This window comes from Arenibaculum pallidiluteum (assembly GCF_017355985.1).
Lineage (GTDB): Bacteria > Pseudomonadota > Alphaproteobacteria > Azospirillales > Azospirillaceae > Arenibaculum > Arenibaculum pallidiluteum.
In genome coordinates this window covers 489,033-597,216 of record NZ_JAFIQU010000003.1, presented here as the reverse complement: position 1 = coordinate 597,216, position 108,184 = coordinate 489,033, and the positions used below count along the sequence as shown (strand labels likewise).

Here is a 108,184-nt window from a genome sequence, read left to right as displayed (position 1 = left end):
GGCGATGCCGCCGACAGCCCGCTGGTGGACCGCGAGGGCAGCGCGGATCAGCTCTCCGCGCTGGTCGGCCTGAGCTATCGCTGGTAGCGCGCCCCGGGGACCTTGGAGGGTCCCTTGCGGCGTGGCGACAGGTCAGGCTCGCGCGTCCCACTCGACCCCGGCTTCCGTCCTCGCCCGTGCCGGGCCGGACGATCGCGGGTGGGGCGGAACCATCACACTCTCCCGTCAGGACGATCCCGCGATGCTTCGGAGATTACTAGTTTTCGGTGTCCGCGCGGCCTTCGCGCTCGTCGCGGATTCCGGGGCCCTGGCAGCGCAGTCTGCGGATCAGGAAGCTCGACGGATGCTGCCCGCGGTCGTCGTCGCCGAGGCCGTCGAGGGCGTGATCAGCGATCTCGTTCTTGCGACCGGCTCGATCGAGGCGGTCGAGGAGATCTACGTTTCGCCGCTTGTGGAGGGGCTCTCCATACGCAGCCTGGAAGTCGATCGCGGAGATCCCGTCGAGAAGGGCAGCACGCTGGTCGTTCTCAACGACGACGCGCTGCTTCTGGAGAAAAGCCAGCTCCAAGCCAGTCTCGCGAAGGCCGAGGCGACGCTTGCCCAGTTGCAGGCGCAGCTTGTCGAAGCCAGGGCGAACTCGGAGGAGGCGACGCGGGTCGCTTCTCGCGCGGAACGGCTCTTGGCCAACAGGACGGTTTCGGAGGCCGAGGTCGACCGGCTGAATGCGCTTGCAACCGCATCGCGCGCTCGCGTCCGCTCGGCCGAGCAGTCCCTGAGCATCGCAGGAGCTGATATCAGGCTGGCGCGAGCGCAGCTCGACGATGTCGAGCTGCGCCTCGCCCGCACCTCCGTCAAGGCGCCCGTCAGCGGCGTGATCTCGGCCAAGAACGCCAGGGTGGGCGCGATCGCCAGCGGAAGTGGTCAGCCGCTCTTCGCAATCATCCGCGACGGCGCCGTCGAGATGAAGGGCGATGTCGCCGAGGCCGATCTCGTCAGGCTCGAGGTCGGCCAGCCCGCTGAGGTCCAACTCGCCGGAAGCAGCACGACCCTCCAGGGGAGGATCCGCCTGATCGCACCGACGGTGGACCCGCAAACGCGTCTCGGCACCGTCTATATCTCGCTGGCCCGCGCGGCCGAGGCCCGGCCCGGCATGTATGCGAGCGCAACCATCGTCGCCGAAAGGAAGCAGGCGGTCCTCCTGCCTTGGACGTCCGTCACGTCGGCAGGCGGGAGATCGACCGTCCGCAAGGTCGAGAACGGCGTCGTGCGCCTCGTGCCCGTGACGTTGGGCATCCAGGACGGGGAATTCGTCGAGATCCTCTCTGGCATCGAGGCAGGCGGGCAGGTGGTGGCAAAGGCCGGCGCCTTCGTCCGCGACGGGGATCGGATCGCCCCGGTCAAGCCTGCGCAGCCGACGCCCAACTGACCGGAATCGAGACCATGAACTTCTCCGCCTGGTCCATCCGCAATCCGGTCGCTCCAATCCTCGCGTTCGTCGTGCTCGTGGTGCTCGGCTGGCAGTCCTTCAACTCCTTGCCGATCACGGAGTTTCCGAACATCGACGTGCCGATCGTCTCGATCGACGTCACGCAGGGCGGCGCCACGCCTGCCGAGCTCGAGACCCAGGTCACCAAGCTGATCGAGGACGAGGTCGCCGGCATCTCGGGTGTGCATCACATCGCATCCACGATTACCGACGGCAGCTCGTCGATGGTCGTCACCTTCCGCCTGGAGGTGCCCATCGCGCAGGCGCTGCAGGACGTCAAGGATGCGGTCGACCGGATCCGCGACGATCTTCCAGGCGCGATCGACGCCCCGATCGTGTCGAGGGTCGAGGTCGAAGGTCAGCCGATCCAGACCTTCGCAGTCACCTCGCCCGGCATGACGCTCGAGGAGCTCTCGTGGTTCGTCCACGACACGATCAGCCGGGCCATCCAGGGACAGCGCGACATCGGCCGCGTCGAGCGCTACGGCGGTTCCGACCGCGAGGTGCGGATAGAGCTCGACGACGATCGCCTGAACGCATTCGGGATCACGGCCGCGGACGTCAACGCACAGCTCCGGCGCATGAACGTCGATCTCGGTTCCGGCCGAGGCGAGGTCGGCGGCAGCGAACAGGCGATCCGCGTACTGGGCGACACCCGTGACGTGGCAGAGCTCGCCAATGCGATGATCTCGCTGCCAAACGGCCGTTTCGCGCGGCTGTCGGAACTTGGTCGCGTGACCGATATCTATGAGGAGCCGCAGTCGTTCTCCCGCTTCAACGGGCAGCCTGTCGTCACCTTCGCGGTGTATCGGGCCAAGGGCGCCAGCGAAGTGACCGCCGCGCGGACGGTCGCCAGGACACTTGATGAGATCCGCTCCAAGCACCCGGAAGTCGCCATCGAGATCGTCGACGACGCGGTCTTCGCGACCTATGGCAGCTATCAGGCCGCGCTCGACACGCTGATCGAGGGCGCGGTTCTCGCCGTCGTCATCGTGATGGTGTTCCTGCGCAACTGGCGATCGACGCTGATCGGGGCGGTCGCCCTGCCGCTCTCGGTCATTCCGACTTTCTGGGTCATGGACCTGCTCGGCTTCTCGCTCAACATCGTCAGCTTTCTGGCCTTGACCCTTGCGACGGGCATCCTTGTCGACGACGCGATCGTGGAGATCGAGAACGTCGAACGGCACATCCGGATGGGCAAGTCGCCCTACCGTGCCGCAATCGACGCCGCGGACGAGATCGGCCTCGCGGTGATCGCCACGTCCTTCGCGATCATCGCGGTCTTCCTGCCCGTCTCCTTCATGCCGGGCATCGCGGGGCAGTATTTCATCCAGTTCGGCCTGACCGTCACGATCTCGGTCCTCGTCTCCCTGCTGGTTGCCCGGCTGATCACGCCGGTCATGGCGGCCTATCTGATGCGTCCGGCGGATGCCGACGACGACCGGGACGACCGCAGCGACGGCCGCATCATGAGGCGCTACGTGGCCTTCATCGGCGTGACGACCCGTTGGCGGTACACGACGCTTCTCGTCGCCATCGGCTGCCTGGGCATCTCGACCTACTTCCTCGCCGGCATTCCAGGCAGCTTCATGCCGCCGGAGGACGAGTCGCGCTTCAGCCTGTCGGTCGAATTGCCACCGGGCGCGATGCTCGCGGATACCGAACGGTCAGCGACGGCGATCTATGACCGGATCAGGGATGTCGACGGGATCGAGAACATCCTCGTGCTCGGCGGCACGTCGCCGGACGGCGAACTCGCACTGCGCCGCGCGGGCATCACCGTGCTTCTCGAAAAGCGCGACCATTCGCTCAGCGGCAAGGTCCTGAACGACGTATTCGGCCAATTCCCGCTGATCGGACAGTATTTGCCGAAACTGCGGCCGCCCGCCCGCACCAGGCCGCAGTCCGAGATCGAGGCGGAAGTCCTCGAGCGGCTGCGTTCGATCCCCGACGCCCGCATCTTCAAGGTGAACGAGGAGGGCGAGCGCGACCTGTCCTTCAACCTGCTGTCCGACAACGAGGCGGATCTAGACAGGGCCGTCGCGGCGCTCGCGGCCGGGATGCGCGGCGATCCGCTGATCGCGAACTTCGGCGCGGATGGTGCCCTGCCGCGCCCGGAACTGCAGGTCCGGCCCCGCTACGACCAGATGTCCCGCCTTGGCGTCATGGCGGAGCAGATCGCCGAGGTCGTCCGCGTCGCCACCATCGGCGAGAACGACACGCAGCTCACGAAGATCGCGCTCGACGGGCGGCTAATACCGATCCGCGTCCAGCTCCAGCGCGACTTCCGCACCAATATCGCCGCGATCCGCAACTTGAAGGTCCAGACAGCGTCGGGGGCGATGGTCCCACTGTCGAGCGTCGCCGACATCGACTATTCGGAAGGGCCGAGCTCGATAAGGCGCTACGACCGTCACCGCGTCGTCGCGCTCGGAGCGGACCTGCCGGCCGGCGTCGCGCTCGACACCGCGTCCGACCGCTTCACGGAGATTGCGGCGGGAGTGGACCTGCCTGCGACCGTTGCATTCATGGAAAGCGGCGACGTCGAGATGCAGGTGGAATTGCAGCAGAGCTTCGGCAACGCCATGATCCTGGGCCTGATGATGGTGCTGGTCATCCTGATCCTGCTCTTCAAGGACGTGATACAGCCCTTCACCATCCTGCTCTCGCTGCCGCTCGCCATCGGCGGCGTCGCGGCAGGCCTCATCCTGACCCAGAACGCGCTCTCGATGCCGGTGCTGATCGGGATCCTCATGTTGATGGGCGTCGTCAGCAAGAACGCCATCCTACTCGTCGACTTCGGCATCGAGATGATGCGCCAGGGCATGGACCGCACGGCTGCGATAATCGAGGCCGGGCGCAAGAGGACCCGTCCGATCGTCATGACCTCGATCGCCATGTCCGCGGGCATGCTGCCTTCCGCCCTCGGTGCCGGTGAGGGCGGTTCCTTCCGCGCGCCGATGGCAATCGCGGTCATCGGCGGCATCATCACGTCGACGGCACTGAGTCTCGTCGTCGTTCCCTCCGTCTTCCTGATCCTCGACGATCTCTCGCGGCTGCTCGCCCGCATTCTCGGCCCGCTTGTCGGCAGGAAGGACGAGGAGGACCCGCAGCTCGACCGCGGGGCAGATGACAAGCGCACTGCCGAACAGGGCAGCACCGCGGCAAGCCCTGCGGAGCGCATCAGGAGCCTGGAGGCCGAGCGGTTCGCCAAGTCCGGACGCGCGGCAGCCCAGCCCTGATCCAAACCGGAAATGCGGGAGGCCGCGCCACCCGATGCGGCGCTGCTACCGGCTGCGGCTCCTCTCCATCGCGGCGTCATCGTCGGCCTCGTCCCGCAGGTGCAAGCCGAGGGCCGCGAGATGCCGCTGCGCGGCAGCGGCGACGGCCTGAGGAGGACCGTATGCCGCGATGCGTTCCCAGCGCACCGGGCCCGGCTCCAGGCCGAGCTGGCGGTCGAGCACCGCGGCGTCCGCATCCGAGGCGTCGGAGCTGCGCGCGGCGATGCGGGCCTTGAGCACGGCCCCGTCGCCGTCCAGCCACAGGCCCGCGAAGGCAAGGCTGGCTGCGTGGGCCGCCTCTTCGATCGCGTCCCTCTGCGCCGCCGTCGCGAACACGCCGTCGACGATCACAGGATGCCCCTGCGCCGCGGCCGCGCAGGCCAGGCGGACGGCTTCGGCATAGACGGCCTCGGACCGATCGGCATGGTAGAGCGCCTCGGGCAGGCGGGTCTCCGGCGCGACACCGGCCATACGCTTGCGCAGGACGTCGGTCCGCAGGACCCGCGCGCCCGGCCCAGGCGCAAAACGTGGCGCCAGCCGTGCGGCAAGGGTGCTCTTGCCGGTACCGCTGAACCCTCCGATGGCGAGCACCACCGGTTGCTGCGGACGCAGCAGATCGAGGGCCAGGGACAAATAGGCCGACGCCTCCGCTACACGCTGCGTGCGGTCGGCAGGCGCGGCAACGCCGGCCGCGCCCGCGGTCACATGCGCCCGGATCGCGGCGCGGACCGACATGTAGAACGGCAGCAGATGCGCGTCCTCGTCGCCGGTCATGTCGAGATACCGGTTCATGATGGCGCAGGCAGTCCCCCCGAGCCCGCGATGCACGAGATCCATCAGCAGAAAGGCAAGATCGTAGAGCACGTCGCAACAGGCGATCTCGGGGTTGAACTCGATCGCATCGAACAGGGTCGGCTCGCCGTCGATCAGGACGATGTTCCGCAGGTGCAGGTCGCCGTGCAGGCGGCGCACCCTGCCCTCCTGCCGGCGGCGCTCCACGGTCTCGGAAAGCGCGGTGAGGCGTGCACGGCTCTCGGCGTTCACGGCGCGAACCGTCTCCGGGTCGAGGATGCCGTCCCCCGTCGCCGCAAGCCGCGCCTCGTTCAGGTCCAGCAGGGCGCACATGCCTCGGATGCCCCCGTACCCTGCGACCGGCGGCTGCGCCTCGTGGAAGCCGGCGATGCCGTCGGCAAGGCGCCGGGCAAGCCGGGGATCGAGCTCGCCGCGGCCCGCAACGGCATCGAGGAGCGCATCCTGGTCGAAGCGCCGCATCTGAACCAGCCAGTCCAAGGCCTCGCCCTCGCCGCCGAGCGCCAGGCCACCGCCCGGCCGCCGGACCACCGGTACAACGCCGAGATACACCGTGGGCGCCGTGCGCGCATTCAGCCGGACCTCCTCGAGGCAGGCGGCCCAGCGAAGCTCCACCGTGGAGAAATCGAGATAGGGCAGCCGCACCGCGCGCTTGAGCTTGTAGGCGCGTTCCCCCGCCAGGAAGACGACCGAGATCAGCGTGTCGATCCGGCCGACCGGCCCCGCGATGCCATGGGTCTGCGGCCGCGCCAGGAAGTCCAGCACCTCGTCCTGCCTGGTTGAGGCCGAATCGTCGCTGTCCTGCATCGCCGTGCCCGCCTCAGGGAACCAGGACCGCGGCGCCGGTGATGCGCCCGGAGCGCAGCCGGTCCAGGGCGGTGTTCGCCTCGTCCAGGTGGAAGATCTCCACATGCGTCCGTACGGGCACCCGCGGTGCGAGTGCCAGGAATTCCTCGGCATCGCGCCGCGTCAGGTTCGCAACCGAGCGCACGCTTCGCTCCTCCCACAGCAGCCGGTACGGGAAGGATGGGATGTCGCTCATGTGGATGCCTGCGCAGACCACCGTCCCCCCGCGCTCCGTCGCCGCCAGGGCCGCCGGCAGGAGCCGGCCATCCGGCGCGAAGATCAGCGCGGCATCGAGCGGCTCCGGCGGTGGGGCATCGGACGGTCCGGCCCAGCGGGCGCCGAGGCCGCGCGCGAAATCCTGGCCCTCGACGTCGTCAGGGCGTGTGAACGCGTAGACCTCGCGCCCGAGATGGCCGGCCACCTGGGCCAGGATGTGGGCCGCCGCCCCGAATCCGTAGAGGCCGAGGCGTCGCGCCGCCCCGGCGAAACGGAAGGCGCGGTACCCGATCAGGCCCGCGCAGAGAAGCGGCGCCGCCTCGGCGTCGGAATAAGCGGCATCGACGGGAAAGCAATAGCGTGCGTCGGCCGTTGCCATCTCGGCATAGCCGCCGTCGATCTGGTAGCCCGTGAACCGCGCCTCGGCGCAGAGATTCTCCCGCCCTGCGCGGCAAAAGGCGCAATCGCCGCAGGTCCAGCCCAGCCATGGGACGCCCACCCGATCTCCCGGTGCGAAGCGCGCGACGTCCGGTGCCACGTCGACGACCCGGCCCACGATCTCGTGGCCAGGGATCAGCGGCAGCTTCGGATCCGGAAGTTCTCCGTCGACGACGTGCAGGTCCGTGCGGCAGACGGCGCAGGCGAGAACGCGCAGCAGGACCTGGCCCGGCCCCGGGCGCGGGTCGGGAAGGTCGGCGGCCTCCAGCGGCGCGCCGGTCCGGCGAAGCACCATGGCTCTCATGGCGGAATCCCGATCGGTGCAGCCCGGACCTGTCCATCATGCCGCAGTGCCGGGCGCCCTGCCGCATTGATCCACGTTCCGGCGCCGCGGACAAGCGGGGCATCGGGGCATGCGGCGGTCGCTCAGGCCTGTGCCGACGCCGCGTGATGCCCGTGCCGTCCTGCCGGCGCCCGCGCAGGCGGAACGCAAGGACCAGCAGGTAGATTCCGAAGGCGATGGCGTAGGCGCCCAGCCACAAGGTCATCACCGGGACACCTGGCGGGGGCGCGAGGAACAGGAGAACGCCTCAGGCCAGAGACAGGACGCCGCCCAGGCCGAGCAGCCATTTGGCGTGGGCCCGGCGCAGCCGGAACGCCGCCGCGAGCATCAGCGCGCCACTGACGATGGCCCAGGCCGAGACCAGATCGGCGAAGGCGAGAACAACGCCCACCGGCAGCAGCAGCGCCAGAACGCCCGCGACCAAATCGGCGGCGCGCCCTCCAGGATCAGCCCGCCCCAGCGCTCATACCGCGCCGCTGCGCGGACGCTGGCCACGCATGTCCGCCTGCCTGCGCCAGAGATCTAAAGCGGGATGTCGAGCACCAGCCCGTCATGGGCCGGTTCCACGCCGGGCGGGAGCTGCGCGAGGACGGCCCGGTAATCCATGGCCTGGTTCATATGCGTCAGATAGGCCCGGCGGGGCCGTACCCTCTCGATCCAGGACAGTGTCACCGGGAGATGGGCATGGACGGGGTGTGGCGGCGCGATACGCACGCAGTCGACGATCCAGGTGTCGATGCCTTCGAGCGCGGCGAAGGCGGCCTCGTCGAGGCGCACCACGTCGGTGGAATAGGCGAAGCGCCCAATGCGGAATCCCAGCGAGCGCGCCCAGCCGTGGTCCTGCACGAATGGCACGACGTTCAGGGGGCCCAGCTCGAAGGGCCGTTCGATCACATGCGGAACCAGAGCGGGGCGATAAATTCCCTGCCCCGCATCGAGCGGCCGGAACGCATAGGAAAACCGCTGCCCGAGCGATTCCATGGTCTCGGCGTCGCCATAGACGTCGATGGCGCGGCCCATGCGGACGCAGATATTGCGGAGATCATCGATGCCGTGGGTGTGGTCCGCGTGCCAATGCGTGTAGAGCACCGCGTCGAGCCGGCCCACACCGGCCCGCAGAAGCTGCTCGCGCAGGTCCGGGCCCGTGTCCACCAGGACGGCGAAACCGTTCTCCTCGATCAGGATGGAGGGACGCATCCGCCGGTTCCGCGGCTCCGACGGGTCGCAGGCGCCCCAGTCGCCGCCGACTAGCGGCACGCCGCCGGAGCTGCCGCAGCCGAGAACCGTGACCTGCATGATCAGGCCTCCGGCCGCGGCATCCGGTCGAAGAGGCGCAGGAAGTTCTCCGTGGTCACGCGGGCCAGCTCGGCAGGCGCGACGCCCTTGACCTCGGCGAGCACCGCCGCGGTGTGCGCGACGAAGGAAGGCTCGTTCCGCTTTCCGCGCTTGGGCACCGGTGCGAGATAGGGCGCGTCGGTCTCGACCAAAAGACGGTCCAGCGGCACGTCCCGGGCGATGGTCCTGAGCTCGTCGGAGTTCTTGAAGGTCAGGATCCCGGAAAAGGAGATGTAGAAGCCAAGTTCCAGCGCCTTTTCAGCGAGATAGCGGGCGGAGCTGAAGCAGTGCATGACCCCGCGCAGCCCCTTTCCCGCCCCTTCCTCGGCCAGGATCGCCGCCGTATCCTCTTCGGCGTCGCGGCTGTGCACGATCAGCGGCAGGCCGGCCACGGCCGCTGCGCGGCAATGCAGCCGGAACGATGCCGCCTGTGCGTCCCGCGGGCTCTTGTCGTAGTAGTAGTCGAGCCCGCTCTCGCCGATTCCGACCACCTTGGGGTGGCGGGCGAGATCGACCAGCCGATCGACGGAGACCTCGGCCAGTTCCTCGCCCGCGTTGTGCGGATGCACGCCGACGGAGCAGTAGACCGAGGGGTAGGCCTCGGCGATGGCCCGAATCCGATCGAACCGGGAGAGATGGGTGGAGATCGTGACCATCCGCCCGACCCCTGCCCGCTCGGCACGGGCGACGACCTCGTCACGCTCCTCGGCGAAGTCCGGGAAGTCCAGGTGGCAGTGGCTATCCACCAGCATCAGGCCGCATCCTCGGGCTCGACATGGCGCGGGAAGACGCCCTGGGGCGGCGGCAGCGGCGTCCCCGGCTTCAGGGCATCCTTGTCCCCGAGCCGGTCGAAGCCCCGCTCATCGGCGGCCACGCCAAGCAGGTCGAGGATCCGCGAACTGGCACCGGGCATTACCGGCTGCGTCAGCACCGCGACCTGCCGGATCGTCTCGGCCAGGACATAGAGCACCGTGTTCATGCGCGCGGGATCGGTCTTGCGCAGCGCCCAGGGGGCCTGCTCGTCGACGTAGCGGTTCGCATCGCCGATCACGGACCAGATCGTCTCCAGCATCCGGTGGAAGCCCTGGACCTGGAGCTCGCGGCGGCAGGAATCCAGCAGCGCGCGTGCCGCGCCGAGCAGCCGCTCGTCCGCCTCGGTGAAGGGGCCCGGGGTCGGCACCGCCGCGGCGCAGTTCTTCTGCACCATGCTGAGCACGCGCTGCACCAGGTTCCCGTAGTCGTTCGCGAGGTCGCCGTTGATCCTCTGCAGCATGGCCCGCCGCGAGAAGTCGCCGTCGTTGCCGAAGGGAACCTCGCGCATCAGGAAGTAGCGGGTCTGATCGAGGCCGTAGGTCTCCACCAGCTCGCGCGGCGCGATCGCATTGCCGAGGGATTTCGACATCTTCTGCCCCTCGACCGTCCACCAGCCATGCGCGAAGACCCGCCGCGGCGGCTCGAGCCCGGCTGCCATCAGGAAGGCCGGCCAGTAGACCGCGTGGAAGCGCAGGATGTCCTTGCCGACCATGTGCAGGTTGGCGGGCCAGAACGCGGCGTAGTCGCTGCCGGCACCCGTCTCGGGATAACCGACGGCGGTGACGTAGTTGGTCAGCGCGTCGAGCCAGACATACATCACATGCCGCTCGTCGCCAGGGACCGGAATGCCCCAGGAGAAAGTCGTCCGGCTGATGGAGAGGTCCTTCAGGCCCGACTTCACGAAGGCAACGACCTCGTTGCGCTTGCCGGCCGGCAGGATGAAGTCGGGGTGCTCGTCGTAGAAGCGCAGCAGCCGCTCCTGCCACTCCGACAGGCGGAAGAAGTAGGAGGGCTCCTCGACCCATTCCACCTCGGCGCCGCTGGGGGCGATGCGGCGACCGTCGCCGGTCACCGTCAGCTCGTCCTCGCCGTAGAAGGCTTCGTCGCGCACCGCGTACCAGCCGGAATAGGATCCGAGATAGATCTGGCCGTTGGCCTCCAGCGCCTTCCACAAGGCTTGGCAAGCCGCCACGTGCCGCGGTTCCGTGGTGCGGATGAAGTCGTCGATGGAATAGTCCATCAGCCGCGTCAGGTCTCGGAAGTTCTGCGAGACACGGTCGGCGAAGGCTTGCGGCGTCTCGCCCGAGGCCATGGCCGACTTCTCGACCTTCTGCCCGTGCTCGTCCGTCCCCGTCAGGAATTTCACCGGATGCCCGTCGAGACGTATGAAACGTGCGAGCACGTCGCAGGCGAGCGTCGTGTAGGCGTGCCCGATATGCGGCACGTCATTCACGTAATAGATCGGGGTCGTGACGTAGTAGGGCTTGTGCGCGGCCATGTTGGGCTCCCTTCCCGGGATCAAGCCGCCGCCGCCGCCTCCAAGGTGAGCAAGGCGTTCAGGACCACCTGCTTGCGGTCAAGGTTGGCTGCTTCCGCCCGGGTGAAAAGGCGGGTGACCTTTTCCCATACCTCCACCCACCGTTCAAGCCCGCGCTCCCCGACCAGCCGGCTTGCCACTTCCGTCTCGCCCGGCACGACCGGCGCGGGCACCTCCCCGCGCGCGAGGGCGCGCACCAGCCGGGCGAGCCACCACACCATCAGCTCGGCGGCGACCTCGTAGGCCGCCTCGTTGCCCCGGCGCGCGAGACGGTCCGCGAAGCCATGGGCCGCGACCATGTCGATGCGCGGCGCCTGCCCGAACAGACCTACCATGTCCCGGTAGAGGTCGAGCCCGCCGGCCTCGGCCAGCTCGATCGCACGTCCGATGCTGCCTTCGGCAAGGCCCGCGAGCGCGTGGCGGTCCGCGTCGCCGATATCCGGGCGCGCACGCGCCAGGAGGTCCAGGACGACGGCTTCCGACAGCGGCGAGAGCGCGAGCTTGCGGCAGCGCGAACGGATGGTCGGCAGGAGGCCGCCGGGATTCTCTGTCACCACCAGCAGCAGCGCGCGCGCCGGCGGCTCCTCCAGGATCTTCAGGATCGCATTCTGGCCGGCCGGGTTCAGCCGCTCGGCCCCGTCCAGGACGACCACGCGCCAGCCGCCCTCGGCGGCCGTCAGGCGCAGGAAGGGTGCGATGCGGCGCACCTCGTCCACGGGGATGTCCCGCTTGAGCCGGCCCTTCTTCTCGTCCATCGGGCGCTCGACCGTCAGCAGGTCCCCGTGCCCGCCCGATGCGACGCGGGCGAAGGTCGGGTCGGATGCCGCGATTGCGAGGCTGGCCGGCGGCCGCGGCGCGCCGAACAGGCCCGCCTCCCCGGTGCCGGCGCCCTGCGCAAGCACGAAGCGCGCGAAACGGTAGGCGAGCGTCGCCTTGCCGATGCCGGGGACGCCACCGATCAGCCAGGCATGGGGCAGCCGGCCTGAGTTCCAGGCGTCGAGCAGCGTCCGTTCGGCAGAATCGTGGCCGAGCAGGTCGGGATTGCCGCGCGGCAGTGCCAACGCTGCCCCCTCGCCCGCCATCAGAGCCCCAAGCGCTCGGTCACCGCCGCAATCACGGCCCGGTGCACCGCTTCCGGACCGCGTGCGGCGTCGATCACGGCGCACCGCCCGGGCTCGCGCGCTGCGATGTCCAGGAAGCCCTGGCGCAGGCGCTCGTGGAACGCGACACCCATGCGCTCGTACCGGTCCTCGGCGCCGCCGCGGCTGGCGGCACGGGCAAGCCCGGCCTCGACCGGGAGGTCGAGCACCAGCGTCAGGTCGGGCCGGAAGTCGCCGATGGCGATCTCGTGAAGCGCCTCGACCGCGGCGCGGCCGACGCCGTGGCCATAGCCCTGATAGGCCATGGAGCTGTCAGCGAACCTGTCCGAGACGACCCATTTCCCGGCTTCCAGCGCCGGCAGCACCGTGCGCAGCAGGTGGTCCCGCCGCGCGGCGCAGTGCAGCAGCAGCTCGGTCAGCCCGTCCCAGCGTCCGGTGCCGCCCTCGACGAGCAGGCGCCGGATATCCTCTGCGCCTGCCGATCCGCCGGGCTCCCGCGTCGCCACCGCGGTCACGCCGCGCGCCCCCAGCGCCTCGACCAACAGCCGGAGCTGCGTGGTCTTGCCGGCACCCTCACCGCCCTCGAAGGTGATGAACCGTCCCCGCACGTCAGTCGACCGAGCCGCTGACCATGTAGCGCGTGGCTGCCGCGATCCGGCCGAAGATGCCGAGCTGGGGCACGTCCCGTGCGGCGATCAGGGGGATCTCGCGCGTCGAGAAGTTCGGCGCCTCGATGACCAGGCGGCCGATCTGTGTGCCTTTGGCGACGGGCGCGGGGACCGGCTTGTCGAACTTGGCCGTGACCTTAAGCCCCTTACGCTCCTCGCGGCTCATGGTGACCGTCAGGTCCTTGGCGACAGTCGCCGGGACGGTGGCGTCGCGGCCCATCCAGACCGGTGCCTCCTCCACCGGCTGGCCGGCCTTGTAGAGCGCATAGGCGTCGAACTCGCGGAAGCCCCATTCCAGCAGGCGAGCGGATTCGTCTGCTCGGGCCTGCATGCTGTTGAGCCCGTTGACCACCAGGACCAGGCGCCGGTCGCCGCGCTTGGCCGAGGCCGTCAGGCCGTAGCCGGCGATCTCCGTGTGGCCGGTCTTCATGCCGTCGACGCCGATGTCGCGGTAGAGCAGCGGGTTGCGGTTACCCTGCTTGATCCCGTGATAGGTGAACTCCTTCTCCGAGTAGAAATGGTAGTACTCGGGGAATTCCTCGATCAGCCGCTGCGCCAGGACCGAAAGGTCGCGCGCGGTCGAATAGTGGTTCTCGTGCGGCCACCCGGTCGCGTTCATGAAGTTGCTGTTGGCGAGGCCCAGCGCCTTGGCGCGTGCCGTCATGTCCTCGGCGAACTTCTCCTCGGATCCGGAGAGGCCTTCCGCCAGGACCACGGAGGCGTCGTTGCCGGACTGGATGATCACGCCGCGGATGAGATCCTCGACCTTGATCCGATTGCCGAGCTCCGTGAACATCTTGGAGCCCTGCATCTTCCACGCGCGCTGGCTGACCGGCAGCGTGTCGTCCATGGACAGCCGGCCCTGCTTGATCGCCTCGAAGACCATGTACATCGTCATGATCTTGCTCATCGACGAGGTCGGCATCTTCTGGTCCGCGTTCTTTTCGAACAGGACCGTGCCGGTCGTCATGTCGAGCAGCAGCGCCTGACGCGCGGCCGTATCGATCGTGGCGGCACGGGCCGTCGCGCCCAGCGCCAGCGTCAGCCCCACGACGACCAGCGTCGAGAACCGGAGAAGCTTCATCCCTCTACCCCTGTTCCAGAAGCGCGGATCGGGATCCGCGATCATAGCCGTCCCGTAGGACGGAGCTGCGTCAAATTTGCGGCGGCCCTCAGTCGACCACCACCTCGGCGCCCGCAATGCCTGCGGCGAGGACCTGTTCGATGGCGCGGTCGGCGTCGCGGGCTCCTGCATAGGGACCGAGGCGCACCAGGAACTCCTGCGTCCGCCCGGCCATGCGCGAATCGACCCGCACTGGCCCGACGGAGGACATCAGCGCGCGCAGCCGGTCGGCGGCCTGGCGCACCGTCACGGGGCCGGCCTGAACCCAGATCTGCCGGGGCCGTCCCGGTGGTCCCTGCACGACCGTCTCGGCCGGGAGGAAGCGACCGTCCGCTGCCAATCCGCCCGGCACGGTCGCAGAGATATCCAGGGCCGTGCGCTGCACGGAGCGCGGCGCCGACGGCGCGGCGCCCTCGATCTGGACCATCGCACGCGGTGCCGCCCGCGGCGCGGGCGAGCCGTCGTTGCCGGTACCCGCCACCTGGGCCGTCGAGGGCGTCGCCCGCAGCGGCTCGGCGAGCGCGCGGCTCTCCTCGGCAAGCACCTGGACGCGGACCTTGGCCGTTTCGGCCTCCGACGTCCCGAGCAGTTCTGCGGCGCGCCGGCTCAGCGCGATGATGCGGCCGGGGTCCTGCGGCCCGCGATCGTTGACGCGAACCACGACCTGCCGGCCGTTCTCGAGGTTCGTGACCCGCACGAGGCTCGGCAGCGGCAGCGTGCGGTGCGCCGCCGTCATCTGCGTCGCGTCGAAGAGTTCGCTATTGGCCGTCAGGCGCGGCGCGATCCCTGCCCCGACCCATCCAGCCAGGCCGGTCCGGTCGTAAGTATAGTCCTCGGACGGGTAGTACCAGACGCCACCGAGTTCGTAGGGGGCGCCCACCACGAATTGCGGCGCCGCCACCGGAAGCGGCGCCTTCGGCGGTGCGGGCCGCTGCGGCGTGCAGGACGCAGCCAGGACCAGGACGAGCGCGGCGCCGATCAGGCGCCGTGCCCACGGGGACGGCCTGCCGGCCCGACGGACCGGGAAGCCGGACGCTACGAACATGGGTGACGATTCCCCCGAAAGATCGGCATCTGCTTGTGCCATATCGGAATGGGGCCTTCAACACGCCGGATTAACCAATTCAGCTTTGTCACGGGGCGGGAAAGAGGGCATTGGTCCAACCGAGCATGCGATAGCCGGCGAGGCCGCACCACTCCCGCGCCGCCATATCCAGGCGGCGGAGGCCGCCGGACAGCGATGCCGGTCCGAACCCGTCCATTCCGCCGGTACGATAGTCGACCGGCCAGGGTATCACCGGCCAGCCCAGCACCCGGGCAATGCCGACCGCCCGCGGCATGTGGAAGGCCGAAGTCACCAATGCCCAGCGCTCTCCGGGCTGCGGCCGGGCAATGGCGAAGGCGTTGCGGATATTTTCGTGGGTGTTCCGCGACTCCGTCTCGAAGGCGATCCGCTCGACGGCGAAGCCCATGCGTCGCAGCGCCTCCGCGATCACGGGCCCTTCCTTCAGCTCCTGGCCGCGCAGGTAGCCCGATCCGCCCGCGATCACGAGCCGTGCCTCGGGATGCCGTCGGGCGAGGTCGCTGAACTCCACCAGCCGCTCGGCCGCGTCGGTCAGGGCCGGCTGCCCGTGCGCCGCGGTCAGGAACTGGTCGACCATGCCGCCGAGCAGCAGGATTCCGTCCAGCCGCTCCGGCGCCTGCGGCTGCGGGAAGCGTCTTTCGAGCGGTTGCAGCGCCCAGCTTCCGAGCGGCAGGAAGGTCGCGCCTATGAGGCCGAGCGCGGCCGCCGTCGAGAGGACGCGGCCCCAGCGGCGCGCCCCTCCTCCCAGCGCGGACAGCAGAATTCCGGATACCAGTGCGGCGAGCAGGAGGTTTCCCGGCTGGGCCAGTGTCCAGAGGATCTTCGAGGCGAGGAAGGCCATGGCGCCCGCGGGCCGTCCCGGTCAGATGTCGGCGTAGACGTGCGTCTCGGCGGCGGCCCCGGGATGGGTGACGGCGCCCTTCTCGGCATCGCCCACGAGCTGGGCGTATTTCCAGAGGGTGCCGGACTGGAAGTCGTGGCGCCGCGGCTGCCAGGCCGCGCGGCGGCGAGCCAGTTCCTCGTCCGCGAGCTCGACCGAGATCGTTCCGGCCACGGCATCGATCGCGATCGTGTCGCCGTCCTGGAGCAGCCCGATCGGGCCGCCGACCGCCGCCTCCGGCCCGACATGCCCGATGCAGAAGCCTCTCGTCGCGCCGGAGAACCGGCCGTCGGTGATCAGCGCGACCTTGTCCCCCATTCCCTGACCGTAGAGTGCCGAGGTGGTCGCCAGCATCTCGCGCATGCCGGGTCCGCCGCGGGGCCCCTCGTAGCGGATCACCAGCACCTCGCCCTCGCGGTAGTCGCGGCGCTCCACGGCCGCGAACGCGGCCTCCTCGCTGTCGAAGCAGCGCGCCGGCCCCCGGAACCGTAGATTCTTCATGCCGGCGACCTTCACGACGGCGCCCTGCGAGGCCAAGTTCCCGCGCAGCACCACGACCCCTCCGGTCGGGGACAGGGGCTCCGAGGTTGGACGCACGACGTCCTGGTCCGCCGGGACGACGATCCCCTCCAGGTTCTCGGCAATGGTGCGCCCCGTCACGGTCAGGCAGTCGCCGTGCAGGAAACCGCCGTCCAGCAGCGCCCGCATCAGCACGGGAACGCCGCCGATCTCGTAAAGGTCCTTCGCGACGTAGCGCCCGCCGGGCTTCAGGTCCGCGATGTAAGGCGTACGCTCGAAGATCCGACCGACATCGTGGATGTCGAACGGGATCCCGCATTCATGCGCCATGGCTGGAAGATGCAGCGCCGCGTTCGTCGACCCGCCCGACGCCGCGACCACGGTGGCCGCGTTCTCCAACGCCTTCAGCGTGACGATGTCGCGCGGACGCAGGTTTCGGCGGACCAGCTCCATGACCGCCCGGCCGGAGGCCTGCCCGTAGGCATCCCGGCTCTCGTAGGGAGCCGGCGCGCCCGCCGAGTTCGGAAGGGCCAAGCCGATCGCCTCGGAGACGCAGGCCATGGTGTTCGCCGTGAACTGCCCTCCGCAGGATCCTGCCGAGGGACAAGCCACCCGCTCCAGCTCCTCCAGGTCGGCGTCGCCCATCCGCCCGGCGCTGTGCGCGCCGACGGCTTCGAAGACGTCCTGGACCGTCACGTCCCTGCCGCGGAAGCAGCCGGGCAGGATCGATCCTCCGTACATGAAGACCGAAGGCACGTTCAGGCGAAGCATAGCCATCATCATGCCGGGTAGCGACTTGTCGCAGCCGGCCAGGCAGACCATGGCGTCGTAGCAGTGGCCGCGCATGGTCAGCTCGACCGAGTCGGTGATCACCTCGCGGCTCACGAGGGACGACTTCATGCCTTGGTGGCCCATGGCAATGCCGTCCGTGACGGTGATCGTGGTGAACTCGCGCGGAGTGCCGCCAGCCTCCTTGACTCCGACCTTCACGGCCTGGGCTTGGCGGTTCAGGGCGATGTTGCAGGGCGCGGCCTCGTTCCAGCACGTCGCGACGCCCACGAAGGGTTGCGCGATCTCCTCAGCCGTCATGCCCATGGCGTAGTAGTAGGAGCGGTGCGGGGCCCTTTCCGGCCCGACGGAGACGTGGCGGCTGGGCAGCCGCGACTTGTCCCAGGATTTCCGCGAATCGCGATCACCGTCGGCCATGAGCGGTTCCTTCCGTGTGCCTGCCCCGCGGGACCGCGGCGCTGCTGCCCGCAGGATAGCCTCCGCTTCGGGAGGCTGCCACCCGCAGCGATCCCGGCGCAACCGGCGTAGGGGCCTCCCCGGCGGTGGTCCCTCTTTCGAGGCGCCACGGTTCGGGGGATGCACGCGACGGGGGATCGGGTGTTCTATCCGAAGGTTCTCGGTCCCTGCCGCCCCCGACCGTGACGGAGTCCTTCCCATGCGGCCGTCCATCCTTGCCCCACCCGTTTCCGCAACCGCCCTGGTGATGATCGTCATGAGCGCCGCCGCGCAGGGTGCCGGAGCCGGTTCGCACGACGGCGGACCACTGGACCTGCCGGTGCAGGTCGCCGACCGGGGCGCGGCCGGGACCGGTGATGTCCCCGGGCAATCGGGCGTCGGCGTAAGCATGGTGCGTCCCGGCTGGAAGCCGGCTGTCCCAGCAGCGGAGAAGGCGGATTTCGACCGCGGCGATCCCGGCGCGGTCGGCCGTGCCGCGAAGGGACGCCTGACCGTTCTTGGGACGCCGGATGACCTTCCGCCTCGGTCGGCCCCGCCGATCGTGACCATGTGGTCCGCCCTGGCAACGGCGCCCGGCATCGAGCAGCGCGGCTGGTGCTGGGTCGACGATCCCATCGGGGACCAGCCCAGCGCGCCGGCGCTGGTTCGTGAACTCGACTCTGGCGAAGAGGCCGTCCTGATCGGGAGGAGATGGCGATGATCCTGCGACCCTGGTGTTCGTCGATGCTGCTGTGCCTTCTTGTGGCGGGCTGCGCGTCCCAGGCGCCATCGGACCCGGTCGCGGAGACCGGTCCATACGCGACGCTCGGAACGCGCGAGCAGGTTCTCGCCGCCGCGGCAAGGCAGCAGGCGCTGGATTCGCTGGCAAGCGGCAGGACGCTGGAATGGCGGAGCCCAGACGGCGGTGCCGAGGGGAAGATCACGCCAACGCGCAGTTTCCGCGCCGACGGAGGCAGTTACTGCCGCGAGTTCACGGAAGAGGTGAATGCCGCCGGACGCACCGACCGGTTCACCGATCTTCGCTGCCGCACCGACGCCGGCCGCTGGCTTCGCCCGAAGGCCTGAGCCGCGAAAACCCGACCCGCTCTCTCAGGATTTCAGCGCAAGCCCTTGGTAAAAAAGAGTGCGGTGCAGGTCTGGAATACCCTGCACCGCACGGCTTTCGGACGCGTCAGGCGTCCTGCAGGCGGGCCAGCGCCTCGGCATAGCGGCTCCGCGCCGCCTCGGCATCGGCGCGGCGCTCACGCTGCTCCTCGACCACTTCCTCGGGAGCGCGCTGCACGAAGCTGGGATTGTTCAGCTTCTGGTCGATCTTTGCCACCTCGCCCGAGAGCTTCTCGATCTCCTTGGCAAGGCGCTGCCGCTCGGCCTGGATGTCGACGAACTCGGCCAGCGGCAGGACCAGGGCCGCCTCATCCAGCACCACCTGCACCGAGCCCTTGGGAGCAGGGCCCGACAGGACCTCGATGGAAGCGAGGCGCGCCATCCGCGTGATCACGCCGCGATGGGCTTCGAGCCGCCGAAGCGTCGCGGGCGACGCATCTCGCAGCATCACCGGGATCTGAGCCCCTGCCGGGACGTTCATCTCGGATCGCACGGTCCGGACCGTCGAGATCAGCCGGACCACCCAGTCCATCTCGGCCTCGGCCTCAGGATCCACCAGCGATACCTCCAGCGCCGGCCACGGCTCCGCGATGAGCGGCTGCGGGCGCGCGACGCCGGCATCGGCGCCCAGCCGTTCCCAGAGCTCCTCGGTGATGAACGGCATCACGGGGTGCAGCAGGTGCAGGATCTGGTCGAGGACCCAGGCTGTCGTGGCGCGCGTCTCGGCTTTCGCGGCCTCGTCGGAGCCGTTCAGGATCGGCTTGGTGAACTCCAGGTACCAGTCGCAGTAGGTGCCCCAGGTGAACTGATAGAGGGCTCCGGCAGCCTCATTGAACCGGTAGCCGTCCAGCGCTTCTGCGGCGCGGGCCGCCGTCTGCGCCAGCGCACCCACGATCCAGCGGTTCGTGCGATGGCTCACCGCCGCGGGATCGAAGCCCGGCACTGGCGCGCAGCCGTTCATCTGGCCATAGCGCGCGGCGTTCCAGAGCTTCGTCGCGAAATTCCGGTAGCCCTCGACGCGCCCGACCGCGAGCTTGATGTCGCGCCCCTGCGCCGCCATGGCGCAGAGGGTGAAGCGCAGGGCATCCGTGCCGTAGTCCTTGATCAGGTCCAGCGGGTCGATCACGTTGCCCTTGGACTTCGACATCTTCTGTCCGCGCTCGTCGCGGACCAGGGCGTGGATGTAGACGTCGCGGAAGGGCACCTCGCCCATGAAGTGGATGCCCATCATCATCATCCGGGCGACCCAGAAGAAGATGATGTCAAATCCAGTGACGAGGACGTCCGTGGGATAGTAGCGGGCGAGCTCTGGCGTCCTGTCCGGCCAGCCCAGGGTCGAGAACGGCCAGAGCGCCGACGAGAACCACGTGTCGAGCACGTCGGGATCGCGCGTCAGCTTCGCGTCATGGCCGTAGTGGGCCCGCGCCGCCGCCTCCGCCTCGGCCTCGCTGCGCTCCACGAAGACATGGCCGTCGGGGCCGTACCAGGCGGGAATCTGGTGGCCCCACCAGATCTGGCGGCTGACGCACCAGGGCTGGATGTTGCGCATCCACTCGAAATAGGTGTTCTCCCACTGGCGCGGGACGAAGCGGGTCCGCCCCTGCTCCACCGCCTCGATGGCCGGCTTGGCCAGCGTTGCGGCGTCCACATACCACTGGTCGGTCAGCCAGGGCTCGATCACGACGCCGGACCGGTCCCCGTGGGGCAGCATGTGCGTGTGCGGCTCGACCTTCTCGAGGAGGCCGAACGCCTCGATCTCGGCCACGATGCGCTTGCGGGCCTCGTACCGGTCGAGCCCGTGATAGGCGACCGGCGCCTCGCCGCCGATGCGCGCATCGCGGTCGAAGACGTTGATCATGGCCAGGCCGTGCCGCCGGCCGACCTCGAAATCGTTGAAGTCGTGGGCCGGCGTGATCTTCACGGCGCCGGTTCCGGTCTCGGGGTCGGCATACTCGTCCGCGACGATCGGGATCTCCCGTCCGACCAGCGGCAGGCGCACCTTGCGGCCGATCAGGTCGCGGTAGCGCTCGTCCTCGGGATGAACGGCGACGGCGGTGTCGCCCAGCATGGTCTCCGGGCGCGTGGTCGCCACCACCACGTAGCGCTCGGCGTCGTCGGACAGCGGATACCGGAAATGCCAGAGGTTGCCCTTGACCTCCCTGGATTCCACCTCCAGGTCCGAAATGGCGGTGTGGAGCTTGGGATCCCAGTTCACCAGGCGCTTGTCCCGGTAGAGAAGCCCCTGCTTGTGGAGCGTCACGAACACCTCGACCACGGCGCGGGAGAGCCCCTCGTCCATGGTGAACCGCTCGCGGCTCCAATCCGGCGACGCGCCGAGCCGGCGCAGCTGACGCGTGATGGTTCCGCCGGATTCGGCTTTCCACTCCCAGACCTTGTCAATGAAGGCGGGCCGGCCGAGGTCGTGCCGCGTCCGACCGTCCTGCGCCAGGTTGCGCTCGACGACCATTTGGGTCGCGATGCCGGCGTGGTCGGTGCCGGGCTGCCACAGGGCGTCGTAGCCGCGCATACGGTGGTATCGGATCAGTGCGTCCTGCAAGGTGAAGGTCAGGGCGTGGCCCATATGCAGGCTGCCCGTGACATTGGGCGGCGGCATCATGATCGTGTAGGGCTTGGCATTGCTGTCGACCTGCGAGGCGAAGACGCCCTTGGCCTCCCAGGCCTCGTAGTGCTTCGCTTCGATCTCGGCGGGGTCGTAGGTCTTGTCCAGCATGCGGAGCCTTCGTCTTCAGGTCGCGATGGGTTGAATGCGGACGGCAAAAGGCCGCCGCCCCACGGGAGGCGGCGGCCGAGCCGAAAAAGCCGGGTCAGCCGCCTTGGGCGCGGCGTACCATCCGTTCGATTTCCCGCTGCACCAGGCGCTCCACCATGGGCGGCAGGTTGTCGTCGAGCCAGTCGCGCAGCATCGGGCGCAGCAGCTCCTTGACGATGCTCTCGAGCGTGGGGCCGCCGGCATAGAGCGCCACGCCCGAGGCGCCGATCGTGCCGGCCAGCTGCGCAAAGGCTGCCGAAGCAAGCGCCTCGGAGGGCTCGGAGACAATGCGGTCGTCGGTTTCCGGCTCCATGCGCGGCAAGTCCCGTGGCCGGCGAACCGCGAAGGGACGTGGCTCAGGTTCGGGCTCTGGCTCCGGCTCGGGCTCCGGATCCTCAGGGGCGCTCCAGTCGTCCTGCTCGTCCTCCACGGGGACGACGGAACCGTCGTCCTGGACCATTTGGGTCAGCTCCAGGACGTCGTCGTCCATCGCGGGCGGCGGCGCCGGCGGTGGCGGAGGAGGAGGAGCGGCGGCCCTGGGAGGTTCGGGCGCCGCGGGTTCCGGAGCCGACGGCGCAGGAGCTGATTCGTTATCTTCCGAAATGATCCGGCGGATGGAGGCGAGAATCTCCTCCATCGAAGGTTCTTGCTGGGATTTCAAATCGCTCATCGAACCGCGTTCCCGGGAGCCGACCGCTCGGAGCCTAGGGCACGGCGGCTCGAAATGCCACAAAAAGGAGCGGCCCGCCGAAGCGGGCCTTCAGAGATCACTTCCGGATGTCGGTGCCCCACCACTTCCCGCGGACTTCGCGGTAGTGATTATCGAAATTGTAATACTCGACCGGCAGGGTCAGCTGCCGCGCGTTCAACTGGCCCGTCGCCGCGAGCACCTGGAACGCGGCTACCGTTTCGTCGCGCTCGGCCGAGACCAGGGTCACGCGCGCGTCCAGCAGCTCCTGCTCGGCGTTCAGCGTGTCGAGCGTCGTGCGCGAACCGACCTGCGCCTCCTGGCGGACGCCTTCCAGCGCGATCTCCGCCGCACGGACCTGCGAGCGGCGAGACTCGATGGCGGCACGCGCCGTGGTCAGGGCCTCCCAGGCGCGGATTGCGTTCTCGACGACCTGGCGCCGCGCCCCTTCGATCTGGATGCGGGCCTGGTTGGCGGAATGCTTGGCCTCGCGCACGCGGGCGGACAGCAGCCCAGCCGAATAGAGCGGGATGCGCAGGTTGGCCGTGATGCTGGTCGTGTCGGCGCGATCGAAGCTCGACGTGTCGTAGTTCCGGCTGAAGCCGGCGCTCAGTCCGACCTGCGGGTTCCCCTCGCTCTCGATCTGGTCGACGCTCGCATTGGCCGCCAGCTCGCCATACTCCGCGGCGGCCACCGCGGGGTTGTTGCTCTGCGACAGGGCGATCACCTCGTCCAGCGTCGCCGGCAGCTGGAAGCGCGGCCGCGGCGCCGTCAGCACGCCCGGCAGCTCGCCGATGGCCCGCTGGTAGGCCGCCCGGCTCGCGCGAAGCTGTCCCTCAGCCTGGATTCGGTCCGAGCTGGCGCGGGCCAGGCGCGCCTCGGCCTGACTCACGTCGGTCCGCGTGATCTCGCCGACGTTGAAGCGGTCGCGCGAGGCATCGAGCTGGCGACGAAGGACCGTCTCGTTGTTCCTGTTCAGCTCAAGAACCGACTGGTCGCGCACCACGTCGAGATAGGCGGATGCTGCCGTCAGGAGCACGTCCTGCTCGGTCGACAGCAGGTTCGCGCGCTGGGCCTGCACGCGCGCCTCGGCGCTGCGCAGGCTCGCCTCGGTTTGCCCGCCGCGGTAGAGCGGCTGGTTCAGCTCGATGCCCGCGCTGCGCGGCGTGCTGTTGGCGGTCCGGCTCGTGTCGTCGAGTTCGGCGTCCGTGCGCTGGCGTCCGATCGATCCCGTCGCATCGATGGTCGGCCGGTAGCCGGACAAGGCCTGGGGCACCAGCTCGTCCGTGGCGCGGAGCTGCGCGCGCTGCGCATCGAGCGTCGGGTTCGTCTGGTAGGCGCGCGCCAGGGCGGCCTCGAGCGTCTGCGCGTCGGCGGGACCCGACAACACCAGCGCGGCGAAGGCGCTTCCAAGGAGCAGCGCGCCGCGGATGGAGCGGAGGCGCGGGCGGTACGTCATCAGTATGTCCTCATGTTCGGGTCAACGCGACGAGCCCAGGCATCGATGCCGCCGCCGAGATTGACGGCGTTTTCAAATCCGTTCCTGCGCAGCCAAGCGGTCGCATGGGCGCTGCGCGCACCATGATGGCACACGACCACCAGGGTCCTGTCGCGCGGCAGCGCATCGGTCCGTTCGGTCAAAACCGACAGCGGGATGTCCAAGCTGTCGGGCAGTCGGCAGATATCCAGCTCCCAGGGTTCCCGGACGTCCAGCACCGCGACGTCACGGCCGCCCTGCAAAAGATCACGCAGATCCTCGACCTCGATCTCCATGGGCATGGCTGGGTCGTGCATCGCGCCGGGCTCCGGCTATCTCAGAACTCGAAGGCCGGCTTCGGCTCGAAGCCGGGAAGCATTGGGGTGCCCCCATCGGCGATCACGATGCTGGAGACCACGCCGCCGAGCTTGCGGAAGAGCCGCACGCGGCCGATCCGTCCATCCGGCGCCACCACGGCCACCAGGCGACCACCCTCGGCGACCTGGTCGAGAATCGCCTGCGGCACCTCCGCGACGGCGCCCTCGATCACGATCAGGTCGTAGGGAGCCTGCCGAGGATAGCCCTCGACGAGCGGTCCCTGGACAACCGCCGCATTGTCGATCCCGAGCTCGCCGAGAACGGCGCTCGCCTGGGCCGCCAGGGCGGGATCGCTCTCCAGCGCCACCACGGTGGCCGCGAGCCGCGCCAGCAGTGCGGTCGAGTAGCCGGTGCCGCAGCCGATGTCGAGGACGACATCCGTGCTCCGGACCTGCGCCGCCTCCAGAAGCCAGGCCTGCAGCATCGGTTCCATCAGGAACCGGCCCGGGGCGATCTGGATACCCTCGTCCACATAGGCGATCCCTCGGAACGCCTTCGGCACGAAGGCCTCCCGCGGCGTGGACCTCAGAGCCTCGACGAGCGCCTCGTCGGTGACCTTGTTCGTACGAATCTGCCCCTCGACCATGTGGAAGCGGGCGGCTGCGTAGTCTGGCATCGGGGTTTGCTTCGGTTGTCCGGAGGGCCAGTGCGTATATATCCGGCTGTTTCAACGAAAACAACCGGAGCGCGCCGGCTTGACCGCCTGGATCACGGCAGTCTATACGTCACGCCTCGTCCCGCGGCGCGGTGGCAGAGTGGTGATGCAACGGACTGCAAATCCGTGAACCCGGGTTCGATTCCCGGCCGTGCCTCCAGGGACCGACGATTTCGAAAAGGCCCGCCAAACCCTTGGCGGGCCTTTTCTTTTCCGGCTCAGGCGGCAGCGGTCCGCCGCGGCGTGCCGCGCAGGCACAGGGTGGCGGTCACCAGCCAAGCCAGCAGCAGGACCGGCAGCGCGGCCAGTGCGAACTCCTTGCGCGCCATGGGAATGGCTGGGTCGACCAGTGCGTAGTAGACGCGTTCGTCCAGAACCCAGCGACGCAGGCGCTCGACCGGGGTGAAGCCGAGATGCCGCGGCGCGATGCGGTATTCGAAGAAGCTCTGCTGCGTGAAGTAGGTTCGCTCGGAGCCGTTCACGGCGGCGAAGGGAAGGACGGCGAGAGCGCCGTCCGCATAGACGGTCGCGTCCAGATCAGCAACCCGGCCGGCCTGAAGCAGCGCGAAGACCGACAGGGAATCGAGCAGGCGGCCGTCCGCGTTCCGGACCCACAGCTTGTCCGACTGGGGATCGGTAAAGACCCAGCCGCCGTGTTCGGGGATCCATGCCTCTACGAAGCTGTGCTCCAGCGCCTCCCCACGGTCCTCGGTGCGCACCATCACGACTCGTGCCGGGACGTCCGCCGCGTTCAGGAAGAGCGCCAGCACCATGGCGTAGTTCGCGCACCAGAGCCGGTCCTCGCCGCGCTCGCCCAGACGGAACTGCTCAAGCGGCGAGGCGGACGCCATGCGCGGCGAAGGCAGGCCGCGGGCGGCGCGCGTCCGATCGAGCAGGTAGACGAAGAGCTTTTCGAGCCGCGCCAGGGCGGGATCGGCCTGGGTGATGCCGGCCTGGGGCGCGACGGCGCGCCGGACTTCCTCCATTTCCTCGGCGCGATGCACGGGCACATAGCGGAGGACGGCACGCGGGTCGTTGATGGCCGCCGGCTCGGAAAAGCTGCCGTGCACGCCGTCACGCATCGCCAGAAGGCGCAGGTTCTCCCCGGCGGCGAGCAGCAGGAGCAAGCTCAGCAGAACCAGCAGACGCCCCCGCACTCCGCGCAATGCTCCCCCGATCCCCGTCCAGCTCAAGTGCGCCATGCCTTCACCATCCCGCATCGAAACCGACGCTAGCTCCGGCCGCGCCGCGGGGCACCACCCGCAACGGCGGTAACGCGACCGAAAGGACAGCCTCAGACGAACACTCGGCTGTTGACGCGCCGGTGGTGGGTCGCTACTTAGGGGCCCTCACCGCTGATCCCGGTTAGCTCAGCTGGTAGAGCAGCGGACTGTTAATCCGCGTGTCGCTGGTTCGAGTCCAGCACCGGGAGCCAATCGAGAACTCCCCCGGAGGCGCCGCCTCCGGGGGAGTTCCGTTTTCAGGGCTCCGACATGCTCCGCTACCGCCTTGCCGTCTTCGACTTCGACGGTACACTTGCGGACAGCCTGCCCTGGATGATTCATGCCTTGGACGGGGCCGCGCAGCGCTTCGGGTTCCGGCGCGTGGGTCCCGCGGAGATCGCGATGCTGCGCGGGCAGGACAACCGCGCGATCGTCCGCTATCTCGGCGTGCCGTTCTGGAAAATCCCTCTGATCGCCGCCTACATACGCGACCTCGCCGCGGAGCGCGCGAACGAGACGCCTCTCTTCCCCGGTGTCGAGGAGATGCTGAGGCGCCTGTCGGAGAACGGCATCGTGCTGGCAATCGTCAGCTCCAATGCCGAGGCGACGATCCGGCGCGTTCTCGGTCCGCGAACGGCCGATCTGATCTCCTTCTACGAGAGCCGCGCCGCCCTGTTCGGAAAGGCCGCCAAGTTCGCCCGCGTACTGCGGCGCAGTCGCATGCCCTCCACCGATGCGATCGCGATTGGCGACGAAGCCCGGGACATTCACGCGGCGCGGCGCACGGGGCTCGCCGCTGGAGCGGTGTGCTGGGGCTACGCAGCGCCGGAGCTGCTGCGTAGCCTCCACCCCGATCTCGTCTTCGAGCAGGTCGCCGAGATCACCCAGGCCCTGGTGGGCGGAGAGCGCGCGGCGGCCGGTCAGTAGCGCGGGCTGCCGCCCTTCTCGAGATCGGCCGCATGCTGGGCGTAGTAGGTCTTGATCTCGGCGTCCACCGCATCTCGTCGTGCGGCATCGGGACTGTCCGGCGGCGCATCCCGCAACCGCTGGAACTCCTGCACGGCCTTCGCCAGCTCGTCGGGACTGTTGATCGGCATCCGGCTTCCTCGTCTGCTGCCTCCCTCGTAAACTCGCCCTCACGCCGATTGTTGCGGCTTCGGGCCTGTTGAGGACCCGATGCCGACCCGAACAGCCAGGATCCCCGATGACCGGACGACGACTGACGCGCAACGACGTGGAGCTGATCGCGAAGGAACCCCTGCACCAAGGCTACTTCCGCGTCGACCGCTACCGGCTGCGCCATCGCCGATTCGACGGCGGCTGGACTGGCGAGGTCGACCGCGAGCTGCTGGAGCGCGGCCATGCGGCGGCAGTGCTGCTCTGGGATCCCGGAGCGGACGCGGTCGTTCTGATCGAGCAGTTCCGCATCGGCCCCTATGCCGCCGGGCGCGAGCCCTGGCAGATCGAGATCGTCGCCGGCATCATCGATACGGACGAGACTCCGGAGGCGGTCGCACGCCGCGAGGCCGTCGAGGAGGCGGGGATCGAGGTCACCGATATCGCGCCGGTCTGCACCGTGATGGCCAGCCCGGGCGCGGTCACGGAATCCATCGCGCTCTTCGTCGGCCGGATCGACAGCGCCGGGGCGGGTGGCGTCTTCGGCTTGGCCGAGGAGCAGGAGGACATCCGCGTGCATCTGCTGCCCCTTGCCGAGGCGCTCGCCTGGGCCGACGAGGGCCGCATCGAGAACCCGCCGGCGCTGATCACCCTTCTCTGGCTCGCGCGGCACGGGGAGAGGCTGAGGGCGCAGTGGCTGGGGGCACCTTGATCACTCGGGCGCAGGACGGCTAGTGTCGGCGCCGACGCGCCGGGCAAGTGTTGGCGCCGACGCGCCAGGCAGGAGGAAGTCTTGGAATTCCGGGACGGTTTCATCGGAGCGATCGGGGGCACGCCCCTCATCCGGCTCGAAGGCCCGTCGCGCCTGACGGGCTGCGACATCCTCGGCAAGGCCGAGTTCCTGAACCCCGGCGGATCCGTGAAGGACCGTGCGGCGCTGGCGATCGTCAGGGATGCGGAGCGAATGGGCCTGCTGCGCCCGGGTGGCGTCATCGTCGAGGGCACCGCGGGCAATACGGGCATCGGGCTCGCGCTTGTCGCCAACGCGCTGGGCTACCGCACCGTCATCGTGATGCCGGAGACCCAGAGCCAGGAGAAGAAGGACATGCTCCGCCTGTGCGGGGCGGAGCTGCGCCTGGTGCCCGCGGTTCCATATTCAAATCCTGGAAACTACGTCCGCGTCAGCGAGCGCATCGCTCAGGAACTGGCGGAGAGCGAGCCCAACGGCGCCATCTGGGCGAACCAGTTCGACAATCTCGCGAACCGCGAGGGCCATCGTGCCACCACCGGCGCCGAGATCTGGGAGCAGTCCGGCGGGCGGCTGGACGCCTTCACCTGCTCGGTCGGGACGGGCGGGACGCTCGCGGGCGTGGGGCTCGCCCTGAAGGAGCGGGATCCCTCGATCCGGATCGTGCTGGCCGATCCGATGGGCTCGGCGCTCTTCAACTGGTACGACAAGGGCGAGCTGAAGGCCGAGGGCAATTCCATCACCGAGGGCATCGGCCAGGGCCGCGTCACCAGGAACCTCGAAGGCGCGCCGATCGACGGCTGGCTGCGCGTCACCGACGAGGAGGCGCTGCCGCTGATCTTCTCGTTGCTGCGGGAAGAGGGGCTGGTGCTCGGCGGGTCTTCCGGCATCAACGTGATGGCTGCCATCAAGCTGGCCCGCGAACTCGGTCCCGGGCACCGGATCGCGACGGTCCTGTGCGATTCCGGGACGCGCTACCAGTCCAAGCTCTTCAATCCCGACTTCCTGCGTGAGAAGGGGCTGCCGGTGCCCACATGGCTCGACGGAGGCGCGGGATGACCCCGATCTTCCGCGAGGATGCCTACGCCCGGCGGTGCACGGCTCGCGTGTTGTCGAGCGGGCCCGAGGGGATCCGTCTCGATGCGACGGTCTTCTATCCCACCGGCGGCGGTCAGCCCGGCGATGCCGGCGCCCTGCGCTGGGCCGGCGGCGAGCTCGCGATCCGCGAGGCCGTGAAGGGCGCAGCGCCCGACGAGGTGCTTCACCTCCCGGCGGGTGACGGCCCCCTTCCCGCCCCCGGCACCGAGGTCGAGGCGGAGATCGACTGGGCAAGGCGCAGCGCGCACATGCGCATGCATACCTGCCTGCACCTCCTGTGCGCCGTCGTCCCCGGCAGCGTGACGGGCGGGCAGATCGGCGCCGAGCGCAGTCGGCTCGATTTCGCCGTGCCTCCGGGCAGCCTCGACAAGGATGCCATCACGGCGCGGCTCAACGAGCTCGCGGCCGGTGACCATCCCGTCCGCACGCGCTGGATCAGCGACGAGGAGCTCGCCTCCCGGCCGGAGCTCGTCCGCACCATGTCGGTGAAGCCGCCCACCGGAAGCGGCCGGGTCCGGCTGGTGGAGATCGAAGGCGTGGATCTGCAGCCCTGCGGTGGGACCCATGTGGCGCGGACTGCGGAGATCGGGCGCGTCGAGGTCGTGAAGATCGAGAACAAGGGGCGCCAGAACCAGCGTATCGTCATCGCCTTCGCCAGCTGAGATCCCGAGGAGAACGTCACCATGCCCTACGCCAATGCCGACGCGCTGGTGAGCACCGAATGGCTGGCGGCGCATCTCGACGATCCCTCGGTCCGGATCGTCGACGGTACCTACACGCTGCCCGCCATGAAGCGCGATCCCCGCGCCGAGTTCGAGGCGCGACACATCCCTGGCGCCGTCTTCTTCGACATCGACGCCATCAGCGATCGCTCGAATCCCCTGCCCCACATGCTGCCATCGCCCGAGGGCTTCGCCGCGAGCGTCGGCGCGCTGGGGCTCGGCGACGGCGTGCGCGTCGTCGTCTACGACAGCCACGGCATGATGTCGGCGGCGCGGGTTTGGTGGAGCCTGCGGGTCTTCGGCCATCACGACGTGGCGGTCCTGGATGGCGGGCTGCCGAAATGGCTCGCCGAGGGCCGGCCGACGGAAGCGGGCCCCGCGCAACCGCGGGAGCGTGGCTTCACGGCCCGGTTCGAGCCGGCCAGGGTTCGCAGCGCGGCGCAGCTCCTCGCCAATATCGAAACCAGGCGCGAGCAGGTCGTGGACGCGCGTGCGTCCGGACGCTTCACCGGGGAGGAGCCGGAGATTTGGCCGGGACGGCGGCCCGGCCATATCCCCGGGGCACTGAGCCTGCCCTATACCGAGCTGCTCGACCCCGTCACCAAGACCTTCCTTCCTGCGGAGGCGCTGCGCGCCCGCGTGGAGGCCGCCGGCATCGATCCCGCGCGCCCGGTGGTGGCATCCTGCGGCAGCGGTGTGACGGCGGCCGTCGTGGCTCTGGCGCTGCATCTCCTCGGCCGCGAGGATGTGGCGGTCTACGACGGCTCCTGGGCGGAATGGGGCCTTCGGGAGGACCTACCGGTCGAGACCGGCCCGGCCCGCACGTGATGCAGCCGCCCGACCTCCGCATCGTGCGCGACGCCCCCACGGGGCAGCTCCGCAAGGTCGTCACCTTCCTGGAGATGGCCGCGAAGCCGGATCGCGTCCGTCCGCTCCGGCCGCCGGCGGAGCGGCTGGCGCTGCTGCGGGCCGAGCGCCCCACCGTGTCATTCTACCGCTACCTCTACGACACCGTCGGCGAGAGATGGCTCTGGGCGGACCGCCGGCGCATGGATGCGGCCGCCGTGGCCGCGACGGTGCAGGATCCCCGCGTCGAGGTCTACGTGCTCTACAAGGCGGGCGTTCCCGCGGGCTTCGCGGAGCTCGACCGGCGCGGCGCCGCAGTCGATCTCGCCTATTTCGGGCTGATCCCCGACTTCATCGGGCAGAAGCTGGGGCCCTGGTTCCTGGACTGGGCGGTGGACGCCGCCTGGGCCGGCCAGTGCACGCGCCTGACCGTGAACACGTGCAGCTTCGATCATCCGAAGGCGCTGACGATGTACCAGCGCGCCGGCTTCATGCCGGTCCGCCAGGTCACCGAGTTCGTCGAGGATCCGCGCCTGACGGGCCAAATGCCGCGGAGCGCCGCGCCCCAGATCGCCTTGGCGCGGACGGAGCCCTGAGGGCTCCGCCCGCGTCTTCGGGGCTCAGTGGCCGAGGATCTGCGACAGGAACAGCCGGGTCCGTTCCGAGCGCGGGTTCGCGAAGAACTCCTGCGGCGGCGCCTGCTCGACGATCTCGCCGCGGTCCATGAAGATCACCCGGTCCGCCACCTGGCGCGCAAAGCCCATCTCGTGCGTCACGCACAGCATGGTCATGCCCTCCTGGGCGAGCGACACCATGGTGTCGAGCACCTCCTTCACCATCTCGGGGTCGAGCGCGGAGGTGGGCTCGTCGAACAGCATGATCTTCGGGCTCATGCACAGCGAGCGCGCGATCGCGACGCGCTGCTGCTGCCCGCCCGAGAGCTGGCCCGGATACTTGTTGGCCTGCTCGGGGATGCGCACGCGCTCCAGGTAGCGCATGGCGACGCGCTCGGCCTCGGCCTTGGGCATCTTCTTCACCCAGATCGGCGCGAGGGTGCAGTTCTCAAGCACGGTCAGGTGCGGGAACAGGTTGAATGACTGGAACACCATGCCGACGTCGCGGCGCACCGCGTCGATGTCCTTCAGGTTCGAGGTCAGCTCGACCCCGTCCACGACGATCCGGCCCTGCTGGTGCTCCTCGAGGCGGTTGATGCAGCGGATCATGGTCGACTTGCCGGAACCCGAGGGGCCGCAGATCACGATCCGCTCGCCGCGATGGACCGTCAGGTCGATGTTCCGCAGGACGTGGAACTCGCCGTACCACTTGTTCACGCCCCGCAGCTCGATGGCCACCTGGGTGTCCGGGGCCTGGTGCTGAACGCCCGTCATCTGTTCGTCTCCCTCAGCGCCGGCGCGAGCGGTTCAGCTCGACCTCGAGGCGCTGGCTGTAGCGCGACATGAAGAAGCAGAAGAAGAAGTAGATCAGCCCCGCGAACAGGTAGGCCTCCTTGTAGAAGCCGCGCCAGGCGGGGTCGGTCAGCGCCGCCTTGGCGGCGCTGAGCAGGTCGAAGAGGCCGATGATGATGACCAGCGAGGTGTCCTTCAGGAACGAGATGAAGGTGTTGACCATCGGCGGGATGACCAGGGCCAGCGCCTGCGGCAGGATGATCTTGCGCATCTTCTGCCAGTAGGACAGGCCCAGGCTGTCCGCGGCCTCGTACTGCCCCTTGGGGATCGCCTGCAGGCCGCCGCGCACGACCTCCGCCTGATAGGCGGCGGCGAACAGGATCAGGCCGATCTGCGCGCGCAGCAGCTTGTCGACGGTGACGCCCGCCGGCATGAACAGCGGAAACATCACCGAGGCCATGAACAGGATCGAGATCAGCGGCACGCCGCGCACGAGCTCGATGAATCCCACGCAGATGGCCTTGACCGCCGGCAGGTCGGAGCGCCGGCCGAGGGCCAGCAGCACCGCCAGCGGGAAGGCCGCGCCCAGCCCGATCACTGTCAGCAGCAACGTCAGCGGCAGCCCGCCCCAGAGCTCGTTCGAGACATAGGTCATGCCGAGGAAGCCGCCCCAGAGCAGCGCCAGCACGACTGCCGTCCCGCCGAGCCAGACCAGGCCAAGCCACGGCCGCCACGCCCCGCGCCAGGTCGAGAACAGCATCATGCCGATGATGAGCGCCACCGCGAGGGACGGGCGCCACTGCTCGTCCGCGGGATAGGTGCCGAAGATGATGAAGCGCCACTTCTCGGCGACGAAGGCCCAGCAGGCCCCGCCGGCGCCGCGGCATTCCTGCGACGACGCCACGTTCACCAGCGACGAGGTGACGAGCCAGTCGAAGAGCGGCGGGACCACGCGCCAGAGACCCCACAGGATCAGCAGCGTCAGGAGCGTGTTGCCCCAGGACGAGAAGAGGTTGGTGCGCAGCCAGCCCAGCGGGCCGACGGCGAGCGCGGGTGGGCGGGCGACGGGAGTCGCGCCGGGGGCGGTACCGGTCTCAGCCATGGCTCAGCGCTCCACCAATGCGATGCGCTTGTTGTACCAGTTCATGAAGATCGAGATGCCCAGGCTGATCGTCAGGAAGCAGGCCATGATCAGGGCGACGCCCTCGATGGCCTGACCCGTCTGGTTGATCGAAGTGTTCAGCACCGAGACGAGATCGGCATAACCGATCGCAACGGCCAGCGATGAGTTCTTCGTCAGGTTCAGGTACTGCGAGGTCAGCGGCGGAATGATCACGCGCAGGGCCTGGGGCAGCACCACCAGACGCAGGGTCAGTCCGGGACGCAGTCCGAGCGCCGATGCGGCCTCGGTCTGGCCCCAGCTCACCGCCTGGATTCCCGAGCGCACGATCTCTGCGATAAAGGCCGCCGTATAGGTCGTCAGCCCGATCAGCATGGCCGCGAACTCGGGGGTCAGCGTGGCGCCGCCCACGAAGTTGAAGCCCTGGAGCCGCGGCACGTCGAAGACCAGCGGCGCGCCGAAGCCGCCCCAGGTCAGCAAGGGCAGGCCGATGACCAGGCCCGCCGTGATGATGCCGACGGGCAGGCGCCGTCCCGTGCGTGCCTGCAGCGCCGCCGAACGCCGCTGGACGATCCAGCTGATCACCAGCGCCAGCAGGAAGGCCAGCAACGCCGCGTCCCAGGCCGGGTGGTCCGAAGGGGTCGGGATCTTGAAGCCCCGGTTCGACAGGAACACGCCTTCGACCGGCTGCAGCGCCTGGCGCGGCCCCGGGAGGCTTTCGGTGATCACCGCGTACCACAGGAAGAGCTGCAGCAGCAGCGGCACGTTCCTGAGCGCTTCCACGTAGACCAACGCCAGCTTCCTGACCAGCCAGTTGCTGGAGAGCCGGGCGATGCCGACGATCGTGCCCAGCACGGTCGCGGCCACGATCCCCAGCAACGAGACCTTGATCGTGTTCAGGATGCCGACGAGGATCGCCCGGCCGTAGCTGTCTGCGGCCGAGTAGGAGATCATGTGCTCGCCGATGGCGAAACTGCTCTCCCGGCCGAGAAAGCCGAAGCCCGTCGCGATGTTCTGGCGCGCCAGGTTCGAGAGCGTGTTGTTGACGAGGTACCAGCCGACCAGGATCACGCCCCCGACCACGAGGACCTGATACAGGACGGAGCGGAACTTGGGGTCGCTAAGGAACGAGCCGCGCGCCCGCGGCGCCGGCACTTCTCGTCGGACGTCGATGGCCAAGTCTCTCTTCCTCCGGTGACCGACAGGAATTAGCGCTGGCTATGAAACGGAAGGGGCCGGCGGACTGGCCGCCGGCCCCTTCCTGCCGATCAGCGGACCGGCTGGCCGTACTGCAGGCCGCCCTTGGTCCACAGCGCGTTCAGGCCGCGCTCCAGGCGGAGCGGGGTCTGGGCGCCGACGTTGCGCTCGAAGACCTCGCCGTAGTTGCCGACGGCCTTGATCACGTTGTAGGCCCACTTGTTGTCGAGCCCGAGCGCCTTGCCCATCTCGCCCGTGACGCCGAGGATGCGCTGCACGGTCGGATCCGCGCTCGTCATCATCTGGTCGACGTTCGCCTGCGTGATGCCCTTCTCCTCGGCCTCGAGCATCGCGTAGTGGACCCAGGTCACGATGTCCTTCCACTGCGGATCGCCCTGACGGACCGCCGGGGCCAGGGGCTCCTTCGAGATCAGCTCGGGCAGGATCACGTGGTCCTCGGGCTTCGGCGCGACCGAGGCGCGAGTGCCGGCGAGGCCCGAAGCGTCCGTCGTGTAGACGTCGCAGCGGCCGGAGAAGTAGGCCGAGACGACCTCGTCCTGGCTCTCGATCACGACCGGCGTGAACTGCATGTTGTTCGCGCGGAAGAAGTCGGCGAGGTTCAGCTCGGTCGTGGTGCCGGGCTGCACGCAGACTGTGGCGCCGGCGAGCTGCTTGGCCGAGGTGACGTTGAGGGACTTCTGAACCATGAAGCCCTGGCCGTCATAGAAGTTCACCGGCGCGAACTCGAGACCCAGAGAGGTGTCGCGGGTGAGCGTCGCAGTGGTGTTACGGGCCAGGACGTCGACCTCGCCCGACTGCAGGGCGGTGAAACGCTGCTGGGCTGAAAGCGGGGTGAAGCGGACCTTGCTGGCGTCGCCGAGGACGGCGGCTGCGTAGGCGCGGCAATAGTCGACGTCGAGCCCCTTCCAGTTGCCGGCGCTGTCGGGGTTGCCGAAGCCCGCAAGGCCCGTGTTCGAGCCGCACTGGATGAAGCCCTTCTGCCGGATCGCGTCGACCGTCGGACCGGCCTGCGCCGCGCTGGCAACGCCAAGGCTCAGAAGGGCCGCACCGGCCAGCAGAATCTTCTTCGTCATTGAGACCATCCCTGTTTCGCCAAGTCGGTTGCGCCGCGGGCGGGGCCCGGGCGGTCCGCCTCCCTCGCACGACCCCGGGGGGTGTACCAAAATGGGGAAGCGTCGGGGCACTATGCCGCCTGACCATTGTATCCGCGACAATTATTTGACCTTCGCGGCCACCGCCGCCGGGCCCCGGGACAAATCCGGTTGGTCGGTCCGGATGTGCCTGCCAATATGCCCGCCAACGTAGCCGAACAGCCAAAAAAGCAGCAGATATGAGCCGAGATGATTGGGCCGAGCCGACCGTACTCTGCCATGCCGGACTGGATCCGGCGGCGAATCACGGAATCGTCAATCCCCCCGTCTACCACGCCTCCACGGTCCTCTTCCCGACGGTCGAGGCGCTCGAGAAGGCCGAACAGGGCCTGTTCGACGTCTGCCGCTACGGCCGCGTCGGCACCCCGACGTCCTGGGCGTTCGAGCGGGCCGTCGCGGCCATCGAGGGCGGAAGCCACGCGATCTCTGTTCCGTCGGGGCTCGCGGCCATCACGACCGCGCTGACCGCCTTCACCAAGGCGGGCGACCACGTGCTGATCACCGACAGCGCCTACGGCCCCACGCGCAAGTTCTGCGATGCGGTGCTGACCAAATTCGGCGTCGAGGTCGAGTACTACGACCCGCTGATCGGCGCGGGAATCGAGGCGCTGCTGAGGGACAACACCCGCATCGTCTACCTGGAGGCGCCGGGCTCGCTGACATTCGAGGTCCAGGACGTGCCGGCCATCGCCGCGGCGGCGCGGCGGCGCGGCGCCAAGGTGATGATCGACAACACCTGGGCGACGCCGCTCTTCTTCAAGCCCTTCGAGCATGGCTGCGACGTCAGCATCCATGCGGGGACCAAGTACATGGTCGGCCATTCGGACGCGATGCTGGGCGTCATCGTGTGCCGGGACGTCGAGACTGCCGAGCCCGTGAAGCGCACCGCGATCATGCTGGGATCCGCCGCGGGGCCGGACGACCTGTTCCTCGGCCTGCGGGGACTGCGCACCATGGGCGTGCGCCTGGCCCGACACCAGGAGACGGCACTGCGCCTCGCGCAGTGGCTCCAGGGCAGGCCCGAGGTCGCGCGGGTGCTGTACCCGGCCCTTCCCGACGACCCCGGCCATGCGCTGTGGCGCCGCGACTTCACGGGCGCATCGGGCCTCTTCGGCTTCGTGCTGCACGAGACGTCCAAGACGCGGGTCGCAGCGATGCTCGACGGCATGGAGCTCTTCGGAATGGGGTTCAGCTGGGGCGGCTACGAGAGCCTGATCCTGCCCGCCAGGCTCGCCGGGCTGCGCACGGCGCGGCGCTGGACCGAGCCGGGGACGCTGATCCGCGTCCATGCCGGGCTCGAGGATTTCGACGACCTGCGCGGCGATCTCGAGCGTGGGCTCGCGAGGCTTGGAACATGACGGCGCCGAAGAGCCGGCACCCCCTGCTGGACCTCGTCCGCTTCGATGCAGACGGGCTCGTTCCCGCGATCGCCCAGCAGCACGACACGGGCGAGGTGCTGATGATGGCCTGGATGAACCGGGATGCCCTCGCGGAGACGCTGGAGACGGGGCGCGTCTGCTACTGGTCGCGCTCGCGCCGGGCGCTGTGGCGCAAGGGCGAGACATCGGGCCAGGTGCAGCATCTGAGGGAACTACGCATCGACTGCGACGGCGATGCGGTGCTGGCGGTCGTGGACCAGGTCGGAGTTGCCTGCCACACCGGACGGCGGAGCTGCTTCTATCGCCGCGCGGGGCAGGATGACGTGGAGACGGTCCTTCCCGTCGAGATCCAGCCCGAGGCGCTCTACGGTAGGCCGGAATAGCCACGTACAGAATGGCCGGCGGCGTCGAGCGCCGCCGGCCAAGGTGCGATGAGTAGAGGATGCGAACGGACTTGCCGCCACGGGCCCATGCCCGCATTGGCGGCACGGTCCTCAACAGGGTCTCCGGGCATTTCTCCCCGTGCGCGGACCAGATCCCCGTTTTGTCACAAGCCGCCCCGCAAACGGCTGCAGCCCAGGCGCTAGGGATCCCGCCGACGGCGGTCGAGCAGCTTCAGGACCGCGCCGATGACGGCGATCGGCACCACGACCGTGGCGCCCAGCAGGATGTAGGGAATGGCCCAGGAACCCAGGGAGAGCGCCAGCCTGGCGACGTCACGGACCGCATCCAGGCTTCCCGTCAGCAGGCTGCGCGGGTCGATGGCGAACCATGACAGCAGGAAGCCCACGACGAGGCAGAGGAAGAGGATCCGGAGAAGTGCCGCCATCGATCATGCCCGCATGGTTGCTGACGCAGTGCCGGAATTCTGCCGCGCTTTCCCTGTTGCAAGGAAGCCTCGGGCAGCGAAAAGTTCCCAGACGTTCGAAACGGATTAACAACCGTCATTGTTTGATGGGTACCGGCGGAACCGGAGAGATTTCGAATGAGTCGAGACACCGACCATTGGGCCGTGGCCTCCCTCCTCGCAGCCCGGTTCGGCAACGAAGCCGTTGCAGAGGCGCGCAACCGCGCCGTCACAGCTTCCGATTCCGGTGATCGCGACGCAGCAGACATCTGGCGTGAAGTCGAGATGACGCTCGCGGAGCGCCCGCAGCAGGAGGTCTGAACCCGTGCGGACGCGAGCCTCCATGACGGTGCGGCGCCTGTCCGTTGTCGCCATGCTTATCGGCCTTGGCGCCTGCAGCAGCCCCTATGACCAGGTGGCGACCTGCGCCGACATGACGACGGCCGTATGGCCCTGGCGCCCCGTCGCGGCGCCGCAGGTCACGCGCGTGCCGCCGGTCGAGCCGGTGACGAGCCCCTACCCCGCTCATGCCGTGCAACTCACCGACCCCGCCGAGACCGGCGGCTCGCCCGCTGCAGGCAGTCCGGTCTTCGAGTGTCGCTATCAGGGGCCGTTCCTCGTGCGGGCCGGCTGGACGCGGGATCCCCTGCCCGCACGCTGATCCCGCGGCTCCGGATCTCGTGCGCCTTCACCCGGCGCCCGGCACCTCTGCCGTTTTCCCGGCACGTCGCATCCTGAGCAGCACCGCGGCTCCGGTGCCGGCGGCGAGGCACAGCGCCGCCATTGCCAGGAACGCCCGTCCGCCCGCAACCTCGTACAGCGGGCCGGACGCCGCCAGCAGGCTTCCGAAGCCCACGCCGAGGGCAACTCCGGAATAGAGCGTCTGGCCCGTCGCCGCATGGCTGCGCGGGACCGCCTCTTGAAGGAACCGCATCGCGCCGAGATGCGCGGCCCCGAAGGTCAACCCGTGGAGCGCCTGCGCCGCCGCGATAGCGGGCAGGCTTTCGGCCCAGGCCAAAGCCGTCCAGCGCACGATTCCGGCTGCCGCCGCCGCCATCAGGAGCCCCTCCGGACCGAGCCGATCCGCAAGGCGCCGTCCGAACGCGAAGAGCGCGATCTCCACCAGCACGCCCTCGACCCAGAGCAGGCCGACCACCTCGGAGGACAGGCCGAGCGAGCGCCAGTGGATGGTGCCGAAGGCATAGAGAACCGCATGGCTTGGCTGGAGCACGGCGGCGGTGACCAGGAAGACAAGAAAGGTGGGCCGCCGCAGCAGCGGAGCCAGCGACACGCGCTCCGCCCTTGCCGCGGGTGCCGGCGCCTCGGGCAGCAGCAGGCAGGTCAGCAGCGCCAGGCCCAGACCGGCCAGCAGAAGGTGCAGGATCGCCTCGCTGCCGCTGCCGGCCAGAAGCGGGCCGGCCGACATGGTCGTGACAACGAACCCGATGGACCCCCACACCCGCAGCCGCCCGTAGTCGAAGCCCCTCGCCCTCGTCGCCAGCAGCGCCAGGCTGTCGCCGAGCGGCACGAGGGCCGAGAAGGCGCCGGTCCACAGGGCGGAGACCACCAGAAGCACCGGCAGTCCCCGGTCGACCAGGAACAGCGACGCGCCGGCCAGGGCCGCCACGGCAAGCACGACCATGGCGCGCCGCCGGGAGCCGGTCCGGTCCGCCACCAGCCCGGCAAGGGGGTCCGCCACCGGCTTCGTCCAGTAGGCCAGCGACACGATCAGACCGACCTCGGCAGGCTCGAGTCCCTGTGCCGTCAGCCAGACCGGCCAATAGGGGAGCTGGACGGCGATGACCGAGAAGACGGCCGCGAAGAAGGCAGAAAGACGGATACGGTCAAGCATGACGGTCCCTGGGGCGCGGTGCCGACCATAGTGCGGAACGCCCCTCCGCGCACCTCCCGGACCGAAATCATCGCCATGCGGCGAAAGCGCTGCCGGCCTGGTGTCCGCGACGTCAGGAACCCATCCGGCATCCTGCCGTTTGCCGAGGATGGAGAACCTGCTGATCCAGCTGCTCCCGCCGAAGCCATCTTCGCTTGCCGTCCGCTACGGTGTCACGACGGCGCTTGTCGGCCTGACAGCCCTGCTCCGCCATGCGCTGGACGAAACGCTGCAGGGCTACCCGTTCCTGCTGTTCTTCCCAGCGATCTTCCTGACATCCCTGCTCTTCGACCGGGCGTCCGGCTTCCTCGCAGTCGCCGAGAGCGCCCTCATCGCCCTGTGGATCTGGATCGCTCCAAAGGGCTCGCTGATCCCCGAGGAGCCGCGGGACTGGTTCCCCTTGATCCTCTTCGTCTGCATCGGCAGCGGGATCGCCGCGCTGACGGAGGCCCTGCGCACGGCGCTGGAGAAGGTGGCGGCAGACGGGCGCGAGCGCGAGGAGCTGCTCCGCGGCTACGGCGAGCTGCTGCAGGAGCGGGAAATCATGATCCGCGAGCTCGGACACCGGGTGCGCAACGATCTGCACGCGATGCTCGCGCTGCTGAGCCTGGCCGAGCGGCAGGATCGGGAGGGCTTCGTCGAGATGTCGCGCCAGCTCCGCCAGCGCATCTCGGTCATCAGCCGGGTCTACGACCGGCTCGTGCTGCGCGAGCGCGAGGCGGCCGTGTGGTCCAAGGAGTTCATCGAAGGGCTGGTCGAGGATCTCCGGCAATCCATGGTCGGCCTCCGGCCGGTCGTGGTCCTCGCCTCGGCGGACGATGTCAGCCTCGCGATGCGCTGCGCCACCGCGATCGGCCTGATCGTAAACGAGCTCGTCACGAACGCGTTCAAATACGCGTTTCCCGACGGGCGCCAGGGAAGAATCGCGGTAACGTTCTTCATGGTCGACGGGATGCCGACGCTTGTGGTCGAGGACGACGGCGTCGGGATGAATCCTGACGCGGCGCCCAAGGGAACCGGCCTCGGCACGCAGCTCGTCCGGCAGCTCGCGGCCCAGAACCAGGGCACGCTGCAGATCGAGGATGTCCCGGGCGGCGGCCTGCGCGTCAGGGTCCGGTTCCCGCCGACCTGCCTCGCCGTGCAAAGCTCCGACGCCCCGTGACTCCGCCGCTGGCCCGCCTGCTGTCAGAGATCGCCGCGCCGCGCCGCCGCCTCGCTCAGCGCCAGCAGGGCGGGGTCCCTCCAATGGCGGATCAGGGCCATCTCGGCCTTGGCGGCTTCGACCGAGACGCGGATCAGGTCCGCCTCGATGGGGTGCAGCGGCGCGGGCAAGCCGAGCCGGTCGGTCGCGACGCGCACGAATCCCGGGCCGGGCGGTTCCAGCCACCGCGCCGTCGACGAGCCCATCCCGCGGGCAAGCTCCTCAATGCGCTGCAGGTGGCCGAAGCGGGCCAGCGTGTCCTGATGCCCGTCGGGTGCGAGAGCGCGCTTGAAGGCGGCGGCGAGCGTCGCCTCGACATCGCTGCGGAAGGCCGTGTGGGCGCTGCCCCAGAAGATCTGGTCCGAGAGGCTCGAGCGCCAGTCGTTGAGCATGCCCAGCACCGAGACGACCGCCGCATGGTCCGGAGCCGGGTGTGCGCGGGAGCAGGCTTCCACCCGGTCCATCAGCACCCGGTAGGGCCCCTTCTCGACGCGCCCCATCATGCTGGCCAGGGCGTCGCGGCACTGCGCGCCGACGCGCGGGTTCTTCAGAAGGTCCAGATCCGCCGCGGCGCCCATCGCGTCGGAGAAACGCATCAGGGCCTTTCGCAGGTCGCGGCCGCGCTCCTCGGACCAGGCGAGCGGTCCCGAACCGACGCTGCCGCCGACCGTCGCGAGGCGGTCGCCGAGCATCTCCGCCGCGACGGTGAGGTGCCGGGCCAGCCCGGCTAGAACCACGCCCACGACGGCGCCGTCGCTCACCAGCGCCAGGAAGCTGCAGGCGTCGCGGAACTCCGCCTGGATGTTCATCATGGTGAGCGGAACCAGCGCCGCGAGCACGGGGCTGCGTTCCGTCTCGACGACGATTGCTGCCAGGGACTGCGAGGCGGTCGGCGCCGCCGTGCCCTTGCGCACGGCCGTGACCACCGGCAGGGCGATGTCCCGGAGCGCCAGAAGATCGCGCAGGAACAGCAGGTCGGCCCTCGACCACGGCCGTGGCCTTGCGGAGATGCCGCGCCGGCGGGATTCGGCGGAACGGACGGCCTCGACCCGCTCCAACGCACCCTTGGGCCGGCCTGCGATCAGCTCGTCGAGTGCTGCGACGCAGGCGCTGCAGAGCTCGTCCGCCATGCCGACGGCCGTGTCGCGGGTCAGGATCTCGGAAAGTGGCGCTCTGGCCGCCTCGGAGGAGAGGACGTCCTGAATGCGGGTCACGACCGCAGGGCGCGTCTCGGCGGTCAGGGACCACAGGGCTGCGGCGTCAGCCCGCGTCACGAGACCGGGCGCGTCGCTGCCGAGCTCCTGCGCCCGCGAATCCGTGGCCAGCACCGGCGCCAGGACGTCGGTGAACAGGCGCCGGGCGTGCTGCGTGCGCTTGGTGTTGGCGGCACGCGACAGGGCGGCGCGCAGGGCGGCCTCGCGCTCCGGACGGGTGACCTCCAGGCCTGCGAGCCGTTCGAGGACTGCGCGGGCCCGTTCCGGGGAAAGGCCCTGCACGAGCCGTTCGATCTCGTCGTTCTTCATGCCATGCTTCCGGTCGGTGCCGCTGTCCCCAGGGCGGAGCGGCGCATCAAACGCGCACCGGATCGACCACGACGTCCACGCCTCTCCCGCCAGCCTCAGAGCGTTCGGCCCCGCGGCCGGGCAAAAGGAGATTCGAAAGCACTAGTTTTGAACGCATCGCGGCCTGGCCGGAGGGATGAGCCCTACCACCATAGCGGATAAGGGGCAATGCGTGGCGTGACAACGCGTCCCGCCGTTGCTGCCCGCGGCGTGCCATGCAGGAGATTGCCGCCTATACTTCGCGGCAATCACCAAACGTCGGGGTCAGCACGTCAGGGGGATGACCATGCTCGCTCAGATCGATGCCGGCCGCCTCCGCGTGGCCTATGTGGAGACCGGCGAGTCAGGGGGCTGGCCGGTCGTACTTCTGCACGGCTTCCCCTACGACATCCATGCATACGATTCGGTGGCGCCGCGACTGGCGGCCCGGGGCGCGCGGGTGATCGTCCCCTATCTCCGCGGCTTCGGACCGACCCGGTTCCGCTCCGAGGCGACGCCCCGCTCGGGACAGCAGGCGGCGCTCGGCCAGGACCTCCTGGACCTTCTCGACGCCCTGGCGATCCCTGCGGCCGTCCTGGCGGGCTACGACTGGGGCGGGCGGGCCGCCTGCGTCGTCGCGGCACTGTGGCCCGAGCGGGTCGGGGGCCTCGTCTCGCTGAACGGCTACAACATCCAGGACATCGCGCGTTCGGGCGAGCCGCACTCTCCTGAGAACGAGCACCGCCTGTGGTACCAATACTATTTCCACGGCGAGCGCGGCCGCGCCGGCCTCGCCCGCGACAGGCGGGCGCTGTGCCGCCTGCTCTGGCGCCAGTGGTCGCCGAAATGGACGTTCGACGACGCGACCTTCGCCGCGACGGCCCCGTCCTTCGACAACCCGGATTTCGTCGACGTCGTGATCCACTCCTACCGTCACCGCTTCGCGCTTGTTCCCGGCGACCCGGCGCTGGAGCCGCTGGAGGCGCGCCTCGCCGCGCAGCCGCCCATCACGGTCCCTGCGGTGACGCTTGACGGCGATGCGGACGGCGTGATGCCCATCGGCGGCACGGCGCACCATGCGCCGCGCTTTCATGCCCGGCACGAGCATCGCGTCATACCGGACGCCGGCCACAATCTCCCGCAGGAGGCGCCGGATGCCTTTGCCGACGCCGTGCTGACGGTCGCCGGCTGGACGGAGTGAGTGCGGGCCAGCCGCGGCAAGCTGGCTGGACGCGGAGGCGGGCACGCAAGCGCGGCGATCCCTCCAAGACTCGTCCGATGCGCCGCGCTAGGTTCCGCACCCGTATGCGGCGGGTGCTGCTTTCGTGCGGCATCCGGCCTTTCAGCTGCCAATGACGAGGGCCGGATGGCCGAACATGATCTAAGCGTTCCGCCCGGCTCCCGCCCCGCAGGCGGCCATGCCGGCCCCGTACGTCTGTCGCGAGGTCAGGAAACGGCCCGGCGCCAGGATCTGCTTCAACCCTCCGGCGGACCACCTTCGACCGCGCGACGAAGGGGCCCGACGCGGCCCGTGGCCTTGCTTTTCGGGGCCATGCTCATGTTCGCGGTGGTGCTGGGTCTCTTCTGGCTGGCCGAGGGCACCCTCGGGATCCCCCAGGCCGACGATCCCGGCTACCAGAGTGTCGTGGGGCGGACGGTGGCCGATGTCCTGGCCGCCAGTCCCGACGGCTCGCGCGCCTACATCCTCTGGTACAAGCTCCTGGCCCTCATCGACTCCGGCACCTCCGGCCTGACGGCGCTGAACGCGGTGCTGCTCGGCACCGCGCTGGCGGTTCTCGTGTTCCTGCATGTCTCGCAGGCATCGGGAAGCTGGTGGACGGGCCTTGCGATCGGCAGCGTCGTCGCCTGCTCGTACCTGAATCTCGGCGGCTGGCCCAAGGTCAGCCACTTCGCCTTGGCGATCGTGCTTCTGGGCCTGGTTCTCGGCGGAAGGATGGAGCGGCCTGCCGCACAGTTCGGCATCCTCGCCGCCGCACTGCTCGCAGGCTCCATGGCGAGGCCGGAGTTGCTCATCGGCTTCGCCATGGCGCTGGCGCTGTGCGTGGCATGGCCGGTGCTGGAGCGCCGAGACAGGAAGTTCGGCCTGATGGTGGCGGCGGCGCTGCTGGCCGCGGCCGGCCTCACGCACATCCTGATCGGCCTGCCGATGACCAGCTCCGGCGTGAGGACCGGCGTGGCGCTCAGCCAGCATTTCGCGCTGAACTGGGTCGGCTGGGAGGGAAGCCCGCGCGATCCCTGGCTGGAGCACGAGGCGATCTGGCGGGATGTCTTCGGCGGCGCCCGGGGCCTCCTGGAGGCGTGGGAGGCGCATCCTTCGGCGATGGCACGCCATCTCGGCGAAAATCTGGTCCGAACGCTCGCCATGCCGGTCGCTGCCGCATTCGCTCCCGCCGCGGCCCCGATCGAGGTGGCGCCCGTCCTGCTTTGGCGCCCCTGGCTCGCCGCCGGCTATATCCTGGGCGCGGCCTTCCTGGTGGTGAGCATCGCCGCGTACTGGAGCCGGGCGCTGTTGCAGGAGCGGGGGCGAACCATTCTCTGCGAGGCCCTGAAGCTCTCATGCGTCGTGCTGCCGGCGATGCTGTCGAGCATCCTGATCTATCCCCGCTACCACTACATGCTCGGCATCGCCCTGCCCCTGCTGATGATGGGCGGGCTGGGAATCGGCCTGCGGTGGGGCGGGCGCCGCTGGTTCGGTCCAGCCTCGGCGATTTGCATCCTCGCCCTTGTCGGCGTGTCCGTCGCGCTCGCGGCATGAAGCCGCCAGCCGGCCGCAGCGCACACCGGCACAGCAGTTGTTGGAACCGGCGGAAAGTGGCGCGCCCTGCAGGATTCGAACCTGCGACCGTCCGCTTAGAAGGCGGGTGCTCTATCCAGCTGAGCTAAGGGCGCGAAATCTGGCGCGACCGCTCAGCGGATGCGGTCGTGGCGGAAATTGTCGGCGTAGTTCTTGGGGCGAATGCGGCGCTGGTGCGGCTCATAGACGGTGTAGTTCCAGCCCTTGCGCTCCGCGAAGGCGATGGCCTCCTCGCGCGTATCGAAGCTGAGGCGCACCTGGTTCAGCGTGTCGCCGGAGCTGGTCCAGCCCATCAGCGGCTCGGGCCGGCGCGGCGTCTCGATCTCGTACTCCAGCATCCAGGCGCGCGTCTTTCCCCGGCCGGACTGGGTCGCCGTCTTGCTCGGCATGTAGATCCGGACATTCATCTGCGCGTCTCCAAACCGTCCCTGGCCAGAGCAGTGCTCAAAACCGTTCATCCCACCGCGGCCGGCTGGTCGGGGCGCCCGGATTCGAACCGGGGGCCTGCAGTACCCAAAACTGCCGCGCTACCAGGCTGCGCTACGCCCCGTGCCGCGCCGTTCCCATACAACACCGCCCATGGCGGCGCAAGCCGCGCACCCGCCGGGCCCACATCCGGGACGGTACCCGCCCGAAATTCCGGCCACCGCCCGGGTCCCCCCCGCACTATCGCTCCTCAGGGCGCCTTGACGGTGCCGAAGGCCGGGTGGAGTACCTTGTCGCCGCGCCGGATGCCGAGCCGGGACACGATGCCGCCGGCCAGCTCCAGCACGGCGCGGACCGGCACGGAGGAGCTGATCGTCTCCAGAGAATGGGGCGTCGCGCGCTCGCGGATGTCGGCCACCCGCCCGTCGGATGATATGAACACCATGTCGAGGGGGATGAAGGTATTCTTCATCCACATGCTCGCGATCTGGTCGGCGGGATGGACGAACAGCATCCCGGAATCGGGCGCCAGCTCCTTCCGGAACATCAGTCCCTGGGCCATCTGAGCGGGCGTCTGCGCCATCTCCACATTGAAGCGGTAGCGTCCGCCCGCCGCCGTTTCGATGGTCAGGGGCTCGACCTTGAAGGTCTCGAGGGCGCCGGCGGGACCGGGCAGGCCCAGCAGGGCGCCCGCGACGAGCAGGGCCAGGCACAGGCGCGAGAGCAGACGATTGATCATCCCAATCAGCTACCCCAGCCCGGCGCCGCGGTAAAGTCCCCTGCCCCGTCCGGCCCCGCGTCGCGGGCGGCCCGCGGTCACGGCGCCAGCACCGCCGCGACGACAGCGCGCGTCTCGTCCCGCACCGGTCCGGGACGCGGCGCATCGGCAATCGTGGTGAACCAGTGCCCGGGCGGGTTCTCGCCCTGGCGGCGCGACCAGGTCAGTGCGCGGAGCACCGCCTCGGCCTCCGGCGTCGGCGCCGTGTCGGGGGCAATGCCGTTCACGGTCGCCCAGATCCCGGCCCAGCAGCGTCCGACGGACCAGGGATTGTACCCGCCGCCGCCGAGCACCAGCCGCCGCGGCGCCAGCGGCAGCAGGGCGGCGACGGCGTCCCACAGCGCGCGGTTGGAAAGCTCGAGCCGGCTCAGCGGGTCGTCCGCCAGCGCGTCGGCCCCGCACTGGATCACGATGGCCTCGGGCTCGAAGGCGCGGCCGAGCGGCAGCAACGCGTGCTCGACCACGTAGCCCATCTCGGAATCGTTGAAGCCCGGCAGGACCGGGAGGTTGCGCGCCTGGCCCCCTGCCCGGTCCTCCACCGGTCCCGTGCGCGGCCACCGTCCGGCCTCGTGCACGGATACCGTCAGCACCCGCGCGTCGTCGGCGAAGGCGTCCTGCACGCCGTCCCCATGATGGGCGTCGAGATCCACGTAGTAGATCCGGCCGAGGCCTCGGTCGAGCAGGCGCAGGATCGCCAGCACTGGGTCGTTGAGGTAGCAGAAGCCGCTCGCACGGTCCGCGCGGCCATGATGCGTGCCTCCGGCCGGGCTGTAGACGGTGCCGCCCTCCAGGATCAGCTCCGCCCCGAGCAGGGACGCGCCGGCCGCCGTCGCCGGACGGCTGAAGACCTCGGGAAAGATCGGGTTCTCGACGCGGCCGAGATTGTGGCGTGCGGCGAGTTCGGGCGGCAGCCGCTGCTCGGCCTCGGCGCGCTGCAGCACGGCGATGTAGCCGGGGTCGTGGAAGCGGGCGAGATCCTGCGTCGTCGCGCGCGGACTGTCGCGATAGGCACCGCCACGCAGCCAGCCCATGGCGCTGCACAGGTCTATGGCGGTCGAGACGCGGGGAATCGAGAGCGGATGCTTCCGGCCATAGGTCGAATGCCGGTAGATCTCGCTGCCGATGAGGAGGGGAAAGGACAGCATGCCTCCGGCGACTTAGGTCGCGCCCGCCCCGGCGTCAACACGGGCGTCCGAAAGATGCCTGGCCGACACGCGAGGCCGAAGCCCTTGCCAAGACCGGCGACCCGGCGCATAAGGGCGCCAGCATCACTGGGGGGAGCCGGGGCGCCGGCTGAGAGGTCCCGAAAGGGGACGACCCCTGGAACCTGATCCGGTTCGCACCGGCGTAGGGACAGTGACCTCATGGACGGACCTTCCGGCGTCGCGGACGCCATCGCGAATCCCCCTGCCCCGTGCGCTGCCGCGGCCCCACTGGCCGTGCGCGTGACGGGCGCGCGGCTGTGCTTCGACGGCCGGCCGGTCTTCGAGAACCTGGATTTCTCCCTTGAGGGCGGCGTCACCACCTGCCTCCTGGGCCCGAGCGGCGTCGGCAAGAGCAGCCTGCTGCGCCTCGTCGCGGGGCTCGAGCCGCCGGGCCCGGGCGCGACCATCGCCGCGGGCGACGGTGGGCCGCTTGCGGGGCGCATCGCCTGGATGGCGCAGCGCGACCTCCTCCTGCCCTGGGCGAGCGTCCTGGACAACGTCCTGACGGGGCCGCGGCTGCGCGGAGTCACCCCCGATGCGGCCATGCGCCGGCGCGCGCACGACCTGCTGGACGAGGTCGGCCTTGCCGACCGTGCCGGAGCGCGGCCCGATGCCCTTTCGGGCGGAATGCGCCAGCGGGTGGCGCTGGCCCGCACGCTGTTCGAGGACAGGGCCGTGGTCCTGATGGACGAGCCCTTTTCGGCGCTTGACGCGCTCACCCGCCTCAGGCTCCAGGATCTCTCCGCCCGCCTGCTGGCCGGGCGCACGGTGCTGCTGGTCACGCATGACCCGCTGGAGGCGCTGCGCCTGGGCCACCGGATCCACGTGATGACGGGGCGCCCGGCCGGCATCGGCCCGGCGCTGGAGCCACCCGGTGCACCGCCGCGTCCCGTCGGCGACCCCGCCCTCCTGGCCCTTCAGGCCGAGCTTCTCGGGCGGCTGGCGTCATGAGGCCGCCATGAGGCGCGCGATGCGGGCGCTCGTCACCGTCGCGGTGCTGCTTGCGGTCTGGCAGGGCGTGGTCGCCGCGACCGGCGTTCCGCGCTTCATCCTGCCGCCGCCCGGGCGCGTCGCCACCACGCTGTGGTCGCAATGGGCGGTGATCGGGCCGCACGCCTTGACGACGCTTGCCGAGATCCTGCTCGGCCTGCTGCTGGGCGCCGCACTGGGCGCGGCCGCTGCCATGACGATCGCGCAGTTCGCGGCGGCGCGCCGCTGGCTGCTGCCGGTGCTGGTCGCGAGCCAAGCCGTGCCCGTCTTCGCGCTGGCGCCGATCCTGGTGCTGTGGCTCGGCTACGGGATGGCGTCCAAGGTCGCGATGGCCTGCCTCGTGATCTTCTTTCCGGTGGTACTGGCGTTCTGGGACGGGCTCCGGCGCACCGAGCCGGGCTGGCTCGACCTCGCGCGGAGCATGGATGCCCGCCCCTGGGCGCTGCTTTGGCGCCTGCGCGTGCCGGCGGCCCTGCCGGCCCTTGCGTCCGGCCTGCGCATGGCCGCGGCCGTGGCGCCCATCGGCGCGGTCATAGGGGAGTGGGTCGGCGCCTCGCGCGGGTTGGGCTTCCTGATGCTGCAGGCCAATGCGCGCATGCAGACGGACATGGTCTTCGCGGCGCTGGCGGTGCTCGCGGTGCTGGCGGTGGCGCTTTATACGCTGGTCGATGCCGGGCTGCGGCGGGCGCTTCCCTGGATTCCCTACGACGGAGTGAAAGAGTGAGACGCATCCTTACCGCGGCGCTGATGCTGGCGCTGTCGGCGGTCCCGGCGCGCGCCGAGTCCCTGACGGTCATGCTCGACTGGTTCGTGAACCCCGACCACGGGCCGCTCTACGTGGCGCTGGAGCGCGGCTATTTCCGCGAGGCGGGGCTCGAGGTGGAACTGGTCCCGCCGGCCGATCCCGCCGATCCGCCGAAGCTGGTCGCCGCGGGCAGAGCGGATATCGCGATCTCCTACCAGCCCGAGCTTCACCTCCAGGCGGCGGCGGGCCTGCCGCTGGTCCGCATCGGGACGCTGGTGGCGACGCCGCTGAACACGGTGATCACGCTGGCCGACGGGCCGGTGAAGACGCTGAAGGACCTGAAGGGCCGGAAGGTAGGTTTCTCGGTGACGGGGTTCGAGGACGCCGTGCTCGGCACCATGCTCGAAGGGGCTGGGCTGAAGTCCGCGGACGTCGAGCTCGTCAACGTGAACTTCGCGCTGTCCGCTGCGCTGCTCTCTGGGCAGGTCGACGCCGTGATCGGCGGCTACCGGAACTTCGAGCTGAACCAGATGGCGCTCGAAGGCCATCCCGGCCGCGCCTTCTATCCCGAGGAGCACGGCATCCCGCCCTACGACGAGCTGGTCATTCTCGCCAACTCGGGGAAGCTCGGCGACCCGCGGCTGCGCCGGTTCCTGGACGCGGTGGAGCGCGGGACGCTCTTCCTCGTGAACAACCCCGAGGAGAGCTGGAAGCTCTTCATCAAGGACCGACCTGAGCTCGACAACCCTCTGAACCGCCGGGCCTGGGACGATACGCTGCGGCGCTTCGCCCACAGCCCCTCGGCGCTGGACGAGGGGCGCTATCGGCGGTTCGCCGAGTTCCTGAAGGCCCGCGGCCTGATCCCGGAGGTGCCGGAGCTCGCGAGCTACGCGCGGCAGCTTCCCTGACGCAGTGCCCGCCCGGGTCATGCCGGCAGGGCAGCGCCCGATGGCGCCGCGTTGAACGGCGGTGCAGACCCGGCTAGGGTTGCTGCCCCGGCGTGCAATGCGCGCCGCGGATTGCGAGGCATCGGAGAGTCGGGCGCCTGCCATGTCCATCAAGAGCATCCTGCTTCATCTCGCGAACGACGACCGCCACGCGCAGCGGCTGGAGGTCGCCCAGGCGCTGGCGCGGCGCCATGGCGCCCATCTCGACATCCTCTACATCGCGACGCCGGTCAGCATGCCGGCGGCCATAACGGGGCGCGGCGCCTCCTATGCCTTCCTGGCCGAGGCGACGGCCATCGCCCACGAGAAGGCCGAGGAGATTCGCGAGCGCCTGATGCCGCTCTGCGCGGACATCTCCCATAGCTGGAGCGTGGCCGAGGGCGACCATGTCGAGCTGCTTGCCAAGCGCGCGGCCTATGCCGACCTCGCCGTCGTCAGCCAGTCGCATCCAGAGACGGTCGAAGACCGCATCAGCCTGCACCTCACCGACCGGCTGCCGCTGGTCGCCCCCTGTCCGACGCTCGTGATTCCCTGGAAGGCGCGCGTCCCGAGCGTGGCGACCCACGTCCTGGTGGGCTGGAAGAACACGCGCGAGACCGCGACCGCACTGCGCGGCGCCCTGCCCGTGCTGGTGGCGGCCGAGCGCGTGACGGTGCTGACCATCGAGGATCCCGAGGCGCCGTCCGAGGACGGGAAGGACCTGATCCGCTATCTCGGCCATCACGGCGTGCGGGCCGAGCTGCGGCGCAACCTCGCGGACGACGTCTCGTCGGAGGATGCCGGCGAGATCATGCTGGAGGTCGGGCGTGAGATCGGCGCAGACGCGCTGGTGATGGGCTGCTACGGCCATTCTCGCCTGCGCGAGCTCGTGCTCGGCGGGGCGACCCGCCACGTGCTCGGCCACATGGACATGCCCGTCTTCATGGCGCATTGAGCCCGGACCCTGCTTGGGCCCGGCCCAAGCAGGGTCTTCTTCCGCTCAGCGGAAGAAGACGAGCGTCACCAGCGCGAAGAGCGGTATCAGGAAGGCGCCCGACCATGCCATGTAGCCGAAGAAGCTCGGCATCTTGATGCCGCGCTCCTCGGCGATGGCCTTCACCATGAAGTTCGGGGCGTTGCCGATATAGGTGTTGGCGCCCATGAATACGGCGCCGGCGGAGATCGCGGCCAGCACCTGCGGCGTGCCGTACATCAGGTGCTGGGCGTCGCCCGGGGCCGCATTGAAGAACACGAGATAAGTCGGTGCGTTGTCGAGGAAGCTCGACAGCAGGCCGGTGGCCCAGAAATACGCCGCCGGGACCGGCTGGCCGTTCTGGTTGACGGCGGCGACCACCATGCCGAGGGCCCCATCCGTTCCCGCCCGCAGGATCGCGATGGCCGGGATGATCGTGACGAAGATGCCGGCGAAGAGCTTCGCGACCTCCAGGATCGGATCCCAGGAGAAGGCGTTGGCCCGCCGGCTCGTCTCGGAGGTCAGCCGCAGCGAAAGGAACGCGATGCCCAGCAGCAGCAGGTCGCGGACGAGATTCTGCAGCTCGACCGTCACGTGATAGACCTCGAAGGTGACGCCCGGTTTCCAGATGCCGCTCAGCAGCACCGCCCCCACGACGGCGAGCAGCAGCAGGATGTTGACCTTGCCTTCGATCCCGATGCGGCCCGTACCGGGCGCACGCACCGGCGGATCGGTCTCCCGGGCGTGGAGGATGCGGTCCAGGACGTAATAGGCCGCCAGCAGGATCACCGCGCACAGCGCCATGGGAGCAAGCAGGTGAACCGTCGGCCAGAAGAAGGCGACGCCCTTCAGGAAGCCCAGGAACAGCGGCGGGTCGCCGAGCGGCGTCAGCGAGCCGCCGATATTCGCCACCAGGAAGATGAAGAAGACGATGGTGTGGACCTTGTGCCGGCGCTGCTCGTTCGCCCGAATCAGGGGGCGGATCAGCAGCATCGCCGCGCCGGTCGTTCCCATCAGGCTGGCAATTGCGGTCCCGATGGCCAGGATCGCGGTGTTCACCCCGGGCGACCCGGCCAGCGCGCCCGTGACACGTACGCCACCCGCGACCGTGAACAGCGCCAGCAGCAGGATGATGAAGGGGATGTATTCCAGGAGCAGCGTGTGCAGCAGCTCGTAGGCCGTCAGCGCCGGACCGAAGAAGAGCAGGAACGGCACCACGATGCACAGCGCCCAGAAGGCCGAAACCTTGCCGAAATGGTGGTGCCAGAAGCGCGGCACCAGGAGCGGCATCAGCGCGATCGACAGCAGCATGCCCGCGAAGGGAATCACCCAGGGCAGCCCCAGCGCGCCGCCGTCGAGATGCGGCGCACCCTCCGCCGCCAGCGCCGGGACGGGCGACGCCGCGGCGGCCAGACAGAGGAACAGGGCCACCTTCGGCGGCAGGATCGAACGCAGTGACAGCATGGCCAAGGAGTCGCTCCGTTGAGGGCGGAAGATCGGGCGGGCGGAGTATGCTTGCCCCGAAAGGGCAAGCCAAGCCTCAGGACGGCGGTGCGCAGGGCAGCAGCGTGACCGGGCGGTCGAGCCCGCCGGCCACGCGCGCGAGCGGGCCGCACCCGTCCCTGGCGCACAGCGTGTAGTCGGCCGTGTTGGACGAGTTGGCAAGCGTTACTGATGGCTGCGGCGGAACCGATGGGCGGTAGGTCCAGAACCCACCCTCCCAGCGTCCGCCCTCGGGGGGGTCCATGCCTGGGCCGGACCCCGTGATTCGCGCCTCGACGGGACGAAGGCCCGCGTCCTCGACCACCCAGCGCTCCCACCAGGCGGTCTTCTCGATGCTGTGGGTCCAGCTCAGGGTGAAGCTCCCGGCCTCGAGGGCGAGCCGCGCCGCCACGGCGCCGCCCGCCACCACGCACAGAAGGCTCACGCCGCCGCGCTGCGCGGCGTCGTCTGGCGCGCCCGCCACCACTGCCAGGCAATGAAGGCCGCGCTCAGCGCAAGACCGATCTCGTCGGTGATCGGCAGCGCCAGAACCAGGAGAAACGCCGCGGCCGTCGCGACGATCCGCTCGATCCAGCCGAGCGGCGTCATGAAGAAGCCCACGGCTGCGCCACCCCACAGCATGATGCCGATCACCGCCTTGGCGAAGACGTAGCCGGTCGCCATCAGGTCGCCACCCTGCAGCATCAGGGACGGGTCGTAGACCGCCATGAACGGCACCACGTAGCCCGCAATGGCGATCCGGGTGGCGATCCAGCCGATCTCCATGTGCCCGGCCCGCGCGATCGAGGACGCCGCCAGAGCCGCGAGGGCCACCGGCGGCGTCAGGTCGGCCATGATGCCGAAGTAGAAGACGAACATGTGGCTGACGATCAGCGGCACGCCCATCTGCAGCAGCGCCGGGGCGGCGATCGCGGCCGTCACGATGTAGTTGGCCGTTGTCGGAAGCCCGGTGCCGAGCACGATGCAGGCCACCATGGTCAGCGCCAGGGCGGCCAGCAGGTTGCCGCCCGACAGGTCGACGATCAGGCCGGCGAGGCTGGATGCGAGGCCTGTCAGGCTCAGGATCCCGATCAGGATGCCGACCAGCGCGCAGGCCATGCCGACACCGACGGCGTTGCGTGCGCCGTCCGCAAGGCTCTGCACCAGCAGCCACAGCGTTTCCCTGCCGCCGCGCAGCAGAAGGCAGGGGATCACCAGCACGCCCACCAGCGCCGCCGCCATGTGCTCCGTTCGCAGGCCCGCTCGCCACAGCCCCGCCGCGGCGAAGCCGAGCACCAGCCAGAAGACCACGCGCAGTGCCAGGGCCGGCAGCGATCCCGCGACCTGGGATCCCAGGATCAGGACGATGGTGCTAGCGATTCCGATCACGCCCGCGAAGAGCGGCGTGAAGCCGTGGAACAGCATGTAGACCAGCGCGATCAGCGGGATGAACAGAAACCACTTGTCCCGGATGGCGGGGATGATGCGCGGGATCTCGCTGTCGGGCAGGCCGCGCAAGTTGTACTTGCCGGCCTCCAGGTGGACCATCCAGAAGGCCGAGGCGAAATAGAGGAAGGCAGGAATGGCCGCCGCGATCGCGATGTCGCGGTAGGGCACGCCGATGGTCTCGGCCATGATGAAGGCAGCCGCCCCCATGACCGGCGGCATCAGCTGCCCGCCCATGCTGGCCGTCGCCTCCACCGCCCCGGCGAAGGCCGGCCGGTAGCCGAACCGCTTCATCAGCGGGATCGTGAACTGCCCCACCGTCAGGACATTGGCGATGCCGGAGCCGTTGATCATCCCCATGAAGCCGGAGGACACGACCGCGACCTTGGCAGGCCCGCCCTTCGCGCGGCCGAACAGGCCGATGGAGACGTCGTTGAACAGCTGGATCATCCCGGCGCGCTCCAGGAACGAGCCGAACAGGATGAACAGCACGATGAAGGTGGCCGAGACGAAGACGGGCGTCCCGTAGATCCCCTCGGTGCTGAAGGCCAGCGTGTCGACGATCTGCTCGATGTCGTAGCCGCGGTGCTGCAAAAGGCCCGGCAGCGAGCGGCCGAAATAGGCGTAGGGCACGAAGAGGATGCAGAGGACGGGCAGGAACAGCCCCATGATCCGCCGCGCCGCCTCGAAGACCAGCGCGGTGATCACAACGCCCACCACGAGGTCGGCCGTGGTCGGGTCGCCCGCGCGCAGGATCAGGTCGTACTCGAAATACCAGTAGTAGAGGCCCGTCACCGCCGAGGCGGCGGCGAGGATCCAGTCGTACCACGGCACGCTGTTGCGCTCGCGGGTCTGGCTCCAGCCGAACAGCAGGTAGGTGAGGGTCAGCAGGAAGCCCACATGGACCGTCCTGACGACCATGGAGGAGACCGGGTTGAAGGTCGCGGTGTAGAGCTGGAACACCGAGAACAGGATGGCGATCACGAAGATCAGGCGCTGCGTGCCCGGGGGCAGCAGCCGGTGCGCCGTCGCGGGGTTCTCGCGATCGAGGGCGCGCTGGATCTCGGCCTTCTCGGCCTCGGTCAGGGTATGGGTTTCGTCGCTCATGGTCTTGGTTCCGCCGACCGAGGAATTGCAGCAGATCGCGCGCCGGCGGGGAGTTGCCCCGCCGGCGCGCGCCCGGACCCGTGTCGGGCCCTGGCCCTTACATCAGGCCCTTTTCCTTGTAGTAGCGGGCCGCGCCGGGATGCAGCGGCGCCGCCGACTTGATCACGCTCGCGTCGAGCTTGATCTGCTTGGCCGTCGCGTGGGCGTTGACGAGCGCGTCGAGGTTCTCCCAGACGGCCTTCGTCATCTGGTAGGCGGTCTCGTCGTCGACGGCGGAGGACGTCACCAGCGCATTGCCGGTGGCCGCCGTCACCACGTCGGAGGTCATGCCGCCATAGGTGCCCGCGGGAATGGTCAGGTTCACGTAGCTGGGATCGCCCGTTGCCTGGACGACCTCGGCCGAGACCGGAACGACGGTGATCTCGAGCGCGGTGGCGAGATCCTTGATGGAGGCGACGCCGAGGCCCGCGGACTGCAGCGTGGCGTCGAGCTGGCGGTTCTTCATGAGATCCACCGACTCGCCGAAGGGCAGATACTCGACCTTGCCGAGATCCTGGTAGGTGATTCCCGCCGCCTTAAGGATCGCGCGGGCGTTCAGCTCGGTGCCGGACTTCGGCGCGCCGACGGACACGCGCTTGCCCTTGAGGTCGGCCAGCGACTTGATGCCGGACTCCTTGGACGCCACGATCTGGATGTAGTTCGGGTAGATCGTCGCGATGTGGCGGATCTTGTCCAGCGGCTTGGGGAAGCCCGCCTCGTTGTCGCCGCGCACGGCCTGGGCGACGGTGTCGGTCTGGGTGAAGGCCAGCTCGCCCTTGCCCTGCTGGACGAGGTTCAGGTTCTCGGCCGAGGCCTTCGTCGCCTGGACCGAGACCTTGGCGCCGGGGATGGACTTCTTGAAGACGCCCTCGATCGCGACGCCCAGCGGATAGTAGACGCCGCTGGTGCCCCCCGTGAGGATGTTGATGAAGGCGTCGGCCTTGGCCGGAGTGGCGGCGAGCAGCGCAAGCGCCGTCGCCGCGATGATCTTCTTCATGGGTTCCTCCCTGGTCCCGTGACCCTTTTGGGCGCACGCACTGTTCGGCACCCTAGCCGAAGGAAACGGAGACTGCCAAGGCGTTGTACGGCGACCGCGGCGCCGCGCGGCCTTGCCCTCCGCGGGACGAGATCCTAGCCTCGACGACGGGAGGACCGACCATGGACATGACAGGCGAGTACCGAATCCCTGCCCCGCGGGCCCGCGTCTGGGAAGCCCTGAACGACCCCGAGACGCTGCGTGCCTGCATCGCTGGCTGCGAGGAGGTGGTGAAGGTCTCCGACACCGAGTTCACGGCCAGGGTCGTGGCGAAGGTCGGGCCCGTGAAGGCCAAGTTCTCCGGCAAGGTGACCCTGTCCGACATCGATCCGCCCGCCGGGTACGTGATCACCGGCGAAGGCAGCGGCGGCGTCGCGGGTTTCGGCAAGGGCGGCGCGACGGTGCGCCTCGCCGAGGATGGGCCGGACGCGACGGTGCTGACCTACGAGGCGCATGCCAGCGTCGGCGGCAAGCTCGCCCAGATCGGATCGCGCCTGGTCGATTCGGCCGCCCGCAAGATGGCCGACGACTTCTTCTCCTGCTTCGCCGAGCGGCTCTCCGGGCCGGCTCCGGTGCTAGCCGGCGAGCCCGTCCCTGCCACCCCTATTGCCCCTGCTGCCGTTGCGTCCTCCGCCGCGCCGGCGCAGGTGCCGCCCGAGCCGGCCGCCGCGCGCGAGAGCTTCGGCAGCACGCCCCACAGGACCGAGGAGAGCGTCGGCGAGATGGGCGAGGCTTCTGCCCTGGCCGCCGTCGCGGCACCCACGGTCGTCGGCGGCATGGAGCCGCCCGGACGCCTGGCCGAGCCGGCCCCTGGCCTCTCGCCGAAGATCTGGGTTCCGGCCCTGATCGTGCTGGTGGCGATCCTACTGATTGCGTTCCTGTGAGCCCACCTTCCTCGTGAGCGCCACCGGGGCGGATCCTATCCGCCTCGTCGCTTGACCGTGGGCTTGCGCCGCCCTTAGCCTTTACAAATGGTGAATGCCGGTCGTGCGATGCGGGCCCGAAGAAGGCCCGTCGCGGCGAGGCGATCGGCAGCAACGGGCCGATGAGGGAGGATCCTGATGCCCACCGTATCCATGACGGTCAACGGACGTCCGGCGACCGGCGAGGTCGAGGGGCGGACGCTCCTCGTCCAGTTCCTGCGCGACCAGCTGCGCCTGACGGGGACGCATGTGGGCTGCGACACCAGCCAGTGCGGCGCCTGCGTGGTGCATGTGGACGGCCGCTCGGTGAAGAGCTGCACGATACTGGCCGTCCAGGCCCAGGGCTGCGAGGTCACCACCATCGAGGGCCTGGCCGCAGCGGACGGCACACTGCACCCCATGCAGGCGGCCTTCCGCGAGCACCACGGCCTGCAATGCGGCTTCTGTACGCCGGGCATGGTGATGTCGGCGGTCGAGCTGGCCCGGGACAATGCCGGCCTGACCGAAGCGCAGGTGCGCGAGGGGCTGGAAGGCAACCTGTGCCGGTGCACGGGCTATCACAACATCGTCAAGGCGGTCCTCGCCGGCGCCGAGGCCATGCAGGGACAGCGCCCGGCCGCAGCCGAGTGAGCCCGACAAGAACCAGAACGATGCTCCCGGGAGAAACGTCATGGCGAACCCCACTGGGATCGGCGCCCCCGTCCGGCGCCGCGAGGACATCCGCTTCCTGACCGGCCAGGGCAACTACACCGACGACATCAACAGGGCCAATCAGACCTACGCCTACGTCCTGCGAAGCCCGCACGCACATGCCCGGATCCGCGAGATCGACGTCTCGGCAGCCCAGGCGGCGCCGGGCGTCGTCGCCGTCTTCACCGGCCGCGACATGGCCGCCGACGGGGTCAAGGGCCTGCCCTGCGGCTGGCAGATCCATTCCAAGGACGGCTCGCCCATGGCCGAGCCACCGCACCCTCCCCTCGCGGTCGACATCGTGCGCTACGTCGGCGACCAGGTCGCCGTCGTGATCGCCGACAGCCTCGGCCAGGCGAGGGACGCGGCCGAGCTGATCGAGGTCGACTACGAGGAGCTGCCCGCGGCGGTGACCTCGGATCGCGCCCTTGCGGCGGGCGCGCCGCAGATCCATGCCGAGGCGCCCGGCAATGTCTGCTACGACTGGCACATCGGCGACGCCGCCGCCGTGGACGCAGCCTTCGCCCGCGCAAAGCACGTCACGCGGATCGACCTCGTGAATACGCGGCTGGTTCCGAACCCCATGGAGCCCCGCTCCTATATCGGCGAGTTCGACCGCAGCACGGGCGAGTACACGCTCTGGACCTCGTCCCAGAACCCGCACGTGATCCGCCTGCTGATGGGCGCCTTCGTGCTGGGCATTCCTGAGCACAAGCTGCGCGTCATCGCGCCCGACGTCGGCGGCGGCTTCGGCGCGAAGATCTACCACTATGCCGAGGAGGCGATCGTCACCTGGGCCTCGCGCAAGGTGACCCGGCCGATCAAGTGGACCGCCGACCGCTCCGAGGCATTCCTCTCCGATGCGCACGGCCGCGACCACCTGACGACCTGCGAGCTGGCACTGGACGAGAACGCCAACTTCCTGGCGCTGCGGGTGCACACGACCGCCAATCTCGGCGCCTATCTCTCGACCTTCGCGCCTTCGATCCCGACCTATCTCTACGCGACGCTGCTGGCGGGCCAGTACAAGACCCCTGCGATCTACGCCGAGGTGAAGGCGGTCTTCACCAACACGGTCCCGGTGGATGCCTACCGCGGCGCCGGCCGTCCCGAGGCCTGCTACCTGATCGAGCGGCTGGTCGAGAACGCCGCGCGGGAGACGGGCGTCGACAAGGTCGAGATCCGGCGGCGGAACTTCATTCCGCCCTCCGCAATGCCCTACAACACGCCGGTCGCGCTGACCTACGACACCGGCGACTTCGCGCGCTGCATGGACATGGCGCTGAAGCTCGCGGACTATGCCGGCTTCCCGGCCCGCAAGGCCGAGGCGGCCCGGCGCGGAAAGCTCCGCGGCATTGGCTTCGCCAGCTACATCGAGGCCTGCGGGATCGCGCCGTCGAACGTCGCGGGCGCCCTCGGCGCCCGGGCGGGGCTCTATGAATCGGCCGAGGTCCGGTTCCATCCCACCGGATCGGTTACGGTCTTCACGGGCTCCCACAGCCATGGCCAGGGTCACGAGACGACCTTCGCCCAGATCGTCGCCGACAAGTTCGGGATCCCCATCGAGAACGTGGAAATCGTGCACGGCGACACGTCCAAGATCCCGTTCGGCATGGGAACCTACGGCTCGCGCTCGCTCGCGGTGGGCGGATCGGCGATCGTGAAGGCCGTCGACAAGGTCGTGAACAAGGCCCGGAAGATCGCGGCCCACATGCTCGAGGCGGCCGAGACGGACGTCGAGTTCCGCGACGGCCGCTTCACGGTCGCGGGCACGGACAAGTCGCTGGGGATCGGCGACATCGCGCTTTCCGCCTACGTGCCGCACAACTTCCCGCTGGAAGAGCTCGAGCCGGGGCTGGACGAGCAGGCCTTCTACGACCCCAAGAACTTCACCTATCCCAACGGCACGCAGATCTGCGAGGTCGAGATCGACCCCGAGACGGGCGTCGTGCGGATCGTGAACTTCGTGGCGGCCGACGATTTCGGCAGGGTGATCAATCCGATGATCGTCGAGGGCCAGGTTCATGGCGGCCTGGTCCAGGGCATCGGCCAGGCCCTGCTGGAGCATGCGGTCTACGATCCCGACAGCGGCCAGCTCCTGTCGGGCTCCTACATGGACTACTGCATGCCGCGGGCCGACGACGTGCCGTCCTTCACGGTCGCCTACCACGAGGAGGCGCCGTGCACCCACAACCCGCTGGGGGTGAAGGGGTGCGGAGAGGCCGGCACGATCGGCGGCGCCGCCGCGGTGATGAACGCCGTGGTCGATGCCCTGGCCGATCTCGGCGTCACCCATCTGGACATGCCTGCGACGCCCGAGCGCGTCTGGCGCGCCATCAACGCCCGGCGGCCCGCCGCCGTCGCCGCCGAGTGAGGGGAGCAAGACCATGTACGAATTCGCCTATCACCGCCCGGCCAGCCTCGCCGAGGCCAGCGCGCTGCTAACCGGGAACGAGGAGGCCCGGCCGCTGGCTGGCGGCCATACGCTGCTGCCCACGCTGAAGCAGCGACTGGCTCAGCCCTCGGACCTGGTCGATCTCGGCGGCATCGCCGAGCTCAAGGGGATCCGCGAGGAGGCGGGCGGGATCACGATCGGGGCCATGACGACCCACGGCGCCGTGGCCCATGACCAGACCGTGCGGCGGCTGATCCCGGCGCTGGCCGATCTGGCCGAGGGGATCGGCGACCGCCAGGTGCGCAACCGCGGCACGCTCGGCGGCTCCATCAGCAACAACGATCCCGCGGCGGACTATCCTGCGGCGCTGGTGGGCTTCGGCGCCGTGGTTCGGACCACGGCGCGCGAGATCCCGGCGGAGGACTTCTTCACGGGCATGTTCGAGACTGCGCTGGAGCCCGGAGAGCTCGTGCGGGAGGTTCACTTCCCGCGGCCCGACCGCGCGGCCTATGCCAAGTTCCCGAACCCCGCCAGCCGCTACGCCGTCGTCGGCGTCATGGTCGCGCAGCGCGGCGGCGAGGTGCGTGTCGCGGTGACCGGCGCCGGGCCCAGCGTGTTCCGCTGGACCGATGCCGAAGTCGCCCTGGCCGGCAACTGGAGCCCCGCCGCGCTGGATGCCCTGCAGGTCGATGCCGACGGGCTGAACAGCGACATCCACGCCAGCGCGGAGTACCGGGCCAACCTGGTCAAGGTCATGGCCAAGAGGGCGGTCGCGCAGATCCCCTGAGGGCATCTGCCCACCGGCCGGCCTCCCCGCGAAATGGCGGGGAGGCCTTAGCTGGGCCAGCTCCTGCCTGCGGCGCTCAGCGGAAGAAGAAGTAGAGCGAGAGCGTGATGCCGATCGTGACCACGACGCCGCGCAGGATCGGCTCGGGTACGCGGCGGGCCGCGGCGACGCCGCCGTAGCCGCCGGCAACGGCGCCCACCAGCATCACGATCGCCTCGGGCACGTGGACGAGACCGCCGAACACGAAGAGCGCCACTGCCACGCCGTTGATCAGGACGGCGAGCAGGGTCTTCGCCGCGTTCGCGACGTGGAAGTCGCCCTTCTCCGTGAGGGTCAGGGCCGCCAGCATCAGGATGCCGAGGCCGGCGCCGAAGAATCCGCCGTAGATCGCGACGAGAAACTGGAAGGCGAGGCCAAGGGCCGGGCCGACCCGCCCGGCCGCGCCGGTGCCCAGCTCGCCCACGCGGCGCACGATCTTCCGGATCTGCGGGCCGAAACCGAAAAGCACCGTGGCACCGAGCAGGAGCCAGGGGACCATCGCCTCGAAGGTAGTTTCCTGGATGACCAGCAGGGCCCACGCGCCCAGTGCTCCGCCCACCAGGCTGACCAGCCCCAGAACGACGAAGCGCTGCCAGTGGCTGCGCGCCTCGTGCCGGTAGGCCGCAAGCCCGGCGATGCTGCCCGGCCAGAGCGCGGCAGTGCTGGTAGCATTCGCGGCGACGGCGGGCATGCCGGTCGCCACAAGGGCCGAGAAGGTGAAGAAGGTGCCGCCCCCCGCGACCGCGTTCAGCGCCCCCGCCGCCACGGCGGCAACGAACAGGAGCAACGCATTCCACGGGTCCATGGACATCCTCGCATCGGCGGCAGGTTGTGCGACGCGACCCTTTTAGCCGAAGCCCCTGTGCCCGGGCACTACGGATTTCGGCGGGCTCGGCGCGGCCGGATCGCATCGCTGGGCTGCCCGAGCGCGCACTTGTCCCGGGACTGGATTCCTGATGCGATGCCAGCAAAACGCCCGGGAAGACCATGACCGACTCAAAGCCGCTTCCGGAATCCGTCGAATCCACGGCCGATCTTCTGCGCGCGGGCGACTACGTCGCCGAGCGCTCGCTGGCCACCGCCCTGTTCCTGGCCCTGAAGCTGGGCCGTCCGCTCTTTCTCGAGGGCGAGGCCGGCACCGGAAAGACCGAGGTCGCGAAGGTGCTCGCGGCGACGCTGGGGCGCCGCCTGGTGCGCCTGCAATGCTACGAGGGTCTGGACGTCGCCGCCGCGGTCTACGAGTGGAACTACGCCCGCCAGATGATCGAGATCCGTTTGGCCGAGGCCGCGGGCGGCGCCGACCGCGAGGCACTCGCCCACGACATCTTCGATGAGCGGTTCCTGATCCGGCGCCCCCTGCTCCAGGCGCTTGAGACCGATGCCCAGGGCAACCCGCCGGTGCTGCTGATCGACGAGCTCGACCGCACAGACGAGCCCTTCGAGGCCTATCTGCTGGAGGTTCTGTCGGACTTCCAGGTCACGATCCCCGAGCTCGGCACCATCAAGGCGGCGCGCCCGCCCGTGGTGATCCTGACCTCGAACCGCACGCGCGAGATCCACGACGCGTTGAAACGGCGCTGCTTCTACCACTGGGTCGACTACCCCGATGCCGCGCGCGAGGCCGAGATCCTGCGCCGCAAGGTGCCGCAGGCCCCCGAGCGCCTGTCGGCCGAGGTGGTCGGCTTCGTGCAGCGCCTGCGCGGCATGGACCTGTTCAAGCTGCCCGGCGTCGCGGAGACGCTGGACTGGGCGCAGGCGCTCGTGCAACTCGACAAGCTGGAGCTGGACCCCGCGACGGTCGAGGACACGCTGGGCACCCTGCTGAAATACCAGGACGACATCGCGCGGATCCAGGGCAGCGAGGCCAACCGGATCCTGGCCCAGGTGAAGTCCGAGCTGTCTGCGGCGCGCCTGCAATGACGCCGCGCATGGCCAGGCGGAGGGGCTCGGGTGCTGCGTGACGCCGACGACACCGCGCGCGGAGCGCAGGGCCGCCTCGCGCTGAACATCATGCATTTCGCCCGCACGCTGCGGGCGGCGGGGCTGCCGGTCGGCCCCGGGAAGGTCCTGCAGGCCGTCGAGGCGGTCGAGGCCACGGGGCTCGACGACCGGCGGGTCTTCTACTGGACCCTTCACGCCGTCTTCGTGAACCGGCGGGACCAGCGCGAGATCTTCGATCAGGCCTTCCACGTCTTCTGGCGCAATCCGCAGCTTCTCGAGCGCATGATGGGCCTTCTGCTGCCCGCGCTGCGCGCCGACCTCAAGCGCGAGGGGCCGGAGCTCTCGCGCCGCGTGGCCGAGGCCATGATGCCGCGGACCGATGCCGACCGGCAGGGCAAGGCCCAGGAGAGGCCGGAGGTGCAGGTGGACGCCGCGCTCACCTTCTCCGAGCGCGAGCTGCTGCAGGCCCGCGACTTCGAGAAGATGAGCACGGCCGAGATCGCCCTCGCCAAGCAGGCGATCAGGCGCATGACCCTGCCGCTGATGACCGTGCCGACGCGGAGGTTCCAGCCGAGTCCCACGGGGAGGACCGCCGACCCCCGCGCCACGCTGCGGCGGACGCTGCGCAGCGGCGGACAGGTCATCGACCTCGCCAGGCGTCGGCGCCGCGAGCGACACCCGCCGCTCGTCGTGCTCTGCGACATCTCGGGATCGATGAGCCGCTATTCGCGGATGATCCTGCACTTCCTGCATGCCGTGACGAACGACCGCGACCGCGTGCACAGCTTCGTCTTCGGCACCCGCCTGACCAACATCACCCGGCACCTGCGCCTCAAGGACGTGGACGCCGCGCTGGAGAAGGTCTCCGCTGCGGTGCAGGACTGGTCCGGCGGCACCCGCATCGGGACGTCACTGACCGAGTTCAACCGGGTCTGGTCGCGGCGCGTTCTCGGCCAGGGCGCGGTCGTGCTGATGATCACGGACGGTCTCGACCGCGACGCCGGCGCCGGTCTGGAAGCCCAGATGGAGCGGCTGCACAAGAGCTGCCGGCGCCTGGTCTGGCTGAACCCCCTGTTGCGTTACGAGGGGTTCCAGCCCAAATCCGCAGGTATACGGGCGATCCTGCCGCATGTGGACGAGTTCCGCCCCGTGCACAATCTGGACAGCCTGGCCGACCTGGCGCGGGTGCTCGACCACGAGGGGCCGCGCCGTCCGGACAATCTGCGACGGTGGGTGGAGGAGGTGGCATGACCGGTGAACCAGACATCCTGAACGAGGCCGCGCGGCTGCGCCGCTCCGGCCGCAAGGCGGCGCTCGCCACCGTGATTTCGACCTGGGGCTCGTCGCCGCGGCCGGTGGGCAGCCATCTCCTGGTGGACGAGACCGGCGCCATGCAGGGATCGGTCTCCGGCGGCTGCATCGAGGGTGCCGTGGTCCACGAGGCGATGAAGGTGATGGCCGAGGGCGAGCCGCGCCTGCTGTCCTTCGGCGTCACTGATGAGATGGCCTGGGAGGTCGGACTGGCCTGCGGAGGGCGGGTCGATGTCTATGTGGAGCCGCTCGAATGAAGGCCGAGACGCTGGAGCGGCTGAACGCCCTGCGCGCGGACAAGCAGCCCTGCGCGCTGGTGACGGACCTGAAGACCGGCCTGCAGGCGATCGTGCACGCCGGAGGGACGCATGGCGGCTTCGCCCTCTTCCCCGAGGACGAGGAGACCGTCCTGCGGCGGATCGTCGAGGACCGGAGCGGCATCGTCGAGGAGGGCGACCAGCGGCTCTTCGTGCAGGTCTTCGCCCCGCCGCTGCGCCTGCTGCTGGTGGGCGCCGTGCACATCGCGCAGGCGCTGGTCCCCATGGCCGCCCTGGCCGGCTACGCCGTGACCATCATCGACCCGCGCCGCGCCTTCGCCACGGACGAGCGCTTCCCCGACGTGACACTCTCGGACGCCTGGCCCGACGAGGGGCTGGCCGCGTTGGCCCCGGACCGGCGCACGGCCGTCGTCACCCTCACCCACGACCCCAAGCTGGATGATCCCGCGCTGCTCGTCGCGCTGCGCTCGCCCGCCTTCTACGTCGGCAGCCTGGGCAGCCGGAAGACCCATGCCAAGCGTGTCGCCCGGCTGCTGGAAGCCGGGCTGACCGAGGCGGAGATCGCACGCCTGCATGCGCCGGTCGGGCTCGACATCGGCGCCGTGACGCCCGCCGAGATCGGCGTCTCGATCCTCGCCGAGATCACGCAGGCGTTGCGCCGGCAGGTCTCCGCGGCGCCAGCCGGAGGCTGAGATGCGGTTCGGCGAGATCCCGCTGCGCGATGCCGAGGGCGCCATCCTCGCCCATTCCGTCCGGGGCGGCGGCGTCGCCTTCTCCAAGGGACGGCGGCTCTCTGCCGCCGATCTGGAGACCCTGCGCCAGCAGGGGGTGGACGCCGTCACGGCGGCGCTGATCGAGCCCGGCGACGTGGCCGAGGACGAGGCGGCCGCGCGCGTCGCGGCGGCGATCGCGGGCGGCGGGCTGGAGATCGCCGCGCCCTTCACCGGACGGGTGAACCTGTTCGCGACGGAACGCGGCGTCTGCGTGGTCGATGCCGCGCGTCTCGACCGGCTGAACCTGCTCGACGAATCCGTGACGGTCGCGACGCTGCCGCCTTTCACGCTCGTCGAGGCCCGCCAGATTGTCGCGACCATCAAGGTGATCCCCTTCGCCGCACCCGCCGAGGCGGTGGCCGCCGCCGAGGCGGTGGGCAGCCTGATCCGGGTCGCGCCGTTCCGCCCGATCCGGGCGGCGCTCGTCCAGACGCGCCTTCCGGGAACCAAGGAATCGGTCCTCGACAAGACGGTGGGAGTGACCCGCGCCCGTATCGAGGCGCTGGGCGGCAAGCTCGACAGCGAGAGCCGCGGCCCGCACGAGGCCGAGGCGGTCGCGGCGCTGGTCGGCGAGGCCGTCGCGGCGGGCCACGACATGGTGCTGGTCGCCGGCGCCTCGGCGATCACGGACCGGCGCGACGTGCTGCCGACGGGGATCGAGCGCGCGGGCGGGACGGTCGAACATTTCGGAATGCCCGTCGATCCCGGGAACCTGCTGCTGCTGGCCCGGATCGGATCCGTGCCCGTGCTGGGGCTGCCGGGCTGCTCGCGGTCCCCGAAGCTCAACGGCTTCGACTGGGTCCTGCAGCGCCTTGCGGCGGGGATCCCCGTGACCAGGACGGACGTGATGCGCATGGGCGCGGGTGGCCTCCTGGCGGAGATCCCGACGCGCCCCCTGCCCCGCGGCTCCCAGGGTCCGACGGCCGCGCCGCGGGCACCGCGCGTCGCTGCCGTGATCCTGGCCGCCGGCCGCTCGACGCGGATGGGATCCAACAAGATGCTGGCCCCCGTGGACGGACGACCCATGGTGGTGCGCAGCGTCGAGCGTGTTCTCGAGGCGCGGCTCGACACCGTCGCGGTCGTCACGGGGCACCAGCATGCTTCGGTCGAGGCCGCGCTATCAGGCCTTCCGGTGCGCACGGTCCACTGCCCGACCTATGCCGAGGGACTGAGCGAGTCGCTGAAGGCCGGCATCGCGGCCGTGCCGGCGGACTGCGATGCGGCGCTCGTCTGTCTCGGCGACATGCCGAAGGTGGGTTCTTCCATCATCGAGCGGTTGATCGCAGCCTACGCTCCGGTGGAGGGGCGCGCGATCTGCGTGCCGACCGCGGGCGGGCGTCGCGGCAACCCTGTTCTCTGGGACCGGCGGTTCTTTCCGGAGATCCAGGACCTTCGCGGCGATGTCGGCGCGCGACACCTGATCGGCCTCCATGCGGACCAGGTCTGCGAGGTCGCTGTGGAGGACCCCGCCATCTTCCTGGACATCGACACGCCGGAGGCGCTGGCCGCGCTGCGCGGCGGCTGACCTGTTTCACATCGGCGTCTTGCACTTTGACGCCGGCGCTGCGCGGCCGAACGATAGCGTCGTTCGTGTCATGGCGGCCTCCGGCGGTCCGGATCTCACCGTGGCGGCTGTCCCTTGAGCGACGCGATCGCCTGCCGCAGCAGGGGTTCGGAGCAGGGCTTGGCGATCAGGCCCGCAACCGGAAAGGCCGGGCATGCGGACGCGACCTCCTCCACGCTGGCGGTGATGAAGACGACGGGGATGCCCAGGCCGCTCGAGATCATCTCGCCGGCCTTCAGGCCGCTGTCGCCGCTGGCGAGATGGACGTCCATCAGGACGAGTTGCGGGGCGAATTCCTGGGCCATGCGGATCGCTTCGCCGAGCCGAGCGGCAGTCCCGCAGACATTGTGGCCCATGCCTTCGACGATCTCCTCGAGGTCCATGGCGACAAGAGCCTCGTCCTCGACGATCAGGATGCGCATGCCTCAGGTCACCGAATTGTGCGGTTCCGTACAAACAAGCCTCGGCGGTTTTCGGCTCGCCGGAATCCGGCGCGGAGGCGATTTTCCCATGGCGATGGTGCGCGAATGCCAGGGATGGCCGAATTCGGGCCAAGCTGCGGCAGCCCTGACCGGCAGCCTTCGCTTTGGGCGCTGTCGAAGGAAATAGGCCGGCCGAGACGTAGGGTTCGGCCTGCGCACGCCGCATTGTACGGAACCGCACACTATGCGGAATGCAGACCGGCGGAGGCACGCATGCGGGTTGTCGTGGTCGAGGACGATCCCCTAGTGGCGGCGGGCCTACAGCTGACGCTCGAGGACATCGGGCACGAGGTCTGCGCCATTGCCTCGACAGCCCGTCGCGCCCTGGAGGCGATCGAGCGGTGCCGTCCCGACTTCATCACCTGCGACAGGCAACTGAGGGGTGGCGGTTCCGGCCTCGACGTCGCCCGCGAGGCGTTCCGTCTCTGGGGCATTCGGGCCCTGTTCATCTCGGGATCGGTGGACGAGGAATTCCTGGCCATGGCCCGCCAGGCCGATTCCATCGCGTGTCTCGACAAGTCCCTGCCGGCTGGACGGTTGACCGACCGCATTGCGGCCGCCGTCTGCTTAATAGCGGATCGGTGACGGGTATCGGCTCCGCTGCGGGATGCCGGCACCCGAGGTCCCAATCCGGATCCCACCACAGGTCGCGGAACGACGGAAAGCGTCGTGTCGGGCCTTCTTCAGCCGGCAGTCACCGGTTCCGCTGCGCCCATGGCACGGATCCCTCAAGCAAAAGGGGAGTTCCTGCGCCGCTGCGTCGGCGCCGATGAGCTGCCGCGTTCTAGGCCGGGGTCCTTTCCTTGTCTTTCTGGACCGTGCGACGCCCGGAAACATCATCCTTGGTTTCCAATACCGGGCGACGCCCGGAAATGTCGAAGACGTCCCCGGAGCCCAGGACGTGCATGCGGACATCGTGGACCGACAGAGTCCGCTGGGGTTCCGCCTCGGCGATGTTCGAGTGCGTGACGCCGGCCGCGTCGATCACATAGACGCCTCCGCTGCCGAAGACCTGGAACCGGCCGCCCTCAACGACGACCGCCGTGTCCTCGTCGATTCCGACGCCGAGGACTCGCGGGTTGTGCGAGACCGCCCCCAGCAGACGGCCGATCCGGCCGTGCTCGGCGAAGTGCGAGTCGATCATCACGTCGCCGATCAGCCCGAGCCCCGGCGCCATGCTGAGATCCCCGATGCGGTGGGACTCGCTGTTCGAGCCGCCGATCAGCATGGTGCCGCTCATCACCGCCGCGCCGGCCGAGGTTCCGGCGACGACCCCGCCCCTTTCGTGAATCGCATGGATCCGGGAGAAGAGCGGTGTATCTCCGATCTGGCTGCTGATCCGGAGCTGGTCCCCACCCGTCAGGAAGATGCCCGCCGCCCTGTCCAGGGCCCGGGACTTGTCCTCGTCATATGCCTCGCCCCGGTCGCGGACGTAGAGCTCATCGATCTCGTGCACGCCGAGCCGGGAGAAGACCCGCCGGTACTCGTTGAAGAGCGGCCCAGGATCCTCGGATGCGACGGTCGCGACAACCAGCAGACCGCGGTCGAGCCGTCGGGCGATCTCCCGGAGGATGACGCACTCGCCGTCCTTGTCCTCATGTCCCCCGATTGCGACGAGCGGCCCTCTTGACGGCTTGCTGCGGGCCGGATTGCGGGCGAGATCGTGCATTGCGCGGCTCCTTGAGCCATGCTTCGTCCGATAAGCCCGGCAACATGACCGGACGAGGGACGACGACAAGGCGGCAACCGGGGCCGAGCAGCGGGATCGCGCGGTCGCTTCCGGCATATGCCGTCCGCTCGGACCACGCCTGGCTTTATGCCCCCGGCGCCCCTGCTTCCGGCCTTCTTGAGGCGATCACGTCGTCTCCGGGTCCTGCTACACCGGAGAGCGTGGCCGCCCTTTCTCCGACGATCCGGCCGAGGGCTCCCCCCCGAGCCCGAGAGAAGCCCGCGCAACTGCGCCAAAGCATCCTCGGACACATCCTCCGGAAGCCTTTCCTCGTCCCGCGACGACGGGGCAGCGCCCTGCACGAGCACAGCCCATTCGACCGTGAATTCGATCCGCTCGCGTGGGAAATGCGGAAAGCATCCGAGCTGGTCGCAAAGCGCCTCCAGGCTCGGCTTGCCGTGCTCCGACACGTAGTTCAGGAGAGTCCGGTCGAGATCGTCCCCGTCCTCCGGCGATGCGCCTGGCATGGTGCGCCTCCCTGATCGCAACAGCCCTGATTGCAACAGCCTAGGAGGGGATAGGCGCGGAACTCAGCCCAGCAACCGCTTGAACTGCTGCTGCACCATGCCGTAGCACTCGCACGAGGCCGTCTCCAGCCGGCTGCGGTCGAGCACGGTGACCCGGCCCCGCCGGCTCGCGATCGAACCGGTCTGCTCGAGGATGTTGACGGCGACCGTCACGCCGGCACGGCGCACGCCCAGCATCATCGACAGGAACTCCTGGGTCAGCGGCAGATCGTCGCCTTCAGCGCGGTCGTGTGCCATCAGCAGCCAGCGCGCGAGACGCTCCTGCAGGGTATGGTGCACGTTGCACGCCGCCGTCTGTGACACCTGGGCATTCAGCGCCTGCGTATAGCGCAGCAGCCGGTGCAAGGCGTCGGGGCTGCGGTGCGTCTCCGCGCGCAGGATATCCGCTCGGACGCGCATTCCCTTGCTGGGAATCTGGACCATGGCCGTGTGCTGCGCCCGTTCGACGCCCATCAGCGCCCCCAGACCGACTGCCCCCTCCTTGCCGACCACGCCCACTTCGAGGAGCGCACCGTCCTCGAGCGGGATCAGCAGCGACGTCATACCACCGTCCGAGAAGTATACGTGGTCCAGGGGATCGTCCATCTGGAACAGGATCTTTCTCAGGGGAAGGTCCAACGGCTCGAAATGGGAGCGCAGGCGAGCCAGGGTCTCGCTGGGCAGCGAGGCGAGCAGCAGGTTTGGGATCGGCAGGTCGGGAGCGTGCATTGGCTCCTCCCTCGGTTCGTCCGTGGGAGCGCAAGTCTCTCTCAGCCACCCGCGCCAGGAAGGCACCTGCGGGCGGTACCGATGATGTGGATCGGTTCAGGTTGCATCACAAGGAAATTACATCAGGAGACGCCATGTCCCGCGAGTGGATCCTGCCGTGAACGCAGGTTTCCCGTCTCGCGGGCTTTTTCGTCCAGGTCTCGAATTCCGTATGGAAGTGTACTGATGGTGAGCCGGAGACCTGTAAGGATCGGCCGTGGGATCGCGGATACAGGTGTCACGAAGAACATCGGGATCATGGGACATGCAGTTCGGCGCATGGATGAAGCGGCGGAGGCGGCTTGGAGCCCCGGGGCAGGTTTCACGGTGGAGACCGTGATCTGCGATCGGAGGTGTTCGAGTTGCGGAGCCTCGTCGGGCGCATGAGCGCCGAGCTGATGCGAGTGAGGCTCGCGGTGTCCGGTGGTCGGGTGTCGGGGACGCTCGACGGCATGGTCGAGATCCACGGCCTGCGTTCCGAGCTGGAGCGGACAAGCGACGCGCTGGCCCACGCCGCAGACGCCCTGCGCGCGGCGGAGGAGCAGGCCGCGGAGCTCGCCGCGACCGTTCGGCGCCAGGACGAGCTGCTCCGCCGCAAGGAGATGCTGACCCAGGAGGTGCACCACCGGGTCAAGAACGGTTTTCAGGCGATCGTCGCGCTCATGCGCATGGAAGCCGCCCAGCAGCGGCTGGAGCCATTGGCCGAATTCCTACTCCGCTCGTGTGCGCGGATCGACGCGCTCGCCGCGGTCCACGGTATGCTCCACGCCGAGCAGCGCACGGACGCCCTCGACGTCACCGCCTACATTCGAGCCATCTGTGCTTCCCTCGCGCGGGCCTTGGCGCCGACGGGCAGGAGCGGACGCTCCTGGTCGAGGTCGAGCCCCTGGAGCTCGGGCCGGAAGGGGCCCAGGCGCTTGCGCTCGTGGTGAACGAGCTGGTCACCAACGCGTTCAGGCACGCCTTCGCGCCCGGACGTCCGGGGACGGTCCGGGTGACGGGACGCCGGGCGGCACGGCACGGCTATCGCCTCAGCGTGGCGGACGACGGCGATGGGCTGCCGGACGGCTTTGCGCTCGGGTCGGGAGACGGACTCGGCCACCGGCTGGTGTGCATGATGGCCGAGCAGCTCGGGGCGACGGTCGAGGTGTCTGGACGCGGCGGAGCATGCATCACGCTCGTGCTGCCACGCGGCCGTACCGGACGCACCCCGTGCCGGAGGAGCGCGTGAAGCCCCTGGCGCCGGCCCCTCGGGCATCCGGAACCTTGCCGCGCGGCTGAAGCTCCGCGCGGCGGAGATCGCGGCCGGATCTCGCGATCGGCGGGCCCGTTCGGCCATGCTGCTGGTCCGGGCGGCCGAGCGCCTCGAACGGCACCGCGCGAGGGTTGCCGCAGGGAACGCTATCCGGGGACGATGATCAGAGCCCGGCCCGGGCCCTGGGACATGGTCCTCGATCCGGCATCGGCGCTGGTGCGATGCCGGGCGAGCAAAGGGGGGAGCCGCGCATGCTCCCGCCTTCTTCGTCCACAAGGTGGGCTGGATTACGCCCCGAGCCCGGCTGCTGCGTCCTCGGGCGGGCGCATCCCGTGCTCGGGCCGCGCCGCCGCCGCGCCGCCTGCCTGGCCCGGGGCGCCGAGCTGGACCCACCGCCGGGCGAGTTGCCGGGCGAAGCGCGCGGCTTCGGGGCCATGGCTGCGCCACTGGTCCGGCAGCGCTGCGACGTCGTCGGCGTAGCGGGTCCTGCGCTCTTCGGGCATGCGCTCGCGCCAGACCGACACGATCGGCTCGGTGGCCTCGGGATGGAACTGGACGCCGACCAGCGATCCCAGACGGAAGGCCTGGTTCTCGCAATCGGCGCTGGTCGCAAGCAGCGTCGCGCCGTCCGGCAGGTCGAAGGTGTCCACATGCCATTCCAGCACGGGCACCTGCTCGGGCCCACCCACGAACAGCGGATCGTGCTTGCCCGCATCGGTGAGGCGGACGGGACGGAATCCGACCTCCATGCGGTCGTGGCGGTAGACCAGCGCTCCGGCGGCGCGGGCGATGAGCTGCGCGCCCAGGCAGATCCCGAGCACCGGGACGTCCCTCTCGCGCGCCTCGCGCAGCAGCACCAGGAGCTGGGGCAACCACGGGCTGGTCTCGTCGTCCCAGGCGTCCTGGGCGCCGCCGAGGACCAGCGCGCCATCGTAGCCTTCGAGGCTGCTTGGCAGGACCCCGCCCTCGCCGGGCAGCACCGTGACCAGCTCGGCGCCCGCCTCGGCCATCGCCTCGCCGACGAGCCCCGCCGGAACGCGCGGGCTGTTCTGAACCACTAGGACCTTCATTCGCATCCTCTATCCAAAAAGCCGCGCTGAAGTGGCGCCCAGGTCGCGCCGATGCCGCTCGGAGGGCGCCGGCCTCATCACCCGGCGAGCCGGTCGGCCGAGGGCTCGCCGCCGCTCTGCAGGGCCCAGAGCCGCGCATAGGTGCCGCCGCGGCGCAGCAGCTCGGCATGGGTTCCGGCCTCGCCGACGCGTCCGGCCTCGATCACATAGATGCGGTCGGCATCGACGATGGTCGAGAGGCGGTGCGCGATGACCAGGGTTGTGCGCCCGCGCTGCAGGCGCCGCAGCGCATCCTGGACGAGCCGCTCGGATTCGGTGTCCAGGGCCGACGTGGCCTCGTCCAGCAGCAGGATGGGCGCATTCCGAAGCATCGCGCGAGCGATGGCGATCCGCTGGCGCTGGCCGCCCGAGAGCTTCACGCCGAACTCGCCGATGCGCGTCTCGTAGCCCTGGGGCAGCGCCATGATGAAGTCGTGGGCGGCGGCCGCCTTCGCGGCCTCCTCGATCTCGGCGTCGGCTGCGCCTTTGCGGCCATAGGCGATGTTGGCGCGTACCGTGTCGTCGAACAGTGCGACCTCCTGGCTGACCAGCGCGATGTTGGCGCGCAGGCTGCGGAGCGTCACGTCGCGGACGTCGACGCCTCCGATGGAGACCGAGCCCTGGCCAACGTCGTAGAAGCGCGGGATCAGGTTCAGGATCGTCGATTTCCCGGCTCCGGACGGGCCCACCAGGGCGACGGTGCGGCCCGCCGGGACCTCGAGCGACAGGCCATGCAGCGCGCCCTTCTCGGTCCCGTAGGAGAAATGCACGTCCTGGAACCGCAGGTCGGCACTGGCGACCGCCAGGGGCCTCGCGCCGGGGCGGTCCACGACGGCGGGCGCCGTATCGAGGATCGCGAAGACGCGCTCGGCCGCCGCGAAGGCCGCCTGAAGCTGGCCGTTCAGCCGCGCCATGCGCTTCATGGGCTCGTAGGCCAGAAGGAAAGCCGTGATGAAGGAGAAGAGAGCGCCCGCCGTGCGGTCGCCCGAGATCACCTGCAGGCCGCCGTAGACGATCACCGTCACGATCGCCGCGCCGCTCAGGAACTCCGTGACCGGCGCGGACATGGCGGAGACGCGGAAGCCCTTGTGGTTCAGCCGGAACAGCCGTTCGATGATGCCCGAGGCGCGGGCCTCCTCGTACGCCTCCATCCCGTAGGCCTTCACGTGGCGGGCGCCCTGGAAGGTCTGGTTCAGGATCGTGCTGAAGTTCCCGAGCTCCGCCTGGGTGTTGTAGGAGACCCGGCGCAGCCGCTTGCCCAGCCGTGCGACGAACACGGCCGCCGCGGGAAATGCCATGAAGGCGATCAGCGCAAGCAGCCAGTCCTGGTAGAACATCACGGCCACCAGGATGGCGAGGGTCAGCGCGCTCTTGAAGCTGCTGGTCAGCACCTCCGCCACGGCGAACCGCATCACGTTGACGTCGTTGGTCAGGCGCGAGACGAGCTGGCCCGCCGCATTGGCATGGAAGAAGGCGAGGTCCGCCTTCAGCAGATGTCCGTAGAGCTGGCGCTGGATGGCCGCGACGATGGCTTGGCCGGCATGGTTCATCTGGACGCTGTGCGCGTATGTGGCGATGCCCCGGAATACGAAGGCGAGCATGACGCCCGCGGCGACGGGGACCAGCATCGCTTGGTTCTTCGCCTGGAAGATCTCGTCGATGATGGGTTCCATCAGCTTCGCGAGCGCGCCCGTCGTGCCGGCGGCGACGGCCATCCAGAACATGGCCGAGACCACGCGCCAGATCTGCGGGCGGAGGTAGTTGCGGGCCAGCCGCTTCATCAGAGGCCAGCTCGCGGCGTGCCGGCGGTTCTCTGCGTCGTAAGTGTTGGACACGGGAAGGGTAATCTCTTCGGTCGGCTGGGCCCACACTGCCCCGGATCGGCCTTTCGCGCCAGCGCCATGGTTTAGCGCTTCCTTAAAACGGGGAGATCCATGCTTCATCCTGGAACGCAAGGGACGCCCGGAGGCAGCATGGCAAACGGCTCACGGCCCCGCATCGGTCTGGCGCTCGGCGCCGGCGTCGCCCGCGGATGGGCGCATATCGGAGTGATCCGGGAACTCGGGCGCATGGGGATACGCCCGGATGTGGTCGCCGGTACCTCCGTCGGCGCGCTGGTCGGCGGCGTTCATCTCGCCGGCCGCCTGGACGCGCTGGAGAGCTGGGCGCTGGGCCTGACCCGGCGTAAGATCGTCGGCTATCTCGACCTTCGCCTGCGGCGCAGCGGCGGCCTGATCGGAGGCAGCCGCCTGACCGCGGAGATGCGCGCCCATCTCGGCGACATGGCCATCCACGAGCTGCCCGCGCCCTTCGCCGCCATCGCGACGGACCTCGTCACCGGCCACGAGGTGTGGCTGCGCGACGGCACCCTGGTCGACGCGATGCGCGCCTCCTTCTCGCTGCCGGGCATCTTCCCGCCGGTGCTGCGGGACGGCCGCTGGATCGTGGACGGCGCGCTGGTGAACCCGGTTCCGGTCTCGGCCTGCCGCGCGCTCGGGGCCGAGCTGGTGATCGGAATCAACCTCAACGCCGACATCCTGGGGAAGGCCCGCAAGCCCGGCTCCGCCGTACCGACGGCTGCGGGGTTCGACCTGCTGAGCCTTCTTGACGATTCACCCGGGGCAGCGCCGCCGGGCATGCTGGATTCGCTGTCGCGCCGGGTCTTCAGCCGCGACTACGACGGGCCCAGCCTGTTCGGAGTCATGGTGTCGTCGCTGGGGATCGTTCTGGACCGCATCACGCGCTCTCGCCTGGCGGGAGATCCGCCGGACGTGCTGATCGCGCCGAGGATCGGCCATCTCGGGCTGCTGGAGTTCGACCGTGCGGCCGAGGCCATTGCCGAGGGCGAGGCCGCCGTCCGCCGCTCGGCCACCGAGATATCGGATGCGCTGTGCGTCTTCGCAGCATCGGGACGGCCGCGTACGACCGTCCCGATCAACGGTTCGGGGCGATAGCCCGCCCCGGGCAGCGCCGAATTAGTCGACCCGCCGGCGAACCCAGTTCTCGCCCGGGACATCGCCACGGTTGGTCAGCGCGCCGGTCGCAGCGCCGGCACCCGCGCCGAGCAGAGCGCCGGTGCCCGTGCCCATTCCGGTCACGTTGCCGACCACGGCCCCGCCGACGCCGCCAATGCCCGCGCCATAGGCTGCGCGGCGCTGCTCTTCGTTCATGTTCTCGCAGGCCGAGGCGCCGACCAGGACGACGGCCAGGGCCGCCAAGGGAGCGATACGCATCAGATCCTCCACGGAGAGTGGTTTCGCGGTGTCAACAGCACATGCGGAGAGGCGTTGCGAAAGCCGATGGAGGTAACCGGAAACGTGCATGCCTGCCGGACCGTTCAACTCTGCGAATGCAAGCATCCGATCGGACCAACCCGATGTTCAACCTCCGTCCCGCATTTCTGCCCGTCCTGGCTCTCGCCGCGGTAGTGTCCGCCTGCGCCGGACCGCCGTCGCTGATCGAGCGTTCCGCTCCCGCGGCGCCCGTGCCCGGCCCGGGAGCCGCCACCGCGCCGACGGTCTCCGGGGCGCTGGCGGGCCACGAGGCGGCGCGCAGGCTTTCAGACGGGGATGGCGACCGGGCCGCGCGGGCCGAACGGCGTGCCGCCGCCGAGAATGCCCGGGTCGAATGGTCGAATCCCGCGACCGGCCGCCGAGGCCTGGTGGAGCCTGTCCGGACATACGAGAACAGCAGCGGTCAGCTCTGCCGCGAGTACACGCATACGCTTTATGCCGACGGCCGCGCGGAGACCCTGAAGGGAACCGCTTGCCGGGAGCCCAGCGGAGGCTGGCGCCTCGTGACCTGAAATCGTGACGCCCCGCGGCAGGGCTGCATTTTCGGTCGCCAGCCGCAGCTATTCCCGATGTAATGTCGGGACCGGGCGGTCACGTACGCATGGAAGTCACGAGCTCCCTCATCCTGATCGGGGCAGCGCTGCTGCTCATCAGCGTCTTCACGAGCCTGGTCTCGCTCCGGTTCGGGACACCCCTGCTGCTGGTCTTCCTGGCGGTGGGCCTTCTGGCCGGGGAGGACGGGCCGGGCGGCATCGTGTTCAACGATGCCGGCGCCGCGTTCCTGATCGGGAACGTCGCGCTGGCGCTCATCCTGTTCGAGAGCGGCTTCGACACGTCCTTCGCGAGCTACAGGCTCGCCGCCGCGCCGGCGCTGACGCTCGCGACGCTGGGCGTCTTCGTCACCACCGGCCTGATCGGCGTCGCCGCCGTGTACCTGCTGGGAATCGGCTGGATCCCGGCCCTCCTCCTCGGTGCGGTGCTGAGCTCGACGGACGCGGCGGCCGTCTTCCTGCTGCTGCGCGTCGGCGGGATCACGATCCGCGACCGGGTCCGATCGACGCTGGAGATCGAGTCCGGCAGCAACGACCCCATGGCGATCTTCATGACGATCGCGCTGGTCGAGCTCGCTGTGGGCCACCTTCCCGGGGATGCGGTCGGGATCGGACTGCGCTTCGTCGAGCATATGGGCGGTGGAGCCGCCCTCGGCGTCGTGGGTGGCGGCCTGATCATCCTGGTGATCAACCGTGTGCGCCTAGATCCCGGCCTCTATCCCGTCGTCTCGCTGGCCCTGGCGCTGTTCGTCTTCGCGACGACCAACGTCCTCGGCGGCAGCGGCTTCCTGGCGATCTATGTGGCGGGGCTGATCGCCGGCAACGTGCGCCTGCGGGGAGGCGAGGTCCTGCGGCGCTTTCACAGCGGGCTGAGCTGGCTCGGCCAGATCGTGATGTTCGTGACCATGGGGCTGCTCGCGACTCCCTCCGGCTTCCCGGCGGTCGCGTGGCAGGCCGTGCTGCTCGCCGTGCTGCTGATCCTGGTCGCCCGGCCGGTCGCGGTCTGGCTGTGCCTCGCCCCTTTTCGCTTCAGCGCTCCCGAGGCGACCTTCGTCGCCTGGGTCGGCCTGCGGGGCGCGGTCTCGATCCTGCTGGCGCTGGTTCCCATCCTGTACGGCCTGCCCGAGGGGCAGATGCTGTTCAACGTCGCCTTCATCACCGTCCTGGCATCACTGCTGGTGCAGGGCTGGACCATCGGGCCCGTGGCGCGGTGGCTCGGCCTCGTGGTGCCGCGCCGGCGCGGGGCCGTCGACCGGATGCAGCTCGAGCTTCCGGGCGAGATCGAGCAGGAGCTCGTCGCCTATGCGGTGCTCGACCAGAGCCCGGTCGCCCGCGGCCAGCGGCTTCCGCGCTGGGCGCGCCCATCCCTGGTGATCCGCGACGGACAGGTGGTGCCGTTCCAGCGTGCGCGTCAGCTCCAGGCCGGCGACCGAGTCTACCTCTTCACGGATCCACGCACGGTGCCCCTGCTCGACCGGCTCTTCGCGGAGCCGCGCGATCTCGACGAGGACGACAGGGACTTCTACGGCGACCTGGTGCTGCGACCGGAGACGACGCTGGGCACCCTGGCCGAACTCTACGGCCTGCCGCTGCTGCTCAAGCAGGCGGATCGGCACCTCGCCGACCTCTTCCGACAGGAGTTCCGCGATCCCGAGATCGGCGACCGGCTGCATCTCGGCCAAGTCGACCTGATCGCGCGCGAAGTCGTGAACGGCGCCGTCACCTCGATCGGCCTGGACCTGGAGCCGGCACGGGCCAACCGTCATCACGTGCCGCTGCTGCCCAGTCCCGCCGAGCTGCTGCGGAGCTTGGCATCGCTGCGCAGCCGCATCTCCTTCCGCCTCTGGGAGCGGCGCCAGCGGCGCCCGGGTGCCGAGCGGAGATAGGACGCGCAACCCAGCCAAGCTCGGCGGCGCGCGTTCACGCCGCCATCAGGTGCCGGCCGAAGAAGGCAAGGAGATGCCCGTGATGGGCGTTCTCCGCCTCGCTGCCGGGCAAATGGTCCTGCCCGTCGTAGAGGTGCACCTCGGGCTCGCGGCCGCAGGAGCGCAATCGCTCGGCCAGACGCCGGGTCATGTCCGCGCTCCAGACGCTGTCCGCGGCGCCATGGCTGAGGAAAATCGGTCCGTCATAGCGCTCCACCTCGATCGGCGTCGTCGGCCTGAGCTCCTCGGACGAGCCGTTCCAGGTCCATGCACGGTCCGCCGGGTCCCAGGCCTGCCAGCCGGGATCACCGGGATCCCGCCACTTCGCTGCCCGGAAGGCGCCGCATACAACGTCCGCCGGGCTGTGGACGGCCACGGCGTCGGGAAGCGGCGCCAGCCCGTCGCGCGCCATCAGCGTGACCAGCAGCAGGGCATGCTCGGCTCCGCGCGAGACGCCGTACAGGCCGATCCTCGGTCCCGCCGCCGGGAAGGCGTGGAGAGCCTGCAGGGCCTGCATGCTGCGATCGAGCGGCACATCGGCGATGTCGCCGGCGTTCCAGGCATTCCCGCCGCGGGCGTAGGCGAAGGGAAAGGCCAGGAAGCCGTGGGCGGCCAGGATGACGGCGTTCCGGTGGCTCCAGCCCGACCAGCCGCCTTCGGATCCGTGGAGCACCATGACCGCTGGAAACGGGCCGTCACCCGGCGGGCCGTAGGTGGTTCCCCATTCCGGTATCAGGCGGCGGACGATCGCGAGGCTCATCCTGTCTCCACCGGCAGCGGCGCGCCGGGGATCCTATCACGGGCCGCAGGAAGGCGTGGGCGGACACGGACGTACAAAAAAACAAAGGCCCCGGAAGGCAGAGCCTTCCAAGGCCTTGGATGGTGAGCCCGCTGGGACTCGAACCCAGGACCCTCTGATTAAAAGTCAGATGCTCTACCGGCTGAGCTACGGGCTCTTCGGGGGCGAACCATAGGGGGCGCGTCCCCGTGGGTCAACCGCGCGCCGGCCATGCCGTCTCCGGCTGGCCGGCGCGCGGCGTCAGTTCTGCTTCAGCGTCTGGACGCGCTTGGACGGGTCCCCGTCGGTGGCGAAGCGCGTGGCGAGGCGCGCCGCGACTCCGGGCGTCACGAAATGGCTGATGTCGCCGCCGAGCCGCCCGATCTCCTTCACGAAGCGCGAGGAGATGAACTGGTGCCGGTCCGAGGCCATCAGGAAGACGGTCTCGATGGCCGGGTTCAGCCTTGCGTTCATGCCGGCCATCTGGAACTCGTACTCGAAGTCCGAGACGGCCCGCAGGCCGCGGATGATCACCGCCGCCCCGATTTCGACGGCGAAATGCATCAGCAGGCTGTCGAAGGGCCGGACCTCGATCGTCGTGCCGCTCGTCCTGAGCGCCTGGACGTCCTCGCGGACCATCTCCACGCGCTCATCCGTCGAGAAGAGCGGACCCTTCCCCGCGTTGCGGGCCACCGCGACGATCAGGTGGTCGACCACGCGGGTCGCCCGCTGGATGATGTCCAGGTGGCCGTTGGTGACCGGGTCGAATGTCCCGGGGTAGACGCCGATGCGCGGACCGTTCATGTCGCGTCGCCTTTCGCCGATCTCAGCCCGGTTCGCCCGGGACGTCGTCCGGCGCGGGAGGCCCGCCGTCGGCGGCGCCGTTCCCGTTCTCGCCGTTGTTGCCGTTCTCGCCGTTCATGCCGGCCTCGTCCGAGATCCGGGCGACGGAGACCACGCGCTCCTCGGCCGCGACGCGGAACAGGGTCACGCCCATGGTCTTGCGCCCCGCGATTCGCACGTCGTGCACCGGCATGCGGATCATCTGGCCGCCGTCGGTCACCAGCATGACCTGGTCCTCGGCCTCGACCGGGAAGGTCGCGGCGATCAGGCCGTTGCGGTCGTTCATGTCCATGTTCCAGATGCCCTGCCCGCCGCGGCCGGTGACCCGGTACTCGTGGCTGGAGGTGCGCTTGCCGAAGCCGCGCTCGGACACGGTCAGGATGAACTGCTCCTTGGCCGCGAGTTCGGCGAAGCGCTCCTGCGCGAGCACCACGTTCTCGTTGGTCTCGGCATCGGGATCCGGATGCTCGTCCGAGGACGCGTCCTCGCCTGCGGCCCGGCGCAGGGCGTTGGCCTGGCGCAGATAGGCCGCCCGCTCCTCGGGCGAGGCCTCGAGGTGGTGGAGGATCGACATGGCGATCACCTCGTCACCCTCGGCAAGCCTGATGCCGCGCACGCCCGTCGAGGTGCGGCCGCTGAAGACCCGGACCTCGGAGACCGGGAAGCGGATGCACTTGCCGCCGCGCGTCGCCAGCAGCACGTCGTTCTGGTCGGTGGCCGTGCGCACGGCGATCAGCCGCTCGCCCGCCTCGTCCAGCTTCATGGCGATTAGGCCGTTGGCCCGGATGTTCGAGAAGTCCGAGAGCCGATTGCGCCGCACGCCGCCCTTGGAGGTCGCGAACAGCACGTCCAGCTCGCCCCAGCGTTCCTCGTCCTCGGGCAGCGCCAGCACGGTCGAGATCGTCTCCCCGTCCTGGAGCGGCAGCATGTTCACCAGCGCCTTGCCGCGCGCCTGGGGCGTGCCCAGCGGCAGCCGGTAGACCTTCATCTTGTAGACGAGGCCCCGGCTGGAGAAGAACAGCATCGGCGTGTGGGTGCTGGCGACGAAGAGGTCGGTGACGGTGTCCTCTTCCTTCAGCGCCATGCCTGCCCGGCCCTTGCCACCGCGGGCCTGGGCGCGGAAGGTCGAGAGCGGGACGCGCTTGATGTAGCCGGACTGCGAGACGGTGACGACCATGTCCTCGCGCTGGATCAGGTCCTCGATGTCGGCCTCGAACTCGGCCTCGTCGATGGTCGTCCGGCGCGGGGTCGCGTACCGCTCCTTCATCTCGATCAGCTCGGCGCGCAGGACGCCGAGCAGCTTCTCGCGGTTCGCCAGCAGTTCCAGGAAGTACGCGATCCTGTCGGTGACCTCGTGCAGCTCGGCGGCGATCTTGTCGCGCTCCAGACCGGTCAGCCGGTGCAGGCGCAGCTCCAGGATCGCGCGGGCCTGCGCCTCGGACAGGCGGTAGGTGCCCTCGGGGCTGACGGCCTGGCCGGGATCGTCGATCAGCGCGATTAGCGGCGCCACGTCGGCGGCGGGCCACTCCCGCGCCAGCATGGCGGCGCGCGCCGAGGCCGGATCCGGTGCCCGCCGGATCAGCGCGATCATCTCGTCCAGGTTGGCCACCGCGACCGCGAGGCCGGCCAAGGTGTGCGCGCGTTCGCGGGCCTTGCCGAGCTCGAACTCGGTCCGGCGGGTGATCACCTGCTCGCGGAAGGCCACGAAGGCCGCCACGATGTCGCGGAGGTTCAGCAGCTCGGGCCGGCCGCCGTTCAGCGCCAGCATGTTCACGCCGAAGGAGGTCTGCAGCGGCGTGTGCCGGAAGAGCTGGTTCAGCACCACGTCCGCGACCGCGTCGCGCTTGAGCTCGACCACGACGCGCACGCCGTCGCGGTCGCTCTCGTCGCGGAGGTCGGAGACGCCCTCGATCACCTTCTCCTGGACCGCCTCGGCGATCCTTTCCATCATCCGGGCCTTGTTGACCTGGTAGGGCACCTCGGAGATCACGATCGCCCAGCGGTCCTTGCGGATCTCCTCGATCTCGGTGCGGCCGCGGATCACGACCGAGCCGCGCCCGGTGTGGAACGCGCTGCGGATGCCCGAGCGGCCGAGGATGATGCCGCCCGTCGGGAAGTCCGGCCCGGGGACGATCTCGGTCAGCTCGTCCACAGAGATTTCGGGATTGTCGATGATGGCGCAGCAGGCGTCGATCACCTCGCCCAGGTTGTGGGTCGGGATGTTGGTCGCCATGCCGACGGCGATGCCGCCGGCCCCATTCACCAGCAGGTTCGGGAAACGCGCCGGCAGGACGGTGGGCTCCTGCGCGGATTCGTCGTAGTTCGGCCCGAAATCGACGGTTTCCTTGTCGATGTCGTCGAGCATGGATTCGGCGGGCTTGGCCAGCCGCGCCTCGGTGTAGCGCATGGCCGCCGGCGGGTCGCCGTCCATGCTGCCGAAGTTGCCCTGCCCGTCGATCAGCGGCAGCCGCATGGAGAAGTCCTGCGCCATGCGGACCATGGCGTCGTAGATCGCGGAGTCGCCGTGCGGATGGTACTTGCCCATCACGTCGCCGACGATTCGCGCGGACTTCTTGTAGGGCTTCGAGCTGTCGTACCCGCCCTCCTTCATGGCGTAGAGGATGCGCCGGTGCACGGGCTTCAGGCCGTCGCGAACGTCCGGGAGCGCGCGGCTCACGATCACGCTCATGGCGTAATCGAGATACGAGCGGCGCATCTCCTCTTCGATGGTGACGGGCGCGATGGCGGAGGGGGGCGGTGCGGATGCGGAGGTCAAAAAACCAACTCGATTCGGCTGGATTGAAGATGTGCGCGGCCGCCGCGAAGGAGGCCGTCGCCCATATGGGCATTTTTACCAGATATTGCACCCGCGAACAATTGCGGGCGCCGGGATCATACCTTCTCGGCGACCGAAACGCACGCCTCGGCGGCCGCATCGCGCCGGGCCAGCTTCTGGAACCGAAGCGCCAGGACCGAGACCGAGACGACGCTTGCGATCAGGATGCCTTCGAACAGCCCCTGCACCCCGCGCCCGAGGCCCAGGGACAGGAGCGCGCTCAGCGGCATCATCACGCCGAAATAAGAGAAGAAGTGCAGCGCCGTCGGGGTCCAGGCGTCGTGCCGGCCGCGCAGCGCGGCCGCCATGACCACTTGGCCGCCGTCGACCACCAGGATCCAGGCGTTGAAGGCGACCAGCCCCGCCACCGTGACCTGGAGCGCGGGATCGCGGGTGAAGGCCGCGGCGATCGCATCCGGCGCCGCCAGGAACACGATCGCGACCGGGCTCAGCAGAAGGCAGGCGACGCCCAGCCCCGTCCATCCAGCGACCGCCACGTCGACGCGGTCCCTGCGCCCGTAGGCCTCGCCCACGCGCACCCCGGTCGCGACCGAAAGCCCGACGGCCGCCATGAAGGGCAGCGCGATCAGGTTGAACCCGACGGTGAAGGCCGCCAGCGCCTCGGCGCCGAGCCATCCCGCGAAGACGCCCAGCGCCGCGAAGGACGTGCTTTCGAGCCCCTGGCTGACGCCCGCCGCGTAGCCGAGCCGCCGCTGCGCGGCCCCCTCGCGCCACCAGCCGCCGAACCCGCCCCGCACGCCGTAGGGTGCGTGGGCCGGGCGGAGCAGCACATAGGCGATGAGGCCCAAGGCCATGGCCCAGCGCAGCAGGCTTGTGGCGATCACGGCGCCCTGCGCGCCCAGCGCCGGGATCCCCGCCCCGCCGCCGATCAGAAACGCATTCAGCGGAATATTGGCGACGTTCGCCGCCACCATGACGACCATGGCCGGAAGCGGGCGCTTGATCCCCTCCAGGAACATGGCGGTCGCCATGAACAGCATCGCCGCGGGCATGCCCAGCCCATAGGCGGCGAGGACGCGCCCGCCCGCTTCCGCCAGGTCCGGCCGCTGCCCCAGCAGGCCGAACAGGTGCGCGCCGAACTGGCAGAACAGCCCGAATGCGACCCCGATCAGCAGCGCGTATGGCAGTGCGCTGCGCCAGACCTGGCCGCAGCGCTCGGGCCGTCCAGCGCCAAGGGCCGTCGCCGTCATCACCACCGTGCCCATGAGAAGCCCGGAGCCGCCCGACAGCATGACCCCGACCGGCACGTTGCCGAGTCCCAGGAAGGCGAGCTCGTGAGGGTCGTAGCGGCCGACCATCAGCGTGTCGACGGCGCCCATCGCGACGATGCCGGCGCGCGAGACGGCGACGGGCGCAGCCAAGCGCACGAGGTCGCCCACATGGCGCTTCACCAGCGGTCCCGAGCACGGCCTTGGGGCCGGCTGCGGCGAGGACAGGTCGAAAATGGTCGCGGACTCCGATGCGGCAATGGTCGAGGGGAGCGGGCAGCGGCCGCCGGGGTCAATCCGGAAATGCTCATACCCCCCATGCGGCCGCCCGGATTCCCCGGAACCGATCCCAATCGCGTGTGTTTGGCTGGAAGGGCATCCACACGGAGCACGACCATGACCCGCCGTCGCCGACAAGCCCAGGCCCAGGCCATCGATGCAGCCCCCCTGCGCATCGCCCTGGCGGGAGGAAGCCTCCTGCTGCTCGCAGCCGGCCTGATGGCCCTAGGCTGAGGGCGGAAATGACCGGCCCGATCCCGAAAGTCCCCGGCGACGAACCGGCGGACCCCCCGATCAGCGCGCCCGAACGGCCTCCCGGCGACCTCCCACCCATGGAGCCGACCCGGCCGGCGGAGCGGCCCGGTCAGGACGTCGCGCCGCCCGACGCGTCCCCTTCAGGCCGGCCCTGAGCCCCGTCATGGATCCCGGCGACCGCCGGGATCCGGGACAGGTCTCGCCGGCGGCCCCTCATAGGTCCACAGCCACTCGCGCGGCAGGGGACCCTTGTTGCGCTCGGCCTGCTGCATCTGCTCCCACGCATGGGCGAGGATGCCGACCGAGCGCGAGAGGACGAAGAGGCCGCGACAGAGCCCCGGGGGGAATCCGAGTTCGCCATAGATGACCGCGACGGCCCCGTCGATGTTCAGCGGCACCTGGCGGCCCTTGCGTGCCGCGATGGCCGCGTCCAGTGCCAGCGCGGCTCCGCGGAAGCGGCCGCCGACGGTGCCGGCCCGCGCCGCCTCCTCGACGAGCTCGAGCAGGCGCGGCGCGCGCGGGTCGACGGGATGGAAGCGGTGCCCGAAACCGGGAACGAACCGGCCGCCGGCGGCCGTGAACCGCTCCAGGGCCGCCGCCGCCGCGTCATCGACGCTCGCCCCGGAATCCTGCGCCGCGACGATCTCGCCCAGCAGCGCCAGCGCCTGCTCGGCCGCGCCGCCATGGACGTCGCCCAGTACATTGATCGCCGATGCCATGGCGTTGTTGATCCCGACGCCGCAGGTGGCAGCCATGCGCGCGATCGCGATGGACGGGGCCTGCGGGCCGTGATCGACGGCCGCGCCCAGAGCCGCGCCGAGCAGGGCGGCCTGCGCCTCGCTCGGCAGCTCGCCGCGCAGCATCAGCCAGATCATGGCGGGGAAGCTCACCTGCCCGATCAGCTCCTCGATCGGGTAGCCGCGGAGCCGGATCAGCCCCGGCCGCATCTCGATGATCTCCGTGGACCACCAATCCTCGCCGCGTCGGCGCCCGGCCTCGTCCTCGCCGCTCATTCCCCGTCCTCCAGGATTTCCTGCTGGTGCTCTCCCAGGCGCGGTGGAGGTCGCAGCGGGCGCGGCGCCTCCCCGTCCACGAGGAATCCGCCGCGCACCACGGTCAGCGGCCGGTCCAGGCCCGGCACGTCCTCGAACCGCGTCGTGATCCCCCGCCCCTGGACCTGCGGCTCCGCCAGCGCCGCCGGCAGGCCGAGCACGCGCCCCGCGGGAACGCCGGCGCCGTTCAGGCGCGCCTCCCACTCCGCCGCCGGAGCCGCGGCTAGCGCCTCTTCGATCAGCGCCCGCAGGGCCTCGCGGTTGCGCTTGCGGGCCTCTCGCTCTGCGAAGCGGGGATCGGAGGCCAGCTCCGGCCTGCCGATGACGGCGCACAGCGCCTCGAACTGCTCCTGCTTGTTGGCCGCGATGTTCAGCGGCCCGTCGGCCGTCCGGAAGGTCCCCGAGGGTGCGGCCGTTACGTTCTCGTTGCCCATGGGCCGCGGCTCCACCCCTGCGGTCAGGTAGTTCGAGACCGGCCAGCCCATGGCGCTGAGCGTCGATTCCAGGAGCGAGACGTCGAGGAATGCCCCCTCGCCCGTGCGCATCCGGCGGATCAGCGCGGAGACCACCGCGAAGGCGCCGAAAAGCCCGCCCAACGTGTCGCAGGCCGGGTAGCCCACGCGCAGCGGGGCGGTCTCCGGCGTGCCGGTGATGGCCATCAGCCCGGACAGCCCCTGCACGATCTGGTCGTAGGCGGGGTTGCCCGCCAGCGGGCCGGTCTGGCCGAAGCCCGAGATCGCGCAGTAGACGAGGTCGGGGCGCACCGCGCGCAGCGCCTCGTAGGAGAGCCCCAGCCGCGCCATCACCCCGGGCCGGAAGTTCTCGACCAGCGCGTCCGCGCCGGCGACGAGCTTCAGGAAGCGCCCGCGCCCCTCCTCGGTCTTGAGGTCGAGCACCACCGAGCGCTTGCCGGCGTTCTGAGCCAGGAACGACGCTCCCATGGCGGCCCGGTTCAGCTCGGGCGCGGCGCCGAGCTGGCGGGCCAAGTCGCCGCCGCCGGGCGACTCGACCTTGACCACGTCGGCCCCCAGCAGGGCGAGCTGATAGCAGCAATAGGGTCCCGCCAGCACGTTGGTCAGGTCGAGGACCCGCACCCCTTCCAGCAGCCCGGTCATCCCGGCCTCCTCACGCCCCTCGGGGGCTCGTCTCCGCACGCCGGTCCCGCCGCAGCAGGGCGTAGATCCGCGGGCCCAGCAGCCCCAGCGCCGCCAGGGCCAGCAGCGCAGCCGAGAGCGGATGGGTGAAGAAGACCGTCCAGTCCCCGTTCGAGATCGTCATGGCGCGCCGGAACTCGGTCTCGGCCAGCGGCCCCAGGATCATCCCGATGATCACGGGCGCCGTCGGGAAGTCGAAGCGGCGCATCAGGAAGCCGACGGCACCCAGGATGTAGAGCAGGACGAGATCCACGACCGAGTTGGAGATGCCGTAGGTGCCGATGGTCGCGAAGACCAGGATGCCGGCATAGAGCAGCGGCGGCGGCACCTTCAGGATGCGCACCCAGAGGCCGATCAGCGGCAGGTTCAGCACCAGCAGCATCACGTTGGCGACGTAGAGGCTCGCGATCAGGCCCCAGACGAGGGCGCCCTGGCTCTGCAGAAGCAGCGGCCCGGGATTGATCCCGTAGCTCTGGAAGGCCGAGAGCATGATCGCCGCAGTGGCCGAGGTCGGCAGGCCCAGCGTCAGCATGGGCACCAGCACGCCGGCGGCCGAGGCGTTGTTGGCGGCCTCGGGGCCGGCGACGCCCTCGATGGCACCGGTGGTCCCGAACTCCTCGGGCCTGCGGGAGAGCCGCTTCTCCAGCCAGTAGGACAGGAAGGTCGGGACCTCGGCGCCGCCCGCGGGCATGGCTCCGATGGGGAAGCCCAGCAGGGTGCCGCGGATCCACGGCTTCCAGGAGCGCGACCATTCCTCGCGCGTCATGTACAGCGAGCCCTTGAGGGGCACGATCTCGTCCCTGCCGGCATAGTGGCGCGCGGCGACGTACAGCGTCTCGCCGACGGCGAACAGGCCGACGGCCACGACGATCACGCTGATCCCGTCGAGAAGCTCGAAAAGGCCGAAGGAGAACCGCGGCTGACCGGTCTGCAGATCGACGCCGATCATGCCGAGATAGAAGCCCAGGAACAGGCTGGCAAGCCCGCGTACCGCCGAGGACCCCAGCACCGCCGAGACGGTGACGAAGGCCAGGACCATCAGGGCGAAGTACTCGGCGGGTCCGAACTGCAGGGCGAAGTCCACCACCACGGGGGCGAGAAAGGTGATGCCGAGCGTGCCGACGGTGCCGGCCACGAAGGAGCCGATGGCCGAGGTGGCCAGCGCCGCCCCGGCGCGGCCGGACCGTGCCATACGGTTGCCTTCGAGGGCGGTGACGATCGTGGCGCTCTCGCCCGGCGTGTTCAGGAGGATCGAGGTCGTCGATCCCCCGTACATGGCGCCGTAGTAGATCCCCGCGAACAGGATGAAGGCGGCCGTCGGGTCGACCTTGAAGGTGATGGGAAGAAGCAGCGCGATGGTCAGCCCGGGGCCGAGCCCGGGCAGCACGCCGATGGCGGTGCCAAGCGTCGTGCCGACCAGGCACCACATCAGGTTCTGCGGCGTCAGCGCGACGCCGAAGCCACCGACCAGGGAGGACAGGGATTCCAAGTGGGTCGCTCCTCAGCCGCCGAGCAGGCGTTCCAGGACGCCGGCGCCGATGTTCACGCCAAGAGCCTTGGCGAATCCGAAATACGAGATCAGCGAGAAGACAAGGCCGATCAGGACGTCGCGAACCGGGCGCCGGCTGCCGATCCCGTGGGCCACCAGCACGAACAGCACGGTCGAGGCCACCGTAAAGCCCAGCGGACCGATCAGCAGGACGTTCGCGAGAAGCCCGGCCGCCACGAAGAAGAGGGCGCGCCGGTCAAGCGCGACCTCCTTCTCCTCCTCGGGCTGCCAGCCGCCGCGCGCGGCGGAGACGAGCAGGAAGCCCCCGAGGATCGCCAGTCCGCCGACGGTCATGTAGGGAAAGACCGTCGGACCGACCTTCGAGTAGAGCGGCGAGACCGGGATCGCCAGCGTCTGCCAGAGCACGACGCCGGCGAAGGCGATGAGGCCGAGGCCGATCAGGGCCTCCGGCCAGGCGATTTGGGCGCGTGGCATGGCGCTGGCGTTCCCGGTTGATGCGTGGGCCCGGAAGGCTGGATCGGATGGCGCGGTCAGCTGGCGAGGCCGAGATCCTTCAGGATCGCCTCGATTCGCGCCGTGTCCTCCTTCACGAAGGCGGCATAGGCATCACCCGTGAGCGGGATCGACGTCCAGTCGCGCTTCACGCACTCGTCCTGCCAGGCCTTGGAGGCCACGAGCTTCTCGACGAGGTCGACCTGCTTCTTCCTGTCGGCGTCGGACAGGCCCGGAGGCCCGAACACGCCGCGCCAGTTGAAGAGCTCGACGTCCACGCCCTGCTCCTTGAGCGTCGGTACGTCGATGCCGGGCTGGCGCTTGTCCGCCGAGATGCCGATCATGCGCAGCTTTCCGGCACGGACCTGCTCGGCGAACTCGCCGTAGCCGGAGATGCCGCCCGCGACCTGGTTGCCCAGCAGCGCCGCCAGCGCCTGGCCGCCGCCCGCATAGGGCACGTAGTTGATCTTCTGCGGCTCCACGCCCGAGGCCTTGGCGATCATGCCGAGAAGGATATGGTCGGAACCACCGGCCGACCCGCCCGCGACGGCGACCTTCGCCGGGTCTGCCTTCAGCGCCGCGACGAAGTCCTTGGCGTCCTTGATGGGCGACTGGGCGGGCACGACGAGCGCCAGGAACTCGCCCGTCAGGCGCGCGATCGGCGTCGTCTGGTCCAGCTTCACCGCCGCCTTGTTCGCGACGATGGCGCCGACCATCACCATGCCGCCGACCATCATGGCGCTGCCATTGGCCCGGTACTGGCTGACGAAGCGCGGAAGTCCCACGGTGCCGCCGGCGCCGCCGACATTGGTCACCTGGGCGCCGCCGATCAGTCCCTCGGAGCGCAGGACCTGCTCCATGGCCCGGGCCGTCTGGTCCCAGCCGCCGCCGGGTGCCGCCGGGACGAAAAGCTGGATCTGGTCGATGACGGGCGCCGCCAGGGCGAAGCGCGGCAGAATCAGGCCGGCCGCGCCGGCGAGCGCCGACGCCTTCAGAAACTCGCGCTTGGTGAACATCGTGTCTTCCTCCCGTTTGGGCATGGCGGCTGTTGCGCGTCCGCCGCCTCGCGTCGCGCGAGAATGGGACAGCGACAGGGCCCTGTCAAAGGCGTGCCTTGGGGGCACGGGCTCGCCGATCGGACGAGGCCCGGAGAGGCTCCGCGGGCACGCCTCAGGCCCCGAGCCCCGCAAGGTGGAGCGCGATCCCCGCCGCGGAGCAGGCGGCCAGCACCGCCATCATGCCGGCGCCGAAGCGGAAGACCGCGACCACGGCCGCCGCGGTGAGCGCCAGGGCCGCCCAGTTCACGGATGCGAGGACCGGCACGTCGAGAGTGGCCGCACCCAGGCGGATCTCCTCGACCTCCGCGAAGAGCACGTGAAGCGCGAACCAGATCGCAAGGTTCAGGATCACCCCGACCACTGCGGCCGTGATCGCCGAAAGCGCCGCGCTCAGCGCCCGGTTGCCCCGTAGCGTTTCGACGAAGGGCGCGCCGAGAAAGATCCACAGGAAACACGGCGCGAAGGTGACCCAGGTGGTCAGCAGCCCGCCCAGGGTTCCCGCGACCATCGGCGAGAAGGGGCCGGGGTCGCGGTAGGCACCGAGGAAGCCGACGAACTGGGTCACCATGATCAGCGGACCGGGCGTGGTCTCGGCCATGCCGAGCCCGTCCAGCATCTCTCCGGGCCGGAGCCATCCATAGGTCTCGACCGCCTGCTGCGCGACATAGGCCAGCACGGCGTAGGCACCGCCGAAGGTCACCACGGCCATCTTCGAGAAGAAGACGGCGATGGCCGCGAAGCTGCTGCCGCCCGCGAGCCCCACCAGCAGCGCGGTCGGCACGAGCCACAGCGCCAGCAGGACGAGGCCGATTCGCAAGGACCAGCCGATGCCCGGCCGCGCATGGGCCGGCGTTCCCTCGCCGAGGAGCGTATCGGAGTCGGCCACCGTCGCCGGCCCTTTTCCCCGATGGCCGCCAGGTCCCAGGAAGGCCGGCAGCCCTGCCCGCCCGCCGAGGAAGCCGAGGAGCCCGGCGCCCAGGATGATGGCAGGGAACGGCACGTCCAGCTGGAAGATCCCGACGAAGGCGGCCGCCGCAATCCCCACCATCACCCTGTTGCGGAGCGCACGCCGACCGATCCGGAGCACCGCCTCGAGCACCACCGCGAGGACTGCGGCCTTCAGTCCGAAGAACAGCCCCTGGACGAGGCCGACATTGCCGAGCCCGGCGTAGATCCAGCTCAGCGCCATGATCGACACGTGCCCGGCAGCACGAAGAGGATGCCCGCGATCAGCCCGCCGACGGTGCGGTGCATCAGTCAGCCGACATACACCGCCAGCTGCTGGGCTTCCGGGCCCGGCAGCAGCATGCAGTAGTTCAGGGCGTGCAGGAAACGCGCCTCGCCGAGCCAGCGCTTCTCCTCGACCAGGATCCGGTGCATCACCGCGATCTGGCCGGCTGGGCCTCCGAAGCTCAACGCCGCGATCCGCGCCCAGGTCCGGAAAGCCTCGCCAAGGGTCACGCCATGGTGCCCCACCGGCGCCGCGCGGAGATTTGGCGGGCGGCCCGCCACGTCGTTCGTCACTCCCGCGCCCTCGCAATGTGTGGGTTTCGCCTACCGCGTGGCGAGACCACGCATGGAGCGCATCCAGCGCGACGTGCCGCGCTCCGGTGCCCGGATGCCCCATCATAGCCCGACGGGAGCACCGGGGCGACCGCAGCGTCCCTGCCTTCCCCTGGGAACGAAGCCTCCCACCTCCGGTTTGGATGCTGTCGGCCGTGGATCCGCGATAGCCCGAGGGAAGGTCCCACGATGATCGAGACCGTCGTTGGCTGGCTTAATGGCATCATCTGGAATCATCTGCTGATCTATCTGCTGATCGGCACCGGGCTCTACTTCACGGTCCGCTCGCGCTTCATGCAGTTCCGCCTGTTCGCGCATTCCTGGGCTGCCCTGCTGGGGTCGCGTCACGGCTCCAAGGGCGGCATCTCTTCGTTCCAGGCCTTCTGCATCGGCCTGTCGTCTCGCGTCGGCACCGGCAACATCGCGGGCGTCGCGATCGCCCTGACGCTCGGAGGGCCGGGGGCGATCTTCTGGATGTGGGTCGTGGCCCTGCTCGGCATGGCGACCGCCTTCATCGAGGCGACCCTCGCCCAGCTCTTCAAGCTGCCCCAGCCGGACGGCACCTTCCGGGGCGGCCCTGCCTACTACATCGAGCGCGGCCTCGGCTCCCGCCTTTGGGGAAGCGTCTTCGCCGTCCTCCTGATCATCACCTTTGGGCTGACTTTCAACGCAGTGCAGGCGAACACCATCGCGGACACGTTCAGCTCGGCCCACGGAATTCCGCCGCTGCTCACCGCGATCGTCCTCGTCCTGCTCGCGGCCCCGATCCTGTTCGGCGGGATGCGCGCGATCGCCAAGGTCGCAGAGCTGCTGCTGCCCTTCATGGCACTGGGCTATCTGCTGCTGGCCGCCATCGTCGTCGGAATGAACGCGGATCGCGTGCCCGAGGCACTCGACCTGATTCTCCGCTCGGCCTTCGGCCTGGAACAGGCCGTCGGCGGAGCCATTGGCGGCATCGGCGCGGCCATGCTCAACGGGGTGAAGCGCGGCCTCTTCTCCAACGAGGCGGGCATGGGCAGCGCGCCCAACGCGGCTGCGACGGCAACGCTCCCGCACCCGGCCGCCCAGGGCCTGGTGCAGGCGATCGGCGTCTTCGTGGACACCATCGTGATCTGCTCCGCCACCGCCTTCATCGTGCTGGTCTCGGGCCTCTACGATCCCGCGCAGCCGGGCGCCGTCGAGGGGGCCACGCTGACCCAGGCGGCCGTGGCCGCCTCATTCGGCAGCATCGGCATGGCTTTCATGAGCGTCGTGATCTTCTGCTTCGCCTTCTCGTCCATCATCGGCAACTACGCCTATGCCGACGGCAACCTCACCTATCTCGGGGCACGGTCGGCTGCGCTGTCGGGCTTCAAACTCCTGGTCCTCTTAGCCATCGTCGGCGGATGCCTGGGCGAGCTGCCCCTGGTCTGGGCCCTCGCCGACACGACAATGGGCCTCATGGCGCTGGTCAACCTCGTGGCGATCGTGCTCCTGGCGCCATGGGCCCTCGGCGCCCTGAAGGACTACGAGCAGTCCCGGAGCCACGGCGTCCCCGTGTTCAACTCGTACCCGAATCCCCACCTTCCCGGCCGGATCGGAACGGGGGTCTGGCGCAAGGAACCCGCGATGGGGACCGCCCCCGGCGAGTGACGCGGCATCCGGCCCCCGGCTACCGCTCAGGCGTCGAACCGGGGAGGATCGCCTCCCCGAGGCCAAGCAGAAAGGGCCGCGTTTCCGCGGCCCTTCCCGTGTCCGTCCGGTTCCGGAGGCAGCCCTCAGAACGGGATCTCGTCGTCGAGATCGTCGACCGGCCCGCGCGCCGGGGCTCCGCCGCCGCGGTTCCCGCCGCCGGACGGGCGCGACCCGCCACCGCCGCCGAACCCGCCGCCGCCACCGCCGCCACCGCCGTAGCCGCCGAACTCCTCCTCGGGCGCGCCGTAGCCGCCCGCGCCGGCGCCGGCACCGCCGCCCGCGCTGTCGAGCAGGGTGATCTCGCCGCGATAGGGGCGCAGCACGATCTCGGTCGTGTAGCGCTCCTGCCCGGAGTTGTCGGTGTACTTCCGCGTCTCGATCTGCCCCTCGACGTAGAGCTTAGAGCCCTTCTTCACGAAGCGCTCGATTACGCCAACGAGGTTCTCGTTGAAGACCACGACGCGGTGCCATTCGGTGCGCTCCTTGCGCTCGCCGGTGGCCTTGTCCTTCCATGTCTCGGACGTGGCCAGGCTAAAGTTCGCGACCCGGCCCCCGTTCTGGAGGTTCCTGATCTCGGGATCCTTGCCCAGGTTCCCGACCAGGATCACCTTGTTGACGCCTGCCATGTCCCTCTCGCTCCTATGTCGACGGCCGACCAGATTCCGCTGCACCCTAGCGCGCCGTCCCGCGCATGGACAGGGTGCAGAACGCGCTCAGATTCCACGCTCGCAATCGCGATGTCCCGTCCAATATGAGTCCGGTTTTTTGGTTGGACCGCGATCCCTTCCGCCAGGCTTCGGCGAGGAAAGGAAGGGCCTTCCACGGGGCCTGACTGTCTGGTAAGAACGGAACATGAACAAATCTATCACGGTCCGCGGCGCGCGGGAACACAATTTGAAGAACGTGGACGTCGAGCTGCCGCGGGACAGCCTCGTCGTGATCACGGGCCTTTCGGGCTCCGGAAAGTCGTCGCTGGCCTTCGACACGATCTATGCCGAGGGCCAGCGCCGCTACGTGGAGAGCCTGTCGGCCTACGCGCGCCAGTTCCTGGAGCTCATGCAGAAGCCCGACGTCGACGCCATCGAGGGGCTGTCGCCGGCCATCTCGATCGAGCAGAAGACGACGTCGCGCAACCCCCGCTCGACCGTCGGCACCGTGACCGAGATCTACGACTACATGCGCCTGCTCTGGGCGCGAGTCGGGATCCCCTACTCGCCCGCGACCGGCCTTCCGATCGAGAGCCAGACCGTCAGCCAGATGGTCGACCGGATCATGGAGATGCCCGAGGGCACGCGCCTCTACCTGCTGGCACCCATCGTCCGCGGCCGCAAGGGCGAGTACAAGAAGGAGCTGCAGGAGATGCGCAAGCGCGGCTTCCAGCGCGTGCGCATCGACGGCGAGCTCTATGACATCGACGAGGCGCCCGCCCTCGACAAGAAGCTCAAGCACGACATCGAGGTGGTGGTCGACCGCGTCGTCGTCCGCGAGGGGCTCGGCAACCGTCTGGCCGATTCGCTGGAGACCGCGCTGGAGCTCGGCGAAGGGCTGGTCTTCGCGGACAACGCCGACGGCGGCGAGCGCACGACCTTCTCCTCGAAGTTCGCCTGCCCCGTCAGCGGCTTCACCATCGAGGAGGTCGAACCGCGGCTATTCTCCTTCAACAATCCCTTCGGCGCCTGCCCGGCCTGCGACGGGCTCGGCGAGAAGCTGTACTTCGACCCCATGCTGGTGGTTCCGGACGAGCGGCTGAGCCTGCGCGACGGCGCCATTGCGCCCTGGGCGGGCTCGACTTCCCAGTACTACGCACAGACGCTGGAGAGCCTCGCGCGGCATTACGGGGTCGACGCCTCAAAGCCCTGGTCCGAGCTTCCCGCCGAGGCGCGCGACGGCGTGCTCTACGGCTCCAAGGGCAAGCCAGTGACCATGCGTTACGACGACGGGCTCCGCAGCTACGAGACCTCCAAGCCCTTCGAGGGCATCCTGAACAACCTGGAGCGGCGCTGGCGCGAGACCGACAGCGCCTGGGTCCGGGAGGAGCTCGGCCGGTACCAGTCCTCCATGCCGTGCGAGGTCTGCAAGGGCGCCCGTCTGAAGCCCGAGGCGCTGGCGGTCAAGGTGCGCGGGAGGAACATCTCCGAGATCGCGGCCCTGTCGATCCGCGCTGCCGAGGCCTGGTTCGCGGAGCTCAACGAGCACCTGCGCCCCAAGGACCGCGAGATCGCCGCGCGCATCCTGAAGGAGATCAACGAGCGGCTGGGCTTCCTGGTCAATGTCGGGCTCGACTACCTGACCATGGCGCGCAACTCGGGCTCGCTCTCCGGCGGCGAAAGCCAGCGTATCCGGCTCGCCTCCCAGATCGGCTCGGGCCTGACGGGCGTCCTCTACGTGCTGGACGAGCCTTCGATCGGCCTACACCAGCGCGACAACGACCGGCTGCTAGAGACATTGCGGCGGCTCCGCGACCTCGGCAACACGGTGCTGGTGGTCGAGCATGACGAGGACGCGATCCGCGCCGCGGACTACCTCGTCGACATGGGGCCGGGTGCCGGCCAGCACGGCGGCACGGTGGTCGCGGCCGGCACGCCGGAGGAGGTGATGGCCTCGCCATCCAGCCTCACCGGCCAGTACCTGACCGGCGCGCGCAGCATCGCCGTGCCAAAGCACCGCCGGCCGGGACACAAGGGGCAGTTCCTCGAGGTCGTGGGGGCCACGGCCAACAACCTCAAGGACGTCACGGCGAAGATCCCGCTGGGCACCTTCACCTGCGTGACGGGCGTCTCTGGCGGCGGCAAGTCCACGCTCGTGATCGAGACGCTGTACAAGGCGCTGGCTCGGCGCCTGATGGGCGCGCGCGAGCATCCCGCGCCGCACCGCGAGATCCGCGGCGTCGAGTTCCTGGACAAGATCGTCGACATCGACCAGTCGCCCATCGGGCGCACGCCGCGCTCGAACCCCGCGACCTATACCGGCGCCTTCACGCCGATCCGGGACTGGTTCGCCGGCCTTCCCGAGGCCAAGGCCCGCGGCTACGGCCCTGGGCGCTTCTCCTTCAACGTGAAGGGCGGACGCTGCGAGGCCTGCCAGGGCGACGGCGTCACCAAGATCGAGATGCACTTCCTGCCCGACGTCTACGTCACCTGCGACGTCTGCCACGGCAAGCGGTACAACCGCGAGACTCTGGAGATCCAGTACAAGGGGAAGAGCATCGCCGACGTGCTCGACATGACCGTCGAGGAGGGCGCCGAGTTCTTCAAGGCCGTGCCCTCGATCCGCGACAAGATGCGGATGCTGGACGAGGTCGGGCTCGGCTACATCCATGTCGGCCAGGCCGCGACGACGCTGTCGGGCGGCGAGGCGCAGCGGGTGAAGCTCGCCAAGGAGCTCAGCCGCCGGGCCACGGGCAAGACCCTCTACATCCTGGACGAGCCGACGACCGGGCTGCATTTCGAGGATGTCCGCAAGCTGCTCGAGGTGCTCCACGCGCTGGTCGAGCAGGGCAACACGGTGGTCGTGATCGAGCACAATCTGGAGGTCATCAAGACCGCCGACTGGATCATCGACCTCGGTCCCGACGGTGGCGACGGCGGCGGCGAGATCGTGGCCTCCGGTCCGCCCGAGGCGATCGTGCGCGAGCCCCGCAGCTTCACGGGGCGGTACCTCGCGCCTTATCTCGAGGCAGCCCCCTCGCGGCGCAAGGCGTCCTGACGCCCGCCTGCGGTCTTCTCGGCCTCCCCCGCGGGCCGCGCCGTCATGGCGCGGTTCCAGCGGGGCGCCGGGCAACGAGCACGCCCAGGAGAGCGGGGAGGAAACCCGCGACCTGGACTGGCCGCAGTTGCTCCCCGAAAGCAAGGAAGCTCAGAAGCGCGGCCAGCGGCGGCGCCAGGAGCATCAGTGCCGAAGCCTTGGCCGCCCCCTCGCGACGGACGAGGCCGACCAGCAGATTCACCGCCACGACCGACAGGCCGAGCGCCGACCAGGCCAGCGCGATCCAGAGCGCCCCGGCCCCATCCCACCGCATGTTGCCGAAGGCGAGCAGCGCCGCCAGCGCCACCAGCGCCCCCCCCGCGTTCTGAATGGCGCCGGCGCTGCGCAGGTCCCCCCGGGCGGCCTCGGCGCCCTGGAGGACTGTCCCCGCCGTCAGCGCGACGACGGCCAGCAGCGCCGGCGCGAGCGAGAGGACAGGGAAGCTTCCCGTGCTGCCGAGCGCCGGCGCCAGAACCATGCCGGTGCCGCACATAGCCAGGGCGAGGCCGCCCCAGAGCCCGCGCGACGGCGGGCGGCCGAACAGCGCCATGGCCAGCCCCGCCAGCAGCGGCTGCAGCGCGCCGAGCAACGCCATCACGGCCACGGGCATTCCCATGGCGACTGCACCGTAGCCGGCGACGAGATAGACGCCGTGCATCAGCGCACCGCAGCCGAGATGGAACGCGGCGCGCGCCGGCCCCGGCCACGGCACGCCCGCCGCGACGGAAAGCACGGCCAGGATGCCGGCCGCGAGGGCGAAGCGCGCGAGAAGGAACAGGTTCAGGTCGGCATGGGGAGCGGCCGCGCGCGCCACGAGGAAGCCGGTCGACCACAGCGCGACGAACAGTGCCGGGGCCAGCATCCACGCCGGCGAAGCGCGCCGGATGACCGAGACGATGATTGCGGTCCTTTCGGCACTCACGCGCGGCTCCCTTCCGCATCGCCCCTGCCCCAGCCTTTCGGGCGTCGGCGCGACCTCTTTGCGCCGGAGATTGACGACCAGCGGGTCCAGTTGGAAATTAAATCCAGCACTCCATTCCAGTGGATACCGTAATGGCAGGAACGCTCGATCCCGATCTGCTGAAGGCGCTTGCCGGCGTCGTCGACGCGGGCGGCTTCACGCGCGCGGCCGAGCGGCTGCACCTGACCCAGTCCACCGTCAGCCAGCAGGTCCGAAAGCTCGAAGCCGCGGTCGGCAGGCAGCTCCTGATCCGAGAGCGATCCGGTGGGATCCGTCCGACGGAAGAGGGCGAGATTCTGATCGGCTACGCCCGCAGGATCCTTGCGCTGACGGCAGAGGCGCAGGAGGCGATGCGCTGGCCGGCCGCACCGCGGACGGTCCGGCTGGGCGTGCCCGAGGACTTCGCGGGCCGGCGGCTGATCGCGCTGCTTTCCGCCTTCGCCCGCGCCGAGCCGCAGATCCGGCTCGACACCGCCAGCGGCTGGAGCCGGGAGCTGCGGCGTCGGCTCGATTCCGGCGAGGTCGATCTCGCGCTGGTGAAGCGCGAGCCCGGGGACGGCGCCAGTCAGGCTGCCTGGCCCGAAAGGCTCGCATGGGTCGCGGGACGCGGGGCGCCGCTTGATGGCGATCCCGTGCCCCTGGCGCTGTTCCCGCCGGGATGCATTTACCGGGCGCGGGTGATCGACGCGCTGGAGCGGCGCGGGCGTCGCTGGCGGATCGCCTTCTCGAGCCAGGGGCTGATGGGCGTTCAGGCCGCCGTCGCGTCGGGCCTCGGCATCAGCCTGCTTGCCGAAGATGCCGTGCTCGAGGACCACCGCCGGCTGACGCGCGATGACGGCTTCGACGAGCAGCCGCCGTCGGAGATCGCCCTTCTCGCCGGGGCGGCCCGCACGACCGCGCCGGTGCGGCGTGTTGCCGAGTTCCTGATGGAGAATATCGGGGCGGCGCAGAGCCGCCCGGCCACGACGGCGGCGTGATCGCGGATGCCGAGCGCGGCGCCAGGACGGTTCGCGCTTGCGCCGCTCGCATGAGGGCCGCATCTAGGGGCGCATCCCTCAACACCTCAGGCAAGACGAAACTCATGTCCGCCCTTCCCGCCCCCGTCCACGTCGTCGGCGGCGGTCTCGCCGGCAGCGAGGCCGCCTGGCAGCTCGCCTCCGCCGGCGTGCCCGTCGTCCTGCACGAGATGCGGCCCGTCCGCGAGACGGAGGCTCACCAGACCGACCGTCTGGCGGAGCTGGTCTGCTCCAACTCCTTCCGGTCGGACGATGCCGAATACAACGCCGTCGGGCTGCTGCACGAGGAGATGCGACGCTGCGGGTCGCTGGTGCTTCGCGCGGGCGATGCGCACAAGGTTCCCGCCGGCGGGGCGCTGGCCGTGGATCGCGACGGCTTCGCCGAGGAGGTGACCCGCACGCTCGCTGCGCATCCGCTGGTGACGATCGCGCGGGGCGAGATCGCGGGGCTGCCCCCAGCGGAGTGGGAAAGCGTCGTCGTCGCGACCGGCCCCCTGACGTCCCCGGCCCTGGCCGAAGCGATCCGGGCTCTCACCGGCGAGGAGAGCCTGTCCTTCTTCGACGCCATTGCCCCCATCGTCCACCGCGACAGCATCGACATGGGCAAGGCGTGGTTCCAGAGCCGCTACGACAAGCCGGGCCCCGGCGGCACCGGCTCCGACTACATCAACTGCGCGATGGACAAGGCGCAGTATGCGGCCTTCATTCAGGCGCTGCTGGAAGCCGAGAAGACCGAGTTCAAGGAGTGGGAGAAGGACACGCCCTATTTCGAAGGCTGCCTTCCCATCGAGGTGATGGCCGCGCGCGGCCCCGATACGCTGCGCTGGGGCCCCATGAAGCCCGTCGGGCTCACGGACCCGCATACCGGGCGGCGCCCCTGGGCGGTCGTGCAGCTCCGCCAGGACAACGCGCTGGGTACGCTCTACAACCTCGTCGGCTTCCAAACGAAGATGAAGTACGGCGAGCAGACGCGCGTCCTGCGGATGATCCCGGGGCTCGAGAATGCCGAATTCGCGCGCCTCGGCGGCATCCACCGCAACACCTTCATCAACAGTCCGAAGCTGCTCGACGGAACCCTGCGCCTGCGCGCCCTGCCGCGCCTGCGATTTGCGGGCCAGGTCACCGGCGTCGAAGGCTATGTGGAGAGCGCGGCCATGGGCCTGCTGGCGGGCCGATTCGCCGCCGCCGAGCGCCATGGGCAAGCCATCTCCGGGCCACCCTCGACCACGGCGCTGGGTGCGCTTCTGGGCCACATCACCGGCGGGGCGGAGTCGGACACCTTCCAGCCCATGAACGTGAACTTCGGCCTGTTCCCACCGGTGGACGAGCGGCACCGCGGGCGGGAGCGCAAGCTCGCCTACACGCGCCGAGCGCTCGCCGATCTGGACGCATGGCTGGGGAAGGTGCCGGTGGCGGCCTGACCGCCCCCGCCCGGCCCCATCAGTAGCGGCCGATGAAGGCCCGCCACGCGAGCCGAAGCTGCAGCAGCGGATGCGCCATCGGCACGCGCGGGGCGAAGGGATCCCAGCCGGCGCGCTCGAGAACGCCGAGATAGGTCTGCGCCATCGCGGCCTGGAGCAGGACAGGCATGGCGGCGCGCCCAACGCCGCGCCTGACCGCCCGCGCCGCTTCCACATGGGCGCGGGCCACGCCCCCGATCGCGGCTGCGACCGCCGGAAGGCCATCGGGGCGCCGCCCCTCGAAGAGGCGCGTCGCTGAGACCCCGTGCGCCGCCATGAGATCGGCCGGCAGATGGATGCGCCGGATCCGCGCATGGTACGGGACGGCGCGCAACAGCCCGGTCAGAGCCCAGGCGATCCCGGCATGGCGCGCCGCCGTCGCCGCGGCGTCGCTGCCGGCGTCCAGCGCCTCCAGCGCCAGCAGCGCCAGCGCGCCCGAGCTGCCGTCGGCATAGGCCTCCAGGGCCGCCATGTCGGGCGGCGGACCCTCCTCCAGGTCGGCCTCGCGCGCCAGGAGCACGGCCTCGAACCGGTCCCGTTCCAGCCGCCCGGTCGCGACGGCCGGCGCAAGGGATTGCAGCACCTCGTGGGCACGCACCGTGCCGACGTAGAGCTCGTCCAACGCGTCGCGCCACCACTGGAGACGAATCTGGCCGAGCATGGGCTGGCTTACCACCTCGCGGGTCTTGGCGACCTCCACGTTGAAGGCGTAGAGGCCGAACAGCCATTCGCGGCGTTCGGGCGGGGCGAACAGGCAGGTCAGGAACCTGTCCCGGTCGTTGCGCCGGACCTGCTCGCCGCAGTAGGAAAGTGTGCCCTCTGATGGTGCCATGAAATTTCGGGGGGTCGCCTCGGGAACCCGGGCCAAATCCGGGCCGCCGACCTATATTGCGGTTCGGGTGAGTCATATCGGCATTCGCCGCAGGATGCACCACCCGGGCCGTCCCACAGCCGGAACCGCAGCGCATGGCCGACCACCGCACGATCCAGCCGAGCCTGAGCCCGGAGGAGCCGACGGCGCGGAAGACCTCGGCCGAGGAGAACTTCCCAGTCGCCTCGCGGCTGGTCTCGGCACGGCTGCGCCCCCACGTGATGGCCTTCTACCGCTTCGTCCGCCTGGCCGACGACATCGCCGACGATCCCGATCTGGAACCGGAGGCGAAGCTCGGGCATCTGAACGCCCTCGACAAGGCGCTGACCACGGGCGAGGCCCCCACGCCCTATCTGGCGCCGGCGCTCGCGTTGCGGGCGAGCCTGGCGGCGACGGGCGTCTCGCCGGCCTATGCGCGGCAACTCATCCAGGCGTTCCGCAGGGACGCGCGCAACGAGCGATGCGCCAACTGGGGCGACCTGCTGCTCTATTGCCGCTACTCCGCCGTGCCGGTCGGCCGCTACCTACTTGCGCTCCACGGCGAGGGCCAGCGCCCGGTGCCCGCGAGCGACGCCCTGTGCGCGGCCCTTCAGATCATCAACCACGTCCAGGACGTCCGCGAGGACTGGGTCCGGCTTGGCCGCTGCTACGTGCCGCTGAGCTGGTTCGAGCAGGCGCGTCTTAGCCCTGAGCGCCTGGTCGAGACCCGCAGCGACATGCGCATGCGCGCGGTGCTCGACCGGGTGCTGGACCAGGTGGACGGGCTTCTCGCGCGCGCCGACGCCCTGCCCCGCCTCATCGAGGACCGTCGCCTGCGCCTAGAGGCATCGATCACGCTGGCGCTGGCCAAGGCGCTGGCGCGCAGGCTCCGTCGCGACGATCCGCTGGCGCGCAAGGTGACGCTTTCCACGCTCGGCCGCGCGGGCGCCGCCCTGTCGGGCCTGGCACGCGGTCTCGCCGCCCGATGACCGCAGCCGGTGTGGAGTCCTCCGTCGCGCCCGGTGGCGGAAAGGGCGGCGGACAGGGCGACGGACAGGGCGGCGGCAGCACGTTCTACTGGCCGATGCTGATGCTGCCGCCGCGCAAGCGCGCGGCGATCTTCGCGGTGTACCGGTTCTGCCGCGCCGTCGACGATATCGCGGACGAGCCCGGTGACCCCGAGGATCAGCGCCTGCGGCTGGAACGGTGGCGGCAGCACGTGCGCGCCCTCCCGGCCGTGGCGGCGCAGGACCCTCTGGTCGGCGACCTCCGCGACGCGATGCTCCGTTACGCGCTGCCGCCCACCGAGCTCGAGGCGGTGATCGACGGCGTCGCCATGGACATCGGCGCGTCGGTGCGCGCACCGACGCTTGACGAGCTGCGTCTCTATTGCCGCCGGGTCGCGGGCGCCGTCGGGCTGCTCGCAATCCGGATCTTCGACCGCGCTGATCCCGAGACCGAGGCCTTCGCCATGGCGCTGGGCGAGGCGCTCCAGTTCACCAACATCCTGCGTGACCTCGAGGAGGATGCCGCCATGGGGCGGCTGTATCTGCCGCGCGACCTGCTCGTCGAGGCCGGGATCGCGGACACCGATCCGACGGCGGTGCTCGCCCATCCGCAGCTCGCAATGGCGTGCCGGTCCCTGGCGGCGCTGGCCGAAGCCCGCTTCGCCGAGGCCGGACGGCTGCTGGAGCGCTGGCCGCGCCGACGGCTGTGGTCCGCCCGGGCCATGATGATCCTGTACCGGCGCCTGCTGGCATCCATGGCCGCGGTCGGCTGGCCGCTGAATGCGCGACCGCGGCTTGCTGGCGCGACCTGCGCCTGGGTCACGTTCCGATGCGCGGCAGGACGCGCGCCGGCAAGATGACCGCCCCGATGACCGGTCGGGTGCACGTGATCGGCGCCGGCCTCGCCGGGCTATCGGCGGCGACCGCGCTGGCCATGTCCGGTCGCCGCGTCGCGCTCCACGACGCGGCCGGCCATGCCGGCGGTCGCTGCCGCTCGTTCCACGACGAGCAGCTGGATCGGACGCTGGACAACGGCAACCACCTGCTGCTGAGCGGCAACCAGGCTGCCCTTGCCTTCCTGGACCGGATCGGCGCGCGCGACCGCCTGCTGGAGCTGCGCCCCGCGGCCTTCCCCTTCCTGGACCTCGCGACAGGCGACGCGTGGTGCCTGCGGCCCAATGCGGGTCCTCTGCCCTGGTGGCTCCTCGACCGGCGCCGGCGCACGCCGGGCGCTGGCCTCCGCGCCCATCTGGCCGGGCTGCGGCTCGCCTTTGCCCCGGCGGGAGCTAGGGTCGCCGATCTGCTCGATCCCGCGGGCCCGGCCTTCGGGCGGCTTTGGCAGCCGCTGGCGGTCTCGATCCTGAACGAGGAGCCTGGGTCCGGATCGGCGCGCCTGCTGGGCGCAGTGTTCCGGCGGACGCTATTCCGAGGCGAGGCGGCCTGCCGCCCCATGATCGCGGCACGAGGACTGTCCGACTGCTTCGTGGATCCGGCGCTGGCCTATCTCACCCGGCAGGGAGCGACGGTTGCCCTGCACAGCCGGCTACGTGCGCTGCGGATGCACGGAAGCCGCGTCGCGGCACTGGAGTTCACGTCGGGAACCATCCCGCTGGCGCCGGGCGATGCGGTGGTCCTGGCGCTGCCGCCGCACCAGGCCTCGGCGCTCCTGCCCGGCCTTCCGGTGCCGCAGGGGGGCAGCACGATCCTGAACGCGCATTTCCGTCTGGCCGAGCCCGCGCGCCTGCCGGGCGGGCTGCCGTTTCTCGGCCTCGTCGGCGGGACGGCGGAATGGCTCTTCGCGCGCGGCGACGTGGTGTCGGTCACCGTCAGCGCAGCCGGGCGGCTTGCCGACCGGCCGGCCGAGGCACTCGCCGCGGAACTGTGGGGGGATGTCGCGCGGGCGCTCGGCACAGGTGGCCCGCCACCGGCGTACCGCATCGTGAAGGAGCGGCGGGCGACCTTCCGGCAGACCCCCGGAGAGGAGGCGCGGCGGCCGGGCCCGCGGACCGGCATCGAGAACCTTACGCTCGCCGGAGACTGGACCGCCACCGGCCTCCCAGCCACCATCGAGGGTGCCATTCTGTCGGGGGCACGCGCGGCCCGTGCAACCCTGCTGCCGAGGGGCACGGCGGAAGCTGGCCTTATCCGCGCTTTACGCGCGCCCGCACCGGGCATATCTCAGGGGGCGTGAATGGCGTCTTGGTGCCGCGCGGCACTGTGGCGCGCCGACGAGTTCATGCCCACCAAATGATAAGGAGAGGAACCATGGCCTTCGAACTGCCCCCGCTGCCCTATTCGCACGATGCGCTGGAGCCGTTCATGTCGGCGCAGACCCTGAACCTGCACCATGGCAAGCATCACCAGGCCTACGTCACGAACCTGAACAACCTGGTGAAGGACACGCCCATGGCGTCCATGAGCCTGGAGGAGGTCGTGAAGGCGTCCTACGGCGATGCGTCCAAGCAGGGCATCTTCAACAACGCCGGCCAGCACTGGAACCACATCCTGTTCTGGCAGTGCATGCGCAAGAACGGCGGCGGCTCCATCCCCGGCGAGCTCGAGAGGCGCCTGAAGTCCGATTTCGGCTCGGTCGAGCAGTTCAAGGAGGCCTTCACGCAGGCCGGTGTCACGCAGTTCGGCTCGGGCTGGGCCTGGCTGGTCGAGGACGGCGGCAAGCTCAAGGTCACCAAGACGCCGAACGGCGAGAACCCGCTGGCCCATGGCCAGAAGGCGCTGCTGGGCTGCGACGTCTGGGAGCACTCCTATTACCTCGACTACCAGAACCGTCGTCCGGACTACATCAAGGCGTTCCTGGACAATCTCGTGAACTGGGAGTTCGTGGCGCAGCGCCTCGCGGCCTGAGCTATCCCGGCAACAGGGCGGCGCCGACGCGCCGCCCCTCGCCCAACAGCACGTTGTAGGTCCGGCAGGCGGCGCCGGTATCCATCACCTCGATCACGACCCCATGGGCCCTGATCGCCTGCCGCAGGCGCGAGGGGAGGAGCTGGATTCGCGGACCGCTGCCGAGCAGCAGCAGCTCGGGGCGGGGCTCGGCCATAGTGACGGGATCGAAGCTCCGCTCCGTCAGCTCCCCGAAGGACGCGACATCCCAATCGAGGCTGCGCTCCGGCAGTACCAGGACCGGGCCGCCGAAGACGACCCCCGATACGCGGAAGCCGCCCGGCCCATAATCTTCGATGATCTGGCGCCCGGCAGGAATGAGCGGCGTCACGTCCATGGAAAAACCCCTCCGGGCCGAGGCCTGGCCGGCCCGTTCAATTCGGCGGCAGCCGGTGCTGCCCATCCGGCGCGCCCGTGCTGAGACGGGCTGCGCCGTTCGCCGTGAACATGGAGGGCCGACCTGCGATCGCCAAGGGCACGCCGGACGGCTACTTCCGCCCGAACATCCTACCCAGCGGCGAAGCGCCCGCGGGCGGGGCCGCCGGCGCCGGCGCCTCGGCCGGCTTGTCGCCGGCGCCGCCGCCCTTCACGGGCTCGGTCTTCTGCAGGATCGACGTGATGGTGCTCTTGAGCACGCGCACGCGCACGTTCTCGGCGATTTCCACCGTCACCTCATCGGCATCGGCCTTGGTGACGGTTCCGATGATGCCGCCACCCGTGACCACGCGATCGCCCCGACGCAGCGCGTCGAGCATCGTCCTGTGTTCCTTCATGCGCTTCTGCTGCGGACGGATCAGCAGGAAATAGAAGACGATGAAGATCAGAACGAGCGGCAGAAAGCTCGCGAACTCAAAGGCCCCCGGCGCGGGCCCCGTCTGGGCCCAAGCGGTGGAAACCAACATGTCCTGCTCCTTGTCGAGACGTCTCTTCGGGTCCGCGGGACTATAGCCGTACGCTCCCGGATCGCAAATGAAACCGGCTCGCCCGCTTGTGCGCGTGCCTCGGCGTGCTAGGGTTGCCGCCCGCCCCCTTTGACGCCCCCATGAAGACTGGTCATCGATGAACGCCGATGAGATCCTGATGCAGCTGCGCCGCATCGCGGACGCCCTGGAAAGGCTGACCCCGGTCCCGCCATCCCCGCCGGACCTGACATCGGCCGAGGCGTTCGTCTGGCATGCGGACGGAGCGCGGATCGAACCGGTGCAGCGGGTCAACAGGGTCGAGATCGAGCTTCTCCAGGGCGTCGAGCGGCAGCGCGACCAGCTCCTGGAGAACACGCGGCGATTCGCCGAGGGCCTCCCGGCCAACAACGCCCTGCTCTGGGGGGCGCGCGGGATGGGCAAGAGCTCGCTCGTGAAGGCCGTCCACGCCCAGGTGGCGGCCGAGACCGGCGGCCTGGGGCTGGTCGAGATCCACCGCGAGGACATTCCCTCCCTCCCGGTGCTGCTCGGCCTGCTGCGGGACCAGCCCCGGCGATTCATCCTGTTCTGCGACGACCTGTCCTTCGACCACGACGACGCGGCTTACAAGAGCCTGAAGGCAGTGCTCGAGGGCGGTGTCGAGGGGCGGCCGGAGAACGTCGTGTTCTACGCGACCTCGAACCGCCGGCACCTCATGCCGCGGGAGATGATCGACAACGAGCGCTCGACGGCGATCAACCCTGGGGAGGCGATCGAGGAGAAGGTCTCGCTATCGGACCGCTTCGGCCTCTGGCTGGGCTTCCACAACTGCGACCAGCCGACCTATTTCGCGATGGTGGAGGGCTACGCGCGGCGCTTCGGGCTCGACCTGCCGACGGACGAGCTGCATGCCCAGGCCGTGGAATGGGCGATGACGCGCGGCGGCCGCTCCGGGCGGGTCGCCTGGCAGTTCATCCAGGACTTGGCGGGCCGTCAGAAGCGTCGGCTTGGCTGACCGACCTCGGTCCCAGGTGCTCGCGCGGGTCGACCGCGCGGCTGCCGCGGCGCAACTCGAAATGGAGCTGGGGTGAGGTCACGGCGCCGGTGCTGCCGACCGATCCGATGCGCTGCCCGCGCTTCACCTTGGCTCCGCGGGCGACCTTGATCTCGTCGAGATGGGCATAGGCGCTGACCCAGCCATCGGAATGCCGGATCAGCAGCAGGTTGCCGAACCCCTTGAGCTCGTTGCCTGCATAGGCGACGACGCCGTTCTCCGCGGCGACAACGGTGGTCCCGTGCGGGGCGCCGATGTTGATTCCGTCATTGTGCAGGCCGCCGGCCTTGGGGCCGAAGTCGGAGACGATGGAGCCGCGGACCGGCCAGGCGAAGCGCGCCGCGCTCCGCGCCGGCGGCTCGGCTGCCGGCGGTACGGTCGCGGCGGTCTGACGGGTCACCGAGGATGCCGGCGGCGCGGGTTCCACGCGCGCCACGCTCGCGGGCTTGGCCGCTGGCGGCGGCAGGGCCGGCGGCTCGGATTGCGGCTTCGACTGCGCCTGCATCGGGGAAGCCTCGGCCGCCGTCGGCGTCGGGGAAGCTTCCATCCGCGGCGCGATGGCCGGGCTGGACGCAGCCGGTCCCGCCGGCATGGACGTGGTGGCGGCGCGCGGCGGCCTGGCGGCGGGAAGCGGCGGGCGCGCCGGAGCACCCGCAGAGACCACAGGCGCTGCCGAGGCGACCTGAACCTGCACCTCGGAAGCGTCGGCCCCGGGCAGCTTCAGGCGCTGGCCCAGACGCACCGAGAAGGGCGCCTTCAGCTCGTTGGCACGGGCGAGCTCGGCCATGTCGACCTGGTACATGCGCGAAACGGAATAGAGCGTGTCCCCCCGCGAGACCGTGTGATAGCGCGCGCTCGGCAGCGTCAACCGCTGGCCCACCTGCAGGACGTAGGGCGGCTTGAGGCCGTTGGCGTCGATCAGGTCCCGGACGGGAACGCCATAGCGCCGCGCGAGCTCGTAGAGCGTGTCGCCCGACGC

Annotated in this window: 102 protein-coding genes, 5 tRNA genes and 1 riboswitch (1 of these 108 running past the window's edge); of the genes, 47 read left to right on the top strand and 60 right to left on the bottom strand. The window is 69.8% G+C overall.

Annotated elements, in window-relative coordinates:
• Positions 1-343: 343 nt before the first annotated feature.
• Both JUB13_RS10010 and JUB13_RS10005 read left to right on the top strand, forming a co-directional pair.
• Positions 344-1,426, top strand: coding sequence for an efflux RND transporter periplasmic adaptor subunit (locus tag JUB13_RS10010; RefSeq protein WP_207478639.1), 1,083 nt, complete (start codon positions 344-346; stop codon positions 1,424-1,426).
• Positions 1,427-1,440: 14 nt separating this feature from the next.
• A complete protein-coding gene (locus JUB13_RS10005) occupies positions 1,441-4,728 on the top strand; it encodes an efflux RND transporter permease subunit (RefSeq protein ID WP_207478638.1) in 3,288 nt (1,095 codons plus the stop codon).
• Positions 4,729-4,773: 45 nt separating this feature from the next.
• Here JUB13_RS10005 and JUB13_RS10000 read toward each other — a convergent pair whose 3' ends face one another.
• The 12 genes from JUB13_RS10000 to ilvD form a co-directional block, all read right to left on the bottom strand.
• The gene (locus JUB13_RS10000) at positions 4,774-6,384 is read right to left on the bottom strand and encodes a bifunctional aminoglycoside phosphotransferase/ATP-binding protein (protein ID WP_207478637.1); all 1,611 of its coding nucleotides are present in this window, start codon (positions 6,382-6,384) and stop codon (positions 4,774-4,776) included.
• A 13-nt stretch (positions 6,385-6,397) separates the two neighbouring features.
• Entirely contained in the window at positions 6,398-7,381 is a 984-nt protein-coding gene (locus JUB13_RS09995) for a zinc-dependent alcohol dehydrogenase family protein (protein ID WP_207478636.1), read from the bottom strand.
• A gap of 286 nt (positions 7,382-7,667) precedes the next feature.
• Entirely contained in the window at positions 7,668-7,844 is a 177-nt protein-coding gene (locus tag JUB13_RS09990; protein WP_207478635.1) for a DUF308 domain-containing protein, read from the bottom strand.
• A gap of 98 nt (positions 7,845-7,942) precedes the next feature.
• A complete protein-coding gene (locus JUB13_RS09985) occupies positions 7,943-8,716 on the bottom strand; it encodes an MBL fold metallo-hydrolase (RefSeq protein ID WP_207478634.1) in 774 nt (257 codons plus the stop codon).
• Between the two features lie 2 nt (positions 8,717-8,718).
• Positions 8,719-9,507 carry a TatD family hydrolase gene (locus JUB13_RS09980; protein WP_207478633.1) on the bottom strand — a complete coding sequence of 263 codons (789 nt, stop codon included), beginning with the start codon at positions 9,505-9,507 and terminating at the stop codon, positions 8,719-8,721.
• On the bottom strand, positions 9,507-11,066 hold the full coding sequence (metG, locus tag JUB13_RS09975; protein ID WP_207478632.1) for a methionine--tRNA ligase: 1,560 nt from the start codon (positions 11,064-11,066) through the stop codon (positions 9,507-9,509). The genes JUB13_RS09980 and metG overlap by 1 nt, the downstream gene beginning before the upstream one ends.
• 20 nt (positions 11,067-11,086) lie before the next feature.
• Positions 11,087-12,187 carry a DNA polymerase III subunit delta' gene (locus tag JUB13_RS09970; protein ID WP_207478631.1) on the bottom strand — a complete coding sequence of 367 codons (1,101 nt, stop codon included), beginning with the start codon at positions 12,185-12,187 and terminating at the stop codon, positions 11,087-11,089.
• Positions 12,187-12,813 (bottom strand): dTMP kinase, encoded by a 627-nt coding sequence (gene tmk, locus JUB13_RS09965; protein ID WP_207478630.1) that lies wholly within the window; start codon positions 12,811-12,813, stop codon positions 12,187-12,189. The genes JUB13_RS09970 and tmk overlap by 1 nt, the downstream gene beginning before the upstream one ends.
• Position 12,814: 1 nt before the next feature.
• Positions 12,815-13,957 carry a D-alanyl-D-alanine carboxypeptidase family protein gene (locus tag JUB13_RS09960; protein WP_207478629.1) on the bottom strand — a complete coding sequence of 381 codons (1,143 nt, stop codon included), beginning with the start codon at positions 13,955-13,957 and terminating at the stop codon, positions 12,815-12,817.
• Between the two features lie 88 nt (positions 13,958-14,045).
• Positions 14,046-15,041 carry an SPOR domain-containing protein gene (locus tag JUB13_RS09955; protein ID WP_207478628.1) on the bottom strand — a complete coding sequence of 332 codons (996 nt, stop codon included), beginning with the start codon at positions 15,039-15,041 and terminating at the stop codon, positions 14,046-14,048.
• An 88-nt stretch (positions 15,042-15,129) separates the two neighbouring features.
• A complete protein-coding gene (locus tag JUB13_RS09950) occupies positions 15,130-15,921 on the bottom strand; it encodes a YdcF family protein (protein ID WP_207478627.1) in 792 nt (263 codons plus the stop codon).
• A gap of 21 nt (positions 15,922-15,942) precedes the next feature.
• Complete coding sequence (ilvD, locus tag JUB13_RS09945; RefSeq protein WP_207478626.1) at positions 15,943-17,685, bottom strand: dihydroxy-acid dehydratase; 1,743 nt, start codon at positions 17,683-17,685, stop codon at positions 15,943-15,945.
• Between the two features lie 238 nt (positions 17,686-17,923).
• On the opposite strand from ilvD, the gene JUB13_RS09940 reads away from it, so the two are divergent.
• Both JUB13_RS09940 and JUB13_RS09935 read left to right on the top strand, forming a co-directional pair.
• Positions 17,924-18,424, top strand: coding sequence for a hypothetical protein (locus tag JUB13_RS09940; RefSeq protein ID WP_207478625.1), 501 nt, complete (start codon positions 17,924-17,926; stop codon positions 18,422-18,424).
• Positions 18,415-18,789: an RT0821/Lpp0805 family surface protein gene (locus JUB13_RS09935; RefSeq protein ID WP_207478624.1), complete on the top strand. Its 375-nt coding sequence runs from the start codon at positions 18,415-18,417 to the stop codon at positions 18,787-18,789. The genes JUB13_RS09940 and JUB13_RS09935 overlap by 10 nt, the downstream gene beginning before the upstream one ends.
• A gap of 106 nt (positions 18,790-18,895) precedes the next feature.
• Here JUB13_RS09935 and JUB13_RS09930 read toward each other — a convergent pair whose 3' ends face one another.
• The 5 genes from JUB13_RS09930 to JUB13_RS09910 all read right to left on the bottom strand — a co-directional run bounded on the left by JUB13_RS09930 (position 18,896) and on the right by JUB13_RS09910 (position 24,757).
• Entirely contained in the window at positions 18,896-21,559 is a 2,664-nt protein-coding gene (locus tag JUB13_RS09930; protein ID WP_207478623.1) for a valine--tRNA ligase, read from the bottom strand.
• Between the two features lie 94 nt (positions 21,560-21,653).
• Positions 21,654-22,088, bottom strand: coding sequence for a DUF2497 domain-containing protein (locus tag JUB13_RS09925; RefSeq protein ID WP_236024863.1), 435 nt, complete (start codon positions 22,086-22,088; stop codon positions 21,654-21,656).
• Positions 22,089-22,365: 277 nt separating this feature from the next.
• On the bottom strand, positions 22,366-23,745 hold the full coding sequence (locus JUB13_RS09920) for a TolC family outer membrane protein (protein ID WP_207478622.1): 1,380 nt from the start codon (positions 23,743-23,745) through the stop codon (positions 22,366-22,368).
• The gene (locus JUB13_RS09915; RefSeq protein ID WP_236024834.1) at positions 23,745-24,059 is read right to left on the bottom strand and encodes a rhodanese-like domain-containing protein; all 315 of its coding nucleotides are present in this window, start codon (positions 24,057-24,059) and stop codon (positions 23,745-23,747) included. The genes JUB13_RS09920 and JUB13_RS09915 overlap by 1 nt, the downstream gene beginning before the upstream one ends.
• 41 nt (positions 24,060-24,100) lie before the next feature.
• Complete coding sequence (locus JUB13_RS09910) at positions 24,101-24,757, bottom strand: protein-L-isoaspartate O-methyltransferase family protein (RefSeq protein ID WP_207478620.1); 657 nt, start codon at positions 24,755-24,757, stop codon at positions 24,101-24,103.
• Between the two features lie 125 nt (positions 24,758-24,882).
• Here JUB13_RS09910 and JUB13_RS09905 point away from each other — a divergent pair.
• Positions 24,883-24,956 (top strand) — tRNA-Cys (locus JUB13_RS09905).
• Positions 24,957-25,014: 58 nt separating this feature from the next.
• On the opposite strand, the gene JUB13_RS09900 is transcribed toward JUB13_RS09905, so the two are convergent.
• Positions 25,015-25,998, bottom strand: a complete 984-nt coding sequence (locus JUB13_RS09900) for a transglutaminase-like domain-containing protein (protein WP_207478619.1) — start codon at positions 25,996-25,998, stop codon at positions 25,015-25,017.
• A 157-nt stretch (positions 25,999-26,155) separates the two neighbouring features.
• Between JUB13_RS09900 and JUB13_RS09895 the strand changes: the two genes are divergently transcribed.
• Positions 26,156-26,231 (top strand) — tRNA-Asn (locus JUB13_RS09895).
• A 58-nt stretch (positions 26,232-26,289) separates the two neighbouring features.
• Positions 26,290-26,946 (top strand): HAD hydrolase-like protein, encoded by a 657-nt coding sequence (locus tag JUB13_RS09890; protein WP_207478618.1) that lies wholly within the window; start codon positions 26,290-26,292, stop codon positions 26,944-26,946.
• On the opposite strand, the gene JUB13_RS09885 is transcribed toward JUB13_RS09890, so the two are convergent.
• Positions 26,940-27,116: a hypothetical protein gene (locus tag JUB13_RS09885; RefSeq protein WP_207478617.1), complete on the bottom strand. Its 177-nt coding sequence runs from the start codon at positions 27,114-27,116 to the stop codon at positions 26,940-26,942. The two genes, JUB13_RS09890 and JUB13_RS09885, sit on opposite strands and share 7 nt — an antisense overlap.
• Before the next feature lie 107 nt (positions 27,117-27,223).
• On the opposite strand from JUB13_RS09885, the gene JUB13_RS09880 reads away from it, so the two are divergent.
• From JUB13_RS09880 to JUB13_RS09860, 5 genes are all read left to right on the top strand, one after another.
• The gene (locus JUB13_RS09880; RefSeq protein ID WP_207478616.1) at positions 27,224-27,847 is read left to right on the top strand and encodes an NUDIX domain-containing protein; all 624 of its coding nucleotides are present in this window, start codon (positions 27,224-27,226) and stop codon (positions 27,845-27,847) included.
• A gap of 81 nt (positions 27,848-27,928) precedes the next feature.
• Positions 27,929-28,942: a cysteine synthase A gene (locus tag JUB13_RS09875; RefSeq protein WP_207478615.1), complete on the top strand. Its 1,014-nt coding sequence runs from the start codon at positions 27,929-27,931 to the stop codon at positions 28,940-28,942.
• Positions 28,939-29,643 carry an alanyl-tRNA editing protein gene (locus JUB13_RS09870; protein ID WP_207478614.1) on the top strand — a complete coding sequence of 235 codons (705 nt, stop codon included), beginning with the start codon at positions 28,939-28,941 and terminating at the stop codon, positions 29,641-29,643. The genes JUB13_RS09875 and JUB13_RS09870 overlap by 4 nt, the downstream gene beginning before the upstream one ends.
• Before the next feature lie 21 nt (positions 29,644-29,664).
• Positions 29,665-30,531: a 3-mercaptopyruvate sulfurtransferase gene (sseA, locus tag JUB13_RS09865; protein ID WP_207478613.1), complete on the top strand. Its 867-nt coding sequence runs from the start codon at positions 29,665-29,667 to the stop codon at positions 30,529-30,531.
• Positions 30,531-31,145 carry a GNAT family N-acetyltransferase gene (locus tag JUB13_RS09860; protein WP_211115504.1) on the top strand — a complete coding sequence of 205 codons (615 nt, stop codon included), beginning with the start codon at positions 30,531-30,533 and terminating at the stop codon, positions 31,143-31,145. The genes sseA and JUB13_RS09860 overlap by 1 nt, the downstream gene beginning before the upstream one ends.
• Positions 31,146-31,169: 24 nt before the next feature.
• Here JUB13_RS09860 and JUB13_RS09855 read toward each other — a convergent pair whose 3' ends face one another.
• The 4 genes from JUB13_RS09855 to JUB13_RS09840 all read right to left on the bottom strand — a co-directional run bounded on the left by JUB13_RS09855 (position 31,170) and on the right by JUB13_RS09840 (position 35,366).
• Positions 31,170-31,937: an amino acid ABC transporter ATP-binding protein gene (locus tag JUB13_RS09855; RefSeq protein ID WP_207478612.1), complete on the bottom strand. Its 768-nt coding sequence runs from the start codon at positions 31,935-31,937 to the stop codon at positions 31,170-31,172.
• A 13-nt stretch (positions 31,938-31,950) separates the two neighbouring features.
• Positions 31,951-33,057, bottom strand: coding sequence for an amino acid ABC transporter permease (locus tag JUB13_RS09850; RefSeq protein ID WP_207478611.1), 1,107 nt, complete (start codon positions 33,055-33,057; stop codon positions 31,951-31,953).
• Positions 33,058-33,060: 3 nt separating this feature from the next.
• Positions 33,061-34,254: an amino acid ABC transporter permease gene (locus JUB13_RS09845; RefSeq protein WP_207478610.1), complete on the bottom strand. Its 1,194-nt coding sequence runs from the start codon at positions 34,252-34,254 to the stop codon at positions 33,061-33,063.
• Positions 34,255-34,343: 89 nt separating this feature from the next.
• Entirely contained in the window at positions 34,344-35,366 is a 1,023-nt protein-coding gene (locus JUB13_RS09840) for an amino acid ABC transporter substrate-binding protein (RefSeq protein WP_207478609.1), read from the bottom strand.
• A 257-nt stretch (positions 35,367-35,623) separates the two neighbouring features.
• Between JUB13_RS09840 and metC the strand changes: the two genes are divergently transcribed.
• Both metC and hisI read left to right on the top strand, forming a co-directional pair.
• Positions 35,624-36,802 carry a cystathionine beta-lyase gene (gene metC / locus JUB13_RS09835; RefSeq protein ID WP_207478608.1) on the top strand — a complete coding sequence of 393 codons (1,179 nt, stop codon included), beginning with the start codon at positions 35,624-35,626 and terminating at the stop codon, positions 36,800-36,802.
• Positions 36,799-37,206, top strand: coding sequence for a phosphoribosyl-AMP cyclohydrolase (hisI, locus tag JUB13_RS09830; RefSeq protein ID WP_207478607.1), 408 nt, complete (start codon positions 36,799-36,801; stop codon positions 37,204-37,206). Before metC ends, hisI begins: the two co-directional genes overlap by 4 nt.
• Positions 37,207-37,406: 200 nt before the next feature.
• On the opposite strand, the gene JUB13_RS09825 is transcribed toward hisI, so the two are convergent.
• Complete coding sequence (locus JUB13_RS09825) at positions 37,407-37,652, bottom strand: hypothetical protein (RefSeq protein ID WP_207478606.1); 246 nt, start codon at positions 37,650-37,652, stop codon at positions 37,407-37,409.
• A gap of 156 nt (positions 37,653-37,808) precedes the next feature.
• On the opposite strand from JUB13_RS09825, the gene JUB13_RS09820 reads away from it, so the two are divergent.
• Both JUB13_RS09820 and JUB13_RS09815 read left to right on the top strand, forming a co-directional pair.
• Complete coding sequence (locus tag JUB13_RS09820; protein WP_207478605.1) at positions 37,809-37,991, top strand: hypothetical protein; 183 nt, start codon at positions 37,809-37,811, stop codon at positions 37,989-37,991.
• A 4-nt stretch (positions 37,992-37,995) separates the two neighbouring features.
• Complete coding sequence (locus JUB13_RS09815) at positions 37,996-38,331, top strand: hypothetical protein (RefSeq protein WP_207478604.1); 336 nt, start codon at positions 37,996-37,998, stop codon at positions 38,329-38,331.
• A gap of 27 nt (positions 38,332-38,358) precedes the next feature.
• Here JUB13_RS09815 and JUB13_RS09810 read toward each other — a convergent pair whose 3' ends face one another.
• On the bottom strand, positions 38,359-39,522 hold the full coding sequence (locus JUB13_RS09810) for an MFS transporter (RefSeq protein ID WP_207478603.1): 1,164 nt from the start codon (positions 39,520-39,522) through the stop codon (positions 38,359-38,361).
• A gap of 148 nt (positions 39,523-39,670) precedes the next feature.
• Here JUB13_RS09810 and JUB13_RS09805 point away from each other — a divergent pair, with 148 nt between their 5' ends.
• A complete protein-coding gene (locus JUB13_RS09805) occupies positions 39,671-40,723 on the top strand; it encodes a sensor histidine kinase (RefSeq protein ID WP_207478602.1) in 1,053 nt (350 codons plus the stop codon).
• Between the two features lie 23 nt (positions 40,724-40,746).
• Here JUB13_RS09805 and JUB13_RS09800 read toward each other — a convergent pair whose 3' ends face one another.
• Positions 40,747-42,285: a hypothetical protein gene (locus JUB13_RS09800; protein ID WP_207478601.1), complete on the bottom strand. Its 1,539-nt coding sequence runs from the start codon at positions 42,283-42,285 to the stop codon at positions 40,747-40,749.
• A 325-nt stretch (positions 42,286-42,610) separates the two neighbouring features.
• Here JUB13_RS09800 and JUB13_RS09795 point away from each other — a divergent pair, with 325 nt between their 5' ends.
• Entirely contained in the window at positions 42,611-43,504 is an 894-nt protein-coding gene (locus JUB13_RS09795; protein ID WP_207478600.1) for an alpha/beta fold hydrolase, read from the top strand.
• Positions 43,505-43,834: 330 nt separating this feature from the next.
• Positions 43,835-45,079, top strand: coding sequence for a hypothetical protein (locus JUB13_RS09790; protein ID WP_207478599.1), 1,245 nt, complete (start codon positions 43,835-43,837; stop codon positions 45,077-45,079).
• Between the two features lie 57 nt (positions 45,080-45,136).
• Here JUB13_RS09790 and JUB13_RS09785 read toward each other — a convergent pair.
• From JUB13_RS09785 to JUB13_RS09765, 5 genes are all read right to left on the bottom strand, one after another.
• A tRNA-Arg gene (locus tag JUB13_RS09785) sits at positions 45,137-45,213 on the bottom strand.
• 18 nt (positions 45,214-45,231) lie between these two features.
• Positions 45,232-45,525, bottom strand: coding sequence for an ETC complex I subunit (locus JUB13_RS09780; protein WP_207478598.1), 294 nt, complete (start codon positions 45,523-45,525; stop codon positions 45,232-45,234).
• Positions 45,526-45,591: 66 nt separating this feature from the next.
• Positions 45,592-45,668 (bottom strand) — tRNA-Pro (locus tag JUB13_RS09775).
• 126 nt (positions 45,669-45,794) lie between these two features.
• Positions 45,795-46,283 (bottom strand): DUF192 domain-containing protein, encoded by a 489-nt coding sequence (locus tag JUB13_RS09770; protein WP_207478597.1) that lies wholly within the window; start codon positions 46,281-46,283, stop codon positions 45,795-45,797.
• 77 nt (positions 46,284-46,360) lie between these two features.
• Entirely contained in the window at positions 46,361-47,467 is a 1,107-nt protein-coding gene (locus JUB13_RS09765) for an acetoin utilization protein AcuC (RefSeq protein ID WP_207478596.1), read from the bottom strand.
• A gap of 119 nt (positions 47,468-47,586) precedes the next feature.
• Positions 47,587-47,693, top strand: a riboswitch (TPP riboswitch).
• On the opposite strand from JUB13_RS09765, the gene JUB13_RS09760 reads away from it, so the two are divergent.
• The 4 genes from JUB13_RS09760 to JUB13_RS09745 all read left to right on the top strand — a co-directional run bounded on the left by JUB13_RS09760 (position 47,687) and on the right by JUB13_RS09745 (position 51,143).
• Positions 47,687-48,478: an ABC transporter ATP-binding protein gene (locus JUB13_RS09760; protein WP_207478595.1), complete on the top strand. Its 792-nt coding sequence runs from the start codon at positions 47,687-47,689 to the stop codon at positions 48,476-48,478. (Overlaps the previous riboswitch by 7 nt.)
• Positions 48,479-48,485: 7 nt before the next feature.
• A complete protein-coding gene (locus JUB13_RS09755; protein WP_207478594.1) occupies positions 48,486-49,241 on the top strand; it encodes an ABC transporter permease in 756 nt (251 codons plus the stop codon).
• Positions 49,238-50,170 (top strand): ABC transporter substrate-binding protein, encoded by a 933-nt coding sequence (locus tag JUB13_RS09750; RefSeq protein WP_328702904.1) that lies wholly within the window; start codon positions 49,238-49,240, stop codon positions 50,168-50,170. Before JUB13_RS09755 ends, JUB13_RS09750 begins: the two co-directional genes overlap by 4 nt.
• A gap of 142 nt (positions 50,171-50,312) precedes the next feature.
• Complete coding sequence (locus JUB13_RS09745) at positions 50,313-51,143, top strand: universal stress protein (RefSeq protein ID WP_207478593.1); 831 nt, start codon at positions 50,313-50,315, stop codon at positions 51,141-51,143.
• Positions 51,144-51,188: 45 nt separating this feature from the next.
• Here the strand turns inward: JUB13_RS09745 and JUB13_RS09740 are convergent, their stop codons facing one another.
• The 4 genes from JUB13_RS09740 to JUB13_RS09725 all read right to left on the bottom strand — a co-directional run bounded on the left by JUB13_RS09740 (position 51,189) and on the right by JUB13_RS09725 (position 56,232).
• Complete coding sequence (locus tag JUB13_RS09740; protein WP_207478592.1) at positions 51,189-52,625, bottom strand: sodium:proton antiporter; 1,437 nt, start codon at positions 52,623-52,625, stop codon at positions 51,189-51,191.
• 76 nt (positions 52,626-52,701) lie between these two features.
• Positions 52,702-53,088 carry a DUF1850 domain-containing protein gene (locus JUB13_RS09735; RefSeq protein ID WP_207478591.1) on the bottom strand — a complete coding sequence of 129 codons (387 nt, stop codon included), beginning with the start codon at positions 53,086-53,088 and terminating at the stop codon, positions 52,702-52,704.
• Positions 53,085-55,196 (bottom strand): TRAP transporter permease, encoded by a 2,112-nt coding sequence (locus tag JUB13_RS09730; RefSeq protein ID WP_207478590.1) that lies wholly within the window; start codon positions 55,194-55,196, stop codon positions 53,085-53,087. The genes JUB13_RS09735 and JUB13_RS09730 overlap by 4 nt, the downstream gene beginning before the upstream one ends.
• Before the next feature lie 97 nt (positions 55,197-55,293).
• Positions 55,294-56,232, bottom strand: a complete 939-nt coding sequence (locus tag JUB13_RS09725; RefSeq protein WP_207478589.1) for a TAXI family TRAP transporter solute-binding subunit — start codon at positions 56,230-56,232, stop codon at positions 55,294-55,296.
• A 161-nt stretch (positions 56,233-56,393) separates the two neighbouring features.
• Here JUB13_RS09725 and JUB13_RS09720 point away from each other — a divergent pair, with 161 nt between their 5' ends.
• The 4 genes from JUB13_RS09720 to JUB13_RS09705 all read left to right on the top strand — a co-directional run bounded on the left by JUB13_RS09720 (position 56,394) and on the right by JUB13_RS09705 (position 61,066).
• Positions 56,394-57,155: an SRPBCC family protein gene (locus JUB13_RS09720; RefSeq protein WP_207478588.1), complete on the top strand. Its 762-nt coding sequence runs from the start codon at positions 56,394-56,396 to the stop codon at positions 57,153-57,155.
• Positions 57,156-57,332: 177 nt separating this feature from the next.
• A complete protein-coding gene (locus JUB13_RS09715; protein WP_207478587.1) occupies positions 57,333-57,824 on the top strand; it encodes a (2Fe-2S)-binding protein in 492 nt (163 codons plus the stop codon).
• A gap of 40 nt (positions 57,825-57,864) precedes the next feature.
• On the top strand, positions 57,865-60,258 hold the full coding sequence (locus tag JUB13_RS09710) for a xanthine dehydrogenase family protein molybdopterin-binding subunit (RefSeq protein ID WP_207478586.1): 2,394 nt from the start codon (positions 57,865-57,867) through the stop codon (positions 60,256-60,258).
• Between the two features lie 13 nt (positions 60,259-60,271).
• Positions 60,272-61,066, top strand: coding sequence for an FAD binding domain-containing protein (locus JUB13_RS09705; protein WP_207478585.1), 795 nt, complete (start codon positions 60,272-60,274; stop codon positions 61,064-61,066).
• A gap of 76 nt (positions 61,067-61,142) precedes the next feature.
• Here the strand turns inward: JUB13_RS09705 and JUB13_RS09700 are convergent, their stop codons facing one another.
• On the bottom strand, positions 61,143-61,910 hold the full coding sequence (locus JUB13_RS09700; protein WP_207478584.1) for a sulfite exporter TauE/SafE family protein: 768 nt from the start codon (positions 61,908-61,910) through the stop codon (positions 61,143-61,145).
• A gap of 182 nt (positions 61,911-62,092) precedes the next feature.
• On the opposite strand from JUB13_RS09700, the gene JUB13_RS09695 reads away from it, so the two are divergent.
• The 5 genes from JUB13_RS09695 to JUB13_RS09675 are packed head-to-tail and all read left to right on the top strand — an operon-like array spanning position 62,093 to position 66,933.
• A complete protein-coding gene (locus JUB13_RS09695; RefSeq protein WP_207478583.1) occupies positions 62,093-63,025 on the top strand; it encodes an AAA family ATPase in 933 nt (310 codons plus the stop codon).
• Between the two features lie 30 nt (positions 63,026-63,055).
• Positions 63,056-64,297, top strand: coding sequence for a VWA domain-containing protein (locus JUB13_RS09690; RefSeq protein WP_328702903.1), 1,242 nt, complete (start codon positions 63,056-63,058; stop codon positions 64,295-64,297).
• Positions 64,294-64,614 (top strand): XdhC family protein, encoded by a 321-nt coding sequence (locus tag JUB13_RS09685; protein ID WP_207478582.1) that lies wholly within the window; start codon positions 64,294-64,296, stop codon positions 64,612-64,614. The genes JUB13_RS09690 and JUB13_RS09685 overlap by 4 nt, the downstream gene beginning before the upstream one ends.
• Positions 64,611-65,327: an XdhC family protein gene (locus JUB13_RS09680; protein ID WP_207478581.1), complete on the top strand. Its 717-nt coding sequence runs from the start codon at positions 64,611-64,613 to the stop codon at positions 65,325-65,327. The genes JUB13_RS09685 and JUB13_RS09680 overlap by 4 nt, the downstream gene beginning before the upstream one ends.
• A 1-nt stretch (position 65,328) precedes the next feature.
• Positions 65,329-66,933, top strand: a complete 1,605-nt coding sequence (locus JUB13_RS09675; RefSeq protein ID WP_207478580.1) for an NTP transferase domain-containing protein — start codon at positions 65,329-65,331, stop codon at positions 66,931-66,933.
• A gap of 95 nt (positions 66,934-67,028) precedes the next feature.
• Here JUB13_RS09675 and JUB13_RS09670 read toward each other — a convergent pair whose 3' ends face one another.
• On the bottom strand, positions 67,029-67,394 hold the full coding sequence (locus tag JUB13_RS09670) for a response regulator (RefSeq protein WP_207478579.1): 366 nt from the start codon (positions 67,392-67,394) through the stop codon (positions 67,029-67,031).
• A gap of 273 nt (positions 67,395-67,667) precedes the next feature.
• Between JUB13_RS09670 and JUB13_RS09665 the strand changes: the two genes are divergently transcribed.
• On the top strand, positions 67,668-68,039 hold the full coding sequence (locus JUB13_RS09665) for a response regulator (RefSeq protein WP_207478578.1): 372 nt from the start codon (positions 67,668-67,670) through the stop codon (positions 68,037-68,039).
• 199 nt (positions 68,040-68,238) lie between these two features.
• Here the strand turns inward: JUB13_RS09665 and JUB13_RS09660 are convergent, their stop codons facing one another.
• Positions 68,239-69,123, bottom strand: a complete 885-nt coding sequence (locus JUB13_RS09660) for a cyanophycinase (RefSeq protein WP_207478577.1) — start codon at positions 69,121-69,123, stop codon at positions 68,239-68,241.
• 590 nt (positions 69,124-69,713) lie between these two features.
• Complete coding sequence (locus JUB13_RS09655; protein WP_207478576.1) at positions 69,714-70,418, bottom strand: Crp/Fnr family transcriptional regulator; 705 nt, start codon at positions 70,416-70,418, stop codon at positions 69,714-69,716.
• 401 nt (positions 70,419-70,819) lie between these two features.
• On the opposite strand from JUB13_RS09655, the gene JUB13_RS09650 reads away from it, so the two are divergent.
• The gene (locus JUB13_RS09650; protein ID WP_207478575.1) at positions 70,820-71,389 is read left to right on the top strand and encodes a histidine kinase dimerization/phosphoacceptor domain -containing protein; all 570 of its coding nucleotides are present in this window, start codon (positions 70,820-70,822) and stop codon (positions 71,387-71,389) included.
• The gene (locus JUB13_RS09645; RefSeq protein WP_207478574.1) at positions 71,383-71,688 is read left to right on the top strand and encodes an ATP-binding protein; all 306 of its coding nucleotides are present in this window, start codon (positions 71,383-71,385) and stop codon (positions 71,686-71,688) included. Before JUB13_RS09650 ends, JUB13_RS09645 begins: the two co-directional genes overlap by 7 nt.
• A gap of 311 nt (positions 71,689-71,999) precedes the next feature.
• On the opposite strand, the gene JUB13_RS09640 is transcribed toward JUB13_RS09645, so the two are convergent.
• Both JUB13_RS09640 and JUB13_RS09635 read right to left on the bottom strand, forming a co-directional pair.
• Positions 72,000-72,782, bottom strand: coding sequence for a type 1 glutamine amidotransferase (locus tag JUB13_RS09640; protein ID WP_207478573.1), 783 nt, complete (start codon positions 72,780-72,782; stop codon positions 72,000-72,002).
• Between the two features lie 77 nt (positions 72,783-72,859).
• Positions 72,860-74,602 (bottom strand): ABC transporter ATP-binding protein, encoded by a 1,743-nt coding sequence (locus JUB13_RS09635; RefSeq protein WP_207478572.1) that lies wholly within the window; start codon positions 74,600-74,602, stop codon positions 72,860-72,862.
• Positions 74,603-74,794: 192 nt separating this feature from the next.
• Between JUB13_RS09635 and JUB13_RS09630 the strand changes: the two genes are divergently transcribed.
• Positions 74,795-75,775, top strand: coding sequence for a patatin-like phospholipase family protein (locus tag JUB13_RS09630; protein WP_207478571.1), 981 nt, complete (start codon positions 74,795-74,797; stop codon positions 75,773-75,775).
• 21 nt (positions 75,776-75,796) lie between these two features.
• On the opposite strand, the gene JUB13_RS09625 is transcribed toward JUB13_RS09630, so the two are convergent.
• Positions 75,797-76,054, bottom strand: coding sequence for a YMGG-like glycine zipper-containing protein (locus JUB13_RS09625; protein WP_207478570.1), 258 nt, complete (start codon positions 76,052-76,054; stop codon positions 75,797-75,799).
• Between the two features lie 143 nt (positions 76,055-76,197).
• Here JUB13_RS09625 and JUB13_RS09620 point away from each other — a divergent pair, with 143 nt between their 5' ends.
• Positions 76,198-76,626, top strand: a complete 429-nt coding sequence (locus JUB13_RS09620; protein ID WP_207478569.1) for an RT0821/Lpp0805 family surface protein — start codon at positions 76,198-76,200, stop codon at positions 76,624-76,626.
• 89 nt (positions 76,627-76,715) lie between these two features.
• Positions 76,716-78,551, top strand: a complete 1,836-nt coding sequence (locus JUB13_RS09615; protein WP_207478568.1) for a potassium/proton antiporter — start codon at positions 76,716-76,718, stop codon at positions 78,549-78,551.
• 34 nt (positions 78,552-78,585) lie between these two features.
• Here the strand turns inward: JUB13_RS09615 and JUB13_RS09610 are convergent, their stop codons facing one another.
• The 12 genes from JUB13_RS09610 to JUB13_RS32345 all read right to left on the bottom strand — a co-directional run bounded on the left by JUB13_RS09610 (position 78,586) and on the right by JUB13_RS32345 (position 91,600).
• The gene (locus JUB13_RS09610; RefSeq protein WP_207478567.1) at positions 78,586-79,350 is read right to left on the bottom strand and encodes an alpha/beta hydrolase family protein; all 765 of its coding nucleotides are present in this window, start codon (positions 79,348-79,350) and stop codon (positions 78,586-78,588) included.
• 120 nt (positions 79,351-79,470) lie between these two features.
• Positions 79,471-79,546 (bottom strand) — tRNA-Lys (locus JUB13_RS09605).
• Between the two features lie 83 nt (positions 79,547-79,629).
• Entirely contained in the window at positions 79,630-80,172 is a 543-nt protein-coding gene (gene coaD / locus JUB13_RS09600) for a pantetheine-phosphate adenylyltransferase (protein ID WP_207478566.1), read from the bottom strand.
• 22 nt (positions 80,173-80,194) lie between these two features.
• The gene (gene gyrA, locus JUB13_RS09595; RefSeq protein WP_236024860.1) at positions 80,195-82,927 is read right to left on the bottom strand and encodes a DNA gyrase subunit A; all 2,733 of its coding nucleotides are present in this window, start codon (positions 82,925-82,927) and stop codon (positions 80,195-80,197) included.
• Positions 82,928-83,103: 176 nt separating this feature from the next.
• Positions 83,104-84,459 carry an MATE family efflux transporter gene (locus JUB13_RS09590; RefSeq protein WP_328702902.1) on the bottom strand — a complete coding sequence of 452 codons (1,356 nt, stop codon included), beginning with the start codon at positions 84,457-84,459 and terminating at the stop codon, positions 83,104-83,106.
• Between the two features lie 512 nt (positions 84,460-84,971).
• Positions 84,972-85,823 carry a citryl-CoA lyase gene (locus JUB13_RS09585; protein WP_207478564.1) on the bottom strand — a complete coding sequence of 284 codons (852 nt, stop codon included), beginning with the start codon at positions 85,821-85,823 and terminating at the stop codon, positions 84,972-84,974.
• Positions 85,820-86,977, bottom strand: coding sequence for a CaiB/BaiF CoA transferase family protein (locus JUB13_RS09580; RefSeq protein ID WP_207478563.1), 1,158 nt, complete (start codon positions 86,975-86,977; stop codon positions 85,820-85,822). The genes JUB13_RS09585 and JUB13_RS09580 overlap by 4 nt, the downstream gene beginning before the upstream one ends.
• A gap of 10 nt (positions 86,978-86,987) precedes the next feature.
• Positions 86,988-88,505, bottom strand: a complete 1,518-nt coding sequence (locus JUB13_RS09575) for a tripartite tricarboxylate transporter permease (protein WP_207478562.1) — start codon at positions 88,503-88,505, stop codon at positions 86,988-86,990.
• A 12-nt stretch (positions 88,506-88,517) separates the two neighbouring features.
• Positions 88,518-89,000, bottom strand: coding sequence for a tripartite tricarboxylate transporter TctB family protein (locus JUB13_RS09570; protein WP_207478561.1), 483 nt, complete (start codon positions 88,998-89,000; stop codon positions 88,518-88,520).
• A gap of 56 nt (positions 89,001-89,056) precedes the next feature.
• On the bottom strand, positions 89,057-90,034 hold the full coding sequence (locus tag JUB13_RS09565) for a Bug family tripartite tricarboxylate transporter substrate binding protein (protein ID WP_207478560.1): 978 nt from the start codon (positions 90,032-90,034) through the stop codon (positions 89,057-89,059).
• 154 nt (positions 90,035-90,188) lie between these two features.
• Positions 90,189-91,265, bottom strand: a complete 1,077-nt coding sequence (locus JUB13_RS09560) for a chromate transporter (protein WP_236024833.1) — start codon at positions 91,263-91,265, stop codon at positions 90,189-90,191.
• 68 nt (positions 91,266-91,333) lie between these two features.
• The gene (locus tag JUB13_RS32345; RefSeq protein WP_328702901.1) at positions 91,334-91,600 is read right to left on the bottom strand and encodes a chromate transporter; all 267 of its coding nucleotides are present in this window, start codon (positions 91,598-91,600) and stop codon (positions 91,334-91,336) included.
• A 228-nt stretch (positions 91,601-91,828) separates the two neighbouring features.
• Between JUB13_RS32345 and JUB13_RS09555 the strand changes: the two genes are divergently transcribed.
• Positions 91,829-93,271, top strand: a complete 1,443-nt coding sequence (locus tag JUB13_RS09555) for an alanine/glycine:cation symporter family protein (RefSeq protein WP_211115503.1) — start codon at positions 91,829-91,831, stop codon at positions 93,269-93,271.
• Positions 93,272-93,396: 125 nt separating this feature from the next.
• Here JUB13_RS09555 and ssb read toward each other — a convergent pair whose 3' ends face one another.
• Positions 93,397-93,939, bottom strand: coding sequence for a single-stranded DNA-binding protein (ssb, locus tag JUB13_RS09550; RefSeq protein WP_207478559.1), 543 nt, complete (start codon positions 93,937-93,939; stop codon positions 93,397-93,399).
• Positions 93,940-94,165: 226 nt separating this feature from the next.
• Between ssb and uvrA the strand changes: the two genes are divergently transcribed.
• Complete coding sequence (gene uvrA / locus JUB13_RS09545; protein WP_207478558.1) at positions 94,166-97,018, top strand: excinuclease ABC subunit UvrA; 2,853 nt, start codon at positions 94,166-94,168, stop codon at positions 97,016-97,018.
• A 43-nt stretch (positions 97,019-97,061) separates the two neighbouring features.
• Here the strand turns inward: uvrA and JUB13_RS31995 are convergent, their stop codons facing one another.
• On the bottom strand, positions 97,062-97,979 hold the full coding sequence (locus tag JUB13_RS31995) for a DMT family transporter (protein WP_207478557.1): 918 nt from the start codon (positions 97,977-97,979) through the stop codon (positions 97,062-97,064).
• A gap of 131 nt (positions 97,980-98,110) precedes the next feature.
• Between JUB13_RS31995 and JUB13_RS09535 the strand changes: the two genes are divergently transcribed.
• The gene (locus tag JUB13_RS09535; protein ID WP_207478556.1) at positions 98,111-98,995 is read left to right on the top strand and encodes a LysR family transcriptional regulator; all 885 of its coding nucleotides are present in this window, start codon (positions 98,111-98,113) and stop codon (positions 98,993-98,995) included.
• A gap of 104 nt (positions 98,996-99,099) precedes the next feature.
• Complete coding sequence (gene trmFO, locus JUB13_RS09530; protein ID WP_207478555.1) at positions 99,100-100,455, top strand: methylenetetrahydrofolate--tRNA-(uracil(54)-C(5))-methyltransferase (FADH(2)-oxidizing) TrmFO; 1,356 nt, start codon at positions 99,100-99,102, stop codon at positions 100,453-100,455.
• A 19-nt stretch (positions 100,456-100,474) separates the two neighbouring features.
• Here trmFO and JUB13_RS09525 read toward each other — a convergent pair whose 3' ends face one another.
• On the bottom strand, positions 100,475-101,326 hold the full coding sequence (locus JUB13_RS09525; RefSeq protein WP_207478554.1) for a phytoene/squalene synthase family protein: 852 nt from the start codon (positions 101,324-101,326) through the stop codon (positions 100,475-100,477).
• A gap of 134 nt (positions 101,327-101,460) precedes the next feature.
• Between JUB13_RS09525 and JUB13_RS09520 the strand changes: the two genes are divergently transcribed.
• From JUB13_RS09520 to JUB13_RS09505, 4 genes are all read left to right on the top strand, one after another.
• Positions 101,461-102,333, top strand: coding sequence for a squalene/phytoene synthase family protein (locus JUB13_RS09520; protein WP_207478553.1), 873 nt, complete (start codon positions 101,461-101,463; stop codon positions 102,331-102,333).
• Positions 102,330-103,211: a squalene/phytoene synthase family protein gene (locus tag JUB13_RS09515; protein ID WP_207478552.1), complete on the top strand. Its 882-nt coding sequence runs from the start codon at positions 102,330-102,332 to the stop codon at positions 103,209-103,211. Before JUB13_RS09520 ends, JUB13_RS09515 begins: the two co-directional genes overlap by 4 nt.
• An 8-nt stretch (positions 103,212-103,219) precedes the next feature.
• Positions 103,220-104,542: a hydroxysqualene dehydroxylase HpnE gene (hpnE, locus tag JUB13_RS09510; protein WP_207478551.1), complete on the top strand. Its 1,323-nt coding sequence runs from the start codon at positions 103,220-103,222 to the stop codon at positions 104,540-104,542.
• 74 nt (positions 104,543-104,616) lie between these two features.
• The gene (locus JUB13_RS09505) at positions 104,617-105,213 is read left to right on the top strand and encodes a superoxide dismutase (protein WP_207478550.1); all 597 of its coding nucleotides are present in this window, start codon (positions 104,617-104,619) and stop codon (positions 105,211-105,213) included.
• A gap of 1 nt (position 105,214) precedes the next feature.
• Here JUB13_RS09505 and JUB13_RS09500 read toward each other — a convergent pair whose 3' ends face one another.
• Together JUB13_RS09500 and yajC are read right to left on the bottom strand one after the other, a co-directional pair.
• Positions 105,215-105,589, bottom strand: a complete 375-nt coding sequence (locus JUB13_RS09500; protein WP_207478549.1) for an Mth938-like domain-containing protein — start codon at positions 105,587-105,589, stop codon at positions 105,215-105,217.
• Between the two features lie 151 nt (positions 105,590-105,740).
• Complete coding sequence (yajC, locus tag JUB13_RS09495; protein WP_207478548.1) at positions 105,741-106,154, bottom strand: preprotein translocase subunit YajC; 414 nt, start codon at positions 106,152-106,154, stop codon at positions 105,741-105,743.
• Positions 106,155-106,311: 157 nt separating this feature from the next.
• Here yajC and JUB13_RS09490 point away from each other — a divergent pair, with 157 nt between their 5' ends.
• Complete coding sequence (locus tag JUB13_RS09490; RefSeq protein ID WP_207478547.1) at positions 106,312-107,166, top strand: ATP-binding protein; 855 nt, start codon at positions 106,312-106,314, stop codon at positions 107,164-107,166.
• Here the strand turns inward: JUB13_RS09490 and JUB13_RS09485 are convergent.
• Positions 107,123-108,184, bottom strand: the 3' portion of a protein-coding gene (locus JUB13_RS09485; RefSeq protein ID WP_328702900.1) for a LysM peptidoglycan-binding domain-containing M23 family metallopeptidase. The gene runs 228 nt beyond the window's last position; only the last 1,062 of its 1,290 coding nucleotides appear in the window; the start codon falls outside the window, past its right edge — the gene reads right to left on this strand; its stop codon occupies positions 107,123-107,125. The two genes, JUB13_RS09490 and JUB13_RS09485, sit on opposite strands and share 44 nt — an antisense overlap.

Coding starts and splice junctions, on each gene's coding strand:
- JUB13_RS09820 (WP_207478605.1), top strand. CDS start 37,809: ATGAGTCGAGACACCGACCATTGGGCCGTGGCCTCCCTCCTCGCAGCC.
- uvrA (WP_207478558.1), top strand. CDS start 94,166: ATGAACAAATCTATCACGGTCCGCGGCGCGCGGGAACACAATTTGAAG.
- JUB13_RS09850 (WP_207478611.1), bottom strand. CDS start 33,057: ATGGCTGAGACCGGTACCGCCCCCGGCGCGACTCCCGTCGCCCGCCCA.
- JUB13_RS09635 (WP_207478572.1), bottom strand. CDS start 74,602: ATGAAGCGGCTGGCCCGCAACTACCTCCGCCCGCAGATCTGGCGCGTG.
- JUB13_RS09925 (WP_236024863.1), bottom strand. CDS start 22,088: ATGGACGACGACGTCCTGGAGCTGACCCAAATGGTCCAGGACGACGGT.
- JUB13_RS09680 (WP_207478581.1), top strand. CDS start 64,611: ATGAAGGCCGAGACGCTGGAGCGGCTGAACGCCCTGCGCGCGGACAAG.
- JUB13_RS09870 (WP_207478614.1), top strand. CDS start 28,939: ATGACCCCGATCTTCCGCGAGGATGCCTACGCCCGGCGGTGCACGGCT.
- gyrA (WP_236024860.1), bottom strand. CDS start 82,927: ATGCGCCGCTCGTATCTCGATTACGCCATGAGCGTGATCGTGAGCCGC.
- hisI (WP_207478607.1), top strand. CDS start 36,799: ATGACGGCGCCGAAGAGCCGGCACCCCCTGCTGGACCTCGTCCGCTTC.
- coaD (WP_207478566.1), bottom strand. CDS start 80,172: ATGAACGGTCCGCGCATCGGCGTCTACCCCGGGACATTCGACCCGGTC.
- trmFO (WP_207478555.1), top strand. CDS start 99,100: ATGTCCGCCCTTCCCGCCCCCGTCCACGTCGTCGGCGGCGGTCTCGCC.
- JUB13_RS09980 (WP_207478633.1), bottom strand. CDS start 9,507: ATGCTGGTGGATAGCCACTGCCACCTGGACTTCCCGGACTTCGCCGAG.
- JUB13_RS09535 (WP_207478556.1), top strand. CDS start 98,111: ATGGCAGGAACGCTCGATCCCGATCTGCTGAAGGCGCTTGCCGGCGTC.
- JUB13_RS09935 (WP_207478624.1), top strand. CDS start 18,415: ATGGCGATGATCCTGCGACCCTGGTGTTCGTCGATGCTGCTGTGCCTT.
- JUB13_RS09695 (WP_207478583.1), top strand. CDS start 62,093: ATGACCGACTCAAAGCCGCTTCCGGAATCCGTCGAATCCACGGCCGAT.
- JUB13_RS09810 (WP_207478603.1), bottom strand. CDS start 39,522: ATGCTTGACCGTATCCGTCTTTCTGCCTTCTTCGCGGCCGTCTTCTCG.
- JUB13_RS09800 (WP_207478601.1), bottom strand. CDS start 42,285: ATGAAGAACGACGAGATCGAACGGCTCGTGCAGGGCCTTTCCCCGGAA.
- JUB13_RS09915 (WP_236024834.1), bottom strand. CDS start 24,059: ATGGAGATCGAGGTCGAGGATCTGCGTGATCTTTTGCAGGGCGGCCGT.
- sseA (WP_207478613.1), top strand. CDS start 29,665: ATGCCCTACGCCAATGCCGACGCGCTGGTGAGCACCGAATGGCTGGCG.
- JUB13_RS09995 (WP_207478636.1), bottom strand. CDS start 7,381: ATGAGAGCCATGGTGCTTCGCCGGACCGGCGCGCCGCTGGAGGCCGCC.
- JUB13_RS09585 (WP_207478564.1), bottom strand. CDS start 85,823: ATGAGCGGCGAGGACGAGGCCGGGCGCCGACGCGGCGAGGATTGGTGG.
- JUB13_RS09670 (WP_207478579.1), bottom strand. CDS start 67,394: ATGCGCATCCTGATCGTCGAGGACGAGGCTCTTGTCGCCATGGACCTC.
- JUB13_RS09675 (WP_207478580.1), top strand. CDS start 65,329: ATGCGGTTCGGCGAGATCCCGCTGCGCGATGCCGAGGGCGCCATCCTC.
- JUB13_RS09930 (WP_207478623.1), bottom strand. CDS start 21,559: ATGCTGGACAAGACCTACGACCCCGCCGAGATCGAAGCGAAGCACTAC.
- JUB13_RS09985 (WP_207478634.1), bottom strand. CDS start 8,716: ATGCAGGTCACGGTTCTCGGCTGCGGCAGCTCCGGCGGCGTGCCGCTA.
- JUB13_RS09960 (WP_207478629.1), bottom strand. CDS start 13,957: ATGAAGCTTCTCCGGTTCTCGACGCTGGTCGTCGTGGGGCTGACGCTG.
- JUB13_RS09740 (WP_207478592.1), bottom strand. CDS start 52,625: ATGCTGTCACTGCGTTCGATCCTGCCGCCGAAGGTGGCCCTGTTCCTC.
- JUB13_RS09880 (WP_207478616.1), top strand. CDS start 27,224: ATGACCGGACGACGACTGACGCGCAACGACGTGGAGCTGATCGCGAAG.
- JUB13_RS09705 (WP_207478585.1), top strand. CDS start 60,272: ATGTACGAATTCGCCTATCACCGCCCGGCCAGCCTCGCCGAGGCCAGC.
- JUB13_RS09525 (WP_207478554.1), bottom strand. CDS start 101,326: ATGGCACCATCAGAGGGCACACTTTCCTACTGCGGCGAGCAGGTCCGG.
- JUB13_RS09855 (WP_207478612.1), bottom strand. CDS start 31,937: ATGACGGGCGTTCAGCACCAGGCCCCGGACACCCAGGTGGCCATCGAG.
- JUB13_RS09700 (WP_207478584.1), bottom strand. CDS start 61,910: ATGGACCCGTGGAATGCGTTGCTCCTGTTCGTTGCCGCCGTGGCGGCG.
- JUB13_RS09720 (WP_207478588.1), top strand. CDS start 56,394: ATGGACATGACAGGCGAGTACCGAATCCCTGCCCCGCGGGCCCGCGTC.
- JUB13_RS09715 (WP_207478587.1), top strand. CDS start 57,333: ATGCCCACCGTATCCATGACGGTCAACGGACGTCCGGCGACCGGCGAG.
- JUB13_RS10010 (WP_207478639.1), top strand. CDS start 344: ATGCTGCCCGCGGTCGTCGTCGCCGAGGCCGTCGAGGGCGTGATCAGC.
- JUB13_RS09890 (WP_207478618.1), top strand. CDS start 26,290: ATGCTCCGCTACCGCCTTGCCGTCTTCGACTTCGACGGTACACTTGCG.
- hpnE (WP_207478551.1), top strand. CDS start 103,220: ATGACCGGTCGGGTGCACGTGATCGGCGCCGGCCTCGCCGGGCTATCG.
- JUB13_RS09730 (WP_207478590.1), bottom strand. CDS start 55,196: ATGAGCGACGAAACCCATACCCTGACCGAGGCCGAGAAGGCCGAGATC.
- JUB13_RS09725 (WP_207478589.1), bottom strand. CDS start 56,232: ATGAAGAAGATCATCGCGGCGACGGCGCTTGCGCTGCTCGCCGCCACT.
- JUB13_RS09520 (WP_207478553.1), top strand. CDS start 101,461: ATGGCCGACCACCGCACGATCCAGCCGAGCCTGAGCCCGGAGGAGCCG.
- JUB13_RS09505 (WP_207478550.1), top strand. CDS start 104,617: ATGGCCTTCGAACTGCCCCCGCTGCCCTATTCGCACGATGCGCTGGAG.
- JUB13_RS09560 (WP_236024833.1), bottom strand. CDS start 91,265: ATGGCGCTGAGCTGGATCTACGCCGGGCTCGGCAATGTCGGCCTCGTC.
- JUB13_RS09950 (WP_207478627.1), bottom strand. CDS start 15,921: ATGGCCTTCCTCGCCTCGAAGATCCTCTGGACACTGGCCCAGCCGGGA.
- JUB13_RS09610 (WP_207478567.1), bottom strand. CDS start 79,350: ATGAGCCTCGCGATCGTCCGCCGCCTGATACCGGAATGGGGAACCACC.
- JUB13_RS09780 (WP_207478598.1), bottom strand. CDS start 45,525: ATGAATGTCCGGATCTACATGCCGAGCAAGACGGCGACCCAGTCCGGC.
- JUB13_RS09660 (WP_207478577.1), bottom strand. CDS start 69,123: ATGCACGATCTCGCCCGCAATCCGGCCCGCAGCAAGCCGTCAAGAGGG.
- JUB13_RS09665 (WP_207478578.1), top strand. CDS start 67,668: ATGCGGGTTGTCGTGGTCGAGGACGATCCCCTAGTGGCGGCGGGCCTA.
- JUB13_RS09910 (WP_207478620.1), bottom strand. CDS start 24,757: ATGCCAGACTACGCAGCCGCCCGCTTCCACATGGTCGAGGGGCAGATT.
- JUB13_RS09685 (WP_207478582.1), top strand. CDS start 64,294: ATGACCGGTGAACCAGACATCCTGAACGAGGCCGCGCGGCTGCGCCGC.
- JUB13_RS09955 (WP_207478628.1), bottom strand. CDS start 15,041: ATGTTCGTAGCGTCCGGCTTCCCGGTCCGTCGGGCCGGCAGGCCGTCC.
- JUB13_RS09920 (WP_207478622.1), bottom strand. CDS start 23,745: ATGACGTACCGCCCGCGCCTCCGCTCCATCCGCGGCGCGCTGCTCCTT.
- JUB13_RS09795 (WP_207478600.1), top strand. CDS start 42,611: ATGCTCGCTCAGATCGATGCCGGCCGCCTCCGCGTGGCCTATGTGGAG.
- JUB13_RS09760 (WP_207478595.1), top strand. CDS start 47,687: ATGGACGGACCTTCCGGCGTCGCGGACGCCATCGCGAATCCCCCTGCC.
- JUB13_RS09500 (WP_207478549.1), bottom strand. CDS start 105,589: ATGGACGTGACGCCGCTCATTCCTGCCGGGCGCCAGATCATCGAAGAT.
- JUB13_RS09765 (WP_207478596.1), bottom strand. CDS start 47,467: ATGCTGTCCTTTCCCCTCCTCATCGGCAGCGAGATCTACCGGCATTCG.
- JUB13_RS09970 (WP_207478631.1), bottom strand. CDS start 12,187: ATGGCGGGCGAGGGGGCAGCGTTGGCACTGCCGCGCGGCAATCCCGAC.
- JUB13_RS09825 (WP_207478606.1), bottom strand. CDS start 37,652: ATGGCGGCACTTCTCCGGATCCTCTTCCTCTGCCTCGTCGTGGGCTTC.
- JUB13_RS09565 (WP_207478560.1), bottom strand. CDS start 90,034: ATGTTCACCAAGCGCGAGTTTCTGAAGGCGTCGGCGCTCGCCGGCGCG.
- JUB13_RS09615 (WP_207478568.1), top strand. CDS start 76,716: ATGGAAGTCACGAGCTCCCTCATCCTGATCGGGGCAGCGCTGCTGCTC.
- JUB13_RS09640 (WP_207478573.1), bottom strand. CDS start 72,782: ATGAAGGTCCTAGTGGTTCAGAACAGCCCGCGCGTTCCGGCGGGGCTC.
- JUB13_RS09755 (WP_207478594.1), top strand. CDS start 48,486: ATGAGGCGCGCGATGCGGGCGCTCGTCACCGTCGCGGTGCTGCTTGCG.
- JUB13_RS09580 (WP_207478563.1), bottom strand. CDS start 86,977: ATGACCGGGCTGCTGGAAGGGGTGCGGGTCCTCGACCTGACCAACGTG.
- JUB13_RS09840 (WP_207478609.1), bottom strand. CDS start 35,366: ATGACGAAGAAGATTCTGCTGGCCGGTGCGGCCCTTCTGAGCCTTGGC.
- JUB13_RS10005 (WP_207478638.1), top strand. CDS start 1,441: ATGAACTTCTCCGCCTGGTCCATCCGCAATCCGGTCGCTCCAATCCTC.
- JUB13_RS09620 (WP_207478569.1), top strand. CDS start 76,198: ATGTTCAACCTCCGTCCCGCATTTCTGCCCGTCCTGGCTCTCGCCGCG.
- JUB13_RS09940 (WP_207478625.1), top strand. CDS start 17,924: ATGCGGCCGTCCATCCTTGCCCCACCCGTTTCCGCAACCGCCCTGGTG.
- JUB13_RS09885 (WP_207478617.1), bottom strand. CDS start 27,116: ATGCCGATCAACAGTCCCGACGAGCTGGCGAAGGCCGTGCAGGAGTTC.
- JUB13_RS09770 (WP_207478597.1), bottom strand. CDS start 46,283: ATGATCAATCGTCTGCTCTCGCGCCTGTGCCTGGCCCTGCTCGTCGCG.
- JUB13_RS09655 (WP_207478576.1), bottom strand. CDS start 70,418: ATGCACGCTCCCGACCTGCCGATCCCAAACCTGCTGCTCGCCTCGCTG.
- JUB13_RS09745 (WP_207478593.1), top strand. CDS start 50,313: ATGTCCATCAAGAGCATCCTGCTTCATCTCGCGAACGACGACCGCCAC.
- metG (WP_207478632.1), bottom strand. CDS start 11,066: ATGGCCGCGCACAAGCCCTACTACGTCACGACCCCGATCTATTACGTG.
- JUB13_RS09860 (WP_211115504.1), top strand. CDS start 30,531: ATGCAGCCGCCCGACCTCCGCATCGTGCGCGACGCCCCCACGGGGCAG.
- JUB13_RS09900 (WP_207478619.1), bottom strand. CDS start 25,998: ATGGCGCACTTGAGCTGGACGGGGATCGGGGGAGCATTGCGCGGAGTG.
- JUB13_RS09515 (WP_207478552.1), top strand. CDS start 102,330: ATGACCGCAGCCGGTGTGGAGTCCTCCGTCGCGCCCGGTGGCGGAAAG.
- JUB13_RS10000 (WP_207478637.1), bottom strand. CDS start 6,384: ATGCAGGACAGCGACGATTCGGCCTCAACCAGGCAGGACGAGGTGCTG.
- JUB13_RS09710 (WP_207478586.1), top strand. CDS start 57,865: ATGGCGAACCCCACTGGGATCGGCGCCCCCGTCCGGCGCCGCGAGGAC.
- ssb (WP_207478559.1), bottom strand. CDS start 93,939: ATGGCAGGCGTCAACAAGGTGATCCTGGTCGGGAACCTGGGCAAGGAT.
- JUB13_RS09555 (WP_211115503.1), top strand. CDS start 91,829: ATGATCGAGACCGTCGTTGGCTGGCTTAATGGCATCATCTGGAATCAT.
- JUB13_RS09570 (WP_207478561.1), bottom strand. CDS start 89,000: ATGCCACGCGCCCAAATCGCCTGGCCGGAGGCCCTGATCGGCCTCGGC.
- JUB13_RS09630 (WP_207478571.1), top strand. CDS start 74,795: ATGGCAAACGGCTCACGGCCCCGCATCGGTCTGGCGCTCGGCGCCGGC.
- JUB13_RS09625 (WP_207478570.1), bottom strand. CDS start 76,054: ATGCGTATCGCTCCCTTGGCGGCCCTGGCCGTCGTCCTGGTCGGCGCC.
- metC (WP_207478608.1), top strand. CDS start 35,624: ATGAGCCGAGATGATTGGGCCGAGCCGACCGTACTCTGCCATGCCGGA.
- JUB13_RS09805 (WP_207478602.1), top strand. CDS start 39,671: ATGGAGAACCTGCTGATCCAGCTGCTCCCGCCGAAGCCATCTTCGCTT.
- ilvD (WP_207478626.1), bottom strand. CDS start 17,685: ATGGCCGACGGTGATCGCGATTCGCGGAAATCCTGGGACAAGTCGCGG.
- yajC (WP_207478548.1), bottom strand. CDS start 106,154: ATGTTGGTTTCCACCGCTTGGGCCCAGACGGGGCCCGCGCCGGGGGCC.
- JUB13_RS09490 (WP_207478547.1), top strand. CDS start 106,312: ATGAACGCCGATGAGATCCTGATGCAGCTGCGCCGCATCGCGGACGCC.